110 protein-coding genes (2 of these 110 running past the window's edge) are annotated in these 111,776 nt (G+C 62.1%); 54 read left to right on the top strand and 56 right to left on the bottom strand.

Annotation, left to right across the window (positions count from 1 at the left end; genetic code table 11):
- The 7 genes in view from P0Y58_18035 to ureG are tightly spaced (at most 19 nt apart) and all read left to right on the top strand, a layout consistent with a single transcriptional unit that may run on beyond the window.
- A protein-coding gene (locus tag P0Y58_18035; GenBank protein WEK28806.1) for an urease subunit gamma crosses the window boundary here: on the top strand, window positions 1-175 show its 3' portion. Its footprint begins 128 nt before the window's first position; the window shows 175 of its 303 coding nt (coding positions 129-303); its start codon lies beyond the left edge, outside the window; its stop codon occupies window positions 173-175.
- 19 nt (window positions 176-194) lie between these two features.
- Window positions 195-512: an urease subunit beta gene (locus P0Y58_18030; protein WEK28805.1), complete on the top strand. Its 318-nt coding sequence runs from the start codon at window positions 195-197 to the stop codon at window positions 510-512.
- The gene (gene ureC, locus P0Y58_18025; protein ID WEK28804.1) at window positions 509-2,212 is read left to right on the top strand and encodes an urease subunit alpha; all 1,704 of its coding nucleotides are present in this window, start codon (window positions 509-511) and stop codon (window positions 2,210-2,212) included. The genes P0Y58_18030 and ureC overlap by 4 nt, the downstream gene beginning before the upstream one ends.
- A 10-nt stretch (window positions 2,213-2,222) precedes the next feature.
- Window positions 2,223-2,720 (top strand): urease accessory protein UreE, encoded by a 498-nt coding sequence (ureE, locus tag P0Y58_18020; GenBank protein ID WEK28803.1) that lies wholly within the window; start codon window positions 2,223-2,225, stop codon window positions 2,718-2,720.
- An 18-nt stretch (window positions 2,721-2,738) separates the two neighbouring features.
- Window positions 2,739-3,284, top strand: coding sequence for a HupE/UreJ family protein (locus P0Y58_18015; protein ID WEK28802.1), 546 nt, complete (start codon window positions 2,739-2,741; stop codon window positions 3,282-3,284).
- Window positions 3,284-3,958, top strand: coding sequence for an urease accessory UreF family protein (locus tag P0Y58_18010; GenBank protein WEK28801.1), 675 nt, complete (start codon window positions 3,284-3,286; stop codon window positions 3,956-3,958). The genes P0Y58_18015 and P0Y58_18010 overlap by 1 nt, the downstream gene beginning before the upstream one ends.
- A gap of 11 nt (window positions 3,959-3,969) precedes the next feature.
- Window positions 3,970-4,593 carry an urease accessory protein UreG gene (gene ureG / locus P0Y58_18005; GenBank protein ID WEK28800.1) on the top strand — a complete coding sequence of 208 codons (624 nt, stop codon included), beginning with the start codon at window positions 3,970-3,972 and terminating at the stop codon, window positions 4,591-4,593.
- Window positions 4,594-4,681: 88 nt separating this feature from the next.
- Here the strand turns inward: ureG and P0Y58_18000 are convergent, their stop codons facing one another.
- The 12 genes from P0Y58_18000 to mcpP form a co-directional block, all read right to left on the bottom strand.
- Window positions 4,682-5,410 (bottom strand): thioredoxin family protein, encoded by a 729-nt coding sequence (locus P0Y58_18000; protein WEK28799.1) that lies wholly within the window; start codon window positions 5,408-5,410, stop codon window positions 4,682-4,684.
- Window positions 5,411-5,505: 95 nt separating this feature from the next.
- Window positions 5,506-7,707 (bottom strand): LTA synthase family protein, encoded by a 2,202-nt coding sequence (locus tag P0Y58_17995; GenBank protein WEK28798.1) that lies wholly within the window; start codon window positions 7,705-7,707, stop codon window positions 5,506-5,508.
- Window positions 7,708-7,843: 136 nt separating this feature from the next.
- Window positions 7,844-9,124 carry a hypothetical protein gene (locus P0Y58_17990; protein WEK28797.1) on the bottom strand — a complete coding sequence of 427 codons (1,281 nt, stop codon included), beginning with the start codon at window positions 9,122-9,124 and terminating at the stop codon, window positions 7,844-7,846.
- A 46-nt stretch (window positions 9,125-9,170) separates the two neighbouring features.
- The gene (locus P0Y58_17985; protein WEK28796.1) at window positions 9,171-9,923 is read right to left on the bottom strand and encodes a hypothetical protein; all 753 of its coding nucleotides are present in this window, start codon (window positions 9,921-9,923) and stop codon (window positions 9,171-9,173) included.
- A gap of 45 nt (window positions 9,924-9,968) precedes the next feature.
- Window positions 9,969-10,649, bottom strand: a complete 681-nt coding sequence (locus P0Y58_17980) for a C39 family peptidase (GenBank protein WEK28795.1) — start codon at window positions 10,647-10,649, stop codon at window positions 9,969-9,971.
- A 61-nt stretch (window positions 10,650-10,710) separates the two neighbouring features.
- Complete coding sequence (locus tag P0Y58_17975; GenBank protein ID WEK28794.1) at window positions 10,711-12,162, bottom strand: heme utilization protein; 1,452 nt, start codon at window positions 12,160-12,162, stop codon at window positions 10,711-10,713.
- 50 nt (window positions 12,163-12,212) lie between these two features.
- Window positions 12,213-12,791 carry an adhesin gene (locus P0Y58_17970; GenBank protein ID WEK28793.1) on the bottom strand — a complete coding sequence of 193 codons (579 nt, stop codon included), beginning with the start codon at window positions 12,789-12,791 and terminating at the stop codon, window positions 12,213-12,215.
- Between the two features lies 1 nt (window position 12,792).
- The gene (locus P0Y58_17965) at window positions 12,793-13,233 is read right to left on the bottom strand and encodes a hypothetical protein (protein ID WEK28792.1); all 441 of its coding nucleotides are present in this window, start codon (window positions 13,231-13,233) and stop codon (window positions 12,793-12,795) included.
- A 297-nt stretch (window positions 13,234-13,530) separates the two neighbouring features.
- On the bottom strand, window positions 13,531-14,100 hold the full coding sequence (locus tag P0Y58_17960) for an AAA family ATPase (GenBank protein WEK28791.1): 570 nt from the start codon (window positions 14,098-14,100) through the stop codon (window positions 13,531-13,533).
- On the bottom strand, window positions 14,097-14,663 hold the full coding sequence (gene pnuC / locus P0Y58_17955) for a nicotinamide riboside transporter PnuC (protein ID WEK28790.1): 567 nt from the start codon (window positions 14,661-14,663) through the stop codon (window positions 14,097-14,099). Before pnuC ends, P0Y58_17960 begins: the two co-directional genes overlap by 4 nt.
- Window positions 14,664-14,919: 256 nt before the next feature.
- Window positions 14,920-16,274 (bottom strand): IS3 family transposase gene (locus P0Y58_17950; protein ID WEK28789.1). Its coding sequence is split into 2 segments (ribosomal slippage): window positions 14,920-15,782 and window positions 15,782-16,274, totalling 1,356 coding nucleotides; the frame shifts between segments, so codons are not numbered across the junction.
- Window positions 16,275-16,345: 71 nt separating this feature from the next.
- Window positions 16,346-17,980 carry a methyl-accepting chemotaxis protein McpP gene (mcpP, locus tag P0Y58_17945; protein WEK28788.1) on the bottom strand — a complete coding sequence of 545 codons (1,635 nt, stop codon included), beginning with the start codon at window positions 17,978-17,980 and terminating at the stop codon, window positions 16,346-16,348.
- Window positions 17,981-18,280: 300 nt separating this feature from the next.
- Here mcpP and P0Y58_17940 point away from each other — a divergent pair, with 300 nt between their 5' ends.
- The gene (locus tag P0Y58_17940) at window positions 18,281-19,111 is read left to right on the top strand and encodes an undecaprenyl-diphosphate phosphatase (GenBank protein ID WEK28787.1); all 831 of its coding nucleotides are present in this window, start codon (window positions 18,281-18,283) and stop codon (window positions 19,109-19,111) included.
- Window positions 19,104-19,517 carry a DUF1294 domain-containing protein gene (locus P0Y58_17935; protein WEK28786.1) on the top strand — a complete coding sequence of 138 codons (414 nt, stop codon included), beginning with the start codon at window positions 19,104-19,106 and terminating at the stop codon, window positions 19,515-19,517. Before P0Y58_17940 ends, P0Y58_17935 begins: the two co-directional genes overlap by 8 nt.
- Window positions 19,518-19,638: 121 nt before the next feature.
- Here the strand turns inward: P0Y58_17935 and P0Y58_17930 are convergent, their stop codons facing one another.
- Both P0Y58_17930 and P0Y58_17925 read right to left on the bottom strand, forming a co-directional pair.
- Entirely contained in the window at window positions 19,639-19,998 is a 360-nt protein-coding gene (locus P0Y58_17930) for an MmcQ/YjbR family DNA-binding protein (GenBank protein ID WEK28785.1), read from the bottom strand.
- Entirely contained in the window at window positions 19,991-20,902 is a 912-nt protein-coding gene (locus P0Y58_17925; GenBank protein ID WEK33350.1) for a LysR substrate-binding domain-containing protein, read from the bottom strand. The genes P0Y58_17930 and P0Y58_17925 overlap by 8 nt, the downstream gene beginning before the upstream one ends.
- Before the next feature lie 621 nt (window positions 20,903-21,523).
- Here P0Y58_17925 and P0Y58_17920 point away from each other — a divergent pair.
- The 3 genes from P0Y58_17920 to P0Y58_17910 all read left to right on the top strand — a co-directional run bounded on the left by P0Y58_17920 (window position 21,524) and on the right by P0Y58_17910 (window position 24,497).
- Window positions 21,524-22,198 carry a cysteine hydrolase gene (locus tag P0Y58_17920; protein WEK28784.1) on the top strand — a complete coding sequence of 225 codons (675 nt, stop codon included), beginning with the start codon at window positions 21,524-21,526 and terminating at the stop codon, window positions 22,196-22,198.
- Between the two features lie 12 nt (window positions 22,199-22,210).
- The gene (locus P0Y58_17915) at window positions 22,211-23,572 is read left to right on the top strand and encodes a cytosine permease (protein WEK28783.1); all 1,362 of its coding nucleotides are present in this window, start codon (window positions 22,211-22,213) and stop codon (window positions 23,570-23,572) included.
- Window positions 23,573-23,885: 313 nt separating this feature from the next.
- Window positions 23,886-24,497, top strand: coding sequence for an FMN-dependent NADH-azoreductase (locus P0Y58_17910; GenBank protein ID WEK28782.1), 612 nt, complete (start codon window positions 23,886-23,888; stop codon window positions 24,495-24,497).
- Between the two features lie 68 nt (window positions 24,498-24,565).
- On the opposite strand, the gene P0Y58_17905 is transcribed toward P0Y58_17910, so the two are convergent.
- Window positions 24,566-25,165 carry a cupin domain-containing protein gene (locus P0Y58_17905; protein WEK28781.1) on the bottom strand — a complete coding sequence of 200 codons (600 nt, stop codon included), beginning with the start codon at window positions 25,163-25,165 and terminating at the stop codon, window positions 24,566-24,568.
- Window positions 25,166-25,204: 39 nt separating this feature from the next.
- Window positions 25,205-27,157, bottom strand: a complete 1,953-nt coding sequence (locus tag P0Y58_17900) for an FAD-dependent oxidoreductase (GenBank protein WEK28780.1) — start codon at window positions 27,155-27,157, stop codon at window positions 25,205-25,207.
- Window positions 27,158-27,334: 177 nt separating this feature from the next.
- Here P0Y58_17900 and P0Y58_17895 point away from each other — a divergent pair, with 177 nt between their 5' ends.
- The 5 genes from P0Y58_17895 (at window position 27,335) to P0Y58_17875 (ending at window position 30,726) form a co-directional block, all read left to right on the top strand.
- Window positions 27,335-28,378 (top strand): ABC transporter substrate-binding protein, encoded by a 1,044-nt coding sequence (locus P0Y58_17895; GenBank protein WEK28779.1) that lies wholly within the window; start codon window positions 27,335-27,337, stop codon window positions 28,376-28,378.
- Window positions 28,379-28,670: 292 nt separating this feature from the next.
- A complete protein-coding gene (locus tag P0Y58_17890; protein WEK28778.1) occupies window positions 28,671-29,555 on the top strand; it encodes an EamA family transporter in 885 nt (294 codons plus the stop codon).
- Between the two features lie 69 nt (window positions 29,556-29,624).
- Window positions 29,625-29,945: a YbjQ family protein gene (locus P0Y58_17885; protein ID WEK28777.1), complete on the top strand. Its 321-nt coding sequence runs from the start codon at window positions 29,625-29,627 to the stop codon at window positions 29,943-29,945.
- A 138-nt stretch (window positions 29,946-30,083) separates the two neighbouring features.
- The gene (locus P0Y58_17880; GenBank protein WEK28776.1) at window positions 30,084-30,272 is read left to right on the top strand and encodes a hypothetical protein; all 189 of its coding nucleotides are present in this window, start codon (window positions 30,084-30,086) and stop codon (window positions 30,270-30,272) included.
- A 142-nt stretch (window positions 30,273-30,414) separates the two neighbouring features.
- Entirely contained in the window at window positions 30,415-30,726 is a 312-nt protein-coding gene (locus P0Y58_17875) for a hypothetical protein (GenBank protein ID WEK28775.1), read from the top strand.
- Window positions 30,727-30,772: 46 nt separating this feature from the next.
- On the opposite strand, the gene P0Y58_17870 is transcribed toward P0Y58_17875, so the two are convergent.
- Both P0Y58_17870 and P0Y58_17865 read right to left on the bottom strand, forming a co-directional pair.
- On the bottom strand, window positions 30,773-31,105 hold the full coding sequence (locus tag P0Y58_17870; protein ID WEK28774.1) for a hypothetical protein: 333 nt from the start codon (window positions 31,103-31,105) through the stop codon (window positions 30,773-30,775).
- A gap of 300 nt (window positions 31,106-31,405) precedes the next feature.
- Window positions 31,406-32,548, bottom strand: a complete 1,143-nt coding sequence (locus P0Y58_17865) for a beta-lactamase (GenBank protein ID WEK28773.1) — start codon at window positions 32,546-32,548, stop codon at window positions 31,406-31,408.
- Window positions 32,549-32,667: 119 nt separating this feature from the next.
- On the opposite strand from P0Y58_17865, the gene P0Y58_17860 reads away from it, so the two are divergent.
- Window positions 32,668-33,660: a bile acid:sodium symporter gene (locus tag P0Y58_17860; GenBank protein WEK28772.1), complete on the top strand. Its 993-nt coding sequence runs from the start codon at window positions 32,668-32,670 to the stop codon at window positions 33,658-33,660.
- 150 nt (window positions 33,661-33,810) lie between these two features.
- Here the strand turns inward: P0Y58_17860 and P0Y58_17855 are convergent, their stop codons facing one another.
- Together P0Y58_17855 and P0Y58_17850 are read right to left on the bottom strand one after the other, a co-directional pair.
- Complete coding sequence (locus P0Y58_17855) at window positions 33,811-34,404, bottom strand: DUF4157 domain-containing protein (GenBank protein ID WEK28771.1); 594 nt, start codon at window positions 34,402-34,404, stop codon at window positions 33,811-33,813.
- Entirely contained in the window at window positions 34,391-34,954 is a 564-nt protein-coding gene (locus P0Y58_17850) for a TetR/AcrR family transcriptional regulator (GenBank protein WEK28770.1), read from the bottom strand. Before P0Y58_17850 ends, P0Y58_17855 begins: the two co-directional genes overlap by 14 nt.
- Window positions 34,955-35,043: 89 nt before the next feature.
- On the opposite strand from P0Y58_17850, the gene P0Y58_17845 reads away from it, so the two are divergent.
- A complete protein-coding gene (locus P0Y58_17845) occupies window positions 35,044-35,775 on the top strand; it encodes an SDR family oxidoreductase (GenBank protein WEK28769.1) in 732 nt (243 codons plus the stop codon).
- 28 nt (window positions 35,776-35,803) lie between these two features.
- On the top strand, window positions 35,804-36,418 hold the full coding sequence (locus P0Y58_17840) for a 2-hydroxychromene-2-carboxylate isomerase (GenBank protein ID WEK28768.1): 615 nt from the start codon (window positions 35,804-35,806) through the stop codon (window positions 36,416-36,418).
- Here the strand turns inward: P0Y58_17840 and P0Y58_17835 are convergent.
- The 5 genes from P0Y58_17835 to P0Y58_17815 form a co-directional block, all read right to left on the bottom strand.
- The gene (locus tag P0Y58_17835; GenBank protein ID WEK28767.1) at window positions 36,391-36,690 is read right to left on the bottom strand and encodes a hypothetical protein; all 300 of its coding nucleotides are present in this window, start codon (window positions 36,688-36,690) and stop codon (window positions 36,391-36,393) included. The two genes, P0Y58_17840 and P0Y58_17835, sit on opposite strands and share 28 nt — an antisense overlap.
- Window positions 36,691-36,692: 2 nt before the next feature.
- Window positions 36,693-37,238, bottom strand: coding sequence for a cupin domain-containing protein (locus tag P0Y58_17830; protein WEK28766.1), 546 nt, complete (start codon window positions 37,236-37,238; stop codon window positions 36,693-36,695).
- 81 nt (window positions 37,239-37,319) lie between these two features.
- Entirely contained in the window at window positions 37,320-38,525 is a 1,206-nt protein-coding gene (locus tag P0Y58_17825; GenBank protein WEK28765.1) for an MFS transporter, read from the bottom strand.
- 86 nt (window positions 38,526-38,611) lie between these two features.
- Window positions 38,612-39,145, bottom strand: coding sequence for a cytochrome b (locus P0Y58_17820; GenBank protein ID WEK28764.1), 534 nt, complete (start codon window positions 39,143-39,145; stop codon window positions 38,612-38,614).
- Complete coding sequence (locus tag P0Y58_17815; protein WEK28763.1) at window positions 39,142-40,194, bottom strand: catalase family peroxidase; 1,053 nt, start codon at window positions 40,192-40,194, stop codon at window positions 39,142-39,144. Before P0Y58_17815 ends, P0Y58_17820 begins: the two co-directional genes overlap by 4 nt.
- A gap of 123 nt (window positions 40,195-40,317) precedes the next feature.
- Between P0Y58_17815 and P0Y58_17810 the strand changes: the two genes are divergently transcribed.
- On the top strand, window positions 40,318-40,839 hold the full coding sequence (locus P0Y58_17810; GenBank protein ID WEK28762.1) for a sigma-70 family RNA polymerase sigma factor: 522 nt from the start codon (window positions 40,318-40,320) through the stop codon (window positions 40,837-40,839).
- Entirely contained in the window at window positions 40,836-41,588 is a 753-nt protein-coding gene (locus tag P0Y58_17805) for an anti-sigma factor (GenBank protein WEK28761.1), read from the top strand. The genes P0Y58_17810 and P0Y58_17805 overlap by 4 nt, the downstream gene beginning before the upstream one ends.
- Window positions 41,589-41,747: 159 nt before the next feature.
- Here P0Y58_17805 and xthA read toward each other — a convergent pair whose 3' ends face one another.
- On the bottom strand, window positions 41,748-42,560 hold the full coding sequence (xthA, locus tag P0Y58_17800; protein WEK28760.1) for an exodeoxyribonuclease III: 813 nt from the start codon (window positions 42,558-42,560) through the stop codon (window positions 41,748-41,750).
- Window positions 42,561-42,722: 162 nt separating this feature from the next.
- Between xthA and P0Y58_17795 the strand changes: the two genes are divergently transcribed.
- From P0Y58_17795 to P0Y58_17785, 3 genes are read left to right on the top strand one after another with little or no spacing between them, the layout of a single operon-like run.
- On the top strand, window positions 42,723-43,373 hold the full coding sequence (locus tag P0Y58_17795; GenBank protein ID WEK28759.1) for a GNAT family N-acetyltransferase: 651 nt from the start codon (window positions 42,723-42,725) through the stop codon (window positions 43,371-43,373).
- A 52-nt stretch (window positions 43,374-43,425) separates the two neighbouring features.
- Entirely contained in the window at window positions 43,426-45,168 is a 1,743-nt protein-coding gene (locus P0Y58_17790; GenBank protein ID WEK28758.1) for an autotransporter assembly complex protein TamA, read from the top strand.
- Window positions 45,165-48,839, top strand: coding sequence for a translocation/assembly module TamB (locus P0Y58_17785; protein ID WEK28757.1), 3,675 nt, complete (start codon window positions 45,165-45,167; stop codon window positions 48,837-48,839). The genes P0Y58_17790 and P0Y58_17785 overlap by 4 nt, the downstream gene beginning before the upstream one ends.
- 19 nt (window positions 48,840-48,858) lie before the next feature.
- Here the strand turns inward: P0Y58_17785 and P0Y58_17780 are convergent, their stop codons facing one another.
- From P0Y58_17780 to P0Y58_17765, 4 genes are all read right to left on the bottom strand, one after another.
- The gene (locus P0Y58_17780) at window positions 48,859-49,413 is read right to left on the bottom strand and encodes a DUF2589 domain-containing protein (GenBank protein ID WEK28756.1); all 555 of its coding nucleotides are present in this window, start codon (window positions 49,411-49,413) and stop codon (window positions 48,859-48,861) included.
- Window positions 49,414-49,489: 76 nt separating this feature from the next.
- Window positions 49,490-50,134 carry a DUF2589 domain-containing protein gene (locus P0Y58_17775; GenBank protein ID WEK28755.1) on the bottom strand — a complete coding sequence of 215 codons (645 nt, stop codon included), beginning with the start codon at window positions 50,132-50,134 and terminating at the stop codon, window positions 49,490-49,492.
- 62 nt (window positions 50,135-50,196) lie between these two features.
- Complete coding sequence (locus P0Y58_17770; protein ID WEK28754.1) at window positions 50,197-50,577, bottom strand: Mor transcription activator family protein; 381 nt, start codon at window positions 50,575-50,577, stop codon at window positions 50,197-50,199.
- A 248-nt stretch (window positions 50,578-50,825) separates the two neighbouring features.
- Window positions 50,826-51,284 (bottom strand): hypothetical protein, encoded by a 459-nt coding sequence (locus tag P0Y58_17765; protein ID WEK28753.1) that lies wholly within the window; start codon window positions 51,282-51,284, stop codon window positions 50,826-50,828.
- Between the two features lie 150 nt (window positions 51,285-51,434).
- Here P0Y58_17765 and P0Y58_17760 point away from each other — a divergent pair, with 150 nt between their 5' ends.
- Window positions 51,435-51,623, top strand: coding sequence for a hypothetical protein (locus tag P0Y58_17760; protein ID WEK28752.1), 189 nt, complete (start codon window positions 51,435-51,437; stop codon window positions 51,621-51,623).
- A gap of 35 nt (window positions 51,624-51,658) precedes the next feature.
- Here the strand turns inward: P0Y58_17760 and P0Y58_17755 are convergent, their stop codons facing one another.
- On the bottom strand, window positions 51,659-52,033 hold the full coding sequence (locus P0Y58_17755; GenBank protein ID WEK28751.1) for a fe2+ zn2+ uptake regulation protein: 375 nt from the start codon (window positions 52,031-52,033) through the stop codon (window positions 51,659-51,661).
- 196 nt (window positions 52,034-52,229) lie between these two features.
- On the opposite strand from P0Y58_17755, the gene P0Y58_17750 reads away from it, so the two are divergent.
- A complete protein-coding gene (locus tag P0Y58_17750; GenBank protein WEK28750.1) occupies window positions 52,230-54,536 on the top strand; it encodes an acylase in 2,307 nt (768 codons plus the stop codon).
- Window positions 54,537-54,597: 61 nt separating this feature from the next.
- Here P0Y58_17750 and P0Y58_17745 read toward each other — a convergent pair whose 3' ends face one another.
- Both P0Y58_17745 and P0Y58_17740 read right to left on the bottom strand, forming a co-directional pair.
- Complete coding sequence (locus P0Y58_17745; protein WEK28749.1) at window positions 54,598-55,320, bottom strand: UDP-2,3-diacylglucosamine diphosphatase; 723 nt, start codon at window positions 55,318-55,320, stop codon at window positions 54,598-54,600.
- Window positions 55,317-55,820 (bottom strand): peptidylprolyl isomerase, encoded by a 504-nt coding sequence (locus tag P0Y58_17740; protein WEK28748.1) that lies wholly within the window; start codon window positions 55,818-55,820, stop codon window positions 55,317-55,319. The genes P0Y58_17745 and P0Y58_17740 overlap by 4 nt, the downstream gene beginning before the upstream one ends.
- A 248-nt stretch (window positions 55,821-56,068) precedes the next feature.
- Here P0Y58_17740 and P0Y58_17735 point away from each other — a divergent pair, with 248 nt between their 5' ends.
- A complete protein-coding gene (locus tag P0Y58_17735; protein WEK28747.1) occupies window positions 56,069-57,772 on the top strand; it encodes a glutamine--tRNA ligase/YqeY domain fusion protein in 1,704 nt (567 codons plus the stop codon).
- A 9-nt stretch (window positions 57,773-57,781) separates the two neighbouring features.
- Window positions 57,782-59,164, top strand: a complete 1,383-nt coding sequence (gene cysS, locus P0Y58_17730) for a cysteine--tRNA ligase (GenBank protein ID WEK28746.1) — start codon at window positions 57,782-57,784, stop codon at window positions 59,162-59,164.
- Between the two features lie 70 nt (window positions 59,165-59,234).
- Here the strand turns inward: cysS and P0Y58_17725 are convergent, their stop codons facing one another.
- The 3 genes from P0Y58_17725 to csiR form a co-directional block, all read right to left on the bottom strand.
- Window positions 59,235-60,626 carry a HAMP domain-containing sensor histidine kinase gene (locus tag P0Y58_17725; GenBank protein ID WEK28745.1) on the bottom strand — a complete coding sequence of 464 codons (1,392 nt, stop codon included), beginning with the start codon at window positions 60,624-60,626 and terminating at the stop codon, window positions 59,235-59,237.
- Window positions 60,604-61,284, bottom strand: a complete 681-nt coding sequence (locus P0Y58_17720; GenBank protein ID WEK28744.1) for a response regulator transcription factor — start codon at window positions 61,282-61,284, stop codon at window positions 60,604-60,606. Before P0Y58_17720 ends, P0Y58_17725 begins: the two co-directional genes overlap by 23 nt.
- Before the next feature lie 75 nt (window positions 61,285-61,359).
- On the bottom strand, window positions 61,360-62,055 hold the full coding sequence (gene csiR / locus P0Y58_17715) for a DNA-binding transcriptional regulator CsiR (protein WEK28743.1): 696 nt from the start codon (window positions 62,053-62,055) through the stop codon (window positions 61,360-61,362).
- 194 nt (window positions 62,056-62,249) lie between these two features.
- On the opposite strand from csiR, the gene glaH reads away from it, so the two are divergent.
- The 5 genes from glaH to proP all read left to right on the top strand — a co-directional run bounded on the left by glaH (window position 62,250) and on the right by proP (window position 68,492).
- Entirely contained in the window at window positions 62,250-63,227 is a 978-nt protein-coding gene (gene glaH, locus P0Y58_17710) for a glutarate dioxygenase GlaH (protein ID WEK28742.1), read from the top strand.
- 114 nt (window positions 63,228-63,341) lie between these two features.
- Complete coding sequence (gene lhgO, locus P0Y58_17705; protein ID WEK28741.1) at window positions 63,342-64,592, top strand: L-2-hydroxyglutarate oxidase; 1,251 nt, start codon at window positions 63,342-63,344, stop codon at window positions 64,590-64,592.
- A gap of 133 nt (window positions 64,593-64,725) precedes the next feature.
- Window positions 64,726-65,619: a serine protein kinase RIO gene (locus P0Y58_17700; GenBank protein ID WEK28740.1), complete on the top strand. Its 894-nt coding sequence runs from the start codon at window positions 64,726-64,728 to the stop codon at window positions 65,617-65,619.
- Between the two features lie 235 nt (window positions 65,620-65,854).
- Complete coding sequence (hemB, locus tag P0Y58_17695; protein ID WEK28739.1) at window positions 65,855-66,829, top strand: porphobilinogen synthase; 975 nt, start codon at window positions 65,855-65,857, stop codon at window positions 66,827-66,829.
- 160 nt (window positions 66,830-66,989) lie between these two features.
- On the top strand, window positions 66,990-68,492 hold the full coding sequence (gene proP, locus P0Y58_17690; protein WEK28738.1) for a glycine betaine/L-proline transporter ProP: 1,503 nt from the start codon (window positions 66,990-66,992) through the stop codon (window positions 68,490-68,492).
- On the opposite strand, the gene P0Y58_17685 is transcribed toward proP, so the two are convergent.
- From P0Y58_17685 to P0Y58_17665, 5 genes are all read right to left on the bottom strand, one after another.
- Window positions 68,493-69,194, bottom strand: coding sequence for a YoaK family protein (locus tag P0Y58_17685; protein WEK28737.1), 702 nt, complete (start codon window positions 69,192-69,194; stop codon window positions 68,493-68,495).
- 9 nt (window positions 69,195-69,203) lie between these two features.
- Window positions 69,204-69,833 carry a riboflavin synthase subunit alpha gene (locus P0Y58_17680; GenBank protein ID WEK28736.1) on the bottom strand — a complete coding sequence of 210 codons (630 nt, stop codon included), beginning with the start codon at window positions 69,831-69,833 and terminating at the stop codon, window positions 69,204-69,206.
- A gap of 190 nt (window positions 69,834-70,023) precedes the next feature.
- Window positions 70,024-73,008 (bottom strand): autotransporter domain-containing protein, encoded by a 2,985-nt coding sequence (locus P0Y58_17675; GenBank protein WEK28735.1) that lies wholly within the window; start codon window positions 73,006-73,008, stop codon window positions 70,024-70,026.
- A gap of 88 nt (window positions 73,009-73,096) precedes the next feature.
- Window positions 73,097-75,163, bottom strand: a complete 2,067-nt coding sequence (treS, locus tag P0Y58_17670; protein WEK28734.1) for a maltose alpha-D-glucosyltransferase — start codon at window positions 75,161-75,163, stop codon at window positions 73,097-73,099.
- A gap of 85 nt (window positions 75,164-75,248) precedes the next feature.
- Window positions 75,249-76,175, bottom strand: coding sequence for a LysR substrate-binding domain-containing protein (locus P0Y58_17665; GenBank protein ID WEK28733.1), 927 nt, complete (start codon window positions 76,173-76,175; stop codon window positions 75,249-75,251).
- A 141-nt stretch (window positions 76,176-76,316) separates the two neighbouring features.
- Between P0Y58_17665 and gtdA the strand changes: the two genes are divergently transcribed.
- The 5 genes from gtdA to P0Y58_17640 are packed head-to-tail and all read left to right on the top strand — an operon-like array spanning window position 76,317 to window position 80,126.
- Window positions 76,317-77,372, top strand: a complete 1,056-nt coding sequence (gene gtdA, locus P0Y58_17660) for a gentisate 1,2-dioxygenase (GenBank protein ID WEK28732.1) — start codon at window positions 76,317-76,319, stop codon at window positions 77,370-77,372.
- Between the two features lie 16 nt (window positions 77,373-77,388).
- Window positions 77,389-78,087, top strand: a complete 699-nt coding sequence (locus P0Y58_17655; protein ID WEK28731.1) for a fumarylacetoacetate hydrolase family protein — start codon at window positions 77,389-77,391, stop codon at window positions 78,085-78,087.
- Window positions 78,053-78,244: a hypothetical protein gene (locus tag P0Y58_17650; protein WEK28730.1), complete on the top strand. Its 192-nt coding sequence runs from the start codon at window positions 78,053-78,055 to the stop codon at window positions 78,242-78,244. Before P0Y58_17655 ends, P0Y58_17650 begins: the two co-directional genes overlap by 35 nt.
- Before the next feature lie 18 nt (window positions 78,245-78,262).
- Window positions 78,263-78,904: a maleylacetoacetate isomerase gene (maiA, locus tag P0Y58_17645; protein WEK28729.1), complete on the top strand. Its 642-nt coding sequence runs from the start codon at window positions 78,263-78,265 to the stop codon at window positions 78,902-78,904.
- A gap of 28 nt (window positions 78,905-78,932) precedes the next feature.
- Window positions 78,933-80,126: a 3-hydroxybenzoate 6-monooxygenase gene (locus P0Y58_17640; protein ID WEK28728.1), complete on the top strand. Its 1,194-nt coding sequence runs from the start codon at window positions 78,933-78,935 to the stop codon at window positions 80,124-80,126.
- A 122-nt stretch (window positions 80,127-80,248) separates the two neighbouring features.
- Here P0Y58_17640 and P0Y58_17635 read toward each other — a convergent pair whose 3' ends face one another.
- Window positions 80,249-81,166 (bottom strand): LysR family transcriptional regulator, encoded by a 918-nt coding sequence (locus P0Y58_17635; GenBank protein ID WEK28727.1) that lies wholly within the window; start codon window positions 81,164-81,166, stop codon window positions 80,249-80,251.
- A gap of 120 nt (window positions 81,167-81,286) precedes the next feature.
- On the opposite strand from P0Y58_17635, the gene P0Y58_17630 reads away from it, so the two are divergent.
- The 13 genes from P0Y58_17630 to P0Y58_17570 all read left to right on the top strand — a co-directional run bounded on the left by P0Y58_17630 (window position 81,287) and on the right by P0Y58_17570 (window position 93,933).
- Complete coding sequence (locus P0Y58_17630; GenBank protein WEK28726.1) at window positions 81,287-82,045, top strand: 5-oxoprolinase subunit PxpA; 759 nt, start codon at window positions 81,287-81,289, stop codon at window positions 82,043-82,045.
- A 90-nt stretch (window positions 82,046-82,135) separates the two neighbouring features.
- A complete protein-coding gene (locus P0Y58_17625) occupies window positions 82,136-83,023 on the top strand; it encodes an allophanate hydrolase subunit 1 (protein WEK28725.1) in 888 nt (295 codons plus the stop codon).
- Entirely contained in the window at window positions 83,020-83,991 is a 972-nt protein-coding gene (locus P0Y58_17620) for a biotin-dependent carboxyltransferase family protein (GenBank protein ID WEK28724.1), read from the top strand. Before P0Y58_17625 ends, P0Y58_17620 begins: the two co-directional genes overlap by 4 nt.
- A gap of 148 nt (window positions 83,992-84,139) precedes the next feature.
- On the top strand, window positions 84,140-85,021 hold the full coding sequence (gene icmH / locus P0Y58_17615; GenBank protein WEK28723.1) for a type IVB secretion system protein IcmH/DotU: 882 nt from the start codon (window positions 84,140-84,142) through the stop codon (window positions 85,019-85,021).
- Between the two features lie 13 nt (window positions 85,022-85,034).
- Window positions 85,035-87,113: a type VI secretion system tip protein TssI/VgrG gene (gene tssI, locus P0Y58_17610; GenBank protein WEK28722.1), complete on the top strand. Its 2,079-nt coding sequence runs from the start codon at window positions 85,035-85,037 to the stop codon at window positions 87,111-87,113.
- Window positions 87,110-88,033, top strand: coding sequence for a hypothetical protein (locus P0Y58_17605; GenBank protein ID WEK28721.1), 924 nt, complete (start codon window positions 87,110-87,112; stop codon window positions 88,031-88,033). Before tssI ends, P0Y58_17605 begins: the two co-directional genes overlap by 4 nt.
- The gene (locus P0Y58_17600) at window positions 88,030-88,458 is read left to right on the top strand and encodes a hypothetical protein (protein WEK28720.1); all 429 of its coding nucleotides are present in this window, start codon (window positions 88,030-88,032) and stop codon (window positions 88,456-88,458) included. The genes P0Y58_17605 and P0Y58_17600 overlap by 4 nt, the downstream gene beginning before the upstream one ends.
- A gap of 17 nt (window positions 88,459-88,475) precedes the next feature.
- On the top strand, window positions 88,476-90,071 hold the full coding sequence (locus P0Y58_17595; protein WEK33349.1) for an oxidoreductase: 1,596 nt from the start codon (window positions 88,476-88,478) through the stop codon (window positions 90,069-90,071).
- 271 nt (window positions 90,072-90,342) lie between these two features.
- A complete protein-coding gene (locus P0Y58_17590) occupies window positions 90,343-90,882 on the top strand; it encodes a hypothetical protein (GenBank protein WEK28719.1) in 540 nt (179 codons plus the stop codon).
- Entirely contained in the window at window positions 90,879-91,169 is a 291-nt protein-coding gene (locus tag P0Y58_17585; protein WEK28718.1) for a PAAR domain-containing protein, read from the top strand. Before P0Y58_17590 ends, P0Y58_17585 begins: the two co-directional genes overlap by 4 nt.
- A gap of 13 nt (window positions 91,170-91,182) precedes the next feature.
- A complete protein-coding gene (locus P0Y58_17580; GenBank protein WEK28717.1) occupies window positions 91,183-92,868 on the top strand; it encodes a hypothetical protein in 1,686 nt (561 codons plus the stop codon).
- Window positions 92,861-93,679, top strand: coding sequence for a hypothetical protein (locus tag P0Y58_17575; GenBank protein WEK28716.1), 819 nt, complete (start codon window positions 92,861-92,863; stop codon window positions 93,677-93,679). Before P0Y58_17580 ends, P0Y58_17575 begins: the two co-directional genes overlap by 8 nt.
- Window positions 93,676-93,933 carry a PAAR domain-containing protein gene (locus P0Y58_17570; GenBank protein ID WEK28715.1) on the top strand — a complete coding sequence of 86 codons (258 nt, stop codon included), beginning with the start codon at window positions 93,676-93,678 and terminating at the stop codon, window positions 93,931-93,933. Before P0Y58_17575 ends, P0Y58_17570 begins: the two co-directional genes overlap by 4 nt.
- A 36-nt stretch (window positions 93,934-93,969) precedes the next feature.
- Here P0Y58_17570 and P0Y58_17565 read toward each other — a convergent pair whose 3' ends face one another.
- Window positions 93,970-94,818, bottom strand: a complete 849-nt coding sequence (locus P0Y58_17565; protein WEK28714.1) for a TIGR03915 family putative DNA repair protein — start codon at window positions 94,816-94,818, stop codon at window positions 93,970-93,972.
- On the bottom strand, window positions 94,809-96,029 hold the full coding sequence (locus P0Y58_17560; GenBank protein ID WEK28713.1) for a putative DNA modification/repair radical SAM protein: 1,221 nt from the start codon (window positions 96,027-96,029) through the stop codon (window positions 94,809-94,811). Before P0Y58_17560 ends, P0Y58_17565 begins: the two co-directional genes overlap by 10 nt.
- A 145-nt stretch (window positions 96,030-96,174) precedes the next feature.
- Here P0Y58_17560 and mqo point away from each other — a divergent pair, with 145 nt between their 5' ends.
- Window positions 96,175-97,752 (top strand): malate dehydrogenase (quinone), encoded by a 1,578-nt coding sequence (gene mqo / locus P0Y58_17555; protein ID WEK28712.1) that lies wholly within the window; start codon window positions 96,175-96,177, stop codon window positions 97,750-97,752.
- A 168-nt stretch (window positions 97,753-97,920) separates the two neighbouring features.
- Here mqo and P0Y58_17550 read toward each other — a convergent pair whose 3' ends face one another.
- From P0Y58_17550 to yghU, 11 genes are all read right to left on the bottom strand, one after another.
- Window positions 97,921-99,441 (bottom strand): glycosyltransferase family 39 protein, encoded by a 1,521-nt coding sequence (locus P0Y58_17550; protein ID WEK28711.1) that lies wholly within the window; start codon window positions 99,439-99,441, stop codon window positions 97,921-97,923.
- A 4-nt stretch (window positions 99,442-99,445) separates the two neighbouring features.
- Window positions 99,446-99,718 carry a lipid-A-disaccharide synthase N-terminal domain-containing protein gene (locus P0Y58_17545; GenBank protein ID WEK28710.1) on the bottom strand — a complete coding sequence of 91 codons (273 nt, stop codon included), beginning with the start codon at window positions 99,716-99,718 and terminating at the stop codon, window positions 99,446-99,448.
- Window positions 99,715-100,458 carry a glycosyltransferase family 2 protein gene (locus P0Y58_17540; protein ID WEK28709.1) on the bottom strand — a complete coding sequence of 248 codons (744 nt, stop codon included), beginning with the start codon at window positions 100,456-100,458 and terminating at the stop codon, window positions 99,715-99,717. Before P0Y58_17540 ends, P0Y58_17545 begins: the two co-directional genes overlap by 4 nt.
- Window positions 100,459-100,492: 34 nt before the next feature.
- Window positions 100,493-101,467, bottom strand: coding sequence for an NAD-dependent epimerase/dehydratase family protein (locus tag P0Y58_17535; GenBank protein ID WEK28708.1), 975 nt, complete (start codon window positions 101,465-101,467; stop codon window positions 100,493-100,495).
- The gene (locus P0Y58_17530) at window positions 101,455-102,792 is read right to left on the bottom strand and encodes a UDP-glucose/GDP-mannose dehydrogenase family protein (GenBank protein ID WEK28707.1); all 1,338 of its coding nucleotides are present in this window, start codon (window positions 102,790-102,792) and stop codon (window positions 101,455-101,457) included. The genes P0Y58_17535 and P0Y58_17530 overlap by 13 nt, the downstream gene beginning before the upstream one ends.
- Window positions 102,793-102,964: 172 nt before the next feature.
- Window positions 102,965-104,209, bottom strand: coding sequence for a saccharopine dehydrogenase family protein (locus P0Y58_17525; GenBank protein WEK28706.1), 1,245 nt, complete (start codon window positions 104,207-104,209; stop codon window positions 102,965-102,967).
- Window positions 104,210-104,242: 33 nt separating this feature from the next.
- Window positions 104,243-105,340, bottom strand: a complete 1,098-nt coding sequence (locus P0Y58_17520; GenBank protein ID WEK28705.1) for a carboxynorspermidine decarboxylase — start codon at window positions 105,338-105,340, stop codon at window positions 104,243-104,245.
- 187 nt (window positions 105,341-105,527) lie between these two features.
- The gene (locus P0Y58_17515; GenBank protein ID WEK28704.1) at window positions 105,528-106,445 is read right to left on the bottom strand and encodes a pyridoxal-phosphate dependent enzyme; all 918 of its coding nucleotides are present in this window, start codon (window positions 106,443-106,445) and stop codon (window positions 105,528-105,530) included.
- The gene (locus P0Y58_17510) at window positions 106,442-107,116 is read right to left on the bottom strand and encodes a PAS domain-containing protein (protein WEK28703.1); all 675 of its coding nucleotides are present in this window, start codon (window positions 107,114-107,116) and stop codon (window positions 106,442-106,444) included. Before P0Y58_17510 ends, P0Y58_17515 begins: the two co-directional genes overlap by 4 nt.
- 123 nt (window positions 107,117-107,239) lie before the next feature.
- Window positions 107,240-108,943 (bottom strand): amidase, encoded by a 1,704-nt coding sequence (locus P0Y58_17505; protein ID WEK28702.1) that lies wholly within the window; start codon window positions 108,941-108,943, stop codon window positions 107,240-107,242.
- Between the two features lie 140 nt (window positions 108,944-109,083).
- Window positions 109,084-109,923: a glutathione-dependent disulfide-bond oxidoreductase gene (gene yghU, locus P0Y58_17500; protein ID WEK28701.1), complete on the bottom strand. Its 840-nt coding sequence runs from the start codon at window positions 109,921-109,923 to the stop codon at window positions 109,084-109,086.
- Between the two features lie 200 nt (window positions 109,924-110,123).
- On the opposite strand from yghU, the gene P0Y58_17495 reads away from it, so the two are divergent.
- Complete coding sequence (locus P0Y58_17495; protein WEK28700.1) at window positions 110,124-111,170, top strand: dienelactone hydrolase; 1,047 nt, start codon at window positions 110,124-110,126, stop codon at window positions 111,168-111,170.
- Here P0Y58_17495 and P0Y58_17490 read toward each other — a convergent pair.
- A protein-coding gene (locus P0Y58_17490; GenBank protein ID WEK28699.1) for an MFS transporter crosses the window boundary here: on the bottom strand, window positions 111,132-111,776 show its 3' portion. The gene runs 549 nt beyond the window's last position; 645 of the gene's 1,194 nt are visible here — the last part of the coding sequence; the start codon falls outside the window, past its right edge; it ends in the stop codon at window positions 111,132-111,134. The genes P0Y58_17495 and P0Y58_17490 overlap by 39 nt on opposite strands.

Here is a 111,776-nt window from a genome sequence, read left to right as displayed (position 1 = left end):
GCTGGAAGGCGCCCGCGATGGGCGCACCGTTGCCGAGCTGATGAGCCAGGGGCGCGAAGTGCTGACCCGCGAGCAGGTAATGCCTGGCATTGCCGAAATGCTCCACGACGTGCAGGTCGAAGCGACCTTCCCGGATGGCACCAAGCTTGTGACCGTGCATGACCCTATTGTCTGAAACCGCCCCGGAGCCCCGCATGATCCCAGGTGAAATCCAGGTCGCCGCTGGCGACATCGAATTGAACAGTGGCCGTGAAACGGTCAGTGTCAGTGTGGCCAACCACGGCGACCGGCCGGTGCAGGTCGGCTCGCACTACCACTTCTACGAAGTCAACGACGCGTTGGTGTTCGACCGTGCCCCGAGCCTGGGCTTTCGCCTGGATATCCCGGCTGGCACCGCCGTGCGTTTCGAGCCTGGCCAGGCGCGCACGGTGCAATTGGTGGCCTACGCCGGCAAGCGTGAGGTTTATGGCTTCCAGGGCAAGGTGATGGGCCCGCTGGAGGGCAGGTCATGAGCCGTATTTCCCGCCAGGCCTACGCCGACATGTTCGGGCCCACCGTGGGCGACCGCGTGCGGCTGGCTGACACGGCGCTGTGGGTAGAGGTGGAGAAGGACTACACCATCTACGGTGAGGAGGTGAAGTTCGGCGGCGGCAAGGTCATTCGCGACGGTATGGGGCAGGGCCAGATGCTGGCCGCCGAGGCCATGGACCTGGTGCTGACCAACGCCCTGATCATCGACCACTGGGGGATCGTCAAGGCCGACATCGGCATCAAGCACGGGCGTATCGCGGTGATCGGCAAGGCCGGTAACCCGGATGTACAGCCGGGCGTCAACGTACCGGTAGGCCCCGGCACTGAAGTGATCGCGGCCGAAGGCAAGATCGTCACCGCCGGTGGTGTTGATTCGCACATCCACTTCATCTGCCCGCAGCAGGTGGACGAAGCACTGAACAGCGGCGTCACGACCTTCATCGGCGGCGGCACCGGGCCGGCGACCGGCACCAATGCCACCACTTGCACGCCCGGCCCCTGGTACCTCGCGCGCATGCTGCAGGCTGCCGACAGCCTGCCGATCAACATCGGTTTGCTGGGCAAGGGCAATGCCTCGCGGCCTGACGCGCTGCGTGAGCAGATCGCGGCCGGTGCGGTGGGCCTCAAGCTGCATGAGGACTGGGGCTCGACTCCGGCGGCGATCGACTGCTGCCTTGGCGTTGCCGAGGAAATGGACATCCAGGTGGCGATCCATACCGACACCCTCAACGAGTCCGGTTGCATCGAAGACACCTTGGCGGCCATCGGCGACCGGACCATCCATACCTTCCACACCGAAGGGGCCGGCGGTGGCCACGCACCGGACATCATCCGCGCGGCGGGGCAGGCCAACGTGCTGCCATCCTCGACCAACCCGACGCTGCCATACACGGTCAACACCGTGGACGAGCACCTGGACATGCTCATGGTCTGCCATCACCTGGACCCGAGCATCGCCGAGGACGTGGCCTTTGCCGAATCGCGCATCCGCCGTGAAACCATCGCCGCCGAGGACATCCTTCACGACATGGGTGCCTTTGCTATGACCTCGTCCGACTCCCAGGCCATGGGCCGGGTCGGCGAAGTGGTGCTGCGCACCTGGCAGGTTGCCCACCAGATGAAACTGCGCCGTGGGCCTTTGGCGCCAGACACCGCCTACAGCGACAACTTCCGGGTCAAGCGCTACATCGCCAAGTACACCATCAACCCGGCGCTGACCCATGGTATTGGCCACGAAGTGGGCTCGGTAGAGCCGGGCAAGCTGGCTGACCTGGTGCTGTGGTCGCCGGCGTTCTTCGCGGTCAAGCCGGCCTTGGTGATCAAGGGTGGAATGATTGTCACCGCGCCCATGGGCGACATCAACGGTTCCATCCCCACGCCGCAGCCGGTGCACTACCGGCCAATGTTCGGCGCGCTCGGTGCTGCGCGACACGCCACACGCATGACGTTCCTGCCCCAGGCGGCAATGGACCGTGGCCTGGCCGAAGAACTGAACCTGCGCAGCCTGATTGGCGTGGTCAATGGCTGCCGTCGGGTGCGCAAACCAGACATGGTCCACAACACCCTGCAGCCGCTGATCGAAGTTGATGCGCAGACCTACCAGGTGCGTGCCAACGGCGAATTGCTGGTCTGCGAGCCCGCCAGCGAACTGCCGCTGGCACAGCGTTACTTCCTGTTTTGAAGGAGCACCGATGATTGTCCTGAACCGCCGTATCACCGACCCCGGCACGCTGGCTGTAAGCGGCACCGTCACCCTGGACGTGGACAGCCGCATCAAGAGCCGCCTGCGGGTAACCCTGGACGATGGGCGCGAGGCCGGGCTCATGCTGGAGCGCGGCCGCCTGTTGCGTGGCGGAGAGCTGCTTGCCGATGCCGAAGGCAACCAGCTGATCCGCGTGCTGGCCGCGCCCGAGACAGTGTCGACGGTGCGCTGCGCCGACCCGCACCTGCTGGCCCGCGCGGCTTACCACCTGGGTAACCGCCATGTGCCCCTGCAAATCGAACCGGGCCTGTTGCGCTTCCAGCACGACCATGTGCTGGACGACATGCTGCGGGGTCTGGGCCTGACGGTAGAAGCCGAACAGGCACCGTTCGAGCCTGAAGCGGGCGCCTACCAGAGCGCGCCGCATGGCCACAGCCATGCCCACGGCCACGATCACCCGTTCGTGCGCGTGCCTGCCCATTCCTGAACTCCCTTGGAGCACCCTATGAAAAAGACGTTTGCCCTGTTTCTGCTGATGCTGGCCCTGCCAGCCTTCGCCCACCCTGGCCATGACAGCAACCCGCTGCATGACGGCCTGCTGCACCCACTGACCGGCCTGGACCACCTGTTGATGCTGCTCGGCACCGGTGTGCTCGCGGCATTGACCCGGCGCAACCTGACGCTGCCTCTGGCCACCTTGGCGGCAATGTTTGGCGGGGCGGTGTGTGGCCACCTGTTCGGTGACGTGCTGGGCATGGAGACCTTGATCGCCCTGTCGGTGCTGGTGGCGGCCGGGGCCGTGTTGCTGCCGAGCCGGCAGCTGCTGCTGGCCATGGCCATGCCCGTGTTTGCCCTGTTCCACGGCTGGGCCCATGGTGTGGAAGCCACACCAAGCGCGTTCTGGCAGTTCAGTGCAGGGTTTGTCACGGTCAGCGGGCTGCTGCTGGCGGCAGGTTTTGCGGTCGGTTGCCTGTTGCGCCGACACAGTGGCCTGCAGAAGGCCTTTGGCGGTGGCTTGCTGGCCGGCGCCGCGCTGGTGCTGGCCGGTTGATGGACAGCGACCTGGCGTTGCTGCGCCTGCTGCAGCTGGCCAGCCCCGGCTTGCCGGTGGGTGGTTTTACCTACTCGCAAGGCCTGGAGTGGGCTGTCGAGGCGGGCTGGGTAAAGGGCGCGGACGGCTTCGCGGCCTGGCAGCGCGAGCAGGTCGAGGACACCTTGGCCTGCCTCGACTGGCCGGTGCTGGCACGCCTGTACCGCGCTTGCCAGGCCGCAGATGCCGAGGCGTTCGGCCACTGGAGCCGCTTTCTGTTGGCCAACCGCGAAACCGCCGAGCTGCGCCTGGAAGAGCAGCAACGTGGCGCGGCATTGGCGCGGCTGCTTGACGGCTGGCAATTGGGCCAGGCCCCGGCCTGGCGCGCCAGCCTTGAATTGACTCAACTGGGCGCGATGGCCTGGCTGGCTGTGCATTGGGCAATCCCGCTGCGCCTGCTGGCCCTTGGCTACGGCTTTGCCTGGCTGGAGGGGGCGGTGATGGCCGGGGTCAAGCTGGTGCCATTCGGCCAGCAGGCAGCCCAGACCTTGCTGCGCGACCTGGGCACCGGGTTGCCCGAAGCCCTCGACCTGGCATTGTCCCTGGGCGATGACCAGCTTGGTGGCGGCCTGCCGTTGCTGGCCATTGCCTCATCGCGTCACGAAACCCAATACACCCGTTTGTTCCGTTCCTGAGGACTGCCTTCATGCAAAGCTATCAACAACCCCTGCGCATCGGTGTCGGTGGCCCGGTCGGCTCTGGCAAGACTGCACTGCTGGAAGCGTTGTGCAAGGCCATGCGCGACCACTACCAGATCGCCGTGGTGACCAATGACATCTACACCAAGGAAGACCAGCGCATCCTCACCGAGGCCGGCGCGCTGGAGCCGGACCGGATTGTGGGCGTGGAAACCGGTGGCTGCCCGCATACGGCGATTCGCGAAGACGCCTCGATGAACCTGGCTGCCGTCGAGGCGCTGGCACGCAAGTTTGGCAACCTGGAGGTGATCTTTGTCGAAAGTGGCGGTGACAACCTCAGCGCCACATTCAGCCCGGAGCTGGCCGACCTGACCATCTACGTGATCGATGTGGCCGAAGGCGAGAAGATTCCGCGCAAGGGCGGCCCAGGCATTACCAAGTCGGACTTCCTGGTGATCAACAAGACCGACCTGGCGCCTTATGTAGGAGCTTCATTGGAAGTGATGGAGCGCGATACCCAGCGCATGCGGCCGCAGCGGCCGTGGACCTTCAGCAACCTGAAGAAGGGTGAAGGGTTGCAGGCGGTGATCGACTTTATCGTCGAGCGCGGGATGCTGGGTATACGCGGCTGATGTGATGGATCGAGTGCTGGCTGGGCCGTGGCGCGGTTATTGTGGGAGCGGGTAAACCCGCTCCCACTGGGTATCGTGCTGGGATCCGTCATTTGTGGCAGCAGTCAGGTTTATCTGGCTGCTCTTTATAGCGGTCATGGTGCCGCACCCAGTCCATGGTCCCGCTTTCGTTACGCCCCAGTGGCGCAATGTCGAGGAAATTGTAGGTATTGACCAGTATGTCCAACCCGCGGGCATAGGTTGAGTAGGTGTGATACACGCTGCCGTCCGCTTCGCGGTAGAACGCGCTCAAACCAGGCAGCTCACTCTCGCTGCCGTCATACGGTTCATAGTTGTACTGCCGCTGGCCTTCGCTGCCGACACTGACGCCAAAGTTTTCGTTGAAACCGCTGCCGTGTGACGAGTACCAGGGGAACTGCCAGCCCATGCGCCGACGGAACGCCTGGAACTCGGCATACGGCGCCCGCGATACCGCCGCCAGTGACACATCGTGGTGAGCCAGGTGCAGGTTGGCTCCGTCAAAATGGTCGGCCAGGAACGAGCAACCGGGGCAGCCCTCGCTCCAGCCCTCGACGAACATGAAATGGTAAAGCAACAACTGGCTGCGCCCCGCAAACAGGTCAGCCAGGCTCAGTGGGCCGTCCGGCCCCTGGAACCGATAATCGTGCTCGACCTTGACCCAGGGCAGGGCGCGACGGGCTGCTGCCAGCGCGTCGCGGTGGTGGGTAAAGGCTTTTTCGTGCAGCCACAGTTGCTGACGGGCCGCCAGCCACTGGCTACGGGAAACCACCGGGTGCCTGCTTTCGCTTGTGCTCATGGTGCTGTCTCCACATTGTGGGATTCACACACTAGTCGAGCACGCTCAGGTCGAATCGACAGGCGCCGGTGGCCGGGCGATGAGCGGTAAGCCGCTCAGCCGGAATGGGCGATATGCCCTTCGGTCAGTTCATCCGCCGCGTCATCCTCGCCGGGCAGTGCGGTGATCACGCTGAAGTCGCTGACTTCCACCTTGCCGCCGCCGTAACCTAGCAAGTGGAAGGAAAACGCTTTGCGTTCGGTCGGGTTGTCGAAGCTGAACTCCATTTCCAGGGGTTCGTCGGCGGTGACTTTGACTTCAGCCGGCAAGCCCAGCGGTACGTCCTGTTCCAGTTGTTTGGCCTTGAGCTGGATGAAGGCTACACGTTTGGGGTCCAGCGAGCGTACCTTCACTCGCACTCGGGTATGCGAGCCTTCCGGCATTTCCAGGTACTGGGCACCGATCAGGTTGTCGGCCCAGTCATCGTGAATGCGCTTGCGCAATTTGATCGGCGAAGGGCCGCCAAACTGGTAACGCAGATTGAGCGGGGTTTGCAGCAGTGACTGGTCGAGCACGCCCGCCAGCGCGCCGATCTGCTGGCCGAGCAGGCTGTCACCCGGGCCCAGGTAGCGGGCCTGGTCGGCAATGAAGCCCTCGCTGGCGTAACGGCGGCAACGTTGCTGGAAGTCACACTCGGTGAAGACGCCCTGGCCATCGTGGTAGCGCAGCATGCCGTTGGTGTAGGAAATCATCTCGCGGCCCGTGTCGTAGTCGCGGTACAGCGAGCGACCGCCAAGCGCCATGGGAATAGGCAGCGCAAAGTAGTCGAGCACGGAGGTGGCCAGGTCGATATGGCCGTAGGTGCCGCGTTTGATAGACGGCAACTGCGCCTGCTCCGGTGCCAGGGTGAGGTTAAAGCCCCAGGACGAAGCCAGGCGCACGCCGTCGATACCATGGGACTCGTCAGAGGTCACTACCACCAGGGTGTCCTTCAGCACGCCCTGGCGTTCGAGGTTGTCGAGGAAGGCCCCGAGCGCGTCGTCCAGGTAGGCGACCGCTGCCTGTTTCGGCGTGTCATAGCGCTCAAGGTACTCGGCGGGCGCGGAGTACGGCTGATGGGTACCCACGGTCAGCAGGGTCAGCATCCAAGGCTTGTCCTGTTTCTGCAACTGGCCAACGTAATCCAGCGCACCTTCGAAGAAGGCCCGGTCATCCTTGCCCCAGGGGAAGTCCAGATAGTTCTTGTTGCGGAACCACTCCAGGCCATGCACCGAGTCAAAACCGATATGCGGCATGATGCGGTCCTTGGCCATGAAACGCAGGCCGGCACCTTGCAGGTAGTGGGTGGTAAAACCAGCCTGGCGCAGTTGCGCTGGCAGGCAGGCCTGGTTGCGTTCGTTCTGGGTCAGCAGCTCTACGCCCTTTGGCGTGCCATTGGCCAGCTTGTCGTAATCACCACACAGCATCGCGTACAGGCCGCGGATGGTCTGGTGGGTATGCAGCACATAGTCCGGGGTGTTCATGCCGCGCTCGGCCCATTGGCTGACCTTGGGCATCAGGTCTTCATCGAAGCGGCTGTGCAGGGCTTGGCGGTTGGGCCGCAGGTAGGCCCCGGGGATACCTTCCACAGTGATGACCAGCAGGTTTCGTGCGCTGCCTGGCCCGGCCAGCAGCCGCTGCCCGTGCAGGTCGGATTGGGTCAGGCCACTGCTGGCCAGCGGCGTGAAGGTTTGCGTATGGCCCATCCAGCCTTCGACTGTGCGCTCCAGGGTACCGACCCCGGCCGACATCAGTTGGTGGGTGAGGTTGTATTGCCGCCACTGGTCGGCGTCGGTAGGTGCCAGCTGCTGGCTACCCCAATGGGCACCAAACAGCAGCACCGGAATGGCCCAGGCCTTGCGCGGCAGCGGCATGCTGCGCCGCGCACGGCTGCGCCAGACGGTGGCCAGCCAGGCCAGCAGGCCGGCACCCAGGGTCAAGGGCAGCCAGGCGTGGGCCAGGCCGCCACCGGTCGAATTCTCCATGAATTGCGGGTCGACCAGGTACGTCAGGTCGGCGCTGGTGGGCAACCGGCCCACCGCGCTTACCAGTTCGGCCGAAGCCACCCACAGGGCTGCCCAGGCCAGCAGTACGGGCAGGGCCAGCCACCATGGCCGACGGTGCAGCAGCATTATCAGCAGGCTGCCGAGGGCGAGGTCGGACAGGTAACCGAGCGGGTTGGACCAGCCCAGCATGGCGCGCGTACCCAGTGGGATCACCAGCACCAGGGTTGCCAACGCGGCAAGCCGGGTACGTGGGTGGTCTGACAGGTTCTTCACAAAAACTTCCCTTTTGCCATTAAATCGTCATGCATCTGTGCTGGATGATAACAGGCCGGGGAAGGGAAAGCGGTTTGCTACAAGGCTGGTAACCAAAAGCCGGCCCCGCTTGCGCGGGCCCGGCCGAGGGCAAGTCTCAGAAGTAGTAGGGGAATTTCAGGCTGAAGGAAAAGTCGGGTGCATCGTCGGTCAGACCAATGGACAGGTTGGGCACGATGGTCAGGTTGTTGGTGGCAGCGAAGGTCAGGCCGACGTTGAAGTTGGCCGCGTTGTAATCGCTGTTGGAGATGGATTGCCAGTCGCCGCCATCGGGCTTGATCTTGCTTTTGCGGGCGAACTGGTCAGACACCGAGAACGACATGCTCATCTTCTCGTTCAGGGCAAAGGCGATACCGCCGCCAATTTGCCAGGAGTCGCCAAGTTTCACGTCACCCGGCACCTTGCTGTTGACCTGCGGGCTGATATCGCTGAACGAGTCCTGCATGTTGTAGGTGTAGGACAGGCTGCCGAACAGCACAGCCGGGTCGAAGGTCTTGACCAGCGAGATGCCCGGTGTGATCGACCACACACCGTTGCCGGTCGGCAGGCTGTCCGGTACTGCCAGGTTGTTGTTGCCATCGACCTCACGCAGTTTGATGCCATACGGGTCCTTGCCGGTCGGCGCCTTGACCCGCAGGGTGGCAACCGCGTCAGGCCAGGTCTCGTCCTCGTCGAGGAACTTGTAGGCCACGCCAACGTTGATATCGCCGATTTCCGGGTCGCGGGTGACGGTTGCATCGGAAGTAGTGGCCCCGGCGCCTCCCGCACCGCCGGAGGAGTAGGTCGACTCGCGGTACACCACGGGCACGTTGATGTCGAACTGCCAGCGCTGCGCCAGGTTGTAGCGCGCGGTCATGTCCAGCGTCCAGTTGTCGGCCTTGATGCGGTCAAGGTTGATACTGCCGAGGAAGATCGAGTCCAGCGCCAGGAAGCCATTGAGGGTTAGCGCACGGGTATCGTAATGGGTGTAGGTGACACCCGTTTCGAAGCTGAACTTGCCGCCGCCAAAGAATCCGCTGGCTTCGTCATACAGGTTGGAAACGCTTTGCGCCGGCTGGGAATCGGCCGTCAGCGCCTGGCCGTACGAGCTGCCTGTGGTGCCTGGGGTGCCAGACGCGACGGTCTGCGCGCCTTTTACCCCTTCGGCCGGGGACCTGACCAGGCGTTTGGGCGGCGCTGCCGCCGGGGCCTCTTCGACCTGGCGCACGCGCTGCTCAAGTACCATCAGTGCCTGTTGCTGGGCCTCGTAACGGCGTTTAAGTTCGATCAGTTCCTGTTTCAGCGCTTCGACCTGCGGGTCGGCGGCTGCGTAGAGTGCGGTGGCGGGGGCCAAGGTAGTCAAACACACAAAAGCTCTGAGCGTTAACGATCGGTACATGGAGTTGCCGTCCCTTCCAACTACTTTTGATGAGACTGAGCGTAGATCAGTATCCGGAGGTGCGAAGACCTTTGAGCTGGTCAAGGCTGCCGTTGAGCGAAGCGGCTGTCGGCACGTTCTCACGCATGACGACATTCAGGGAGGTCACGTTGCTGACCAGGTTGCCGTTGCCAAGCAGCGTCGAGTTCTGCATCAGGCCCCCCTGGGCCAGGCGCTGCACGCTGCTGCCCTGGTTGTTGCTGGCATTGATGTTGAGCTGCACACCTACGCCGCTCGAAGACACACTGAGCGAGCCGGCGCCGTTTTCCCCAACCAGGGTCTGGCCGGCGGCCAGCGCCTGGCCTTGCTGTTGCACGGCGGGGGCCTGGTTGGCCTTGGTGACATTGATGTCGACGTTGTTGTAGGCCGTGTTGTTATCACCGGCCGCACGTACCACCTGAGTCACACCCTCGGTAGTGGAAAGGCCATTACCGCCCGTGACCACGCCAGTTCCGGCAGAGGGTGCACTGCTCGACGCCGCGCCTGCGCCTTTTTCATCAATCATCGAGACATAGAACTGGGGCTTGATGGTCGATTGCTGAACCTGCAGCGTGGACGTGGCGCCGATCACGTCCCCCTTGGCGTTTTGCCAGGTGCTGCTCATGACGATGCCGAAGCTCACGATGCGTCCGGGCATCACATAGCGGCCACGCAGGTTTGCCAATTCCTGGTCCTTCAGTTCAATGGGTTTCAACGCCTCGGCGTGGCTTGGCAGGCTGGCAGCCAGGCAGGCCATGGCCAGCCACAATGAAGTCTTCATTAAATGCTCCCTGGAGCATCATGCTCCTTGTCATTAGAACAATCGTTAGAAGAAGTCGCTTTTGATGAAGCCGAAGTCCAGCAGCTCGTTGTCCTTCACGGGGGTGAAGTTGTCCACCCGGCCCTTGGCGGTCAGCGGCAGGGGTGGGTCGAGCAGGATATTGTTCTTGTCGTAACCCTGGCCGATCACGGCGAAGATGATGCCGTTCCAGCCCTTGAGGAAGTCTTCGACTTTGTAGCGTTTATGGCCCAGTACCGGGTCACCTACGTATACCCAGCCTTTGTCGACCTTCTGCATGACCACGAAGTGCTTGTAGCCACGCACATCCATCAGCACCACGACCGGAATGCGCACGTTGTGCAGCGTATCGGGCGCTACGCGATAACCACGGGCACGCATGCCCAAGCTTTCGACGTAGCGTTTCATGTCGAGCATCGAGAAGCCTTGCGTACGCACCAGGTCCTGATCGGCGTGGGCCAGCATGCCTTCGATGATTTGATGTTCGTCCACATCCAGCCAGTAGGCCTGGCGCAGGATGGTGGCCAGCGCGGCGGCGCCGCAGCTGAAGTCGGTTTTCTGTTGCACCAGGTCGGCGAACTTGCGTTCGCGCACGCTCTGGAGAGGTTTGAACACCACGGCGCCGCCCGGCAGGACGGACAGCGGCATCTGTGCAGCTTCGCTCACGCTGGCCAGGCACAGCAAAAACGCCAAGGCGAAAATACGCATGATCGGGTGCCTTACGGTGTGTTGAAGAAAGGCCCCCCGAAGGGGGCCTCAAGCGCAGCGTTTAGAACGAGGTGTTGGAGATGGCCAGCGAGTTGCTCTGCTGGTTGCCCACACCGGCTGCCACGTTCACGCCCAGGTTGCCGCTGCCACCATTGACCGAACCGCTAAGGGTTGCAGTATTGGTAACAGGGTTGGCCCAGCCGGTCGGGGTCAGCACTTGGAAGGACACGGTATTGCTCAAGTCGTAAGCACTGCTTTCGCTGTAGCTCTTCGAAACGTCGTTCGAGGATTGTTTCGATTTTTCGCCAGACTTCGAGAAGTCAGACGCCGAAGCATTCTCGTAGGAAGAGTCGTGAGACTTGGTGTACGAAGAGTCTTTGGACTTGTCGTACGACGATTGATGCGACTTGTCGTAGTTGGAGTCGAACGCTTTTTCGAACGACGAGTCGTATGCACTTTCGTGCGACTTGTCGACCGATACGTCCAGCGATGCATTCAACGAACCGTCGAAGGTGCTGGAGCGGGTGCGTTCACGACGGCCATCATCGGTGGTAAGGGTGCGCGTAGCGTTGGCTGCGGCGTCCAGCGAAGCCGTCAGGTTGGCGCTGCTCGACGAGCTGTTGCTGCCGCTGGCTGAGCCGTTCAGGCCCCAGCTGTTGGAGCCACTGGCGCTGGAGTTGTTGGAACCACTGGCGTTCGAGCTGCTCGAACCGCTGGAGTTCCAGCCACTGGAGCCGCTGGAGCTGGCGCTTTGCGCGCCGGCCACGCTGAAGCTCGACGACGAGTTGCGGTCGTCGGTCGAGTTGAACGTGCCATCACGCGAGCTCGAACCGCTTGCCGAGGTGGTGATGGTAATCGTATCCACACGGTAGGTGCGGTCGGCGGCGTTGTTCACGACCAGACCTGGGCCGTCCTGCTCGGCAGACGCGGTGGCAGTGGCATTACCCAGCGGAGCACCGGTGTTGGCGATCGCCATGGTGTTTTTCTGCTGGTTGAGGTCGCCACCGGCTACGTTGATCCCGATGTTGCCCTCAGCCCCGCTGGCCGAGCCGCTCATCACCGCCGACGACTGGGTCGAATAGTTGTCGACCCGGTTGTTTCTGCTGGTTTGAACGACATCGGCAGTGGCGCTGGCCATGCCGAACACGAAGCTGTTGTCCAGGCTCGACTCGGAGCCGGCGTTGGCGATGGCAGCTGCGTTATCCTGCTGGTTGCCGTTACCGGCCGCCACGTTGATGCCCACGTTGCCGCTGGAACCGGTGCCCGAATCACTCATCTCGGCTTCGTTGATAGTGCCTTGGTTGGTGATACGGTTATCGGTGCTGTTTTGGGTATCCCAGGCATTGGCCGTTGCATACACAGGGATCTTGGTGGGTGGAGGCGTGTGCTGACCATTGTTATGGTGGCCGTTATGGTGGTCATCACGCCGATCGTTTTGCCCAGCTTGTACAGCAACAGCCATGACCGCAGCAATTGCGAAAACCAGAGGCTTGATTGCCATCGAGGGTTTCATGGTGATTCTCCGTACTTTATTAGGTTAAGTGTTGTTCTTAACTGATTGGGTCAATCCGCGACCCGTATGCTCAAGGTGTTGGCCATTCGGTTTCCCACCCCGGCACTCTGGTTCAACTGGATCACCCCACGGCTACCGGTGAAGGCCTGGTCACTGGTAGTGACCTGGCGATAGCCGGCTGGAATGTCAGTTGCTCCGGAGTTGTTGAGCAGCGCCACGTTCTGTTGCATGAGGACGCTGTCGTCGATGCTTTGCGGTTGCGCACTGATGCTGATGCTCAGTGCGTTGGCTTGCTGGGTATTGGCACCGGCGCTCTGGTTGACCCCCAGTGCGCCACTGCCGTTGCTGAAGGCGTTGCCCTGAATGGTCGCGCGGGCATCCATCGTGGGGTCGGATGGCGTATTGAGCCGTTGCCGGATCTGCGTGCTGGCGTTCGCTTCAGGCCCCACCGCAATGGCGCGCGCGTTGACCTGTTGCTGTTTGTCACCCGCTGCCTGGTTCACAGAAAGGTTGCCCTGATAGCGGCTGCCTGAGCTGTCGATGTTGGCGCTATTGATGACGGGAACAGGGGAGTCGGCGAGGGCTGGCGCACTGCACAGGGTGGCCAGAATCAGCAGCATGTGCTTCATCTCACTTGCCCCCGCCTGTCAGGATCTGCAACGGAGCGAGCCCGCGCTGAACACTTGAGTTGACCATGTTCGCGATCCCGTTACCTGATCCCCCCGTGCCCCGACCACTCGACAGGTTGGGCAGTTGGTTCTGGTTGCCGAGGTGTCCGCCCAGGTTGTCGGTCTGCTGCGTGATCATGTTGCTGATGCCCGCGCCACTGCTGATGCTGGCGAAGTCACCATCGCTCAGCTCGTTGGTCTGTTTGAGCACGTAGGCAGCCGGGTTGGCATTGACCGTGGTAGGGCTGGGGTCAGGGATCAGCGGAGGAACCGTCGCATTGCGCACCTGCACATCGCGCTTGATGATGATGATCCCGTTGTCCGCCTGGGCCGCCAGGCTCAATGACCCCAATACACAACCCAGCAGTACGAGGTGATGGAGGCGTTTGTCACTTTTCCTCACGACGGCAACTCCTTCTTAGAGCGCTGGCCCTGTTCAGCGATGCGAACAACAGAGCAGAAGGTGTGCCGCTTTTGAGAAGCGTTTGCAGATCAACAGGTTAAAGCCAGGGAATGAGAAACTGCGGCGTATTCTGTCTCAGGGTTGATACAGTTGGCCGGGGGTACGACTGGCTAAGCCAGCACTGGCTTTGACTGGAAGGGTTTTTGCAGGGGTGTATCACTGGCTTGACACTGTCCCCGATGCGGGGGGAAACCCCGCATTTTCGGGGGCTTTGCCCCACGGGTGTGTCTCAGTGACTTAACACTCGGTCGGGCATGCTGGCGCATCGCTACCAACCAGCATAGCTACTGCTTGCAGGGCCAGCAATTGGCGCTGCGGCCAATCGCCCTCAAGTATCTGGTGTGCCTGATCATGCTGCTCAAGCCAGGTAAGGCTGTCGTCGAAAAAGCGCTGGCGGTCGTTGAGGTCGGGCTGGCTGCGCTGGCCATCGGCAACCCAGTCCACGCCTTGCGGACTGAGCAGCAGGTGCAGGTCGTAACGACGTGCAAGTAATGCCTGCTCCAGCCAGGGCGGGCAGTCATCGAACAGGGCGTGGCTCCAGAGCATGTTGCTGAGCAGGTGGGTGTCGAGGATCAGCAGCGGTGGCGCCTGCTCGCGGGCCCGGTCCTCCCAGGCCAGTTGGCCCCGGGCGATGGTGGGGATATCGGCGTAACAGGTATCGCGGCACTCCTGGTCGATGAAGTGACGCACGTACTCGGCCACCACTACGCCGCCGAAGTGCGCCTGTATCACGCCACTGAGCCAGCTCTTGCCGCTGGACTCGGGGCCGCACAGCACCAGTACCTTCATGGCCTGTTTTACGCTCATGGCTGCACCAACGCCGGGTCACGGCGCCATTCCAGCCAGCCGCGCACGGCAATCAGGGTAAGCACGGCGAAGAAACCTGCGGTGAAATACAACTGCTGGTGCAGGTACTGGCCCACATAGATGATGTCCACCACCACCCACAGCGGCCAGCATTGCAGGCGCTTCTGGGCCATCCACAGTTGCGCTACCAGGCTGAAACCGGTGAGGGTGGCGTCCAGCCAGGGCAGGGCGGCATCGGTCCAGTTGGCCATGGCCGCACCCAGGGCCGCGCTCAGCAGCAGACCGGCAGCCAGGCCATTGAGCAGGGCCGGGCGTTGCAGGCGTGAGACCTGGCGGGCGTCTTCAGCGTGGCCGGGGCGCTTCCATTGCCACCAGCCATACAGTTGCAGGATGGCGTAGGCCAGTTGCAGCAGCATGCCCGAGTACAGTTTTACCTCGTAGAACAGCCAGCCGTAGATCAGCACCATGACCAGGCCGATCGGCCAGCACCAGGCGTTCTGCTTGACGGTTAGCCAGACAGCGGTAACGCCGAGGATGGCGGCGATGAGTTCAAGGCCGGACATCGGCGATCCTTGGCGGCTATGGGGGAGGGGCGCGATTGTAGCTGTTCAGTGGAGGAAGGTGTAGGCCAGCTGGCTGCAGGAATGCGTTTGCCCTTTCAGGAGCAACTGTGTTGCCCAAAATCTGGAGTCCACGCGATCACTGTGGGAGCGGCTTCAGCCGCGAACACCGGCAACGCCGGTGCCATCCACCGCGCTGGATTCTTCGCGGGTGAACCCGCTCCCACACCATGGACTGCCCCCCAAAAGTTGGACAGTTCTATGCTGCCGCCTGGGTCCTGTACTCGACAGGGCTCAGGCCATTGAGCCTTAGCTTGATGCGGTCATGGTTGTAGTAGTGAATGTACTCATCCAGGCCCGCTTTCAATTCATCAATACTCTCGAAACGCTTGAGGTAGAAAAATTCTGACTTGAGCGTGCCGAAGAAGCTTTCCATAGCTGCATTGTCTAGGCAATTGCCTTTACGAGACATGCTCTGTTTCACCCCACGACTGCGCAGCTGGTGGCGATACTGACCCTGCTGGTACTGCCAGCCCTGGTCGGTGTGGAGCACCAGCTTCGGCTTTTCTCCCAAGGTTTTGAGTGCCTTGTCGAGCATGTTCCCAACCAGGCTGTACTGAGGGCGACTCGCCGTCTCGTAAGCGATGATTTCTCCGTTGTACAAATCCATCACAGGCGAAAGATAGAGCTTCTGTTCAGCCACTTTGAACTCAGTTACGTCACTCACCCATTTCTGATTAGGACGCTGGGCAACGAAATTTCGCTCCAGCAGATTCGGCGCTATCTTGCCAACAACACCTCGGTACGACTGATACTTCTTAGGTCGCACCAGTGACTGCAGACCCAGGGCAGCCATCAGCCTCTCGATGACCTTCTTGTTGACCAGTACCCCACCTTTTCTGATCACGAGTGCAACGCGTCGATAGCCGTAACGCCCTTTCTCTTTGCGATAGACCTGCTGAATCTGCTCTTTAAGCTCGGCATATTTGTCCGGCTTCTGCTGAGCTTGCACCTGATAGTAAAAGGTACTGCGAGCCAGCCCGACCAGACGCAGCAGGTCAGGCAAAGGGAATCTAGGCTTGAGCCTCGAAACGATCAGGACTTTTTCCCCGACATTCGTTCCTTTTCCTCTCGCAAAGCCTTGAGCTCCTTTAAGACAGCGTTCTCCATGCGCAGATATTCGAGCTCCGCCATCAGCTGGTCTCGGGGCTTTTGCGAATCGTCAGTATTTGTGGGTTTTGCTGGTTTGATCTTCTTCGGCACTTTGATCGGCTTTTTCTGGCGGTCGACAGGGGCTATAGGGTCACCACTGTAGTACTGCCGCTGCCAGCTGCCTATCTGCGATGATTGACCGAGGCCAAAATGTGCTGCGGTTTGCCGCATGGAAAGGCGATGTTCGTGCATGTAGCTCAGCACCTGTCGCTTGAAATCGTCGTCATAACGCCGCCCATGTGAGCGTGAAGAAAGGCTGGATTCGCTCTGATGGCTGGAAACCCACCGGCGGAGCAGGCTGAAATCAACATCGAAATGCTGGGCTACCTTTCGGAAGCCATTATTGCCATCCAGGTAGGCTGAGACGGCTGTGAGCTTGAACTGCTCTGTGTATTTGCCCATAGGTCCCCCAAGGGTTGGATTTTTTGTCCAACTTCTTGGGGGCAGTCCACCAACCGCGTCGCCTGCTGAAACTATACGCGGAACTGCCGCAGTAATTGCTCCAGTTCCTCGCTCAAGTGCCCCAACGCCACCCCGGCATCACTGGACTGCCGCGCGGCATCCGCTGTCTGCTGGGACAACCCGGCGGTATCCAGCACGTTGCGGTTGATCTCCTCGACCACATGCGCTTGCTGCAAGGTGGCGCTGGCGATGGACGCATTCAGGGCGGTGAGGTTGTTCAGCGCCTGGTTGATGGCATCCAGGCTGGCGCCGGCCTCGCGGGCTTGTTCGACGGTCTGGCGTGAGGCTTCGCTGCTGGTGTCGATGGCTTTGACCGCCGCATCCGACTGGGTTTGCAGGTGCGCGATCATGGTATGGATCTCGGCCGTCGACTGCGCTGTGCGCTGGGCCAGCAGGCGCACTTCGTCGGCGACCACGGCAAAGCCGCGGCCCTGCTCGCCGGCCCGTGCCGCCTCGATGGCTGCGTTGAGCGCCAGCAGGTTGGTCTGTTCGGCGATGGAGCGGATTACTTCCAGCACGCCGCCGATGCGCGTGCTGTGCCCGGCCAGGTCGCGGATCACCTGAACAGCCTGGTCGATGGTCAGCGACAGCCGATCGATCTGCGCCAGGCTGCCATGGATGGCTTGCTGGCCCTGCGCTACCTGCTGCTGCGCAGTGCGCATCTCCCCGGCGGCCTGCTCGGCGGTCTTGGCTACGTCCTGCACCGCGTAAGTCACCTCGTTCACGGCCGTGGCCACTTGGTCCATCTGCAGCGATTGCTGGGCACTGTGCTGTTGTGCGGCGCCCGCATTGTCACCCACGTGCCCGGCCGACTTGGCCAGCGCGTGGGCGGCGCCTTGCAACTGTCCGACCACCCCTTGGAGCTTGCCGTTGAAGCGGTTGAAGTGCTCGCCCAGGTGGGTGATTTCGTCGCGGCCGTGGGTGTCCAGGCGCCGGGTCAGGTCGCTTTCGCCGCTGGCGATGTTGCCCATGGCCTGCACAGCCTCCTGCAAGGGGCGGGCGATGCTGCGGGCAATCAGCATGACCACCAGCGCCATCAACAGGGCAATGCCCACGCCCACCAGCGAGGCGTCGCGCAGCTGGCGGGCGAACTCGGCCTGTACATCATCGACGTACACGCCCGACCCGATGATCCAGCCCCACGGCTTGAACAACTGTATATAGGAAGTCTTGGCCACCGGCTCGCTGGCGCCGGGCTTGGGCCAGCGGTAGTTGACCGGCCCGGCGTCCTGCAGACGCGCCAGTGCGACCATCTCGTTGAACACGGCAAAGCCGTCGGGGTCGCGAATGGCCGAGAGGTCCTGGCCGTCGAGTTTGGGGTTGGCCGGATGCATGATCATCTTCGGCCCCAGGTCGTTGATCCAGAAGTAGTCGCCGTGGTCGTAGCGCAGCGCCCGCACCACTTGCAGCGCCTGTTGCTGGGCGGCTTCGCGAGTGAGTGTGCCTGCCGCCTCCAGCCCTTGGTAATAGGCCAATACACCGGCCGCGGTCTGCACCACGTGGCGGGTCTTTTCCGCTTTGGCCTGGTACAGGTCACCGTGGATCTGGCGCAGCATCAGCAGGCCCAGCACCAACAGCATGGCCACTGCCACCACCAGGATCAGCCACAGGCGACGGCTGATCGACATTGATCTCAGAGTCTTCATCCACGAGCTCCCGCATTGTTCTTTTTATTGAGGTGCATCCAAGCACGCTTTGCGGCAAGCCCCCACTCGACTAATGGCTAAGTGCTATCTTTGTAATAGTCTGCAGCAGGTGACGTAAAGCGAATGCAAAGCCGCTCTGCTAGGATTTCGGCCGCGCAAGATGAAACCTTTAGCAGCCGTGAACTTTTCCACTGGCGTTGCGCCCAACAGTCGCTGTAAAACAGCCGGGCCGTGTGCGGCAATTTCAAGCAAATCAAGAACAAGGGGCCTGCAGCAAGCAGCGCTCCATCCGGGGGAATGATGGATTTTTGGACTGCCTTCCAGGCAATCATCTTAGGCGTGGTCGAAGGGCTGACGGAGTTTCTGCCGATCTCCAGTACCGGACACCAGATTATTGTCGCCGACCTGATAGGTTTTGGCGGTGAACGGGCCATGGCTTTCAACATCATCATCCAGCTGGCGGCGATTCTGGCAGTGGTGTGGGAGTTTCGCGGCAAGATTCTCGAAGTGGTGTTCGGCCTGACCAGCCAGCCCAAGGCACGGCACTTCACCGGTAACCTGCTGTTGGCGTTCATGCCGGCGGTGGTACTGGGCGTACTGTTCGCCGACCTGATTCACGAGTACCTGTTCAACCCGATCACCGTGGCGACGGCACTGGTGATCGGCGGCGTCATCATGCTCTGGGCCGAGCGCCGCGAGCACCGCGTGGCGGTTGACCATGTGGACGACATGAACTGGAGCCATGCGCTGAAGATCGGCTTTGTCCAGTGTCTGGCGATGATCCCCGGCACTTCGCGCTCGGGCTCGACCATCATCGGCGGCCTGCTGTTCGGCCTGTCGCGCAAGGCGGCGACCGAGTTCTCGTTCTTCCTGGCGATGCCGACCATGGTCGGTGCGGCGGTGTATTCGGGCTACAAGTACCGCGACCTGTTCCAGCCCAGTGACTTGCCGGTGTTTGCCCTTGGTTTCGTGACTTCGTTCATTTTCGCCATGATCGCTGTGCGTGCGCTGCTCAAGTTCATTGCCAACCACAGCTACGCGGCATTTGCCTGGTACCGTATCGTTTTCGGGCTGCTGATTCTGGCGACCTGGCAGTTCGGCTGGGTTGACTGGTCCACAGCCCATGGCTGAGGCGTTGCGCGGGCAACGGGCTGAAGGCGTGCGTAATGTGCGCCTGAAACTGCTGCTGTTGGGTTTGCTTTGCCTGTTGCCTGGTTTGGGTGCGGCGCGTATGGCCTGGAACGATCAGGCCTGGTGGCCGTTGGCGCTGTACCCGGCAATGAGCCTGATCAGCCTGTTGTTGTATTGGCAGGATAAGCAGCAGGCGCGCACCCAGGCGTGGCGCACGCCAGAGAAAGTGCTGCATGCCAGTGAAATGCTCGGTGGTTGGCCGGGAGCGTTACTGGCGCAGCAACTGTTCCGGCACAAGACCCGCAAGGTTTCGTACCAGGTGGTGTTCTGGGGGATAGTGCTGGTGCACCAGGTGTTCTGGGCGGACTGGTTGTTTTTTGCAGGGCACTACCTGCCTTTTGGTTGATGCGTGGCTGTACCGGCCTCTTCGCGGGTGAACCCGCTCCCACAGGGGTATCACATCCCTTGAAGCCTGTGGTGTAACTGTGGGAGCGGGTTTACCCGCGAAGAGGCCGGTACAGGCTGTCCTATATCACCAACCCCACCTGCAAGCGCTTCGGTAACCGCCGCACCACCAACTGGTGCGAGCGCTGCAGCAAATCAGTTAGCTCATCACGCCCCATGGGGTAGGGCAGCGCCATGCTGATCCACCGCGCCCGCGCCAGGTATGGCGCAGGCCGCACCCCTGGGCGGTCGCAGTAGCCGAGAAACAGCTCATCGGCCACTTTGAAAGACAGCCCCGCGCCCGCCAGATCGAGCACTGCGAACATCTTGTTGGCCGCCACCGAGAACACCCGGATACCACCCCATTTGTAGTCTTCCCGTGCTCCCGGAAGGCTCAGGCAGAACGCTGCCACCTGGGCTTCGCTGATCTTCTTTTCAGACATATCGCTCTCCACAGGCCTCGAATGATGCCGCCAGGTGATCGATCCATACCCGCACCGCAGGCAGTACGCCGCGCCTGTGCGGGTACACTGCCTGCAGATAGCCGCCTGGCAGTGACCAGTCTGGCAGCAGGCGCACCAGTTCGCCGCGCTCCAGCTCTTCTTCGCAGAACATGCTGGGCAGCGCAGTGAACCCCAGGCCAGCTCGTACAGCAGCATTACGTACCACGAAATCATCAATGGCCAGGCGCGGTTCCAGGGCAATGTCCTGCTGTTTGCCATGGGGGCCTAACAGGCGCAAGTGCACCAGCCGGTCTGCTTCGGCAGCGCCCAGCACCGGCAGTGATGCCAGCTCAGCCGGTTCGCGGATGTGGTCGGCAAAACCGGGCGCGGCCACCAGTTGCATTTGCGCCTGGCGCAGGCGGCGGGTAACAAGAGCCGGGTCTTCATCGCCCAGGTCTCGCACGCGCAGTGCAACGTCAATGCCTTCGGAAATCAGGTCGACCCGGCGATTGAGTAGCACCATGTCCAGCTGCACGAGCGGGTACTGGGCAAGAAAGCGGCTGATCACGTCCGGCAAAAAAGCATGCGCCAGCGCCACCGGGCAAGACACCCGCAAGCGCCCGCGTGGCTCACTGCTCATGCTTGCTACGGCTTCATCGGCAGCTTCGGCCTCAAGTAGCATGGCCTGGCAGTGGTGCAGGTAGCGCTCGCCCACCGCCGTGAGTTTCAGCTGCCGTGTTGTGCGTTGAAGGAGGCGAGCGTTGAGCCGCTCCTCCAATTCCGCAATACGGCGGGATAACCTGGATTTTGGAATGCCCAGTAGGCGGCCTGCCGCAGCGAAACCACCAGCCTCCACGACCTTCGCGAAATAGAAGAGGTCATTCAAATTTCGGGGTTCACCAATAGCCACTTTCGGACGACCTTAGGACATAGGGGGAGCTAAGCATGCAGAGCATGCATTATGCCTGAGTCGTCAGAGGCCTGTACCCATCCACAATCGGGGCCATGTTCCGCTCTCACGACCTGCCGGAGGTTGTCGATCTGAAGGGCTTCTTAGGACAATGCTACGCTCCGTATCACCTGTATTACGGTATACCACGCATTCGCGGTAACACTCGTTGGAAGGCACGTCTGCAAACAGCGGTCTACAGCGCCATTGATCTTGGCCTGGTAATTGCTTGATATTTAGAGAAGTCCCTAGAGTGTTTTGTCATGATACGCCTCGTCTCCTCCTTTGGCAGCGTCAGCACCCGCCCGTTTGGCTGGGTGCGCGTGTTGCCCTGTGGGCCCATGATGGGGTTCTTGAGACGAGCGGCAGCACCATTACAGATAACCCTGCGACGCCTTCCTGCCGCTGTAGCAGCCAAGCAAAATGGCTTCTGGCAGATAGTTAGCTGATTCCTTCCACGAGATCATTTCTCGTATTCGCGGGTAACGCCAGTACGGCGTTTTCGTAACCGCTCCCCACATGCCGACTGGCGATCCTATGCGTATCGCCCGGACTCATGCACCTGGAAGAAATCAGATGAACCAAGACACCGCCATTCTGCTAATAGACCTTCAACAGGAAGATAGCTTCCCCCTGCCGCGCTTCGACAATGTAATCAAAAATGCTGCGGCGCTGATCGATAGTGCCCGCAGCCGAAACTTGCCTTTGTTCTACACACGCCATGTCAACGATGCGCTAGGCCGCAACCTGGCATTCGGCGAACCAGTCGACGCGCAGGGCCGACCAACCACGTACTGTGCCGGCACCCCTGCCATCGAAATCATCGATGCCCTGGCGCCTCAGGCTGGCGACGTCGTGATCGACAAGCAACGCTACAGCGCCTTCCACGGCACGCACCTGGCCGAGACCTTGAAAGATCAGGGCATCAAGCGGCTGGTAGTGGCCGGTGTGCTGACCGACGTGTGCGTCATGAGCAGCCTGTTCGATGCCTATCAGCACGACTTCCAATTGGTGCTGGTCGCCGACTGCTGCACGGCGACCACGCTTTCCGCGCACTACTCGGCGCTGTTCATTCTCTCCAACTGGCTCTACGGGCTGGAAATCTTCTCCGCCGAGCAGTTGCTGCGCAGATGGAACAACCAGCCGGCGACCTCCGTGCTCAGTGCAGAACCCGACCATCTCGCCCATGAGCCAGAAGCATTCGTGCAGACGATTGCGCGCTTTGAACGCCAACTTGCTGCCCAGCGCTGAGCGGAGAACGACATGAAAGTAGAGAAAAGAAGCATCGACTTCATCCCGGAAACCGAACGCCATGGCGAGCCGCGTTCGCTGTTCTTCGTCTGGTTTGGCGCCAATGCCAATATCACCACGGTGGCCGCTGGTGTGCTGCCGATCAGCCTGGGGCTCAACCTGTTCTGGAGTGCACTGTCGATTCTGCTCGGCTCGTTGATCGGCGCGATCTTCATGGCTTCGCATTCCGCCCAAGGCCCACGCCTGGGTATCCCGCAGATGATCCAGAGTCGCGCACAGTTCGGCGTATTCGGTGCCATCGTGCCGTTGCTGTTCGTGATGCTCATCTACCTGGGCTTTTTCGTCAGCAACACGCTGCTGGCCGCTCAGGCTATTGCCAGCGCGAGCCCGTTCGGCAACGGCGGCAACATCGCTCTGCTCGGTGGCATGTGCTTCCTGGTTGCGCTGTTCGGCTACCAGCTCATCCACCGCCTGCAGAAGCTGTTGTCGCTGCTGTCGATCGCGGTCTTCGGCATCGCCACGCTGCTGGCTCTGGCTTTGCCGATGGACGCTGGCCAATGGTCTGCGCAAGGCTTCAACCTGGCCAGCTTCTTGGCCTCGGTGAGCATCGCAGTGACCTGGCAGCTGTCTTATGCGCCTTACGTGGCCGACTACTCGCGCTATCTTCCGACCCATACGTCCACGCGGCAGGTGTTCTGGTACAGCTACGCGGGCACGGTCATCGGCGGTAGCTGGATGATGCTGCTAGGTGCGGTGCTGGCCAAGGCCATCGTCGGTTTTTCCGACAACGTTGGCCTGCAACTGCTTGGCGTACTCGGTGGCGGCACTCTGCTGGGGGTAGCGTTCGTGCTTTACGGGCAGATCGCGATCAACGTGTTCAACCTGTACGGCGCCTTCATGTCGACGGTGACGGTAATCGAGCCGTTTGCAGCGCTGAAGGTCACCCCTGGGGTACGGGCGGGTTTCATGTTGGTGATCTGCGCTTTGGCGACGGCTCTATGTACCCTGGCCCAGGATGATTTCATCCAGTTCTTCCTGAACTTCATCTTCTTTATGAGCTATTTCCTGATCCCTTGGACGGCGATCAACCTGGTGGACTACTACGCGTTACGCAAAGGGGTCTACCAGATTGCCGACATCTTCGATCCGTCGGGTATCTATGGCCGGGTCAACTGGATCGCAGTGGGCGTGTTTCTCGCCACCATTGCGCTGGAGATCCCGTTCATGAACACCTCTCTCTACGTCGGGCCTGTTGCTGCTTCGCTGCAGGGCATCGACCTGGCCTGGGTAGTGGGTCTGCTGTTCCCGGCAGCCTGCTACTACAGCCTGATGCAAAGGCGATCAGCTTTGGCTGCCAGAACGGCTGAGACCTAAATCTGTTCCTTTAGATAGAGCGTCATCGCACGGATGAATATCCGCTTCGCAGGCTCGGCTGGCGGTGACGCAATTTATGAAAGCCAGGTTGTTTCAAAGTAGTTGTGCTTCTCTGAACTGGGTTAACCGCTACTGCTCACGAGTGGCAGCGGTTAACCAAGGCGGTCAGGGAAAGTCGGCTAGAATGTCTCACTGTTCCATTTGTGGGACAAACTAGCGCATTTTTGCCGACTTATCAGCCATTACGCATCTCTGTAGGATTATCTCCATCGTGATCGCCCAAAGCAGCGGTCTTCAATCACAGGAGAGTCCCATGAAACTATTGCACATCGATTCGAGCATCCTGGGCGACAATTCCGCCTCCCGCCAGCTGAGCCGTGAAGTGGTCGAAGCCTGGAAAGCCGCTGATCCAAGCGTGGAAGTGATGTACCGTGACCTGGCAGCCGACGCCATCGCCCACTTCTCCGCCGCCACGCTGGTTGCCGCAGGTACTCCTGAGGACGTGCGCGATGCCGCCCAGGCTTTCGAAGCCAAGCTGAGCGCAGAAACCCTGGAAGAGTTCCTGGCCGCTGATGCTGTGGTGATCGGTGCGCCGATGTACAACTTCACCGTGCCGACCCAGCTCAAGGCCTGGATCGACCGCGTTGCCGTGGCCGGCAAGACCTTCCGCTACACCGAAGCTGGCCCGGAAGGTCTGTGCGGCAACAAGAAGGTGGTACTGGTGTCCACCGCCGGTGGCCTGCACGCTGGCCAGCCGACTGGCGCCGGGCATGAAGACTTCCTGAAAGTGTTCCTGGGCTTTATCGGTGTTACCAACCTGGAAATCGTCCGCGCCCATGGCCTGGCCTATGGCCCGGAGCAGCGCAGCCAGGCGATTGATGCCGCCCAGGCGCAGATCGCCAATGAGCTGTTTGCTGCTGCCTGATCAACACTAGCGGGCTTTCGATACGAAAAGCCCGCTCCCCACAGTATCTGGTAACCCTTCCCACAGTTTCAGAACGTTGGCGGCGTGATCACCCAGATCACCACGGCATCCTCCTCACCGGGGTTGCCGTAGCGGTGCGGCTCCTGGCTCGAAAAGCTGAAACTGTCGCCTTCACCCAGCTGGAAATGCCGTTCGCTCACCCACAGCTCGAAAGTGCCGCTCAGGATGTAGCCGGCTTCTTCGCCCTCATGGCTGTAGCTTTGCTGGCTATAGGTGCCTGGGGGGAAGCGCGAGTGCAGCATCTCTAGCTGGCGGTTGGGCTGGGGGGTGAGCAGTTGATCGACGATGCCATCTTCATAGTGCACGCTCAGGCGGCTGTTGCGCCGTACCACATAGCCTTGGTCTTCGGGCGCAGTGGTGGCCTCGCTGGCAAAAAACCACTGGATGGTCACACCCAGGCTGCGGGCGATGTTGAACAGCGCCGGGATCGACGGGTAGGAAAGATTGCGTTCCAGTTGGCTGATGTAGCCGGCGGTCAGTTCACTGTGCGCGGCCAGCTCCGCCAAGGTCATGCCGCGGCGCTTGCGCAGGCCGCGAATGCGGGTGCCCAGGAATTGCGGCGCGGTGCCCCCGGCTTCGCTGGCGGGGGGCGGGGGGAGTTGGCTCATGCACGTCGGTCCGTCGCAAAAGCCGCAGTATGTACAGCCTCAGAGCGACCAGGCAACCGTCAGGCCGTCGTGAATCGCTTCTTCGGCGGTACGTGGCGCCAGGCAGTCGCCCACGCGCCGCACTTCTACCAGGCCGGCCAGCTCGCTGGCCAGGCTGTCTTCCGGCTGATGCCCCATGCACAGCACCAGGGTGTCGATGCCCTCGAAGATCATGGCTTCGCCGCTGGCGGTGTGTTGCAGGTACACCGTGTTGTCGTCGCTGCCATACAAGCGCGCATAAGGGGTGATGGGGATGCCCAGGCGATGCAGCTCGCCGGCCAGCTGGTCCCGCACATAAAGCGGCAGGTTCTCGCCGCAATGGGTACCGTTGACTGCCAGCTGCACCTGGTGCCCTTCGCGGACCAGGCGTTCGGCGATGCCTGGGCCGATCCAGTCGCAGCGCCAGTCGATCACCAGCACCGACCGCCCCAGCTTCACTTCGTTGCGCAGTACTTGCCAGGCGTCCACCACTTGCAGTTCACCGGTGCGCTCGAACGCTGGCCAGTAGGGGGTAGCGCCGGTGGCGGCAATGACCAGGTCGGGGCGCTCGCGCTCGACCAGGGCGCGATCTACCCGGGTGTTACGGACCACTTCCACACCGGCCAAGGCCATTTCCCGTTGCAGATTGGTGCTGGCGCCGCCGAACTCGCTGCGCCGCGGTAGCAATTGGGCCAGCAAGACCTGGCCACCGAGCTGCGGGCCGGCCTCGTACAGGGTTACCTGGTGCCCGCGGGCGGCGGCCACTGCGGCTGCCTTCATGCCGGCGGGCCCACCACCGGCGACAAGGATGCGCTTGGGCGTAGTGGTGGGCGTCAGCTGCCCGTACTGCAATTCGCGGCCGGTTTCTGGCCGCTGGATGCAAGAGATGGCGAGGCCACGGTGAAAGTGGCCAATGCAAGCCTGGTTGCAGGCAATGCAGGCGCGTACGTCTTCGACCTGACCGCGTTCGGTCTTGCTCGGCATCAGCGGGTCGCAGATCAGTGCACGGGTCATGCCGCAGACATCGGCCTGGCCGCGGGCCAGGATCAGTTCGGCTTCCTGAGGCTGGTTGATGCGCCCGGTAACGAATAACGGAATGGCCAGCTGCTGCTTGAAAGTGCCCGCCTCCCGGGCCAGGTAGGCCGGCTCGATGGCCATGGGCGGGACGATGTGGACGGCGCCGCCCAGGGACGCCGAGGTGCCCGCGACGAGGTGCAGGTAGTCGAGCTGGCCCTGCAGGGCAACCGCTGCGGCCAGCGATTCATCTTCGCTCAGCCCCTGGCTGTCGCGCTCGTCGGCGCTGATGCGCAGGCCGATGATGAACTGCTCGTCGGTGGCAGCTCGCACGGCGGCCAGCACTTCGCGCAGGAACCTCAGGCGTTGTTCCAGTTCGCCGTTGTAGCCGTCGTTGCGCAAGTTCACCCGCGGGTTGAGGAACTGCGCGGGCAGGTAGCCATGGCTGGCCACAACCTCCACGCCATCCAGCCCGGCCTGATGCAGGCGGCGGGCCGCACTGGCATAGCCTTGGACAATTTCGTCGATCATCGGCTGGTCCAGCGCGCGCGGCATCACCCGGAAGCGTTCGTTGGGTACCGAAGACGCGGAGTAGGCAACCGCCAGCAGGCCGTCCGCCGACTCCATGATCTCCCGCCCGGGGTGAAACAGTTGCGACAGCACCACGGTGCCGTGCGCATGGCAGGCCTGGGTAAGCTGTCGGTAGCCGTCAATGCAGGCATCGTCGGTGGCCATCAGTACATGTGAGGTGTAGCGGGCACTGTCATGCACCCCGGCAACCTGCAGCACGATCAGGCCGACGCCACCGGCGGCGCGGTCGCGCTGGTAGGCGATCAGCTTGTCGTTGACCAGGTTGTCGGTGGGCAGGCAGGTGTCGTGACCGGTGGACATGATGCGGTTCTTCAGGCGCTTGCCGCGGATCTCCAAAGCTTCGAACAGGTGAGGGAAGGCGGTTTGCATACAGGCGGCTCCGGTGCGGTGTTGTTCTTGTTTTGTTTATGAAAGTGTAGCCGCAGTAAAAAATCAACTTGTTTTTTTACTGGCGCGAGACTAGCTTTTCATCACCCTCACCGCGAGGGTGTGACCTCACAACAACAAGAAAACGGGCCCATCGGGCACCGGCAGGAGGAAACAGCGATGCAAGTATTACTCCGTGTTCCTGGCCTTTGCGCAACGTTGCTCGCCCTTGGCCTGGGCAGTGCACAAGCCGCGCCGCAGATGGTGGTGGTGGGTTATGGCGGCGCCGGCCAGAAGGCCCAGGAAGAGGCGATCTTCAAACCCTTCAGTGCCCAGGATGGCAGCAAGCTGATCCAGAGCGAATACAACGGCGAGATGGCGCGGATCCAGGTGATGGCCGACACCGGCAACGTCGATTGGGACGTGGTGCAGATCGAAGGCCCGGACCTGGTGCGCGGCTGTGACGAGGGCGTCTACGAACACCTTGACTGGCGGCGCCTGGGCCATGCCGCCGAGCTGATACCCGATGCCGCTCAGGACTGCGGCTCGGCTGCGCTGGTGTGGAGCGTGGCCATCGGCTACGACCGTAACAAGCTGGCTCAGGCACCGTCCTCGTGGGCCGATTTCTGGGACGTGAACAAGTACCCGGGCAAACGCGGCCTGCGCAAGCGTGCGGTCTACAACCTGGAGTTCGCCCTGCTGGCCGATGGGGTCAAGGTCGAGGATGTCTATCAGGTGCTGTCGACCCCGGCCGGGGTTGACCGTGCTTTCGCCAAGCTCAGCGAACTGAAGCCCTATGTCCAGTGGTGGGACGCCGGAGCCCAGCCTGCGCAGTGGCTGGCCGCAGGGGATGTTGTCATGACGTCGACCTACAGCGGGCGCATTGCCGTGGCCGCGCAGCAGGGCAGCCCGCTGGCTGTGGTGTGGCCTGGAAGCCTCTATGGGATGGACTACTGGGCCATCATCAAAGGCTCTCGGCATGTCGACCAGGCCAAGCGGCTGATTGCCTATGCCAACCAGCCGGATACCCAGGTGCGCTATGTGCAGCAGATTCCTTATGGGCCGACCAATACGCAGGCGGCTGCCAAGCTTGACCCGGCCTTGGCAAGCTGGGTGCCCACTTCGCCGCAGAACCTGCACGGGGCGCTGGCGATGAATGTGGATTTCTGGGTCGACCATGGCGAAGAGCTGGAGCAGCGCTTCAATGCTTGGGCGTCCAAGTAGTTTCAGGCCACTTCATCAATAGAGATAACGACCATGACCGCAACGGAACAGTGCTTGCGCCAGGCGCTCGCCGCCTGCGACCCCAGCTATATATGCGTCCACGCCACTATGTCGGGGCTGCTATGCAGGCCTGTCGCGATACAAGGCCGCTGCAATTGACAGCGTCAACCGGTGATACTGTAACAGTCTTACTGTTGCGCAACCCTTTGCCGCAACTGTGCTGGTCCCTGTTAAAGGAATAGCCTTATGCTGTAACGAAATATGTCTATAAAGCCTGAGGAAGGACGCTGCAATGCCGCTCAAGGACCTGCTCATCGCCCTGGTGGTGATTGTCGCCTGGGGAGTCAACTTCGTGGTCATCAAGGTTGGCCTTGACGGCTTGCCGCCGATGTTGCTGGGGGCGCTGCGCTTCTTGTTGGTGGCGTTCCCGGCCATCTTGCTGGTCAAGCGGCCCAAACTGCCCTGGCGCTGGTTGATCGCCTACGGTGCGACGATTTCGCTGGGCCAGTTTGCCTTCCTGTTCCAGGCAATGTACAGCGGCATGCCGCCCGGGCTGGCCTCGTTGATCCTGCAGTCGCAGGCGTTCTTTACCCTGGGTTTCGCTGCGCTGTTCCTCGGGGAGCGGCTGCGCGTGGCCAGTGTGCTGGGGCTGTTGGTGGCGGCCAGTGGCCTGGCGTTGATTGGTAGCGAAGATGGCGGCCATGTTCCCCTGCTGGCGCTGGTGCTGACCTTGTGCGGTGGTGCCATGTGGGGCATCGGCAACATCATCACCCGGCGTTTTGGCTCGGTTGACCTGGTGGCGTTGGTGATCTGGGGCGGGTTGATACCGCCACTGCCGTTCCTGGCGTTGTCCTGGTGGCTGGAAGGGCCTGAGCGCATTGGCCATGCCTTGGCCAATATCAGCTGGAGTTCAGTGCTGGCCCTGGTGTACCTGGCCTTTGTTGCCACCATGCTCGGCTACAGCCTGTGGAGCAAACTGCTGTCGCGTCACCCGGCCGGCAAGGTGGCGCCGTTCTCGCTGCTGGTGCCAGTAATTGGCTTGAGCTCGTCGGCGCTGTTGCTGGGTGAACGCCTGTCCGCCATTCAGGGCTGGGGCGCCTTGCTGGTGATGGCGGGGTTGCTGGTGAACGTGTTCGGCGCGCGTATCGGGCAGCGGTTGCGGGCGGCCAGCGCGTAAGCCGCGTCAATATACAGATGGGCGCTCTGTTAGAATCGGCCTCTTTACCTGGGTCAACGGAGCGCTTTCATGATCATTTCCACCACCAGCCAACTCGAAGGGCGCCCGATTGCCGAATACCTGGGCGTGGTCAGCTCCGAATCGGTGCAGGGCATCAACTTTGTGCGGGATTTTTTTGCACGTTTTCGCGACGTCTTTGGCGGCCGCTCGCAAACCCTGGAAAGCGCCCTGCGTGAGGCGCGCGAGCAGGCCACCGAGGAGCTCAAGGCGCGGGCTCACCAGTTGCGTGCCGATGCGGTGGTCGGTGTGGACTTTGAAATCAGCATGCCGTCGGTGCAGGGCGGAATGGTCGTGGTATTTGCCACTGGCACGGCAGTGCGCTTGAAGTAGAGCGGTCTGCCACTGGTCGGCTGCAGGGCGCTTGTCCGGGCGGTCCGCAAATGACCGGCTAGTCTCATTTTCACAGGCCGCGTTTTCTGGGTGACTTTTCTGGTTACCGGCGCGACTGCCACTGGAGGGAGACAGGGCATGAGCGAATCCTTTTTCGAAGACCTGAACGATGCGTTCCCGATCAACAGCCAAGTGCGTTGCGGCCAGGCGGCTTTCCGCCTGGGGTTCGCCCACATGACGCTGGATGATTCCGAACTGCTCCAGCCTGCACACCTGCAGCGCAGTAAAAAAGGCCGCTTCATGCCGCGGGTTCCGCTGAAGAAGTGATCCCGCCCCAGTAAATGACCCCGCCCAATGGCGGGGTTTTTATTGCGCTTTGTTGATCCGCCTCATGGCATTGCCCGGTTGCGGTCGCCGGCTGGCTGAGGTTGTGGTTTTCTGTCGTGGCATTCCAGCAACGGAGGATTGAATGCTCATGCGAGTCAGGGAACAGACTTTTTGGCGTTGGGCCGACGCCCAGTTGCACAGCCGCAGCCACGACGAAGCCCTCAGTGACGGAACTACGCTGGATGTGCAGGTGCGCTTGTCGCGTTTGGGGGCGACCCAGCTGTTTTTAGGGGTGTATGGCGGGGATGGGCGGGCATTGCTGGAGGAGTACTACCCTGCGCGGCCAGGGGAGACCATGACCCGCGCGCTTGTGTGGGGTGTCGACCGTGCCCGTGCGATGGCCACCGGTGCCTTGCCTTTGCCAGAAATCCGCGGCCAGCGGCGCCAGGCATGAAAAAGCCCGGCCTATGCGGGCCGGGCTTGGTTAAGGGTGAGAACCCTCAGTTGAGCGGTTCAATCACCTTGACTGCCTGCCGCTCACGGGCGGCGGGCCATTCTTGTTGCAGGGTCTGCAGCACGCGGCCAACGAACTCGGTGTCGGCGGCGGCCTTCTTGCCGACGTAGCCTTGGCCGCGGCGGTAGACCTTGAAGCGGGCACGCATGCTGGGCAGGTGCTCTTCAAATTCATCTTCGATGGTGTTCGGTGGCAGGCGGTCGAGCCGCACCTCACCGCTTTGGCTGACCCACAGCAAGTGGTCGTCAAGGCTGTCCTTGCGTACGGCGAACAGCTGCGCCAGTTGATCGATAGTCGGATTGTTGTTCAAGTTCATCATAAAGCCCCCATTACCCATTCGTAGGTGATTTTCACAGTTGGCGCTAACACGGTGTAGCGCACTACCAACGCTGCTACAGCAGCATCGCAACAGGGGCTTTCTCACGCTGCCTTTTGGACAGTTCCCTCTCCACGGACGGCCTGCGTTACCGCGCAAGCCGTCTGGAACACCCTTGCCACCGCTCCCGATCAGGGAGACGGCTTCATCATGCCCAAGCGCGATGAGCGGCGTCAATGATTTTGTAGTGAATATTTTTAAGCACTACATTTCTGTCGTTTTGTTCGACAATCCCAGCTCTCACTACAGCCCGGACAGGATCTCGAAGGCTGTACGAACCCGTGCTTCGTTCGGGTAATTTCGATTGGCCAGCATCACGACAACCAGCTGTTCGGAGGGCACGAACGCGGCGTATGCACCGAAACCGTTGGTTGAACCGGTTTTGTTGTACCAGGCTGCCGGCTGCGCGGGCAGGGGCGGTTGCAGGCGTGTAGTAGCCTGCGGTTCCCGGATCAGGCGAGGGCTGTTGCCATCGACCAGGGTCGCCAGCGTGACCGGGTAGGGGTAGCGCTCCCAACCCAGGCCCTGAGTCATGGCACCCACCTGGAAATAGCCCTGCTGGGTAATGGCCGTGGCTTTCACCAGGGCCGGTGGCAGGCCCTGCGGCTGCATGTGCAGGCGCACGTAGCGCAGCAGGTCGCTGGCACTGGTCTTGATGCCGTAGGCCTCGTCGGCGTATGGGCCGGGGCCGACGCGCACTGGTTTGTCGGCGGCGTCGTAGCCTTGCGCATAAAGCCCCTGGGCGCTTGCCGGAACCTGCAGGTAAGTGTTTTTCAGGCCCATTTTGGCCAGCAGGCCATCCGTCATCAGCGTCGCAAACGGTTGATGCTGCGCGCGGGCGGCCAGGTCTCCGAACAGGCCAAGGCTGGGGTTTGAATAGCAGCGCTGGGTGCCCGGCTTGGCACGAGGTTGCCAGTGGCGGAAGAAGTCGACCACCTGCTGCGGTGTTTGCACCGCATCCGGGAACTGCAGGGGCAGGCAGTCGGCACTGTAGGCGCCCAGTTCCAGTACGCTGGCGTCGCCGATGGATGCCCCGGCCAGTGCCGGGTGATAGCGCTTGGCAGGAGCCGCGAGGTCCAGCTTGCCCTCGGCACTGGCCAGTGCGGCCAGGGTGGCAGTGTAAGTCTTGCTCAGCGACCCGATCTCGAACAGCGTGTCTCGGCTGACCGGCACGTTGTCGGCCTTGCTGGCGACGCCGTAGCTGAAGTAGTGCGCGTGGTCGCGGGCATAGATCGCCACGGCCATGCCGCTGATGCCTTGTTCTTGCATCAGAGGGCGGATTATACGGTCTACCTTGGCTTGCAGCTGGTCGTCGGCCTGGGCGCTGGCCTGGCCCAGTGTGAGGGTAGTGGCGGCCGCGAATGCGGCCAGGCGGGAGAGGGGCATGTGACGGTCCTTTTGTGTAACGTGTCCGTTGAGCGATACCGGTGGGGGTTCCGGCGTTAGCAGCGAAAAGCCGCAGACCTTATCGTTTGCCCTTGCACAATGACAAGACGGACACTGTGATGAAGTATTTGCGCATGTTATTCGATAATTTCACCCTCGCTTTGCTCGGGGTGGTTCTGATCGCTACGGTGCTGCCTTGCTCGGGTGATGGAGCCGTATATTTCGGCTGGCTGACCAACCTGGCCATCGGCCTGCTGTTCTTTCTGCATGGCGCCAAGCTGTCGCGCGAGGCGATCATTGCCGGTGCCGGGCACTGGCGCCTGCACTTGCTGGTGTTCTCTTGCACGTTCGTGATGTTCCCGCTGCTTGGCCTGGCGTTCAAACCGTTGTTCCTGCCGCTGGTGGGCAACGAGTTGTACCTGGGCGTGCTTTACCTGTGCGCCTTGCCGGCCACGGTGCAGTCGGCCATTGCTTTCACCTCGCTGGCCCGCGGTAACGTGCCCGCCGCCATTTGCAGCGCGGCGGCCTCCAGCCTGCTGGGCATCTTCCTGACCCCCTTGCTGGTGATGATGCTGCTGGGCGCCAGTGGAGACACCGGTTCTGGCCTGGACGCCGTGCTGAAAATCACCCTGCAACTGCTGGTGCCGTTTGTGGCCGGGCAGATTGCGCGGCGCTGGATCGGTGCCTGGGTCAAGCGTAATGCGCGCTGGCTCAAGGTGGTGGATCAGGGTTCGATCCTGCTGGTGGTGTACACCGCCTTCAGCGAAGCCGTGGTCACGGGGTTGTGGCACACGGTATCGCCGCAGCACCTGGCCGGGTTGTTCGCCGTGTGCGGGATTCTATTGGCGGTGGTGCTGCTTGGCACTCGCGTGCTTGGCAAGCTGCTGGGCTTTGACCTCGAAGACCGCATCACCATCCTGTTTGCCGGCTCCAAAAAAAGCCTGGCTACCGGCGTGCCCATGGCGCAGGTGCTATTCGTGGGCAGTGGTATTGGCGCGATGATTCTGCCGCTGATGCTGTTTCACCAGATCCAGCTGATGGTTTGTGCAGTTTTGGCGCAGCGTTATGCCAGCCGTGAGCAAGCGGCTGAAGAGGTTTCGCCGGCGTCCTGACAATCTCGTTGCCGTGGTTGCAACATCTAAAAGCCTGCGCATTCTCTGTGGGAGCGGGCATGCCCGCGAACACCGGCGAAGCCGGTGCCAGCCACCGCGTTGCCTGTTTCGCGGGCATGCCCGCTCCCACAGGGTATCGTGCTGCTTCTGCTATCTGGCCTGGCCTGAAGCGCGTTCGCGCATTGCCTTGCCCACTTCGGCCTCGATCTTGTAGGCCGGCCCCTCCAGGTCGTCATAGTTGCGCGTATAGCGCCGGGCGAATTCTTCCACGCCCAGCTCCTGATACTGCTGCACATGCTTGAGCTCGTGCGCCCACAGGGCCACGTTGTCCTCGGCATCGTCAGCCCGGCGGAAGATGATCGTGTCGATCAGCGTCACGGCGTTTACGTCGGGGTTCTGCAGCAACGCGTTGGCTGCGCTCATCTGCTGTTCGTCACCCACCCGGAAGCGCGCCGCATCGAGCACGGCAAAGTCGTACCAGGGCTCGAGTTGCGCACGGATATGCAGCGGGATCGGCTCGACGCCGCTGGCGGTGGCCTCATCCCTGGCCTGGCGCAAGGCAAACGTCAGGCTGGATGAGGCCATCACCTCCACATCCTTGAGAATCTGGCCGGCTTGCCCAGGGTCTATCGGCGCACAGAAACAGCCCATCAGGCACACCTGGTATTGCCCGGGTGGGCATGCTTGTTCGGCCAGCGCGGGCAGCGCCAGCGTCAGGCCCAAGAGCAGGCTAATCCGCTTCATGCAGGGCCTTTTCGACAAACTGGCGGCTTGCATCCAGCACCTGCGACTGCACTTGCTCGGTGGCCAGCATGCGCCCGACCATCAACGCACCCACGCACTGGCTGATCAGCACCCAGGCCAGTTGATCATCCTCCAGGGTTGCGCTCCAGGCGTGATGCAGCTCGACCAGCCAGTGCTCGGCTTCTTCGCGCACCGGCGCTGCGGCCCGGGCGATTTCCACGCCCAGCGGCGGCAGCGGGCAGCCGCTTTCGGCATTGTGCAGGTGGGCCAGGCTCAGGTACTGCTGCAGACAGCGGCCCAGGCGTTCGCGGCTGGCGCCCTGGTTGGCCAGGCGGGCCAGCGGGCTGTTGTGCAGCTCTTGGCGCACCACCTCCGTGAACAGGTCGTCCTTGGACGGGAAGTGGTTGTAAAAGGCACCGCCGGTCAGGCCGATTGCCTTCATCAGCCCGGCCACCCCAGTGCTGGCGAAGCCCCCACGCTTGGCCAGCGCGCCGCTGCTGCTCAGCAACCGTTCGCGGGTCTGCTGCTTGTGCTCATTGGAGTAACGCATTCACTTGCCTCTGCAGACGGGCTTGACGATGACGGTGATCATAACATAGCGTTCGTTTACTAAACGATCATTCACCAAAGGAGGCAGGCATGTCAGAACAACAAAAGGTAGTGCTGGTGATCGGTGCGGGCGACGCCACTGGTGGCGAGATTGCCAAGCGCTTCGCCCGTGAGGGTTACGTTGCCTGCGTCACGCGGCGGCAGGCTGAAAAGCTGCAACCGCTGCTGGAGGAAATACGCGCCGCTGGCGGCCAGGCCCACGGTTTTGGTTCTGATGCGCGCAAGGAGGAGGAGGTGGCGGCGTTGGTCGAAACCATCGAGCGCGATATCGGCCCGATCGAGGCGTTTGTTTTCAATATCGGCGCCAATGTGCCCTGCAGCATCCTTGAAGAAACCCCACGCAAGTTCTTCAAGATCTGGGAAATGGCCTGCTTTGCCGGTTTCCTTACAGCTCAGGCGGTCGCCCGGCGCATGGTGCAGCGTGAGCGCGGCACGATCCTGTTCACCGGCGCCACCGCAGGCACCCGTGGTGCGGCGGGTTTCGCAGCGTTCGCCGGGGCCAAGCACGGCTTGCGCGCCTTGGCCCAGAGCATGGCGCGTGAGCTGGGGCCGCGGAACATTCATGTCGCGCATGTGGTGGTGGACGGGGCCATCGACACCGCCTTCATCCGCGACAGCTTCCCCGAGCGCTATGCCCTGAAAGCCCAGGACGGCATCCTCGCCCCGGCGCACATTGCCGATAGCTACTGGTTTCTGCACGCCCAGCCCCGAGACGCCTGGACGTTCGAACTGGACCTGCGCCCCTGGATGGAACGCTGGTAAGCCCTATCACCAAGCAAGGACCGTAACCATGCACAAGACTGTCGATTTCTTCTTTGACCTGGGCAGCCCGGCCAGTTACCTGGCCTGGACTCAACTGCCAGGCCTGTGTGCCCGCCAGGGTGCCACGTTGCATTACCGGCCAATGCTGCTGGGCGGGGTGTTCCAGGCTACCGGCAATGCTTCGCCGGCCATGGTCCCGGCCAAAGGGCGCTATATGTTCACTGACCTGGCACGTTTTGCGGCGCGCTACGGGGTGCCGTTCGGGCTGCCACCGGGGTTTCCGATCAATACCTTGACCTTGATGCGCGGGGTGATGGGCACCCAGTTGCGCTCGCCGGAGCGGTTGGAGGCGTTGCTGTCGGGACTGTTCAATGGGCTGTGGGTGCAGCGTCGCAACTTGAGCGATCGCGCCGTGCTGGACGAAACACTGAGCCAGGCAGGGTTCGATCCGCAGGTTTTTCACGCGCTGGCGGCTGACCCTGAGGTGAAAGCAGCGCTCAAGCAGGCGACCGAGGTGGCAGTCGAACGCGGAGTGTTTGGCGCGCCGACGTGCTTTGTCGGTGAGGCAATGTTCTTTGGGCAGGACCGGCTGGACTTCGTCGAGGAGGCGTTAAGTCAAGGTGCGAGCAGCTTCTCGAGCTGAGTACGTTCCCACAGGCTGAGCAGGTCGACCGGGTTGGTGCCATACCGCTGCCAGTCCTCGATCGCGGCTTGCTCGCCGTCCGGCGACTGGCAACTGACGCAACGCGCCAGGCCTTCGGTATCGAGGGCCAGCGTCAATTGCCAGCCCTGGATGTCGACATCGACCAGGCCGCCATCGCGGCGTGCACTCACCTCAAGGTGATGCACGCCAAGGGCTGCGTTGCGCAGGCTTTGGTAGATGGTCCGGGTGTTCAGCGAACCGCTGCGCGTCAAGGTCAGAAGTTCGCCGGCGTGTTGGCGCTGATGATCTCGGCCTCGTCTTGGCCGATGTTCTTGAAGCTGTGCGGCAGGGTAGTGGGGATGTAGTAGCCGTCGCCCGAGCTGAGCACGCTGACTTGGCCATCGACCCACAGCTCCACGGTGCCGCGGGTGACCAGGCCACATTCTTCGCCTTCGGCATGCACGATTGGCTCGCCTGAATCAGCACCCGGTGCATACAGTTCGCGTAGCATGCGCATCTGTCTGCCTTCGACACTGGCACCGACCAGCAGCATGCGCAGGCCATTACGGCCCAGGTCCGGCTGCTCGCCGCCGCGGAACACGAAGCGCTCTTCTCGCACCGGCTCGTCGAAGCTGAAGAACTCCGCCAGGCTCATGGGAATGCCTTCGAGCAGTTTTTTCAGGGAGCTGACCGAAGGGCTGACGCGGTTCTGCTCGATCTGCGAGATCGTCGAATTGGTCAGCCCGCTGCGGCGGGCCAGTTCCCGTTGGGAGAGGTTGTTGCGTTCACGCACCAGTTTGAGTCGCGTCCCCGTGTCCATAGCCGCCTTGTTATCAGAGGTGTAAAAAATAATGAGCGACGCGCATTAAAACACACTCTGCACACTTGCGCGCTGTGCTTGTCAGGCACGTTGGTCGCGCGGCATTGGCCATAGCCCGACCAGCAGCAACAGCGCGGCCACGGCCAGGAACGGCAAGCGCGGATCAAGGGCATAGACCAAGGTGCCAGCCAGTGGGCCGATCACCGCCCCCATGCCCTGGGCCGCACCAATGGAACCCGCTGTGGCACCTTGTTCGGAGGCGTGCATGGCGTTGGCCGCCAATGCAGAAAACGACGGGAAGACAAAGCCCATGCCCGCTGCCGCGACGAAGTAGCAGCCCCATAGCCAAGGTGCGGTGGTGGCGAGCGAGCCGCATGCAAAGCCCAGGGCTGAAACCGTGGCGCCTACGCGGATCATTTTCAGGGGCGGCCATTCCAGCTTGCGCAGCAGTACCTGTGACAGCATCAGCGCCACGCCCACTGTGGTCAGGGCGATGCCGGCGGCCTGGGCTGCTTCTGCCGGGCCCAGGTGCAGGCGGTCGAGGGCGAAGAAGCCGACGATGATCTGCGATACGGTGACGCTGAGCATGGCGCTGAACGCTACCAGCAACGGCCGGCGCAGCCGTGGGTCGTTCAAACGCACAGGGTTCGGGGCATAGTTGTGGGGCAGCGCTTGCGGTTTGAGGGTGAACAGCAGCACGAGAAAAGCACTGGCCGGCAGCAGTGACATGATATGGAAGGGCAGGCTCAGGCTATGCCTGGCCAGCAGCGCCGCCAGCGCCGGCCCCACGACCAGGCCGACAGCGTTGGCCGCGCCCAGCGAGGCCATGGCCCGGGCACGACGCTGCGGCTCGACATGATCGGCGATCAGCGCATTGCAGCCTACCGGGATAGCCGCATAGAAGGCGCCGATGCAGCCGCGTGCGACCATCAGGCCGATGAATGCTGCGGTCGCTCCCGGCAGCCAGCGCAGTGCGCCTTCGACAAACAGGCATAACAGCCAATAAGCCAAGGTAAAGCCGGCGGTGCCCAGCAGCAGGATACGCCGACGGCCCAGGCGGTCTGCCGCACGGCCCCAGGGCCGGGCCAGCAGTACCCAGACCACGCCGGCCACCGTCACGGCGGCGCCGGCCTGCCAGGTGGCCATGCCGAGCTGGCGGGCAATCGGGCCGATCAGGGCGACGAAGGCCATCATCGACATGGTACAGGCCATGTTGGCCAGCAGCAGCGGACGCAAGTCCAGGGTGCTGGCAGGTGTAAGGGTTGCAGGATCCTTTGCGACGTTCATAGGGCAGTCCAGGGCAGTGCGGCAAAAAGAGAGCCGATCTTATTAAGAATTATTATTGTTTGTCGAATGCCCCGTGCTGCTGCATGTCATTCACTGCGGCGCAGGGGGCCAGGCCACATGCTACGCAACACGCCGTCGCGGCGCACCCACGCGTGCATCAAGGCTGCCGCCACATGCACCAGTATCGTGGCAAACAGCAGGTAGCCGGCCCAGCCATGCGCCAGGCGCAGCACGGCATACAGTTGCAGGTTATGCGGGGCGATGGCGGGTAAGCCCAGCGGGCGAGGGTAGTCGCCCGCCGACAGCATGGCCCAGCCCAGCAGCGGCATGGCCAGCATCAGGCCATAGAGCACCAGGTGCGAGGCACCGGCGGCCCAACGCTGCAGGGTTGGCAGGTCTCGCGGCAAGGGTGGGTGAGGCACGGCCAGGCGCACGCCGATACGCAGCACCACCAGCACCAGCAGCGCCAGGCCGGTGGCCTTGTGCAGCCCTATCAGCACGGGGTGGCGTAGTGACAGGTCAGCCACCATGCTCACGCCGATGAACAGCATGGCCAGGATCAGCACGGCCATCAGCCAGTGCAGCAAACGGGCTAAAGGGTGGAAAGCTTCGGGTTTCATGGGCGGGCTCCGGTGCTGAGCGATTCACGGCTGCGGCGGTTGAACGATTCCGAGTAGGCCGCCGAACGGGCGGCGAGGATGGGGTCGGCGGATGCCTCTATGCCTCGGGGCAGGATCAACGGGTCGAAGTTGATGTCGCGGCATGCCCCCTGTTCGGGCGCGTCGACCTGTTCCAGCACCAGGGTGCCGGCATCTACGCTGCGCCGCTCTGCAGGCCAGGGCTGGGCTGGGTCGTCGACGGCATCGCCGGGTTCGGCCAGCACCAGGCGAAGCGTCCAGCGCAATGGGCCCTGGGCCAGGCGTTGCTGCAGGTCGTGCTGCAAAAACTGTTTGTCATCAATCTGGGTGGGCAGCGCGGCGAACGCGGTTTGCGGCTCAAGCTGCCAGCGCACTGGTTGGCGAGTGCCGCCTGCGTCGATCAGGTAAAAGGCATTGATGCTGTGGTATTGGGTGCTGGCGAAGCTATTGCTGGGCTTGTAGCTCGCCGCCCATTGGCGAAACGCAGCGCTTTCCGGGTGGGCTGCAAAAAACGCCTGCAGGTTGGCCGGGTTCGGTTTGCCGGTGGCCGGGTCCGGCGTGTTCGCCAGTACTTGCTCGTAGAACCCTTCCGGCGTGCTGATTGCCAGCACGGGTGGGTTGTTCATGCCGGTACGCCAGACCTGCCCGTCGTCGGTGCTCAGTTCAATGGCCAGGCTGCGCACGGGTATGCCGGTGTCCGGGGCAAACGGGTTTGCGCCGCCAATGGCGAAACGGCCGATCACCGGCACGTGCGCCTGGCTGAATACGCGCGCCGTGGACAGCTTGGCGGCCTGCCCACTGGGCTGGAAGTAGCCGCTGACGCACAGGCCCTTTGCGTGGTTCTTGCGGTAGCCCGGGTAGTGCCCGGCCTGGGCCTCGAACGTATCAATGATGCGCTGTGGTGTCAGCCGGGGTTCGCCGAGCCAGCCGGCAGCATAGGCAAAGCCGGCCGCTGCGGCCAGCGTCACGGCGCCGATGGCAGCCAGGCGCAAGGCTTTCGCCGGGCCGTGCAAAGGTGAGTTCATGGTCATCGTCCGGTTTGGTGAATGTGCCGGTACGACGGAGCGGGGAAAAATTTATTCCATCGACGGGAATAGAATTTCCTGGCAGGCGTCTGCCCTTACAATGACACCTTCAAAGGCCGGGACTTTGCCATGCATGATCTGGACGACCACCAGTGGCGCGAGCTGCTGGGCCGCCTGCGCCGCTTTGCCGTGTGGCTGACCCGCGAGCCGGGCAGCGCCGATGACCTGGTGCAGGCCACGGTCGAGCGGGCCCTGAGCCGACGCGACCAGCAACGCGACGCCGAGGCGCTGCGGGCCTGGCTGTTTACCATCCTCTATCGGCTTTTCCTTGATGGTAAGCGCCGCGACCGTCTGCATGCCCGGTGGCTGTCCTGGTTTGGGCGTGGCGAACGTGAGGAAGAACCGGCCGGCGACAATCTTGAATCCATTGTCCTGGCACAAGCTGACCTGCAGGCGTTTGCCCGGTTAACAGCCGAACAGCGTGCCTTGTTGCTGCTGGTGAGCATCGAAGGCCTGAGTTACAAGGAAGCCGCCCAGGCCTTGAGCATCCCCATCGGCACCGTGATGTCGCGCCTGTCGCGCGCCCGCAGTGCCTTGCGCGAACTGACCGAGGGCACCCCCCAGCCCCCGGCCTTGCGGAGATTGAAATGACGCGTCTGATCCCCAGCGAAGACGAATTGCACGCTTACGTCGACGAGCGCCTGGGGCCTGTGCGCCGGGCCGAGGTGCAGGCCTGGCTGGCGGCGAATCCGCAGGCTGCGGAGCGAGTAGAGGGCTGGCGCGCCGATGCCCGACGGCTGCGTACGGCGCTGGCCGGGTTTGGCGAATTGCCCGGTTCGGCCCAACTCGACCTTGGCCAGTTGCGCCGGCAATTGCGCCAGCGTCGGCAGCGGCGCTGGGCAGCGGCGGCGGTGGTAACGCTGGCGTTGGGCGTGGGAGGGCTGGGCGGCTGGCAGGCGCGCGATGCGTCCCTGGCACGCGTCGACCTGCCCATGGCCGATGCCGTCCAGGCGCACCGTTTGTTTGCCGGCAGCGAGGCGCTGGATATCCAGGCCAGTGATCCAGGGCAGTTGCGCGACTGGCTGGGGCGGCATTTCAGCCGCGTGGGGCAATTGCCGGATTTGGCAGGTTACGGCTTCAAACCGGTGGGCGCGCGGTTGCTTAGCAACGAGCAGGGACCGGCGGCACTGCTGGTGTTTGAGGATGGCAAGGGCCAGCGCATCAGCCTGTTCCTGCGCTCACCGGGCGAACTCTATCGGCGCATGCCGGACGGGCAGCGGGTGGATGGCCAGCTGGAGGCGCGGTACTGGTCGCATGGGGCTTACAACTTTGCGTTGGTCAGCGCGGCGGATGATGTGCGCGGGGCGGGGGTAGGGGAGGCGCTACGGCTGGGGTTGTGAATATCAGCTTCGCCGCCAGAATTGCCGGGGCCGCTGTGCGGCCCATCGCAGGCAAGCCAGCTCCCACAGGGACCGCGCAGTTCTTGAGACTACGCTTTACCTGTGGGAGCTGGCTTGCCTGCGATGGGCTGCAAAGCAGCCCCGATGCTGCCTCTGAGGTCAGCCCAGTTCCAGCCAGATCGGCGCATGATCCGAAGGCTTTTCCATTCCCCGCAGTTCATAGTCAACACCCGCAGCCTTGATCCGCGGCACCAGGTGCTGCGAGGCCATGATCAGGTCGATGCGCAGGCCACGTTTGGGGTCATCCTCGAAGCCACGGCTGCGGTAGTCGAACCAGCTGAACCGGTCGGTCACGTCCGGGTACAGGTGGCGGAAGCTGTCAACCAGGCCCCAGCCTTTCAAGCGTTCCATCCACTCACGCTCTTCTGGCAGGAAGCTGCACTTGCCGGTCTTCAGCCAGCGCTTGGCGTTGTCCGGGCCGATGCCGATGTCGCAGTCCTGCGGCGAGATGTTCATGTCGCCCATCACCAGCAGTGGTTGATCATTGCGGAACTGGCCTTCCAGCAGTGCCTGCAGGTCACTGTAGAAACGCTGCTTGGCCGGGAACTTGGTGGGATGGTCGCGGCTTTCGCCTTGGGGGAAGTAGCCGTTCATGATGGTGATCGGGTTGCCATCGGCATCGGCAAAGGTGCCCCAGATGAAGCGGCGCTGGGCCTCTTCTTCATCGGTGGCAAAGCCTTTGTGCACGCTCAACGGGGCCTGGCGCGACAGCAGGGCCACGCCGTAGTGGCCCTTCTGGCCGTGATAGTGCACGTGATAACCCAGCGCCTGCACGTCTGCCAGCGGGAACTGATCGTCGCTGACCTTGGTTTCCTGCAGGCCGATCACGTCTGGCTGGTGCTTTTCGATCAGTGCTGCCAGCTGGTGCGGGCGGGCTCGCAGGCCGTTGATGTTGAAACAGACGATCTTCATGGAAAGACAATCCCGGTAAAAGGCGCGATGCTAGCCGACATCGCCCCACATCACCAGCGTGGCGGCTTCTGGGCCCTGCTGCTAACGTGCAGTTGGGGGTGAACGAAGCGCGGTGGTGCACCTCCAAGGCAATGTACGCCCATTCCAGGAGGTCTGCCCGCAATGCCCGAAACCACTGCCGCTCCGGCCCATGTCTGCCTGCTCGATGATGGCTACAGCCGCGAGGCGCGTTCGCTGCTGTACAACGCCTACCGCCACGAGCCCACCTTTGCCTACATCTTTGAGGCCCAGCGCCCGGGGTACGAGCGACGCTTGCGGGTAATGGTGCGCGAATGGGTGCGCCAGCATTTTTACCTGCAGTTACCTGCCATCGGCTTGCTGGTGGACGACCGCCTGATTGCCTTGGCGCTGATCGTGCCGCCGCTGCGCCGGTTGGGCGTGGCCGACAGTTGGGCCTGGCGCCTGCGCATGATCCTGGGCACTGGCCTGCGCTGCACGCGCCGTTACATGGACTATCAGGCCGCCCTGGCCACCTGCCTGCCAACCGATCAGGTGCATGTGCTGCCGTTGCTGGGGGTACACCCGCAATTTCAGGGCAAGCACTACGGTGAGCAATTGTTACAGGCCGTGCACGACTGGTGTGCAGACGACCCCGGCACCCAGGGTGTGGTGCTGGACACTGGCAACGAGCACTACCTGGCCTTCTACCAGCGCCAGGGCTATGAAGAAATTGGCGAAGTCGCTGTAGGGCCGATCCGGGAGCGGGTGTTCTTTCATCCCAATCCAGTGTCTTCAACTTCCACTTTTGCCTGAACATCCCGCCAGGCGGCTCCCTTGAGCGCCTGGCTCTGGTAGCATTCGCCGCATGACGTATTCAGGAAGATTGACCTGGGGCCTGGTTTTCTGGGCCGCCAGTTTCGCAGCATGGGGCCAGAGCGAGTTGCTGGTGAAGGTTAAACCGGCCAACAAGGCGCTCAAGGCCAATGTCGAAGGCTATATAGGCACCCTGGGTGACCGCGATGAAGAAGCATTGTTGCGCTTCAGTCGCGGGGCAGAGGAGCAGGCGCGCAAAGCCGCGCAGGCACTTGGCTACTATCAGGCGCAGATCGATACCGAGGTAAAGCCCCCCAAAGATGCAGACCATTCCCCGCAACTGATCCTCAGCATCAACCCGGGCGAGCCGATTCGCCTGCGCAACGTGACCGTGCGCATCGAAGGTCCGGCCAGCCAAATGAGAGCCTTTCGTGTGCCCGACAGCAAGGCGTTGCGCGCAGGCGAACAACTCAACCACGGCCATTACGAAGATGCCAAGCGGCTGATCCAGAACCAGGCGTCGCGCTACGGCTTTTTCAGTGGACGCTTCAGCAGCCAGCGCCTGGCGGTCGACCCGCAGGCCGGTGTGGCCGATATCGAACTGGTCTACCAGAGTGGCCCGCGCTATCACCTGGGCGCCGTCACCTTCGGCGGCGACACGCCGCTGGACGACGACCTGCTGCAGCGCATGGTGTCGTTCAAGCCGGGCACTCCGTACGACTCGGAACTGATTGCCGAATTGAACAATGACCTGCAATCGAGCGGGTATTTTGAAGGCGTGCGGGTAGATGCAGCGCCCACAGCCGCCGTGGGTGAAGAAATCCCCGTGGATGTCCGCCTGGAAACCCGCAAACCACGCACCATGGGGCTGGGCCTGGGCTTTTCGACCGACGTCGGGCCACGCGGCAAGGCCAACTGGACGCGCCATTGGGTGAACCCCCAAGGCCACAGTTACGGTTGGGAAACCGAGCTGTCCGCACCCCGGCAGAACGTTGGCCTGTGGTACGACATCCCTCTCGACCCACCACTGACCGACAAGTTGCGCTTCGCCGGCGGCTACCAGAACGAGGAACTTGCCGGTACCGATACCCTCAGCAAGCTGCTGACAGTCGGCCCCGAGTGGCACAGCAAGCTGCCCAGCGGCTGGCAGCGGGTCATTTCGCTCAAGTATCAGCGCGAGGAGTATCGCCTGGGTGACGATTCCGGGCTGAGCAACCTGCTGATGCCGGGGGTGAGCTATTCCTTCCTGCGCAGCGACAACCGTATTGATCCGCACAACGGCTACCGCTTGCAGTTCGATGTACAGGGGGCCAAGGAAGGACTGGTTTCCGACACCAACCTGTTGCACGGCAACGTACTGCTCAAAGGTTTGACCACGCTTGGCCACAACCACCGCCTGCTTGGTCGCGTACAGTTCGGTGGCAGTGCGACCAATGGCTTCAAGAACAACATTCCGCCGTCGCTGCGTTTCTTCGCCGGTGGCGACCAGAGCGTGCGCGGCTATGACTACCAGACCTTGTCGCCGAAGAACAGCGATGGCGACCGCATCGGCGGGCGCTACATGGTGGCCGGCAGTGTCGAGTACCAGTACTCGCTGACCGAAAAATGGCGGATCGCGACGTTTGTCGACCAAGGCAATTCGTTCAACAACCTTGAACTGCCCAGCCTCAAGACCGGTGTCGGTTTTGGTGTGCGCTGGGTATCGCCGGTCGGGCCGTTGCGCCTGGACCTGGCCAAGGCGCTGGATGACGAAGGGGGCATTCGCCTGCACTTTTCCATGGGGCCTGAGCTGTGAAACGCGTGATCAAATACATTCTGCTGGGGCTGCTCGGGGTAGTCGCAAGTCTGGGCCTGGCACTGGGCCTGCTACTGGGCACCGAGGCGGGCAGCCGCTGGGCGCTGGGCAAGGTGCCCGGGCTTGAGGTGGCCGACTTCCAGGGCCGCCTGGCGGGCAGTTGGCAGGCCAGCATGCTGCGCTGGGCCGATGGCGGCAGCACGGTAGAGGTGCAGGCGCCTTTACTGGCCTGGTCGCCTGCTTGCCTGCTGCGCGCCACCCTGTGCATCGACCGGTTGCAGGCACAACGCATCGACATGGCCTTTGCGCCAGGCACCGAGCCGGCCGACAGTGGTCCGCTGCAGTTGCCAGCGCTGCGCTTGCCGCTGGCCATCGAACTGGGTGAGGTCAAGGTCGGCCAACTGCGGCTGGATGGCAGCGACCTGCTGGGGGACTTGCAACTGGCGGCTCACTGGACCGGTACCGGGATGCGCATCGACAGCCTGCACCTGCAGCGCGATGACCTGCAATTGAACCTGCAGGGCGACCTGCAGCCCGAAGGTGACTGGCCATTGCAACTCCAGGCGCAGCTGCAACTCCCTGCCGTTGAGGGCAAACCCTGGCAGCTGGCGCTGACCGCCACCGGCGATTTGCAAAAGACCTTGAAGCTTGACGGCACCAGCAGCGGTTACCTCGACGCCACGCTGAGCGGGCAGTTGCAGACGTTGGCCGAGCACTTGCCAGCGACCCTGCAGATTCGTTCAGAGGCGTTCAAACCGGCGGGCGCGTTGCCCGACACCTTGCAGCTGAATCAACTCAAGCTTGATGCCAAGGGCGATCTGCTCAAGGGCTATCAACTGTCGGGAACGGCCAGCCTGCCGGCTGAACAGTCGCCGATCGCGTTGGCGTTGTCCGGGCTGGTCGATAGCAAAGGTGCCAGGGTTGACGCCCTTGACCTGACTGCCAGCGACACCCAGCGCGTCAAACTGCAGGCCTCGGCCGACTGGCAGCAAGGCCTGACCGCCGACGCGCAACTGGACTGGCAGGACTTTCCGTGGTTGCGCCTGTACCCACTTGAGACGCCGCCCGAGGTCACCCTCAAGCGCTTCAATACCCAGGTGCATTATCGCGATGGCAATTATCAAGGCACCTTCAAAGGCGACCTGGACGGCCCGGCGGGGGCGTTTAACCTGGCCAGTCCGTTCGAAGGTGACCTGACCCAGGTGAAGCTGCCGCAGCTGGCGCTGACCGCCGGGCAAGGCAAAGCCGCCGGCAGTGTTGCAGTGCGCTTTGCCGACACCCTGGCCTGGGATGTGGACTTGCAGCTTTCGGCGCTCGATCCGGCCTATTGGCTGGCGGAGCTGCCGGGTACCTTGGCGGGGCCGCTGCGCAGCAAAGGCGAGTTGAAGGGCGAGGTGCTCACCCTCGATGCCCAGCTTGACCTCAAAGGCCGCCTGCGCGGCCAGCCGGCAGTGCTCAAGGCTGAGGCCCAAGGGGCGGGGCAAAGCTGGACACTTGGCGCCCTGGCGATCCAGCTGGGTGACAACCGCATCAACGGCAGTGGCAGCCTGCAGCAGCGCTTGGCCGGGCGAATCGACCTTGACCTGCCGCGCCTGGGGCAGTTGTGGCCAAGGCTGCAGGGCCAGGTCAAGGGTCGGCTGGATGTCACCGGCACGTTGCAGGCCCCGCAAGGTACGCTGACCTTGCAGGGCCAGCGCTTGGCCCAGGCCGAAAACCGGCTGCAACAACTGGATCTGGATGCCCGCCTGGATAACGCCCAGCGCGGCGTGATCGAGCTCAAGGCCACTGGCATCAACTTGGGTGACACAGCATTAGGCACGTTGCAGGCCAGCGGCAAAGGTGACATCCGTCAGCAAGCCTTGACCCTGGCGCTGGACGGCCCGCAACTCAAGCTTGACCTCGGCCTGGATGGCCAGTTGGGCAAGGGTGACTGGCGTGGACGGCTGGCGAGTGGGCGTATCCAGGCCGGTGGCCAGGACTGGCAGTTGCAAGCCCCGGCACGCCTGCAGCGTTTGGCCAGCGGCCAGCTGGATTTCGGTGCCCATTGCTGGCGCTCCGGCCAGGCCAGCCTGTGTGGTGAGGACCAGCGCCTGGCGCCCGAGCCACGCCTGCGCTATCACCTCAAACAGTTCCCGCTCGACAGCCTTGCCCAGTGGCTGCCAAAGGATTTTGCCTGGCAGGGTCTGCTCAATGCAGATATCAACCTGGACATCCCGGCCAGCGGCCCCAAGGGCAACATCGTGATTGATGCCAGTGGCGGCACGCTGCGCGTGCGCGACAAAGGCCGCTGGGTCGATTTTCCTTACCAGACCCTGCGTGTCGACAGCACATTGGCACCACGGCGCATCGATACCCGCCTGGCCTTCCGGGGTGAGCGGCTGGGCGAGCTGAACGTCAACGCGCGCCTCGACCCGCTGGGCAAGAACAAGCCGCTGTCGGGTGATTTCCGCCTGGCGGGGCTGGACCTGTCGGTGGCCCGCCCGTTCGTGCCGATGGTCGAACGCCTGGCCGGGCAGCTCAACGGCAGTGGTCAGCTTTCAGGCACCTTGTTGGCACCACAAGTCAATGGCAGCCTGCTGCTCAGCGGTGGTGAAGTCAGTGGCGCCGAGTTGCCCGCCAGCCTTGAGGGCTTGTCGTTGCAGGCGCTGATTGCTGGCGAGCAGGTGCAGCTCAATGGCAGCTGGCGCAGTGGCGATGCAGGGCGCGGCCAGTTGAGTGGCAACCTCACGTGGGGCCAGGCGTTGGGCATGGACCTGCGCCTGCAAGGCCAGCAACTGCCCGTCACGGTCGAGCCCTATGCAACGCTGGAGGTCGCGCCTGACCTGACCTTGCGCCTGATCGACGACAAGCTGGCGGTTACCGGCAAAGTGCAAGTACCCAAAGGCAAGATCACTGTGCGCGAACTGCCGCCGTCGACGGTGAAGGTCTCGGATGACACGGTGATCGTCGGGCACCAGACCGAAGAGGGCAAAGCGCCCATGGCGATGGCCATGGACATCGATGTCGAAGTGGGCCGCGACAAGTTGTCGTTCAGTGGCTTTGGCCTCACCGCCAACCTGCTTGGCCATGTGCATATCGGCGACAACCTCGATACGCGGGGTGAGTTGAGCCTGGCCGAAGGCCGCTACCGTGCCTACGGCCAGCGCCTGACGATCCGCCGCGCGCGCTTGTTGTTTGCCGGCCCGATCGACCAGCCGTATCTGGACATCGAAGCCATCCGCACGGTCGATGACGTGATTGCCGGTATCCGCCTGAGCGGCAGTGCCGAGCAACCCACCACCAAGGTGTTTTCGGAACCGGCCATGAGCCAGGAGCAGGCGCTGTCGTACCTTGTGCTGGGGCGGCCGCTGGGCAACTCTGGCGAGGACAACAACATGCTTGCCGAGGCAGCGTTGGGCCTGGGACTGGCTGGCAGCGCCGGTATTACCGGCAGCCTGGCGTCGAGCCTGGGTATTGATGACTTCCAGCTGGATACCGAGGGGTCGGGCAACAGCACCAGCGTGGTTGCCAGCGGCAACATTACCGAGAAACTGAGCCTGCGTTACGGCGTAGGTGTGTTCGAGCCTGCCAACACCATTGCGCTGCGCTACAAGCTGAGCAAGAAGGTGTACCTGGAAGCCGCCAGCGGGCTGGCCAGCTCACTGGACATCTTCTACAAGCGCGATTTCTGAAGCGGTGCCGGGGCGGCCGTCAGCGCACGGTGGCCGCCTCGATGAATTCGTTGCTGTCGGGCGAGGGCTGTGGATCGGGGGCACGTACCGGGACAATCAGGTTGGTGTATTCATCTATCAACCGGTTCAGGGCTTCTGGCGGTTCACTGGCCTGGAACTGCATGCGGATCTGCACTTCGTCAGGGTCACGGCTTTCGCCCTGGCGACCTTGGCCGCCGATGGTGACCTTGAAGCTCGCGGTCTTGTTCTCGCTCGCGGTCAGCAGTGCCTGTTGCGCTTCGGTCCCTTTCACCCGTACCGAGAGGTCGACCTGCATACGCTCCAGGGCCAGGCCTTTGGGCGACACCAGTGCAAACAGCGGGACGCGCATGATGTGCTGCCCATCCATGGCCACTTCGACCATCTTGGCTTTCATGGGGGCGCCCAAGGCATCGGTGTCGCACTCGAAAAACTGGTCGAACAGGTTGATGTACTGCTGGGCAATCAGGCTGTTGGTGGCGCTGGCGGCTTCTTGCAGGCCGCGGGTGATCTCTCGCAGGTCAAGGGACGTCATGGGGGCAGGGGGCTTTTGCAATTGTTCCACTCCTCAAGCCGGATTGTGCCCCTCCTTTGGCCAGTCAGGAGGGGCTATTGTGTGGGGCCCTACCGTGTCACGGGGTCGGGGTGCCTTCAGGTTCGGGCCCTTTTAACCTGTCTGCCTGGGAAATCTCGTCCGGGCTTTCCAGTTCAGCCGCTTTGATGACGGTTGGCTTGGTCGCAGCATCGGTAAGAAACTCGATCACCCTCATCATTGCTTCAGGTGGTTCCTGGCGCCTCATTGTCGTGTTGAAGGCGTAGCGGGCGCGGGTGTCGGTCTTGCGTGTCTGGGAAGACTTGTGGCTGACGCTGCCCTTTACGTTCAGCTTGAACGGCCCCCAGCCCAGTGAGCCGGTCACCTCTGCACCCATTTCCGTGCTGGAGGTGTCTTCCGACATCTGATTGATGATGAGTTCGAATTCGACATTACCCTCATCGATGGAGATGTTCGGGTGGGTGATGGCCGCCAGCAGCGGCACCTTCATGGTCTTGCTGACGACACCTTTGTATTCACCCTGTTCGTCAACGATGGTCTCGTCGTAGTCGAACTGGATGGCCACGGCCTTGCCGTCCTGCACGCACACCTGCATCAGGAAGTCGGCGTACGACTTGCTGGCGGTAACCTGTGCCTGGACCATGGCCTGCAGGGGGCCTGCGATCATGCGGTCCATGGGCAAGGCGTTGATCACGGATCCGATGAGGCTGTTGTCTATCGACATGCTTGATTGCTCATTTGGTTAAGGGGAAAGGTGGCCACCCTTGGTGGCCAAGGTGCTGGCCGTTAGCGAGCGCAGGTTTCCTGGCGACGGATGTTGCCGATCTGGCGCAGGCTCAGGCCGTATTTGTTGGCCAGCAGGCTGCGTGAAAGGCCATTGGCGCTTTCTTCCTGGATTTGCTGGTTGCGCAGCTGGCGCAGGAAGTGGTCAGCCTTGGGAATCTCCAGGGCTACCCCGGCAAAGCGCTTGATCAGTGCGTCGAGCGCTTCGGCCGGCAGCACGTCGGCGAGCTTGGTGCGCTCGCGGTACTTGGGGATGTATTTGGGCCTGCCGCCGTAGGCGCAGGTCAACTGGTAGGCGTTGTCGATACCGATACAGTCGACCAGGGCCTGCAGCGAGTGGGGCAGTTGGCTGATATCGATACGGCTCAAGTCTGGTAATTCCATATGGCGCTCCTTCGGGATGGGTCATGTGCGACCCGATCACCAGCGGCGTTATGTCGACGGTGTGAGCAAATTTTGTGTGACAGCCCCGGCGCGTCGCTAGGCGGCATATGGGTTGCGGTTTGTAGCCTCGGTGAACAGGGATTGCAGGCAGCGATATCCTGCGCTGTAGGAGATGTCTTCAAGGTGCGGCTGTGGCCGTTGATTTCCCATCAGGGCGCCCCGCTTGTCGAGCGATGGTGCAGTTACCCTCAGTTGCAGGGGTAGCTGCTCAGCAGGCTGGCGCTGCGCAGGTAGGCGTGGGGGCTGTCGAGCATGCCCTGTGGCAGCGTCCGCCAGTCGACCAGCAGGCACAATGCATGCAATGGCTGCGCGCCGCGCTGACCGATGACTGTGCCGGGAAAACTGCGGCGGTACAGCGCCTGGGTCTGGTGCAATACCTGCACATGATCGGCTTGGGCCAAGGTCTGCCGGGCCAGGTTGGGCAACTGTGCCATGGGTGCAGTGAAATGCACCGGCGCACCGTGTGCCTGCAGGTAGCCGGCCTGACGCACGCGCTGCCACAGTTGCTGCCACTGGCTGGCGCCGGCATGGCGCTCCAGGTCGTGGCCAAGCTCCAGCAGTTGCGCCGCTGTGACCTCGCGGGTGTCCAGTGCATGAAGGGAAAGGGGGGTCAGAATGAGGGATGCGAACAGCAGCGGTTTGTACATGATGCCTCCGGCATGGGTGCTTGGAACCCCATGCTTTCAGGCAGCCGCCTCCCTACCCAGCAGGAAATGCAGCGCCGGGCCCTATGGGCGTTGTATCATTGCCACGGCTCGTTGCGAGCCATTTGCCCCTGATGTTGCAAGGAACTTTCGATGACACACGTGCAGCGCCTAAAATATTCCCTTCTGATCATCCTGGTGGTACTGGGCCTGATGCTGGGCCTGTCCCACTTGCAGAAGCAGGGCACGATCAGTGAGCAGACCTTCCAGATGCTGGCCATCGCCATCGCCGTGGTGGTCGTGGTGATCAACGGCATTCTGCGGCGCAAGGTCAAGCCCTGACCCGTGCGGGCCGGCCAGGTGTGGCCGGCCTGCGCTCAACGCGACGATGTCTGCTCCAGTACGGCGCGTGCCTGGGGGTTGAGGCTGTAGCACTTGTCGTCGCCCAGCTCGATGACGCCTTCGGTGCACAGCCGCTTGAGCACTTCACGCACGCTGAGGAATGACAGCGGAATGTCCAGTTGCTCCAGTTGGGCGTGCACGCCGCGTACGCCAATGCTGCGGCCATTGCGGTCGGCGGCGTGCAGGGCATCGATCACCTTGAGCCTGATCAGGCTGGTACGCAGACCGAAGGTGCGCAGCAGCTCGCGGATCTGTTCGTTGCCGATGCGTTCGTCAGAAAAAACGCCCTGTCCGTTGGGCGCTTTGCCTGGGACGCGCCCGGCTTGGATCGAGGGTTGCGGGTTGTACATGTGAATGCTCCTTTTCGTGGACGAACCCGAAATGTGGTTGCCTCACTTACTAGGACGAATGAGAACGCAAAAACTGCAACCCACTCGTAAAAAAAATGCCTGTTCCTTCTCAAGACGTTCCATCGCCTTGTAATACGTAAAATTTTCACTTTGCCATTCGTCTGATCGGGATAAACCCCGCGTCCGAGGAGTGCCCGTGTTTTCACTTTCCCGTCCCATGACTTGCGCAGGCCTGGCCGCTGCGCTGGTGGCCTGCAGCGTTGCCGTGCAGGCACAGCCCACCGCCGATGCCAGTGCGCAGATTCGTCGAACCAGTTACGGGGTGCCACATATCGTGGCCAAGGACGAGCGCGGCCTGGGCTATGGCGTGGGCTACGCCTACGCTCAGGACAACCTGTGCCTGCTGGCCAACGAGGTGCTGACCGTTAGTGGTGAGCGCTCGCGCTATTTCGGTGCGAAGGGTGTGACGCTGGAGCAGCGTGACAACCTGGCCAGTGACCTGTTTTTCACCTGGCTCAACAGCCCAACGGCGGTCGATGCATTCCTGCAGGCGCAACCGGCTCAGGTGCAGGCATTGCTGGCGGGATATGCCAGTGGCTACAACCGGGCGCTGGCCGAGCGCCGCCGCGCAGGTTTGCCCGCCGAATGTGGCAACGGTGAGTGGCTGCGGCCGATCACCAGTCAGGACCTGGTCAAGCTGACCCGCCGGCTTTTGGCCGAAGGCGGTGTCGGGCAGTTCGTCGAGGCACTGACGGGGGCGCAACCGCCTACGCAGACTAGCCAGCAGGCGTCGGCGGGGTTCGCTGGTGCACTGGCGCGGCAAGAGCGCTTTGCCACCGAGCGCGGCAGCAATGCGGTGGCCGTGGGGGGCCAACGTTCTGCCAATGGCCGCGGCCTGTTGCTGGCCAACCCGCACTTCCCGTGGATGGGCGGCATGCGCTTCTACCAGATGCAGCTGACTATCCCCGGCCAACTTGATGTGATGGGTGCAGCATTGCCGGGCCTGCCGGTGGTCAATATTGGTTTCAACAGGCATCTGGCCTGGACGCACACTGTCGACACGTCCAACCACTTCACCCTGTACCGCCTGCAGCTTGACCCCAAGGACCCGACCCGTTACCTGCTTGATGGCAAGTCGCTGCCAATGACTCGGCAAACCATCAGCGTTGCGGTCAAGGGTGAAGATGGCAGTCTGAGCCAGGTCGAGCGGCAGGTCTACAGCTCGCAATTCGGCCCGGTGGTGCAATGGCCCGGGCGCCTGGATTGGGATGCGCATGCGGCCTACAGCTTGCGTGACGCCAACCTGGACAACACCCGGGTGGTGCAGCAGTGGTACCAGATCAACCGTGCCGACAGCCTGGCTGCGTTGAAAGCCTCGGTCGAAAAACTGCAGGGTATTCCTTGGGTCAACACCCTGGCCGTGGACCAGGGCGGCGGGGCTTTGTACTTGAACCAATCGGTGGTGCCGTATGTAGACCAGCAAATGCTGGGCGCCTGCAGCAACCCGCAAGGGCAAGGGCGCCTGGTGGTGCTGGATGGCTCGCGTAGCGCGTGCCAGTGGAAGGTTGACGCGCAGGCTGCGCAACCGGGTATCTTCCCGGCGCGGTTGCTGCCAAGCCTTGAGCGCCAGGACTTCGTGCAGAACTCCAACGACCCGGCCTGGATGGCCAACCCGGCGCAGCCGCTGACCGGTTACTCACCCCTGGTCAGCCGCAGTGACCAGCCGTTGGGCATGCGCGGGCGCTTTGCCCTGCAGCGCCTGCAGGGCACGGCAAAACTGGGTGTTGATGACCTGCAGCGCATGGTGACCGATGACGAGGTCTACCTGGCCAGCCTGGTGCTACCAGACCTGCTGCAATGGTGCGAGGGTGCGGGCGCGGATGTGCAGGCCGTGTGCAGCAGCCTGGCGGACTGGAATGGCAAGGCCGACCTCGACAGCGGCATTGGTCTGGTGCACTTCCAGAACCTGTTCAATGCCCTGGCCGAGCACCCGGAAAGCTGGCGAGTGGCCTTTGACCCGGCCGACCCCCAGCACACACCGCGTGGTTTGGCGGTGGAGCAGGCTGCCGTGCGCAAGCTGGTGCATGAGGCGGCTCTGGCGTCGCTCAAAAAGGTGAAAGACAGCGGTGTAGGGGGGGAGGCGCGCTGGGGGCAAGTGCAACAGGCACTGGATGGTACGCCGGTACCGGGTGGCCCGCAGGCGCTGGGCGTGTACAACGCGATGTACAGTGTGCCGCACGGGCAGGGCAAGCAACTGGTGGTCAGCGGTACCAGCTATCTGCAGTTGGTCAGTTTCACCGACAAGGGGCCAGAGGCTCGTGGACTGCTGGCGTTCTCGCAGTCGAGCGAAGCGGCTTCGGCGCACTTCAGTGACCAGACCAGGGCATTCGCGGCCAAGCAGTTGGCGGTGATTCCGTTTACCGAGGCACAGATCAAGGCCGACCCGGAGTATCGGGAAGTGGTGATCAGTGAAGGGGGCAAGGGGGCTGTGGCTCAGCAGTAAGGCACGCTGGCCTCTTCGCGGGTTTACCCGCGAAAGGGCCAGCCCTGCAGATTCGGAGAAATCAGGAAAAATCGAATGGCGCCAGCTGAAACCCTTGCTCATCCACCTGCAAGGCCCAGCCCCGGCGGTCCCAGTCCCCCAGCACGATGCGCCGTGCCGGTTCCCCGTCCACCACCAGCTTGTGAATCGCCGGTCGGTGGGTATGGCCATGCACCAGCGTGCGCACGCCATGCGCCGCCATCACCTTGGGTACTTCCTCTGGCGTGACGTCGACAATTTCGGTGGACTTCATCCGCGTTTGCGTACGGCTTTCGCTGCGCAGCTTGCGCGCCAGCTTGTAGCGGGCCGACAGCGGCAGGTGCCGCAAGACCCACAGGCTCAGCGGGTTGCGCAACAACCGGCGCATCTTCATGTAGCCCACATCGCGGGTGCAAAGGGTGTCGCCATGCATCAACAGCACCTGCTCACCGCCCAGTTCGATCACGCTGGGGTCGCTCAGCAACGTGCAGCCCGCGGCGTCGCAGAAAGCCTGGCCAATCAGGAAGTCACGGTTGCCATGCATCAGGTAGATGGCCGTGCCGCTGTCGCTCAGCCGGCGCATGGCCTGGCAGATCGACTGCTGGAAGGAAGTCATGGCATCGTCGCCAATCCACGCTTCGAAAAAGTCGCCCAGTATGTACAACGCCTTGGCGTGGCGGGCACGGCCGTCAAGCAGATCAAGAAACGCCCGGGAAATATCCGGGCGTTCTTCTTGCAAATGCAGATCAGAGATCAGCAGTATCACTCAATGATCTCGGCTTTCTCGATGATCACGTCTTCTTTTGGTACGTCCTGGTGGCCGGACTTGGAGCCGGTTGCGACCTTCTCGATGGCATCAACCACTTCACGGCCTTCAATCACTTCGCCGAATACCGCGTAGCCCCAGCCCTGTACGTTCTTGCCGCTGTGGTTGAGGAAGTCGTTGTCCGAAGCGTTGATGAAGAACTGCGCCGAAGCAGAGTGCGGCTCCATGGTGCGGGCCATGGCGATGCTGTACTTGGTGTTTTTCAGGCCGTTGTCAGCTTCGTTCTGGATGCTGGCGCGCTTGTCACGTTTTTCGTTCATGCCTGGCTCAAAACCGCCGCCCTGGATCATGAAACCCTTGATCACACGGTGGAAAACGGTATTGGTGTAGTGACCGGCGTTAACGTATTCGATGAAATTGGCCACGGTGATCGGGGCTTTTTCAGCGTTCAGTTCAATGACGATGTCGCCATGGTTGGTGGTCAGTTTGACTTTGGACATGCTGAAACTCGCTTTTTCAAGGCAATCAGAAATTAGGGTGCGCAGAGCGCCGGATATCACCTGACGCTGGATCAGGAGGTCGCGACACATGGCGCGCACTGGCCATTTTGCCAGGCTGCGGCAAAAAGCCGTGATAAATCACGCCAGTTTGTCCGGGCCCGACTGTCAGCAGCTTGACTGCTTCGGCTATGATAGGCCCTTTGTTTCAATCGGCCTACCCAGGCCAGACACATGCATTCAAGGATCCTATGAGCAAGCCCACTGCCGACAACGCGCCAAACGCCGCTGCCAAAGGCGCCCCCGCTGTCCCTGCGAACTTCCTGCGGCCGATCATCCAGGCCGACCTGGACTCGGGCAAGCACAGCAGCATCGTTACCCGCTTCCCGCCGGAGCCTAACGGCTACCTGCACATCGGCCATGCCAAGTCGATCTGTGTCAACTTCGGCCTGGCCAAGGAATTCGGGGGTGTCTGCCACCTGCGTTTCGATGACACCAACCCGGCCAAGGAAGACCAGGAATACATCGACGCCATTCAAAGCGACGTCAAATGGCTGGGCTTCGACTGGGCCGGCGACGTGCGATATGCATCCAGCTACTTCGACCAGTTGCACGACTGGGCGGTCGAGCTGATCAAGCGTGGCAAGGCGTATGTCTGCGACCTGACCCCTGATCAAGCCAAGGAATACCGCGGCAATCTGAAGGAGCCGGGCAAGAACAGCCCGTTCCGCGAGCGTAGCGTGGAAGAAAACCTCGACCTGTTCGCCCGCATGAAGGCTGGCGAGTTCAAGGACGGCGAGTGCGTGCTGCGGGCCAAGATCGACATGGCTTCGCCAAACATGAATCTGCGCGACCCGATCCTGTACCGCATCCGCCATGCACACCATCACCAGACCGGTGACAAGTGGTGCATCTACCCCAACTACGACTTTACCCACGGCCAGTCGGACGCGATCGAAGGCATCACCCACTCGATCTGCACCCTGGAGTTCGAGGGGCACCGTCCGCTGTATGAGTGGTTCCTCGACAACCTGCCGGTACCGGCACACCCGCGCCAGTACGAGTTCAGCCGCCTGAACCTGAACTACACCATCACCTCCAAGCGCAAGCTCAAGCAGCTGGTTGACGAAAAGCACGTCGACGCCTGGGACGACCCGCGCATGTCGACGCTGTCCGGCTTCCGTCGCCGTGGCTACACCCCGGCTTCGATCCGCAACTTCTGCGAAATGATCGGTACCAACCGCTCTGACGGCGTGGTCGACATGTCGATGCTCGAGTTCAGCATCCGTGACGACCTGGACCGCACTGCACCGCGCGCCATGTGCGTGCTGCGTCCACTGAAAGTGGTTATCACCAACTACCCGGAAGGCCAGGTGGAGCAGCTCGAACTGCCGCGCCATCCGAAGGAAGACATGGGCGTGCGGGTGCTGCCGTTTGCCCGCGAACTGTACATCGACCGCGATGACTTCATGGAAGAGCCGCCGAAGGGCTACAAGCGCCTGGAACCGGCGGGTGAGGTGCGCCTGCGTGGCAGCTACGTGATCCGCGCTGACGAAGCCATCAAGGACGCCGACGGCAATGTCGTAGAGCTGCGTTGCTCGTACGACCCCGACACCCTGGGCAAAAACCCTGAAGGCCGCAAGGTCAAGGGCGTGATCCACTGGGTGCCGGCCGAAGGCAGCGTCGAATGCGAAGTGCGTTTGTATGACCGCCTGTTCCGCTCCGCCAACCCGGAAAAGACCGAAGATGGTGGCAGCTTCCTCGACAACATCAACCCGGATTCGCTGCAAGTGCTGAGCGGCTGCCGTGCCGAACCATCACTGGCCCAGGCGCAACCCGAGGACCGCTTCCAGTTCGAGCGTGAAGGCTACTTCTGCGCCGACCTGAAAGACAGCCAGCCGGGCCGCCCGGTGTTCAACCGCACTGTCACCCTGCGTGACTCCTGGGGCAGCTGAGGAAACGCCGTGCTTACCATTTACAACACCCTGAGCAAAGCGAAAGAAACCTTCAAGCCGCTGGATGGCAACAAGGTGCGCATGTATGTGTGCGGCATGACCGTGTACGACTACTGCCACCTGGGCCATGGCCGCAGCATGGTTGCCTTCGACCTGGTCACCCGCTGGTTGCGCAAGAGCGGCTACGAGCTGACCTATGTGCGGAACATCACCGACATCGATGACAAGATCATCAACCGGGCCAACGAGAACGGCGAAAGCTTCGAAGCGTTGACCGCCCGCATGATCGACGCGATGCACGAAGACGAGCGCCGCCTGAACATCCTGCCGCCGGACCAGGAGCCGCGTGCCACCGACCATATCGCTGGCATGCACGCGATGATCCAGACCTTGATCGACCAGGGTTACGCCTACGCCCCGGGCAATGGCGACGTGTACTACCGCGTCGGCAAGTTCGTCGGCTACGGCAAGCTGTCGCGCAAGAAGATCGAAGACCTGCGCATCGGTGCACGTATCGAGGTCGACGAAGCCAAGCAGGACCCGCTGGACTTCGTGCTGTGGAAGGGCGTAAAACCGGGCGAGCCAAGCTGGGAGTCGCCATGGGGCCCGGGCCGTCCGGGCTGGCACATCGAGTGCTCGGTGATGTCCACCTGCTGCCTGGGTGAGAGCTTCGACATTCACGGCGGCGGCAGCGACCTGGAGTTCCCGCACCACGAGAACGAAATCGCCCAGAGTGAAGCAGCCACTGGCAAGCAGTACGCCAACGCCTGGATGCACTGCGGCATGATCCGTATCAACGGCGAAAAGATGTCGAAGTCGTTGAACAACTTCTTCACTATTCGTGACGTGCTCGAGAAGTACCACCCGGAAGTGGTGCGTTACCTGCTGGTGGCCAGCCACTACCGCAGCGCGATCAACTACTCCGAAGACAGCCTGCGCGACGCCAAGGCCGCGCTGGAGCGCTTCTACCACGCCCTGCGTGGCTTGCCACGGGTGGCGGCCAAGGGCGGCGAAGCGTTTGTCGAGCGTTTCAGCGTGGCGATGAACGACGACTTCGGCACCCCTGAAGCCTGCGCCGTGCTGTTTGACCTGGTGCGCGAGATCAACCGTCTGCGCGACAGCGATGTGCAAGCGGCTGCCGGCCTGGCTGGCCGCCTGCGTGAGTTGGGTGAGGTGCTGGGTGTGCTGCAGCTGGAAGCCGATGACTTCCTGCGTGCCGGTGCTGAAGGCAAGGTTGATGCTGCAGAGGTGGAAGGCCTGATTCAGGCGCGTCTGCAGGCGCGTACCGACAAGAACTGGGCCGAGTCGGACCGTATTCGCGACCAGCTCACCGCCATGGGTGTGGTGCTGGAAGACAGCAAGGGCGCGACTACCTGGCGTCTGGCTGACTGAAGCAACTGGGGCTGCTTTGCAGCCCTTCGCGGGCACGCCCGCGAAGGGCCGCAAAGCGGCCCCTGCTTTTTTATCTAGCCAGACCCGCAAGCGGGCAGTGCAAAACCAGCTTCGCGCCACCCAGGTCGCTCTCGCCAATTTCCAGCCCGAACCCATGCAGGTCGACGATCGCCGCAACGATCGACAACCCCAGCCCGAACCCGGCATGGCGGTGGCCTTCATCACTGCGATAGAAGCGTTTGAGCACCGCAGTTCGTTCCTCTTCCGGAATACCCGGCCCACTGTCCTCGATGGCCAGATGCACGCCGTTGTCGTCCTGCGTGGCAATAATCCGTACCTGTCCGCCCTCGGGGGTGAATTTGATGGCATTGCCCACCAGGTTGGCCAGCGCCTCGAACAGCAGCTCGCGATCACCATGCAGGGCCGGCAACTGTCCAGGCTGGTGCAACTCCAGATGAATGCCTCCATCTTCGGCCAACGGCAGATAAAAATCGTGCAGTTCGACCAGTAGTTCATGGGGGTCGAGGTGGACGAAGCCTGCGCGGCGCTGACGGTCTTCCAGCTCGCTGATGCGCAACAACCCGCGAAAACGCGCCATCAGGGTGTCGGTTTCGCCGATGGCCTGGTCCAGCGCCTCGGCCTGCGCAGAATCCACGTCGCTCTGCTGGCGAATGCGGTACAACTGCGCGCGCAGTCGGGTCAGCGGGGTACGCAGGTCATGGGCAATGTTGTCGCACACTCCCTTGACCTCGTGCATCAGCCGCTCGATGCGGTCGAGCATGGCGTTGACGATGGCTGCCAGCATGTCCAGTTCGTCGCGCCGGGCCGACAGTGGCAGGCGGTGGGTCAGGTCGCCGGCGACGATCAGCTCAGCTTGTGCCTGAATGGCACGAATCCGCTTGAGCGGTCGGCGGCGTAACAGGTACCAGCCGGCAAAGCCTGGGATCAGTGTCAGGGAAATACCCCAGAGCAGGGCATCGAGAATGATCCGGGTCACCACGAACAGTGAGCCGTTATCACGGAACAGCACCAGCCAGCGGCCATCCTGTACCTTGATCGCCACTGCATCGCAGCTGTCGCGGGGCATGCGCGGGTCGTCGGCATCCAGGCAGCGTTTCAGTTCATGGATCTTGCCGTCCAGCCTGAGCTCCGGGGGCAGGGCGCGCACGCTACCGCCCAGCGGGTTGAGCTGGGCATCGAACAGGCCGTAGGCGTCAAAGCTGCGTTCCTCGAAGGCCTGGCTGGCGATCAGGGCGTCGTCCAGCTGCTTGCCGCTCATGTGGGCGAACAGGTGCTGGCGCTGCAGCATGGAATGGCGGGTGAGCTTGTTCAGGTAACTTGACACCTCGAAGTACAGCACGCCCATGAGGATGCTGCTCCAGGCAACGAACAGAAAGCTGTACAGCGCCAGCAGGCGGCTGGTGGAGGAGCTCCAGCCCTTAGACGGGTTCAGCAATGGCATAGCCGGAGCCCCGTACCGTACGGATCAGCGGTGACTGGCCGGGAGAGTCGATTTTCTTGCGCAGGCGGCCGATGTGCACGTCGATCAGGTTGGTGCCGGGGTCGAAGTGGTAACCCCAGACCTCTTCGAAAATCATCATCCGCGTGATCACCTGGCCGCTGTGGCGCATCAGGTACTCCAGCAGTTTGTATTCGGTGGGCAGCAGGTTGAGCGTGTTGTCACCGCGGCGTGCTTCGTGGCTGATCAGGTCCAGTTGCAGGTCGGCGACCTGCAGGCGTGTCTGGGTCATGGGCACGCTGTTGCGGCGCAGCAATACCTCGACCCGTGCGGCCATCTCGTCAGAGGCAAACGGCTTGGTCAGGTAGTCGTCACCGCCGGCACGCAGGCCACGTACCCGTTCGTCGACGTCGGAGAGGGCGCTGATCATCAGGATCGGCGTGGCTATCTTGAGGCTGCGCAGGGTGGTGACGATGGTCAGGCCATCGACCTCGGGCAGCATGCGGTCTACGGTGATCAGGTCATAGCCGCCGGCGATGGCTTTGGCCAGGCCTTCACGGCCATTGTCGGCCCAATCCACCTCCAGGCCGTGGCTGTTAAGTTCGGCGACGATTTCCTGGCCGGTAACGGCGTCGTCTTCGATGGTCAGTACGCGAGGCATGCTGGTTCCTGGGCATCTATTTAGAGATTTGATTGTGCCAAAGAATAGACAATCGGCGATTTAAGAAAAATTCATCTAGCGAGCGCCGATACCCTCAGCATGCATGATTTGCGCGATGATTGGCACGGGCGTCATCAGGTGCGAGCGCATCAGGGCGCTGGCGCGTTTGGCGTCACGGGCGAGAATCACCTCGACCAGCGCTGCATGCTCCTGACGTTTGAGCTCCAGCGCGTGTTCGGAGAACACCGTCTGCGTCAGCCACAGGTGGCGGTAGCGTTCGGCCTGGTCGAACAGGTAAGTGCGTGCCTGAAGCAAGTGCTTCGAACCACAGCCCGAGGCAATGGCGGTATGAAATGCCTTGTGCCGCTCGTCCCACACATCCAGGCGTTGCTCGCGGGTTTTGACTTCCACCACCTTGGCCAGCGTGTGCGAGTGGGCCAGCACTGAGGCCTCCCAGGTGTCGTCGCCGCGCTCGATGGCCAGGGCGATGATCATCGCTTCCAGGTTGGCGCGGGCATCGTAGATATCGTTCATCTCGTCCAGCGACATGGGCGCCACCCGGTAGCCTTTCTGGCTGATCGCGTTAACCAGGTGCTCGGCCACCAGTTGCGACAGTGCTTCGCGCAGCGGGCCCACGCCCAGGTCGTAGCGTTCCTTCAGGGCGCTCATCAACAGTTTTTCACCGGGCTTGAACACGCCACGGATGATGTCCTTCTTGAGCCTCTCATACCCGCTGAATGCTGAGTTTTGTCGGGGGGCGAGCGCTTCCAAGATTTTGTTCCTCAAAACGTTTTGGCGATCATACCGAAACCGCTTGTCGACGAAAAACAATGGATAAACATGAATTTGTCGCCTAAACATAAAAATGTAGACATTTTCAGGTAGTGGCGATATTTTTACCTCGCCCGCACTGATCCAGGCCACCACCGGACGGTGCCACCCACCTTCTTAGTCAGGACACTGCCATGAACGCCTTTACGCAGATCGACGAACTTGTGATGCCGCTGCCGCTCGAAACGCGTGGCTACACCATCGCCCCTTCGAAACAGTCGCCGCGCCTGCTTGAACTGACCTTCGCCCGCGAAACGGTCGAAGCGTTCGTCCAGGCTGCGGCCGAGTGGCCGGTGCAGGCGCTGGAGTACAAGTCGTTCCTGCGCTTCCGGCTGGGTGAAATCCTTGATGAGCTGTGCCAGGGCACCTTGCGCCCGGTATTGCTCAACACCATCCTCGATCGCGCCACCGGCGGCATGCTGATTACCCCGCTGGGCCTGGATGACGTGAGCCAGGCCGAGGATATGGTCAAGTTCACGACCGCCTGCGCACACTTGATCGGCCGTTCCAACTACGACGCCATGAGCGGCCAGTTCTACGCGCGCTTCGTGGTGGTCAACACCGACACCTCCGACAGCTACCTGCGCCAGCCGCACCGGGTCATGGAGTTGCACAACGACGGCACATTCGTGAACCAGATCACCGATTACGTGCTGATGCTGAAGATCGACGAAAAGAACATGGAAGGCGGTAATTCGCTGCTGCTGCACCTGGACGACTGGGAACAGTGCGAGGCATTCTTCCGCCACCCGATGGCCCGCCGCGAAATGCGCTGGACCGCACCGCCGAGCAAGAAAGTGGCCGAAGATGTGTTCCACTCGGTATTCGACACCGACGGCGAAGGCCGCCCGACCATGCGCTACATCGACCAGTTCGTGCAGCCGGAAAACTACGAAGAAGGGATCTGGCTGAACGCCTTGTCCGACTCGCTGGAGGGTAGCGAGAAGAAAGTTTCGGTGCCGGTGGCGGTGGGCAGCTTCGTGTTGATCAATAACCTGTTCTGGCTGCACGGTCGCGATCGCTTCACCCCGCACGAGGGCCTGCGCCGTGAGCTGATGCGCCAGCGTGGTTACCTCGCCTTCCCCAAGCCGCTGTACCAGCGCGGGCAATAATGACGGGGCGCAGGGCGGGCGCCCGCCCATGCGTCTTTGCACAAAATGATGCCACCAGGGCCCGCGCGGGCCTGGGTGTGCAAGCCAGGCAATGCCTGCGTGTGAGGTAAGGCTGTGTACGATTTCATTATTATTGGCGGTGGCATTGTGGGCATGTCCACGGCCATGCACCTGATCAAGGTCTACCCGGACGCGAAGATTCTCCTGCTGGAGAAAGAATCCGGCCCGGCCCGCCACCAGACCGGTCACAACAGCGGCGTGATCCACGCTGGCGTGTATTACACCCCCGGCAGCCTCAAGGCGCGCTTCTGCCTGGAAGGCAACAAGGCCACCAAGGCCTTCTGCACCGAGCACGGCATTCGTTTCGATGAATGCGGCAAGCTGCTGGTAGCGACCAACGACCTGGAAATGCAGCGCATGAAGGCGCTGTGGGAGCGCACCGAGGCCAATGGCCTGGAGCGCTCCTGGCTGTCGGCAGACGAGTTGCGCGAGCGCGAGCCCAATATCGTCGGCATGGGTGGCATCTTCGTGCCGTCCAGCGGCATCGTCAATTACGCTGAAGTGACCGCTGCGATGGGCGCAGAATTCCTGCGAGCCGGCGGCGAAATCCGCTATGGCGCAGAGGTGGTCGGCCTTGTGGAGCAGCCCAGCGAAGTGATCGTGCGCACGCAGCACGACGAGTTCCGTAGCCGCTTCCTGGTGACCTGCTCGGGCCTGATGGCCGACCGCGTGGTCAGCATGCTGGGCCTGCGCACCGAGTTTGTCATCTGCCCGTTCCGGGGTGAATACTACTTGCTGCCCAAGCAACACAACCAGATCGTCAACCACCTGATCTACCCGATTCCCGACCCGTCGATGCCGTTCTTGGGCGTGCACCTGACCCGCATGATCGACGGCACCGTCACGGTTGGCCCCAACGCCGTCCTGGCGATGAAGCGCGAGGGCTACCGCAAGACCGACGTCAGCCCCAGCGACCTGTTCCAGACCCTGACCACCCCCGGCATTCTCAAGGTGTTGGCGAAAAACTTCCGCCCGGGCCTGATCGAGATGAAAAACTCGCTGTTCAAGGGCGGCTACCTCAAGCAGGTGCAGAAGTACTGCCCGAGCATCACCAAGGCCGACCTCACGCCTTACCCGGCCGGCGTGCGTGCCCAGGCGGTGTCGCGCGATGGCAAGCTGATCGACGACTTCCTGTTCGTCAACACTGCGCGCAGCGTCAACGTATGCAACGCACCGTCGCCGGCCGCCACCTCGGCCATTCCGATCGGCGCCTATATCGTCGAGAAGGTATGTGAGCAGGTTACCCGCGCAGGTGGCAGCGCCCCTAAGGCGGACCGGGCGGCCAGTCATCGGGCGGCCAGCTGACAAAGCCGTAATACGTTCTGCGTGCCCTTCAGGGCAGGGCGTCTGATCGGCCTGGGCTGAAGACAGACGAGCAAGTCGCACCCGGCTGTGAGAGGATGTCCACCATCACAGCCAGGACCCCGAACACAGCCTGATGAAGACACCCAAAAGAATCGAACCCTTGATCGAAGACGGCCTGGTCGACGAAGTACTGCGGCCGCTGATGAGTGGCAAGGAGGCCGCCGTGTACGTGGTGCGCTGCGGCAACCAGGTGCGCTGCGCCAAGGTCTACAAAGAAGCCAACAAGCGCAGTTTCCGCCAGGCCGCCGAATACCAGGAAGGCCGCAAGGTGCGTAACAGCCGCCAGGCCCGAGCCATGGCCAAAGGCAGCAAGTTCGGCCGTAAAGAAGCCGAGGACGCCTGGCAGAACGCCGAGGTTGCGGCATTGTTCCGCCTGGCCAGTGCCGGTGTGAGGGTGCCCAAGCCTTACGACTTCCAGGACGGCGTACTGCTGATGGAACTGGTCACCGACGCCGATGGTGACGCCGCCCCACGGCTGAACGACGTGCACCTGGAAGCCGAAGAGGCCCGCACGTTCCACGCTTTTGTCATTCGCCAGATCGTACTGATGCTATGTGCGGGGCTGGTGCACGGTGACCTGTCCGAGTTCAACGTGCTGCTCGGCCCGGACGGTCCGGTGATCATCGACTTGCCGCAGGCAGTGGATGCAGCGGCCAACAACCACGCTTTCAGCATGCTGCAGCGCGATGTCGACAACATGGCCCACTATTTCGGGCGCTTTGCCCCGGAGCTGAAAAGCACCCGGTATGCGCAGGAGATGTGGGCGTTGTTCGAGGCCGGTGATCTGCTGCCAGACAGCCCATTGACCGGGGTGTTTGCGGATGACGAGCATGAAGCTGACGTGTCCGGGGTGATGCGCGAGATCGACGCAGCCCGGCTGGATGATGCCCGTCGCCGTGCAGCGCGCGACGAGGCAGAGCATGGCCCGGCCAAGGCAGAGGAGCCCACGCCGCCCTGGTTGCAGTAATCGGTCGCCTGTGCAGGCCTCTTCGCGGGCACGCCCGCTCCCACAGGATCACCTTAGCTTCAAATATTGTAGGGTCTCTGTGGGAGCGGGCATGCCCGCGAAGAGGCCTGCACAGGATAATCAGACCCCAGGCCAGTCATTGCCTTTGACGCAAGACAATATCTCATCAATTGGCCTTTTCACTGGCGCGCGAGAGGCATAAGGTATACGCCGTTCAAAATGCCCTGGAGCTGTCATGTCCAACCAATTCCCGTCCGTTCGTCCACGCCGCCTGCGCCAGAACGAGTCCCTGCGCACGATCTTCCAGGAAACCGAATTCCGCCTGGAAGACCTGATTTTGCCGATCTTCGTCGAAGAGGGCATTGATGATTTCGTGCCGATTACCAGCATGCCCGGGGTCAATCGCATCCCCGAGAAGCTGCTGGCCCAGGAAATCGAGCGGTATGCCCGTGCCGGTATCAAGTCGGTCATGACCTTTGGCGTGTCGCACAACCTGGACGCCACCGGCAGCGACACCTGGAACGAGAACGGCCTGGTCGCGCGCATGTCGCGCATCTGCAAGGACACCGTGCCGGAAATGGTGGTGATGTCCGACACCTGCTTCTGCGAATACACCAGCCACGGCCATTGCGGGGTGGTGCATGACCATGGCGTGGACAATGATGCCACCTTGGCCAACCTGGGCAAGCAGGCAGTCATCGCCGCGGCTGCCGGGGCCGACTTCATCGCCCCGTCGGCGGCAATGGACGGCCAGGTACAGGCCATCCGTAGCGCGCTGGACGGTGCCGGCTTCCACGACACCGCGATCATGGCTTACTCCACCAAGTTCGCTTCGTCGCTGTATGGCCCGTTCCGTGAAGCCGGCGGCACTGCGCTGAAGGGCGACCGCAAAAGCTACCAGATGAACCCGATGAACCGTCGCGAAGCCGTGCGCGAGTCGCTGCTGGACGAGCAGGAAGGGGCAGATGTGCTGATGGTCAAGCCGGCTGGCGCCTACCTTGACGTGATTGCCGACATCCGCGCCGCCTCACGCCTGCCGCTGGCTGCATACCAGGTGAGTGGCGAGTACGCGATGATCAAGTTCGGCGGCCTGGCCGGCGCCATCGATGAAGGCCGAGTGATGCGTGAGAGCATTGGTGCGATCAAGCGTGCCGGTGCCGACCTGATCCTGACCTACTTCGCCATGGACCTAGCCCGCGAAGGTATCTGAAGCCAGGCCTTCGGTTTACAAAGCCGCTGTAGTTGCAGCGGCTTTTCTTTGTGCGCTGTTGGTGAAGCGGCGCAAACGCACAAAAAATCATTAAGCGCTGAATTATTTAGTGTCCCGTTGTATCTGAACCCTTAGAGCATTCATCGACAGGGACAACGGCATGAAACCTCGCAAGAAAACCGTCCAGCCAATCGGCCTGAAGGACATCACCATCGTCGACGACGCCAAGATGAAAAAGGCGATCACCGCCGCCGCGCTGGGCAATGCCATGGAGTGGTTCGATTTTGGCGTATACGGCTTCGTGGCCTATGCCCTGGGTAAGGTGTTCTTCCCCAACGCCGACCCGAGCGTGCAGATGATCGCGGCGCTGGCCACTTTTTCGGTGCCTTTCCTGATCCGACCACTGGGCGGGCTGTTCTTCGGCGCCCTGGGCGACAAGTTCGGGCGGCAGAAAATCCTCGCCGCCACCATCGTCATCATGTCGCTCAGCACCTTTGCCATCGGCCTGATACCGTCTTACGCCAGCATCGGCATCTGGGCACCGATCCTGCTGTTGCTGGCCAAAATGGCCCAGGGCTTTTCGGTGGGTGGCGAGTACACCGGTGCCTCGATCTTTGTTGCCGAATACGCCCCCGACCGCAAGCGCGGTTTTCTGGGTAGCTGGCTGGACTTCGGCTCGATTGCCGGCTTTGTGCTAGGCGCGGGGGTGGTGGTACTGATTTCCACCATTCTTGGCGAAGAAAAGTTCCTTGAATGGGGCTGGCGCCTGCCGTTCTTCCTGGCCCTGCCGCTGGGCATCATCGGCCTTTACCTGCGCCATGCACTGGAAGAAACACCTGCGTTTCAGCAGCATGTCGACAAGATGGAACAGGGCGATCGCGAAGGCCTGGCCTCTGGGCCCAAGGTATCGTTCAAGGAAGTAGCCACCCAGCACTGGCGCAGCCTGGTGACCTGCGTCGGCGTGGTCATTGCCACCAACGTCACCTACTACATGCTGCTCACCTACATGCCCAGCTACCTGTCGCACAATCTGCATTACAGCGAAGACCATGGCGTGCTGATCATCATCGCGATCATGGTCGGCATGCTGTTCGTGCAGCCTGTGATCGGCCTGCTCAGCGACAAGTTCGGGCGTCGGCCGTTCATCATCGTCGGCAGTGTCGGTTTGTTTGCCCTGGCTATCCCGGCGTTCATGTTGATCAACAGCGGCGTGCTAGGGGTGATTTTTGCCGGGCTGCTGATCATTGCCGTGTTGCTGAACTTCTTCATCGGTGTGATGGCCTCGACGCTGCCCGCAATGTTCCCTACGCACATCCGCTACAGCGCGTTGGCGGCCGCGTTCAACATTTCGGTGCTGATCGCCGGGCTTACCCCGACCCTTACCGCCTGGCTGGTGGAGAGCACTGGCGACCTGTACATGCCGGCCTATTACCTGATGGTGATCGCCGCGATTGGCCTGCTGACCGGGTTGACCATGAAGGAAACCGCCAACAAGCCGCTGCGCGGCGCGGCACCAGCCGCCTCGGACATCGAGGAGGCGCGTGAGCTGTTGCAGGAGCACCACGACAACATCGAGCAGAAGATCGAAGACCTCGATGCGCAGATTGCCGAACTGGAAGCCAAGCGCGAGAAGCTGGCACAGCAGCACCCGCGTATCGATTGATCAGCGCGGCATGTAGCCACGCTGCCAGGCGCGCGGTATGAACCACGACACCAGGGCCAGCACGCAAGCCAGCGCGCAGCTGCCAAACAGCGCCTGCAGGCCCAGGTGATGTTGCAACCAGGCACCCAGTGCTGCCCCCAGCAGCATGCCGGCCCAGGGCACCAGTTGCACCCGCCAGCCGTTGCGCCGCTCGCCCATCAGCCACCGGCCCAGGCCACGGCCGAAGCGGGACAAGGCCCCGGTGACGTAAGTCAGGCCGATGGGCAGGCCGTTCACTTGTTCAACCACGGCATTGATCATGCCCATGGCCAGTGTGGCGGCCAACAATGCCGGGAAGGTGGCCGCCAACGGCCATGCAGCCGCGAACGCCAACAGCACGGCGACCATCAGCAACACGGGCCAGGCACGGCGGCGCAAACCACGCGCCAGCAGCACGCCCAGCGCATTACCAGCGACGAAGCCCAGTATCGCGCCACTCAGGCGCAGCACCAAGGCCAGGTCTGCTTCGCTGATGGCCACGGCCAGGCGGGTGGTATTGCCACTCATGAACGATACGAAGTCGCCTAGCGCCAGTAGGCCGATGGCATCTGTCATGCCGGCCAACACTGACAAACCAGCGACCAGGCCGAGGCCGACACGGCCACGCAAAACTTGCAGCCGCAGCCGCCTGGCCGTGCGCGCGGGTAGGGCGTTGGGCAGCATGGACAGGCCTCAGGGCAGCAGTTTTTCGCGGGCCAGGGTACCTTTGATGGTGCGCTCCACCACATCCACCAACACCATGGTCTGGTGATCGACTTCGATATTAAGCCTTTCGCCGGCCTTGTAGCTGGCGAACGTGGTCTGGCGCAGGGTTTCCGGGATCAGGTTGATGGTGATGACGTTGTCGTCGACATCGGCGACGGTCAGGCTGCAGCCATTGACCCCGATGAAACCGCGCGGGAACACGTACTTGCCCCATTCCGGCGGCATGCGGAACCTGATGAAGGCGCCGGTTTCCTTGATTGACAGTTCGACGATTTCAGCGGTGGTGGCAATGTGGCCGGCCATCAGGTGGCCACCCACTTCGGCGTTCATTTTCGCCGAACGTTCGATGTTTACCCCTTGGCCCGCCTTGAAGAAGCACAGGTTGGTGCGTTCGAGGGTGGCGGTCATGGCGTCGAATTTGACTTGGGTGCCAGCAATGTCAGTGACCGACAGGCAGGTGCCTTCGACACTGACGCTGGCGCCGATCTTCAGGTCGTCGAGCAGTTCCGGGGTGAGGTCGATGGTGAACTGGTTGTGGCCCGGGTAAGTGGTCACATCAAGCAGAGGGCGGACGGCCTGGACGATGCCGGTGTACATGGAGTTGCTCCTGGGCACGAAAAAGAAATCTTTCGAACGCTATGCTTCTGAAGCCTCAAAAGCAAGGTGGCAGTGCCGGCCTCTTCGCGGCTGAAGCTGCTCCTACAGGTAATGTACAGAATTAGAAACCTCTGCAGTCACTGTGGGAGCGGCTTCATCCGCGAAGAGGCCAGTGCAGGCGCTGAAGCTACTAAAACTTCAACTGCCACTGCCCAACCACAGCATGGTTGCGGCTATTGCTACCCAGCTCACCGCTATACCCGATGCCCACTTTCTGCCGCGCACTCAGCCCCAGGTCCAGCCCGGCTTCGACCAGCAGGCTATCCCGGTCAATCGCGCTGCCTTCGACACTGAATGCATCACCACCCGCAATAAACGCCTGCCGCGTGCGGGTATCGATGTTGCCGTAGGTGTGGCGCCAGCCCAGCGTCGCCCGGGGTGTGAGGCTCATACCGTTGTCCAGTTGCCCCAAGTGCGCCAGGCGCACGCCGAAGGTACTGCTGAAGTTGTCCTGGGTATCGGCGTCCACCGCCAGCGCCGCGTCACCACCTTGCTCGCGGTAGCTGTCGCGGTGGTAGCGCTGGTAGCCGAGGTTGGCGAACGGTTCGGCGCTGAGGCGGCCGCTGCCCATGGCGTAGCCTAGTTCGACAAAGGCCTGCTGGCTATCTGCATCGTAGTCACCCTTGAGGCGCTCGTTGAAGCCTGCGAAGGCCACGTCGCGCTTGCTGTGGCCATCATGGCCGCTGTAGGCCGCGCCCAGGCGCAGGGCCAGCGGGCCGCTCTGGTGTTGGGCATACACCCCGGCGTGCCAGCTGCGCACGGTGCCATCCAGGCCGCTGCTGTCCAGGCGCGTGCGCGAGTAGCCACCCAGCACGCCCAGGCGCCATTCACCGCCCAACGCCCAGTCGACGCCCAGCACACCACCACCGGTGCGCTGCTCCAGCGCGCTGGTGCCGTGGCTGCCATCGACCTTGCCGTAGCTGCCCAGCGCCTGTGCCCAGACACGCCCCTGGGCGTTCGGGTCGTTGAGGTTGCGCGCTTCGCGTGGCACGCCAGTGGCGGCCAGGGCAGGGCTGTCGCTGTCGGTCATGCCCACCTGCAGGCTGCCTGCGCTGGCCATCGCCTGCATGGCACCGAGCATGCTGCTGCCGACCTGCGACGTGCCGGCCAGGGTGGCGGCTGCCAGGTTGGCGGTGTTGCTGGCCGACAGTTGCTCGATGGCGTTGCCGGCGCCGGCCGTGGTAGTGCCGAGCACGGCATTGTACAGGTTGCTGTTCTGCCCCAGGCCGGCCAGGCCGCGCGCGGCACCGGCGGCGTTGGCAGACTGTGCGTAATGCTCGAAGGCAACGTCGTTGCGGTCGTAGGCCAGGCCCACTGAGTTGCTGGTGTAACTCAACGTGGGGGTGAGGAAGGCATAGTCGCTGGTCACCTGGGCGAATGTGCCCTTGACTGCGCTGGCCGTCAGCACGGTGTACTGGCTTTGCCAGGGATACTCACCGGGGGTGGGCTGTACGCGCAGGGTGGCGTTATCGAGATTTGCCGTGCCGCTGACGCTGACCGGTGCGCTGCTGCCATCGGCATTCACGCCATACACCAGGCTTGCACCTTGGCTGAAGTTCAGGTCGCCAGCGACCGTAGCCACACCGAGGCCGGTGTTGGTCAGCAGGGTGCCGTCTACCTGCAGCCCGCCGACCGAGCCACCACCGGCGTAGATGGCGCCTTGCTCGATCTGCATCTGGCCGAGGATGCTGCCCTGGTTGATCAGCGTGGCGCCTGAAGTCACCACGCCGCCTTGGCTGAAGTCGCCAATGCTGCTCAGGGTCCAGCTGCCGCCGCTGACCTTGAGGGTTTCAAAGTGGGTGCTGTTGCCGAAGCTGCCGCTACCGTTCAGGGTGACGTTATCGACCCCGTCACCGCCATCGACCAGACCATTGAAGGCCCCGCCGGTTAGCACTGTGAGGTTGTCGTCGCCGGCGCCCATGCTCAGTGCCAGGCCATTGCCGCCACTGATCGTGCCGCTGTTGACTACCGTGTCGTCATACTCCCCGATCAGCCTGATGCCAAAGCCGCCATCGCCTTCGATGCGCCCGGCATTATCGATGGTGGTGGCGGCAACCCCCGCACCTTCGGCGCCGTCATCCACCAGAATGCCGTTATCGACGCTGCGAATTACCCCGGTCGCCGTGTTGACGACGCTGCCGCCACCCATGGCGATGCCTTCGCTGCCGTTCGGTCGCCCGCCACTGTCGACGCCCTTGGCGCCCAGGCCCTGGATGGTACCGGCGTTGTACACATGGCCGATGTTGTCGATATCGACGCCGTCGCCGTCGCCATTGATCTTGCCGTCGGCGATAGCACCGGTGATGGTGCCCCAGTTGTACACGGTGCCGCTGCCGTCGGAACCGAAGCCCGAACCGTTGCGCCCGGTAACGCTGGCACCCTCGTAGTTGTAGAGTGTGGCATCGGTCTTGAGGTCTACGCCATGGCGGTCGGCGCTGATCGTGCCGTGGTTGTACACGGTCACGCCGGTGGAGGTGCCGATCTTGATGCCATCGTACTTCTGGTCCAGGCCATTCTTGTCCTGTGGCGCAGTGTCGGTAACGATCAGCCCGTAGTTGGTGACCGTGGCATTGGAGCCGGTCTTGATCGCGTCGTTGCCGACGGCATGGATCACCCCCGTGGCCTGGTTGACCAGGGTGGTGGTGAAGGCCGGGTTGTTCAGGGTTTCCAGGTCGATGGCCTGGCCCTCAACTGTGGACTCGATGGTGCCGGCGTTGATGATATTCAGGCTGCCACCCGCAGTGGGGTTGGTCTGGAAGCGCAAGCCGTCATTGGTGCCCTGAATCAGCGCCCCGGCCTGGTTGCTGATCACGTAGTGACTGACGTCTTCGCCGTCATCCTTGCTGTCGATACCGCGGCCGTCGGTAGAGCGGATGATGCCGGCGTTGTCGACGCTCACGGTGGCGCCGCTGGTGTGCTTGGGCAAAATCACGCCGTCGTCGTCACTGGCCTCGATGCTGCCGGTCGATGTCACCTTCAAGCTGTCGGACTTCTTCAACTCCAGGGTATCGGTGCTGGCGTTGCTTATCAGGTAATCCTTGGCGAAGGCTGCGGGGGCGAAGGCGGCACAGGCCAGGGCGATGCACAGGGCCAGGCGGTTGGGCGTGAAAGGCATTGGGCGACCATGGGTTATTGTTCAGGGGCGCCCAATATGGCTATGCGATATTACGATTTGATTGATTGTGCGGTGTTTTGATCGCCAATTACACATGCGCGCTGCTGTTGACGATACGCAGGCACAGCGCCTCGTACGGGTCCAGGTTCACCTGCAAGCGCCCGTCTTCGGTCAGGTCCCCTTCGACCGTCTCATTGATCATGTCCACTACCGTACCCGGCGTGAAACCGGTCAGTTGCAGCTCCTCGGCAATCGCCGCCTGGCCGAAGTTCAGCGCGCTGATCTGGATGCCGCGCCCGGCTGGCAGTTCGTGCACCATCACCAGCAAGCCAGGGCTGCTGACCTCAGGTACCAGCACCTGGCGGCTGGTGGCGATGCCATAGGCCTGCCGCACCGCCAGCAGCTTTTTCACCTTGCAGGCAAACGAGTCGCTGTTTTCCAGCTGGCTGTCCAGGCTGCCATACAGGGCGCGGGCACGGGGCATGCCACGCACCGACTCTTCTGCCTGCGGGTCCAGCCCGGCCAGGTCGTAACCGCCCCGGTGAATCCAGCGGGTATCGCCATCCAGCATCCGCTGCGCGACCGCTTCGGCGGGCAAGGGCAGGGCGCCTACCAGGTCCCAGCCAGACAGCGCGACTACCCCTGGCTGCATGGCGTTGTACATGACCAGCAGCAAGTGCACTTTCTGGATCAGCTCGATTTCTGCTGCGCCGATTTGCTCAAGGTCGCGGATGCCCAGCGCTGCGGCGATCAGGCTGGCCGTAGTGCAGGCGATTCCGTTGGTCACGAAGCGCAGGTTGTAGGGGGCGTGCTCGCCCGACAGGCGTTCATAGATCTCTTCACGAATATGTTCACGCAGGATGCTGCCAGGCAAGGTCTGGCCCTTGTACAGGTACATGTCGTGGGCGTGCAGGGTCCAGAAATGCACCAGCTCCACGGTCAGCTCATCGTGGTTCTGCAGGGCATGGATAAGCGAGGCGGGGTCGATGCCGAAGGCGTGCATTTCCTTGAGCATCAGGCGCAGGAACTCGGTGTCGCCGGTCAGCAGCGCATGTTGGTAGGCTGGCCGGGTGATGAAGTCGTAGGACAGGTCGGCCCCGCCCTTTGACATCTGCGCGATGTCGTCCAGGGTCAGGTTCAGTTCCTGGAAGCTGAAACCGCCGGCTTTGCGGATCATGCCGCCGATCAACTGGTTGCCGACGATCGACAGCGGGTGGCTTTCCGACCAGGCGGTGCCGCTGGCCCGCGTTTCCACACCCAGAAAGCCGTTGGCGTCCAGGCGCAGACCGCGCGCGCCCAGGCAGTCCAGGGCGTGCAGGGCATCGCCAATGATCATTTGCTGGGCGGCAAAGGTCGGGTCAAGCCAGTTAAGCGAGGGCTGGCCTTCCTTGAAGTAGTGCAGGTAGACCCAGCGACGGGTTTTGCCGTCAACACCGGTGATGGGTGGCGTGACGCTCCAGTCGGTTTCCTTTACACCAGGCTCGAAGAAGATCACCCGTTGCAGCTGGCCGACGATGTAATGGCGGGCTTTGAGCTCGTCGCACTGGGCCGGCAGCAGGTTGACCGAATCACGGCCGCTGGGCACCTCAGGCAGCAGCTGCCAGTCTTCTTCGCGAACTTCGACCATATGGTACAGCCCCGGGTAAGGCCCGTAGGCCATCTCGGCCAGGCGGAAGTCTGCCCCTTTGCCTGTGTGCGAGGGGATCAGGTCATCGATGGTCACTGCATTGTGTGCGGCGGCCATGCGGCTCATCTGCACCAGTTCCTGTTCGCTGCCGTACAGCGGGTCGATATCGAAGCTGATACGGTCGAAGTTACCGTCCACGCTGGGTGTGGGTGCGCGGCCACGAATGCCGCCGGACAATTTGATCGGGCCAGTGTGCAGGCCTTGGATGCCGATCTCCGACAGGCGCTTCCACAGTGCTTCGTGGGCCAGGGCGCCGAGTACGGAACAGTCTGGCGGGGCGATGATGGCGTCGGGGTACACGGTCAGCCAGACCGAAGCGATTTCGGTGGCGCGGCGGGGCTGGGCTTCGGCGTAGGGCTGCTGCCACAGGCGTGACTGCCCTGAATACAGGCTGGCCCGCTCTTGGGAAGCCTTGAGCATGGCGCGGTCTTCGAGCCATTTGACGTATGACGGGTCGGGCTGGGTCATTTCGCGTCCTCTTTGCGTGTCGGCACCGGCTCAGGTTATGACGGCTGCGGGCGCTGATCGTTCGGCTTGAAGATGCCAGCACCGATCAAGGCTCGCGAATTGGGCTGCGGGCGGCCTCACGCAAGCTTTCCAGCAAATCCAGCAATGCAGCCTCGATATGCGGCTCATCGCGCCAGCACATGCCAATCGAGCCTTCTGCCTCCAGCTCGAAATCCAGCCGCCGCAACAACCCTCGCCCATGGAAATGCTCGGCCACCCGCCCGGACGCGACGGACAGCATGTCGCTGTTCTGCATCAACCACAGATTGGCCATCAACGATGACGATTCGATACGGCATGGCAACGGCTTGCGCCCGGCATTGCTCAGGGCCGTGTCCAGGCGGTTGCGGATCGGCGTGGCCGGCGGCCACAGCAGCCAGTCGTACTGGTACAGGTCATCCCAGCCAAGGCCCGTGCGCCCGGCCAACGGGTGATCGGGGCGGGCGACCACCTGCATGGGTTCGCGGAACAGCATTTCGCTGTGCAGGGCCTGGCTCGGCTGATAGTTGTCGACGCGCCCGACCACCACATCCAGTTGACCCAGGTGTAGGCGTTCGAGCAGCACGTTCATCGTGCTTTCCTGCAGTGATACCTGCGCTTTCGGGTGTTTTTCCAGAAAGTACAGGATGGCGTCCGGCACCAGGCTGGGCGCCGAAGCCGGCGACGTGCCAATCGCCACGTTAGGTGTGTTGCCTTCGCGCAGGGCATCAAGGTTGCTCTGCGCGCGTTCCATTTCGCTGAGGATGCGCCGCGCATGGTTTACCAGCAAGGTGCCTTCGGCAGTCGGCCGCAGGCCTCGGGCATGGCGTTCGAAGAGCAGGGCTCCAGCGTCTTCTTCCAGTTCTTTGAGGAACTTCGACAGCCCAGGCTGAGTGGTGTAGGCCTGCCGGGCGGTGTCGCTGAGGTTGCCGGTTTCGGCCAGCGTTACCAGCAGTTGCAGGTGCCTGGGGCGCAGGCGACGGGTCCAGTGCATGGCGTGCCTCTCATCATCTTTTTCGTATGGATGCATATTAAAATATCATTTTTTTTGTATGTCTGGCGGGCGTTTAATCGGTCCCACAACGGGGCGCTGCCACTGCCATTCGCCCCTTCACAGCCCACCGAAGGTGAAGCGATGAATAACAACGACAACATCGGTACGGACCGCGCCGACTTCTATCAACGCATCGATAGCCAAGCGCTGTTCCCGCTGTGGGAACAACTGCATAACCTGGTGCCGCCGCAGCCCACCACTACCTGCGTACCGGCCCTGTGGCGCTTCAGCGAAGTGCGCCCGTACCTGATGGAAGCCGGCCAGCTGATCAGCGCCGAAGAAGCGGTGCGCCGTGTGCTGGTGCTGGAAAACCCGGGTATTCGCGGCCAGGCCTCGATCACCCCCAGCCTGTATGCCGGCCTGCAACTGATCTTGCCGGGCGAGATCGCTCCCAGCCATCGCCACAGCCAGTCGGCGCTGCGTTTCGTGGTCGAAGGCAAGGGCGCCTACACCGCAGTGGACGGGGAGCGCACCACCATGCACCCGGGCGATTTCATCATCACCCCCTCCTGGACCTGGCACGACCACGGCAACCCGAGCGAAGCCGAAGGTGGCGAGCCGGTCATCTGGCTGGACGGGCTGGACATTCCCACTGTGCGCTTCTACGGCGCCGGTTTCGCTGAAAACCACCCGCAGGCCGTGCAGCCGGTCAGCCGGCCGGAGGGCAACAGCCTGGCCCGCTACGGCGCCAACATGCTGCCGCTGCGCCATCAAGTGCAGGGTACTACCTCACCGATTTTCAGTTACCCGTATGCACGTACCCGCGACGCGTTGGCCACGCTTGAACGCCAGGGCGAAGTGGATGCATGGGACGGGGTCAAGCTGCGCTACGTCAACCCGGCCACTGGCGGCTGGGCCATGCCCACCATCGGTACCTGCATGCAGCTACTGCCGCGCGGCTTCGCTGGCCAGACCGCCCGCAGCACCGATGCCACCGTGTACTCGGTGGTCGAGGGGCAGGGGCGCGCCATCATCGACGGGCAGACCTATGTCTTCGAGCCCAGGGACACCTTCGTGGTGCCGAGCTGGGTACCGCTAAGCCTGCATGCGGACGACGAGTGCGTGCTGTTCAGCTATTCCGACCGGCCCGTGCAGGAGGCCCTCGGGCTGCTGCGCGAAGCCCGCGACCACTATTGATCCAAGGAACCCTGCCATGACTTATCTGTTTGAACCTGCCGCCACCACCAGCCTGCCGATTGCCGGCAGCGACCAGCGCTTCCCGGTACGCCGGGTGTACTGTGTGGGGCGCAACTACGCAGCCCACGCCCGTGAAATGGGCTTTGATCCCGACCGCGAGCCGCCGTTCTTCTTCTGCAAACCGGCCGATGCCGTGGTGCCGGTGGCCGACGGCCAGACCCTGGAACTGCCGTACCCGGCCGAAACGAGCAACTACCACTACGAGATCGAGCTGGTCGCCGCTATCGGCAAAGGCGGGCGCAACATTGCGCAGGAGCAAGCCAACGAACATGTGTTCGGCTATGCCGTAGGCCTGGACATGACCCGTCGCGACCTGCAGATGAAGATGCGCGAAATGGGCCGCCCGTGGGAAATCGGCAAGGCGTTCGACGCCTCCGCCCCCATTGCGCCGCTGTACCCGGCCAGCGAGGTCGGCCACCCGGCGCAGGCCGGCATCTGGCTGCAGGTCGAAGGCCAGGATCGCCAGCGCAGCGATATCGACAAGCTGATCTGGTCGGTGCCGGAAACCATCGCCTACCTGTCGCGTTTCTTCGACCTGCAGCCGGGTGACCTGATCATGACCGGCACCCCCGAAGGCGTTGGCCCGGTAGTGGCCGGCGAGCTAATGGTTGGCGGCGTCGATGGCCTGGGCCAAATCCGCGTCCGCGTTATCTGATCGTGCCGGGCCGGCACTGCTAATGGAGGCCGGGCTGTCTTTCGAGGTGCTGTTCGGCGTGCTCGTGCTACCTGCCGTGCTGGCCGCTGCGGCGATCTTCTTCAAGGGCGCGCGGCCTGCTACCGCGCTGCCCGCCAATACCCACATCACGCTTTGACCCAGCAGGATTACTGCCATGCAGCTCTACAGCTTTTTCAACAGTTCCACCTCGTACCGGGTGCGCATCGCCCTGGCCCTGAAAGGCCTGGCGGTGGATTACCACGGCGTCAACCTGCGCGCCGGTGAGCAACGCCAGGTGCAGCACCGTGCGCTCAGCCCCATCGGCGGCGTGCCGGTGCTGGTGCGTGACGATGGCGTCAGCCTGACCCAGTCGCTGGCGATCATCGATTACCTCGACGCGTGCTATCCCCAGGCGCCACTGCTGCCCGCCGAGCCGCTGTTGCGCGCAAGGGTGCTGGAAGTGGCGCAGCTGATCGCCTGCGACGTTCACCCGCTGAACAACGTGCGCGTGCTGGGTTACCTGCAACGCGTGCTGGAAGTAGGGCCAGAGGAAAAAGACCGTTGGTACGCGCACTGGGTCGCCGAAGGGCTGGCCGCCCTCGAAGTGCTGCTGCAACGGCATGGCGAAGGTCCGTACTGCTTTGGCGCCCAGCCGACCATGGCCGATTGCTGCCTGGTGCCTCAGGTGGCCAATGCCGAGCGCGTGGGCTGCGACCTGCAGGCATACCCGCAGGTGATGGCGGTGTACGACCACTGCCAGGCGCAACCCGCCTTCCAGCGTGCGGCCCCTGGCCGCCAACCCGATTTCATCCAATAAGAACCGCAGCCTGTACGGAGACCCAACCATGACTGCCCAACAACAAAAAATCATCATCGTCGGCGGCGGCATCGGCGGCCTTGCCGCCGCCCAGGCCCTGACCGCCCAAGGTATCCAGGTACTGCTGCTGGAACAGGCCGACCATATCGGTGAGATTGGCGCCGGTATCCAGCTTGGCCCCAATGCCTATGCCGCGCTGGATGCGCTGGGCGTGGGCGAAGCTGCGCGCAGCCGCTCGGTGTTCACTGACCACCTGATCATGATGGACGCCATCGATGCCCATGAGGTCGGCCGTATCGAAGTTGGCGAAGGTTTCCGCCAGCGTTTCGGCAACCCGTATGGCGTGATCCACCGCGCCGATATTCACTTATCGATCCTCGAAGCGGTGCAGCAGAACCCGCTGATCCGCTTCCAGACTTCAACCCATGTCGCCGGCATGGAGATGGACGACCATGGCGTGACCCTGACCGACAGCAAGGGCAACCGTTACCAGGCCGACGCAGTGATTGGCTGTGATGGCGTGAAGTCGGTGATCCGCGAGCGCATGGTCGGCGACCCGGCACGCGTCACCGGGCATGTGGTGTACCGCGCCGTGGTGGATGTGCAGAACATGCCCGAAGACCTGCGCGTGAACGCGCCGATGCTGTGGGCCGGGCCGCGCTGTCACCTGGTGCATTACCCGCTGCGTGGCGGCCAGCAGTACAACCTGGTGGTGACCTTCCACAGCCGCAACGAGGAGCAGTGGGGCGTGAGCGATGGCAGCAAGGACGAGGTGCTGTCGTATTTCGAGGGCATTCACCCACGGCCCCGGCAAATGCTCGACCGGCCGACTTCGTGGCGCCGCTGGGCCACCGCCGACCGCGACCCGGTGGAGCAATGGGGCGAAGGGCGGGCAACGCTGCTGGGTGATGCTGCCCACCCGATGACCCAATACCTGGCCCAGGGCGCGTGCATGGCGCTTGAGGATGCCGTGGTGCTGGGGCAGGCGGTGAAGGCCTGCGAGCATGACCTGCAGGCGGCGTTCCGCCTGTACGAGTCGGTCCGCATACCCCGTACGGCACGGGTGCTGTGGTCGGCGCGGGAGATGGGGCGGCTTTACCACGCCAAGGGCGTTGAACGACTGGTGCGCAACCAGCTGTGGGAAGGGCGTTCGCAGGCGCAGTTCCAGGATGCCGTTCAATGGTTGTATGGCTGGAGCATTGATAGCTGCCTGAAGCACTGACAACAGGCCCGGCGTCTTCGCGGGCCCGCCCGCTCCCACAGGTATACCAACGGCTTCGAGGCCTCTAGATTACCGGTGGGAGCGGGCGTGCCCGCGAAGAGGCCGGACCTGCAAAGGCAGAGTCAGCGCCGCGCCGACAACTGCTGCGGTGCCAGAAACGCATCATGGAAGTAATTGCGCACGGCCTGCATCGCCGGGCTGAACGCCCGCTCCCGGTGCCAGGCCAGCCCCACGCTCATCGGCGTTACCGGGTCGCTGATAGTCACCGTCTCGATCCGCTTGCCCTCCAGCGACCACGGCCGGTGCACCAGGTCCGACAGGATCGCCACGCCACTGCCATTGGCGACCATGCTGCGCACGGCCTCCACCGAACTGGTCCGCACCCGCACGCTCGGCCGTTGCCCGGCCTGTTCCCAATAGCGCATGGCGCTTTGCTCGGCCTCGTCCACGGTCAGCAGGATGAACGGTTCACAGGCCACATCGGCCAGGCTCACCGACGAGCGCTCGCACAGCAGATGATGGCCGGGCAGCCACAGTCGGCGCTCGGAGTTGAACAGTGTTTCCGAGACGATGTCCGGGTGGGTGAGGTTGGCCGTCAGCACTACAGCCATGTCGAAACGCCCCTCCAGCAAACCTTGCTCGATGGCGCTGCGTTCCTGCTCGTACAGCTCCAGTTTCACATCCGGGTGCCAGTGTTCAAGGCGTTGCAGGTGGTGTGGCAGGAAGTAGCCAATCACCGTGTAGCTTGCCGCCAGGCGCAGCAGGCCGCTGGCGCGCACGTTCGGCAGCGGGCTGTTCAGCGCGTCGTCAACACTGTGCAGGATCACGTAGGCGCGGTTCAGAAAATGCCGGCCGGCCTCGGTCAGGCTCATGCCCTGGGCCGAGCGCTGAAACAGCAGCACGCCAAGCATGGCTTCCAGCTCCTTGATTGCCGTGGTCACTGCCGACTGAGAGATATTCAGGTGGATGGCAGCCTGGGAAATCTGGCCGATTTCGGCGGTGGCGACGAAGTAACGGACCTGGCGCAGGGTCAGTGACACGATTGGCTCCTGGGGTATCTGATTTTCAGAAGACACCCTATCTGTTTATAGATCTTCCCAAGGGGGCAAGGAGAATCTAACGTGGCTTGCATGCAGTCACAAGCACCAGGAGAGACAGTCATGCAGGTGGTGGATTTCAACTCGGACATGGGTGAGGGGTTTGGTCCGTGGACAATTGGCGACGGTGTCGACCACGAGCTGATGGGCTACATAAGCACGGCCAACATCGCCACGGGTTTCCATGCCGGCGACCCTGGCACCATGCGCCGCACCGTCGAGCGGGCCAAGGCACTGGGCGTGGCCGTGGGGGCGCACCCGGGCTTCCGTGACCTGGTCGGCTTCGGCCGCCGGCACATCAACGCGCCAGCTCAGGAACTGGTCGACGACATGCTCTACCAACTGGGCGCACTGCGCGAAATTGCCCGTGCCCAAGGGGTGCGCTTGCAGCACATCAAACCGCACGGTGCGCTGTACATGCACCTTGCGCGTGACGAAGAAGCTGCCCGCCTGCTGGTGGAAAACCTGCGGGTAATCGAGCCGGAACTGCTGCTGTACTGCATGCCGGGCTCGGTGATCTGCCGTATTGCCCAAGAACTTGGCCAGCCGGTGGTGCGCGAGTTCTACGCCGACCGTGAGTACGACCTGAGCGGCTCGATCGTGTTCACCCGCAATGTGCGGGGCCATGATCCCAAAGCAGTGGCCGAACGTGTGCTGCGGGCATGCCGGCAAGGTGTGGTGCGCACGGTCGAGGGGCAGGACCTGGCCATCGAATTCGACTCCATCTGCCTGCACAGTGATACCCCGGGTGCACTCGACCTGGTCGAGGCCACCCGCAAGGCGCTGGATGCGGCCGGAATTGTGGTGCGTGCACCACGCTGAGCCCGTGAGGCATCCGGCAGGTACAAGCCGGAGCCCGTGCATTTTGTTTTCGCCTGCCTTTCTATAAAGATTCCAAGAAAAGGAACAGTCATGGCCGAACCGCTTGCTACAACCCCGATCCGCTACAGCTTCGGCGCCGACGAGCACCTGTTTGCCGAAGTCAGCGAAAGCATGTCGCTGGAAGCCTTCTTCAAGGGCATGGCCGTCACCCGCGCCGTGGAGCGGCTGGCACTGGATGGCGTGCTGGACGTGTGCCTTGCCAATGCCTCGTTCCAGATCCGCTTCGACCCCGACCGTATTGCGCCGCAGGCGCTGCTTGAAGCGGTGCAAGGTGCCGAGGCCCAGGCAGTGGCCGAGCGCTCGTTGCAGACGCGGATCATCGAGATCCCGGTGCTGTACAACGACCCCTGGACCCATGAAACCCTGATGCGCTTCCGTGACCGCCACCAAGACCCGAGCGGCACTGACCTGGAGTACGCGGCGCGCATCAATGGGCTGGCCGATGTCGATGCATTCATCGCCGCCCACAGCGGCGCGCCGTGGTTCGTGTCGATGGTCGGTTTCGTGGCCGGCCTGCCATTCATGTTCCAGATGGTCGAGCGTGAGCGGCAGTTGCAAGTCCCTAAATACCTGCGTCCGCGTACTGACACGCCCAAGCTGACCCTGGGCCATGGCGGTTGCTTCGGTTGTATCTACTCGGTGCGCGGGGCAGGGGGCTACCAGATGTTCGGCGTCACCCCGGCGCCGATCTACGACCCTGAGCAGACCTTGAACTACCTGAAGGCGCACATGGTGTTCTTCCGCCCGGGCGACATCGTGCAATTCAAACCCATTGATCGCAGGGCCTACGATCAGGCAGTGGCGGATGTGGAGGAGGGCCGCTTCGACCTGCGTATTCGGCCGGTCGAATTCTCCCTGGATGCCTTCCTTGCCGACCCGGTCGGTTACCCCAAGTCGCTGCAGGAGGTGCTGGCATGATCAAGGTACTCAAACCCGGCCTGGCCACCTCGGTACAGGACTTGGGCCGTGAAGGCTACTACCACCTGGGTATTCCGCCATCCGGTGCACTCGACCAGTATGCCTTGCGCGCGGCCAACTATCTGGTGGGCAATCCGGCCGGTGCAGCAGCCCTTGAGTGTGCGCTGGTGGGGCCGGAACTGAAGTTTCAGCAGGATGCGCTGGTGGCGGTTTGCGGTGCGCAGATGCCAGCCCTGCTGGATGGCCACGAGCAGCGCCCCGACACGGCCTTTGCCGTGCGCGCCGGGCAGGTGCTGCGCTTCGGCTTTCCCACGGCCGGCGCCCGCGCTTACCTGGCCGTGGCCGGTGGTATCGATGTACCCGAGGTGCTTGGCAGCCGCTCCACCTACGCGCTGGGAGCATTGGGCGGGTTCCATGGGCGCAAGCTGATGGCAGGTGACTTGCTGCCGGTCGGTGCGCCCAGTGGTAAGACCCGCGCTGGCGCAAGCCTGCCCATGGCCCTGCGCCAGGCCTTGGGCGGCGAGGTGGTGTTGCGGGTGGTGCCGGGGCTGTACTTCCATCGCCTGACCGAAGCTGGCGCTCAGAGCTTTTTCACCGAAGCCTGGACAGTCGGTTCTGAAGCAGACCGTATCGGCTACCGCTACAAGGGTGGCAGCGCCTTGAGCTTCCAGCCCCGGGAGCAGCCCTTCGGTGCCGGCTCAGACCCTTCGAATATCGTCGACAGTTGCTACCCGATCGGTTCAATTCAGGTGCCAGCGGGGCTGGAACCGATCATCCTGCACCGCGATGCCGTGTCGGGTGGCGGCTACGCCATGATCGGCACGGTGATCAGCGCCGACCTGGATTTGATTGGGCAGATGCAGCCCAACCAGCAGGCGCGGTTCTTGAAGGTGAGCCTGGAGCAGGCGCTGGAGGCGCGGCGTTCGTACAACAAGAAACTTGGCTGCCTGGCCAGGCTCTTCGGCTGATCGCGATCCCTGCGGGTAAGTCCGTTTCTCCAGCACGTTTGATTTAAAGAAGGATCCTACAACCATTTGGGAAGGCACAGACTCCTTGAAGAATTGATTCCCCGATAGTGTTCATGTCTTCAGTTTGCTCGAAGACAAGGACCACTTCATGCCCGGCCAATCCGACCTGCCTCCGGTGAAACACAAGGGCGCTGCCGATGCCCATGATGTATCAGAGAGCAGCGTCTACGCGATGCTCGAAGTGCCGGAGGGCACTGATTCACCCTATGCGGTTGACCAAGGACAGGGGGCAGGTGACCCGGATTTCGACGGCTACCCCGCCGACCCGCACTTCCAGCTGCGCGGCGGCTTCGAAAACCTGATGCTCGACGCGGCATTCCCCCTGTTCGGCCTGGTCATTCGCCTGCATACCCTGGATGAGCTGCCCAACATTGCCTACGTGCACAAGACCGTGCAAAACCAGGTCAGCAACATCCGCGAAGAAATGCGCCAGCACGGCTACCCCATCACCCACCAGGAAGTCTATTCCTACGCCCTGTGCCTGTGCCTGGACGAGACGGTGATGAGCCGCCCCTGGGGCAACAACTCCTGCTGGAGCCACGCACCGCTGCTCAGCATCTTCCACGACGAAACCCAGGGCGGCGAGAAAATTTTCGTGCTGCTTGAACGGGTCATGCAGGCACCCAAGGAATTCAAGGACGTGCTGGAGTTCCTCTACTACTGCTTCTGCCTGGGCCTGCGGGGCAAGCACGCCCTCGACCCCAAGTGCGATGAAATCATCAACGCCCTGATCTCGCGCATGCACAAGGTCATTCGTGAACTGCGCGGCCCCACGCCAGAGGAGTTGTGCGACCCCTATACCAACGTCGTCCATTGCCCCCACCGCCCGCGACGCTGGGAGTGGCCCTGGTGGAGCCCGCTGGTGATCTCGGCCGTGGCCATGGTCTGCGCCTACAGCTACTACAGCTACCGCCTCGACCTGATCACCGCCGAAGTCATCGAATCGCTGAACGCGATTCTGCAGCAGTAGCGGGGGACGCCACATGCCTAGCCAATCCGATTTGCGCTTTACCTTCCAGCCGCTGGTGGGCCGCAGCGAGTTCGAAGTGGTGTCGTTCGAACTGGACGAAGCCATCAGCTCACCGTTCCAGTTGCAACTGGAACTGATCAGTTTCGAAGACGATGTCGACTTCGGCCAGCTACTCGACAAGCCGGTACTGTTCACAGTCTGGCGCGGTGAGCGCCCGCTGCGCTACGTACACGGCCTGGTCAGCACCTTCAGCCAGGGTGAGACGGGCTTCCATCGCACCCGTTACCGCGCCCTGGTCGAGCCCGTGCTGGCTCGCGCCGGGCTGCGCTCGAACTGGCGGATCTTCCAGCACAAAACCGTGCCGCAGATTCTGGAAATCATGCTCAAGCGCCAGGGCATTACCAGCTATGAGCTGAAGAGCATCGACAAGCATGAGGTACGCGAATTCTGTGTGCAGGCCGGTGAAACCGATCTCGACTTCATCGCCCGCCTGGCGGCCGAAGAGGGCTTCGTCTACCGCTTCGAGCACACGCCGAAGCTGCACAAGCTGCTCATCACCGACCGGCTGCTGGGGCTGGGGCAGATCAGCCAGGGCGCCATCAAGGCCGATGACGAGGATGAAGGCTTCTTCGAGCAGGATGACATCGGCCCCAACCAGGTGCTGTACCACGCCAACAGCGGCGGTGACCAGGCCAGGCCTTGCCTGCGCCGGTTGCGTTACAGCGAGCAGGTGCGTACTGCACGCCAGGTCCAGCGCGACTACACCTTCACCCACCCGGCCTACCGCCAGGAGCAGCGTGCCGAGGGCAGCGACCTCAAGCACCAGGCCACCACCTACGAGCGCTTCGACTACCCCGGCCGCTACAAGCGCGGGGCGGTTGGCGCGCCCTTCACCGCCACCCGCATCACCGCCTGGCGCCATGACGCCCGCATGGCCGAGGTGGACGGCGACGATGTGCGCCTGCAACCGGGGCTGAGCTTCACCTTGGCCGGGCACCCGCGCGAAGACCTGAACATGCACTGGCGGGTAACCCGCGTGCACCACAAGGGCACCCAGTTCACCAGCCTGCAGGAAGAGGCCGCAGGTGCCCGGCAAGGCACGCGCTACAAGCAGGACGCCGTACTGGTCCCCGGCAGAGCCGAATGGCGCCCGGCGCCCTTGGCCAAGCCGCGCATCGACGGCCCGCAGATGGCCACGGTGGTGGGGCCGAAGGGCGAAGAGATCTACTGCGACCAATGGGGCCGGGTGAAGGTCAGCTTCCCGTGGGACCGCGAGAGCGAAGACAACGAGTTCAGCTCCTGCTGGGTGCGTGTATCGCAAGGCTGGGCCGGCGGCAGCTGGGGTTCGATGGCCATACCGCGTATCGGCCAGGACGTGATTGTCCAGTACGTCAATGCCGACCCCGACCAGCCGATGATCACCGGGCGCACCTACTGCGGCAATCAGCTGCCGCCGTATGACCTGCCAAAACACAAGACGCGCATGACCATCAAGAGCCAGACCCACAAGGGCAACGGCTTCAACGAGCTGCGTTTCGAGGATGAACTGGGCAAAGAGGAAGTGTTCATCCATGCCCAGCGGGACCAGAACAACATCGTCGGCAATGATGAGACCACGACTGTTGGGCGTAATCGAGTGGAGCAAGTCGGCAAGGATGAGCAACTGACCATCGGCAACAACTTCCGCCAGGAAACAGCAAATAACCATACCCAGGTCATAGGTCAAAACAGCCTTTTGGACATCAAACGTGACCTGGTCGAAAACGTCGCTAACAACCGCACGGAGTCAACGGGTAGCAATCACCACGCTTTCACCGGGAACAACAGCACGCTTGTGATCAATGGGGCTCAATCGATCAGCGTCGGGCAGGGGGTGCAACAACGTACGACGGTCTACCAGTTGCTGGCCAGTGAACGCATCGAGTTCAGAAGCCCTGGCGGCAGCATCGTGCTGGATGACCAGGGCATTACCATCAACGGCTTGACACTCGACCTGCAGGGGCAGACCAAGGCGGTAGCGAAGGGGGATGGCAATAGCCAGTCACTTGAGCTTACGGCTGATGGCAGTAGCAAGTGCGAGGTCAAGGCATGAAGGTCGAGAACCTGGCCCGCAGCATTGAAGGGCACCATGCGGCGCATTTGCATTGCCATGTACTGATAGACCCACTAGCGGTCACGGCTAGAAGCGACCATGCCTTGCTTGCTCGGCTGCGCGAAACGTTGGGCGAAGCAGCGTTGACGCGTGTGCACAGGGCCGATCTGGCCCATGCGCCTCACCTGCACCCGGTATTGGCCTGCCTGGCCTCGCCCGGGTCTTCTCCCAGCAGTGACTTGCTCGAGCTGACGGCCCGTGCAGCGCACAGAGGGCTGCACCGGCACCGACGCTACTTGTGTGGCTGGCTGTTCAGCGAGGCAACACCGGCCACGGTAGCCGCCCATCTCACGGCCATGTGCCGAATACCCGATGCCAAGCGCCACTTCAACTTTTACCCAGTCTATGAGCCTGTTCGCCTGGAGCTGCTCGCGGCAACGTTCAGGCAGGTCGAGCATGGCCCGTGGTGGCCGATCAACAGCTGGTTGTTCCTGAGTAGCGGTGGAAGATTGGCCCACCTCAAAGGGCAGAGCGGATCGCGGCACTCTTTGCCGGAGCCTGCCCAGCGGATTCAGGAGGATGTGGCGTTGGTCGAGCGCGTGCTGGCTGTCTGGAGAGTGCTGCGTGCGGGCTCGGAGGACGCGAGCCAATGCCAGGTCCCGCCATTGGCCGCCGTGCGGGTATCCAACCATATTGACGACGCACGAGCATTGGGCCTGAGCGCAGAGGAGGACATCACGGTTTTCGCTCTTCATCACCTGTGCATCCATCCCAAGCTGAATACCGTTGCTGCAGTGCGCAGCATGGTTGACGCAGCCGTCAACGATCGCCGTCCTCTCGCCCCAATGCTCGCTCGTTATTCCGAGGCGCAATGGTGTCGCCTGATCGATCCCCTCCCAGTAAACGAGAGGCGCTTATGACCCTCAGTCAGCGTATCGCCATTGCGACAGCCGAAGCCGGGCTGCCGTCTGACCAGTGCATGGCCTGCGAGCGGCAAGGTCTGCCGATATTACCGCTGCGCCGCGCACTGGTGCCGGATACTCGACCGGAGTGCATAACGACCGTGGCGGGTAGCCTGCATATCTCGGCGAGGATGGGCCTGCGCACTTTGCGCATGGGCTACCTGTATGTGCTGCTGGACCAGCAGGTCTGGCATGCCTACGAAGTCAGCGAACAGGGCCACCTGCGCCGCTTCAATCCCTACGAACCGTCAGACGGCCCACCCGCATCACTGCCTGAAAAGTGTACGAATGAAAACCATGACATTCCCTCGTCCTTCCTGAATATCGACACCGACCGCTATGGCAGCGCCTGGCTGGCCTTCTCCAGTGATGCCTGCACCTGATCGAGCTGGAAGTGAAGATGAAGCTGGGCGAGTACTACGCCCTGCAGAGTGCCCACTTACGCGAGTTGCAGCACAAGGCCAATGCCTCGATTGCCGAAGCCAGGGACCGGATGCATCGCAATATCGATGACATCGACATTCATTCAACCAAGGCCTGGAGCAAGGTGCGGCCGATCATTCAGCACGGGCTGATGAGCCTGGCCGTGCTCGATCCGCGGTTTACCAACACGATGATCAGCGTGTCGGTGTGGGTGGAAGGTACAGCAGCGGAGGTACATGGCCGTTTGCTGGATGAAGCCAGCATGAAGGTGACCCAGGCGAGCAGCCTGGCGCAGCGGACATTGGTGGATATCTCTGTGGCGGCGGGGACGCTGGAGGCGGATGCCCGAAAGATGTTCCAGAGGATGAAGATCACTTCGCAGCAGGCGGCGGAGTTGGTGCGAACCGGCTTTGGCGGAATGCGGGGTGTGGCGGGAAGTTGGGAATTACTGCTGGCGATTGGAGGGCTGTACTTGCAATACGACAGCCTCGCCAGAAATCAGGAAAAAGCGGAAGTGGAGATTGGGCCCAAGGCTCATGAGGCCAAGTTGGCGTTGCAGGGGGCGCAGCTCGGGATATTGGGAGGGCAGATTGAACTGATCGGACTCGTAATGCGCTCCAGCGCCAGCTATATAAAAGCACCTTGGCCCCAGGGCGTGCCAGCAGTTGGAGGAGCGCTGGTTAAGTTCGGCGCCCTATTCAGTGCAATAGCCGGAGTTTTTGAGACCGCACAAGCAAAAGCTGCCGCCAAGCGAGCTTCGGCCGCGGGGGATAGCACAGCGCGAACTCTCCATGTTACTGCTGCTGCATTCTACGGGATAGGTGCTGCGGCTTTTGCTGGTGCTGTATTTAAATCGCTAATTTTAGGTCCATTAGGTATCGCTATATTATTGAGCTTGACTGCATATGCATTGAGTAAGCAGGCTGAAAAGAATGAATCTTCAGCGCTGGAGCGTTGGGCAAGGCGCTGCTGGTTTGGAAAAGCCGATGAAACACCAGCAGTACATTGGAATGCTACCGAATACGCAGATATTGCGTTTGCAGAGCTTAATGCAGCAGTTCTTGGTGTTCAAGCAAAGATCAATTTTGATTCAAGCATCGTGACTGACCCCGCCGCGCCGAGGATTGGAGGTCTAGTTGGTCTGATGACAGAGCAAAGACTTAGATTTCAAGTGGTTTTACCAAACTATAGGGATGACACTTCTGCTTTCCGCTGGGGCCTGATTGTGCATCGCGTCGGCGATGGAGAGTTTCCTGAGTACAAGGGTGGTGAGACCATTATTGTCGATGACTTTCACGCTATCAATACAGAAGCATTGTCGAAGTCAACTCAATTTTCTATTTTTACCCCGCCGAGGATACCCGACTATAAAGCTGATATTACAGTGCTAAAACAGCGGAAAGACAGTAACCAGGAAGGTATCGGCTGGTTGGAGGTCTCAGGGACAGTGGAACTCATGCCCACTATCGGGAAGCACACAATAACTGGAGCAACGTTGTTGGTTATGTATTGGCCAGATAGAATTATTCCGAGTGCGTACATAGAGATATGTGAGCGGGGAGAAAATGATTAATCGTGCATCAAAAACGCAATGGGAGCGGGGGCCTGGGTGGCGGTACGATTTGCCCCATGTCAGCGAAATACCTAACCTAAAGTGCGGCGTGAAAGATTTAAAACCATCGCCAAACCATTGTGATGGCGTGTATCTAGAACTGCCAAGATCAACGTTCAGTTTAAGAGGGGTCGCGGCTTTACTGTGTATCCCGATGTTAATTTTCTGCGCAGGGCTAGTAGTGTGGTTATATTGGATTATTTTTATGGAGGGCTTGTTGCGGGATTGGTTGATGAACATTTTTTTGATACTGGGGCCTCCGGCGGCTATCTGGTCTGTTGTGCCCTATGTCAAGTTAGACTTTGTAACCCCTAGAGACGAGCCAATCCGTTTCAACCGCTTCCGTCGAAAAATTTACATCTACGAGTATAAGTACGACCGCATCTTCATTTTCAGCCGCAAACGCTGGGGCGTCAGACCCGTCGCTTATAACTGGGACGACGTAACCGCCGAGGTTTACCGCATCTACGCCCCCGGTCACGGCGGCCTGATCGAAAACGTCATGTTGTCTGTCCGCAACCCGGAAACCAATGAAGTGATCGATCGCGTCTTCTTTGCCCACGACCTATACCACGGTGAATCCTACTGGGCCATCGCCCGGCTGTTCATGCAACAAGGCGCCGAAGCCCTGCCAAAGTTCGTGCACCCACCCCGTGACTGGAACGATGACGATGGCCTTAGCCACATGCATTGCCTGGCGCCGAAGGTTCACTGGCCAGTGGCGATTGATCTTGAGTCCCGAACTGCACCGTCTGAAGGAGAAACCCTATGAACCCGGTTGTACTTGTGGGCCACCAACACAACTGCCCGCTGCATGAGGTTAACCAGGTAGAGAGCGGCAGTGCTGCTTACACATTCAATGGCAAACCGGTTGCCAGGGTAGGTGACCGTACCACCTATGAACCCGTTCGCCTGGAGCTGCTCGCGGCATCGTTCAAGCAGGTCGAGCATGGCCCATGGTGGCCGATCAACAGCTGGTTGTTCCTGAGTAGTGGTGGAAGGTTGGCCCACCTCAAAGCCGAGGCGCAATGGTGTCGCCTGATCGATCCCCCCCGGTAAACGAGAGGCGCTTATGACCCTCAGTCAACGTATCGCCATTGCGACAGCCGAAGCCGGGCTGCCGTCTGACCAGTGCATGGCCTGCGAACGCCAAGGCATGCCGATTCTGCCCCTACGCCGGGCGTTGGTGCCGGATGCCCGCCCGGGTTGCATCAGCACCGTAGCCGGTAGCCTGCATGTTTCAGCGAAGATGGGCCTGCGCACTTTGCGCATGGGCTACCTGTATGTGCTGCTCGATCAGCAGGTCTGGCATGCCTACGAAGTCAGCGAACAGGGCCACCTGCGCCGCTTCAATCCCTACGAACCGTCAGACGGCCCACCCGCATCACTGCCTGAAAAGTGTACGAATGAAAACCATGACATTCCCTCGTCCTTCCTGAATATCGACACCGACCGCTATGGCAGCGCCTGGCTGGCCTTCTCCAGTGATGCCTGGCCGGTCAGCGTGCTGAATGCCTACAAGAAAGGCCAGGCGCCTGCGCACCGCTTTGAAGGGCTGGACCTGACCCAAGCGCACGCCAATCCCGAATTGCTAGGCATCGCCATGACGCCCGACAACCTGCAGGTCGACGAACAGGTAGGTGGGTTGTACTTGCAATACGACAGCCTGAGCAGAAACCAGGAAAAAGCGGAAGCGGAGATTGGGCCAAAGGCTCATGAAGCACAGTTGGCGTTGCAAGGCTCAACGCTGGGAGTGCTTGGGGGGAATATCGAGGTGATTGGGCTAATCATGCGATCTGGTGTTGCTCACGTAAACATACCGTGGACTAGAGGCGTCGCAGTTGCTGGAGAGGTCGTGATAAAAATTGGTGCGGTTATAAGTTCTATTGCTGGCATTTTCGACATGGCTCAGGCAGCCGCTGCTAGTCAACGGGCTAAGGCATTTGGAGATAGTACGGCGCAAAAGCAGCATATGCTGGCTGCGGCATTTTATGGTTCTGGGTCTGCAGTATTTGCGATGGCGGTTTTTAAAACGTCTTTTCTTGGTCCTTTAGGTCTGGCTTTAATGCTGATGCTGGCAGCATATGCGCTAAGCAAGCATGCTGAAAAAAACGAATCTTCCCCTTTAGAACGTTGGGCAAGGCGATGCTGTTTTGGAAAGGCAGATGAAATGCCAGTTGTCCATTGGAAAACTCCTGAATATGCAGACATTGCGTTTGCAGAGCTCAACGCAGCCACGTTGGGTGTAACGGCTGCTCTGCATTTCGAGTCGACTCTCAGAACCGATCCTACAGCGCCGCGGATAGGAGGGCTGATCGGGCTGGAAAGAGAGCAAAAACTGAAATTCCAGATAATTTTGCCAGGATATAAAGAGGAGGTTTCAGCTTACCGTTGGAGTTTGATGTTACATCGGTGCGGAGATGGCGAGTTCCCTGAATTCACGGGTGGGGAGCACATTCTTGCTGACGAGTATCATGCTTCATCTGTAGATCCTTTAACCAAGTTTGTTAGATTTTCAGGTTTCGCAGTGCCGCGGTTTCCTGACTATAAAAGCGGTTTTGGTTTTGATAAAAAAATTCATGTCGCGGCAATGGGCGAGGGTGGAGTCGTTAACTTAGAGGTATCTGGAGTTTTGGGCCTTATGTCGGCAATAGGAAGTCACTCTATTGTTGCAGCTACATTATTGCTAATGTATTGGCCTGATCGACATATTGATAGTGCATATGTCGAGGTGTGTAGTCGGGGGCTAAATGATTAATCGTAAACCAAAAGCATTATGGGAGCGAGCGATAGGCTGGAGCTACGACCTTCCGCACGTTGACGAGGTGCAAGCACCCCGCTTCAGTGTAGGGGACATCAAACCGCCGCCAAATCATATTGACGAGGTGTATCTGGAACTGCCTCGGTCCAGTGTCATTCTGCGTGGTGTTATGGCTTTGATCAGTATTCCTATTTTGATGTTTCAGATTGGTTTGATGTTTTGGATGTACTGGGATTTGTTCAGTGGCGGTTGGTCGCATGATTGGTTGACTAACGCTCTTGGTTTTTTGGTGCCCATTATTTCACTTTGGGCCATTATTCCATTTGCTAAGTTGGATTTAGTGCTTCCAAGGGACGAACCAATCCGCTTCAATCGTCTGCGGCGAAAAATTTATTTCTATCAATACCGATATCATTACCTTTACTTGTTCAGCCGTAAGCACTGGGGTGTAAAACCTGTTGCCTACAATTGGGACGACGTAACCGCCGAGGTCTACCGCGTTTATGCCCCTGGCCACGGCGGCGTTATCGAAAACGTCAAGCTGTCTGTCCGCGACCCGGAAACCAATGAAGTCATTGATCGCGTGGAGTTCGCCTCCAACCTATATAAGGGTGAAGCCTACTGGGCCATCGCCCGGCTGTTCATGCAACAAGGCCCCGAAGCGCTGCCAACATTCGTGCACCCACCCCGTGATTGGAACGATGACGATGGCCTTAGCCACATGCACTGCCTGGCGCCGAAGGTTCACTGGCCAGTGGCGATTGATCTTGAATCCCGAACTGCACCGTCTGAAGGAGAAACCCTATGAGCCCGGTTGTACTTGTAGGCCACCAGCATAAATGTCCGCTGCATGGGGTTAACCAGGTAGAAACCGGCAGTGCTACCTATACATTCAACGGCAGGGCCGTTGCCAGGGTGGGCGACCGGACCACCTGTGGTGCAGTGATCGAGAGTGGGGCCGAGCATTTCCTGATCGAAGGCGAGGCGGTGGCGCGTAAAGGCGACCGGACGGATCATGGCGGTGTACTGGAGGAGGGCGATGCCGGGTGGTTGCTGGATTGACGAGCGAGTGCGGCCCGACGTGGCACAAGGCCGCGCCTACACCGATCGCACAGGTTTGCTGATTTTTTTGCCGGCTTGGGCAGCTACTTCCAAGGCCTGGCCGTCCCGCTGTTTACCCTGGCGGGCCAGGCCTTCGAGCTGCGGTATCAGCATGCCTTCCGGCAGATGCCGCCAGAACCGCCCTGGCATGTGCATGCGCAGGGCATCGGGGTTGAGGCGGGCGGGGTTGAAGGTATGGCGGTAGTACGTGCGCCATAATTCGGCGCCCGGGTCTTCAGCGTTGCGCGCCCATTGCTGCCAGGGTTCGGGACACTGGCGTTGGTAATCAAAAACCTGGCCGTCAAAACGAATGCCATCCTGTGGCGTGGCGATCAACCAGCGCAAGCGCCCCAGGCGGTCGGCAAAATGTGGGCTGGCGCTCTCCAGAATGTCATGAGCCGGTTCGTGATAGGCCACCATATCCAGTTGCAGGCGCTCTGCCAGAGGCTCTGGCAACGGCACGAAGCGCACAAATGCATGCAGGTGATGCGCCTCACGGGTGACTTGCTTGATGCGCCGTTGCAATTCACTGCCCAACCGGTCGCCGGCCAGCATGGCCGTGCGGTCACCATGGGCTACCCGCCACAGCACTTCGTATAGCAGGCTCCAACGTTGCTCGCCGCAGTAACGGGCAGCCTGTTCCAACTGGCTTAGCAGCGCGGCAGGTACCTTGGCGCGGAAAGGGCCGGGGCCTTCAGGGGGCGGCGCGGGCACCGCCAGCAAGTCGGCCACCGGGCCATGTAACCAGGTGACCTGTGAGGGGTCGATGCCGTGCCCCAGCAACACACGGGCCTGATCCCGCCAGGTGCCGAAGCGGTCATCGCAGTCGAGCGCAATCATCCCCACAACCCCATTTGCACAGGTGCCTGTGGCTCACGCAAACGCGCCCGCAACAAGCCGCTGCGCAACTCGGCCTGGGCCGGGCGGTAATCGCTGGTGACGATGAATGGCCGCGCCTTGTCCAGCACGCAGCGCAACTGGATCAGGTCATCATAGCGGATTCGCCGTTCCCGACGCAGCGCGACCAGGCGCTGCACGCTACGCAGGCCGATACCGGGAATACGCGCCAGCAGTGCAGGTTCGGCGCGGTTTACATCCAGCGGGAAGACGTCACGGTTGGCCAACGCCCAGGCCAGCTTGGGGTCGATGTCCAGCGCCAGGTTACCGCTCTGGCCAAGCAATTCGCCCGCTTTGTAGCCGTAGCCGCGCAGCAGGAAGTCGGCCTGGTACAGGCGGTGTTCGCGCAGTAGTGGTGGTGCAGCCAGAGGCACGCTGTCCGGGCTGTCGGGAATCGGGCTGAAGGCGGAGTAATACACGCGCTTGAGGCCGTAGCCCTGGTACAGCGACTCGGCATTGCGCAGCAGGGTGCTGTCGTCGGTACTGTCGGCGCCGACGATGACTTGGGTACTTTGACCGGCGGGGGTGAAGCGTGGTGCCTTGGGTTCGTTGGCCACTGCTTGCTGGCCCTGGTGAATTACGCCCATGGCCTGGCGGATGGTATGCGCGTGCTTTTCCGGCGCCAGGCGCTTGAGGCTGGCTTCGGTGGGCAGTTCGATGTTGACGCTGAGGCGGTCTGCCAGGCGGCCGGCTTCTTCGATCAGCAACGGGTCGGCATCAGGGATGGTCTTGAGATGAATGTAGCCGCGAAAGTTGTGTTCTTCGCGCAATAACCGGGCTACGCGAATCAGTTGCTCCATGGTGTAGTCCGCCGAACGGATGATGCCAGAGCTGAGGAACAGGCCGCTGATGCAATTGCGTCGGTAGAAGTCCAGGGTCAGGCGTACCACTTCCTCGGGGCTGAAGCGCGCGCGTGGCACGTTGCTGGAGCGGCGGTTCACGCAGTACTGGCAGTCGTACAGGCAGAAATTGGTCAACAGTACCTTGAGCAGCGATACGCAGCGGCCGTCGGGGGTGTAGCTGTGACAGATGCCCATGCCGTTGGTAGCGCCCAGGCCATCGCCGCCGCGCGAATTGCGTTTGGGCGCGCCGCTGCTGGCGCACGATGCGTCGTACTTGGCGGCGTCGGCAAGGATGCCGAGTTTGGCGATGAGTTGCATGGGTCTGTCTCTTCGTACTGAATATTCATACAGTATTTTGAGATTCGATTGATTGCAAGTGGTTGTACGTCAGCCATACCCGACTAAATCTGTCAGCTAAGCTTGTGGCTGGACTTACAGATAGCAACGAGGCGCGGAAAAGGTTATGAAAATCACCCTGAAGCCGGATCTGGCGTTCGCCGGGCTGGCCTTGGCCTTTGGCATGCTCAACGCCCAGGCCGCGGAAACCAGGAAGGTCGATGTCATGCTGGTAGGTGGCGGCATCATGAGTTCCACTCTGGCGGTCTGGCTCAACGAGCTGGAGCCGGGCTGGTCGATGGAGATGGTCGAGCGCCTGGACAAGGTCGCGGAAGAAAGCTCCAACGGCTGGAACAACGCGGGTACCGGCCATTCGGCCCTTGCGGAGCTGAACTACACGCCGGAAAAAGACGGCAAGATCGATATCAGCAAAGCCGTGGAGATCAACGAGTCGTTCCAGATCACCCGACAGTTCCTCGCCTGGCAGGTCAAACAGGGTGTGCTGAAGAACCCGCATTCGTTCATCAACACCACGCCGCACATGAGCTTTGTTTGGGGCGATGACAATATCCGCTTCCTCAAAAAGCGCTACGACGCGCTGCAGGCCAGCCCGCTGTTCAAGCCCATGCAGTACTCCGAGGACCATGAGCAGATTCGCAAATGGGTGCCGTTGATGATGGAAGGGCGAGATCCCAATCAGAAACTGGCCGTGACCTGGACGCCAATCGGCACTGACGTCAACTTTGGTGAGATTACCCGGCAGTACGTGGGCTACCTGCAGACCCGGCCGAACTTCGACCTCAAGCTGTCGACCGAGGTTCACGACATCACCCGCAACGGCGATGGCTCCTGGCATGTCGAATACAAGAACCTCAACGACGGCAGCAAGGCGGCCACCGACGCCAAGTTCCTGTTCATCGGCGCTGGCGGCGCGGCGCTACCGCTGCTGCAGAAGTCGGGTATCGATGAAGCCAAGGACTACGCCGGCTTCCCGGTCGGCGGATCGTTCCTGGTCACCGACAACCCGGCCATCGCCCAGCGTCACATGGCCAAGGCCTACGGCATCGCCGCCACCGGTGCGCCGCCGATGTCGGTGCCGCATCTGGACACCCGGGTGCTCGATGGCAAGCGCATGATCCTGTTCGGGCCGTTCGCCACCTTCTCGACCAAGTTCCTCAAGCAAGGCTCGCTGCTCGACCTGCTTGCCAGCACCAGCGTACACAACGCCTGGCCGATGGTGCGGGTGGGGGTGCGCGAATTCGACCTGGTGCAATACCTGATCGGGCAGGTGCTGCAATCTGACAATGACCGCTTCGAGGCGCTGCGTACTTACTTCCCGGAGGCGAAGAAAGAAGACTGGCGGCTGTGGCAGGCGGGCCAGCGGGTACAGATCATCAAGAAGGACGAAGCGTTAGGTGGTGTGCTCAAGCTCGGGACGGAAGTGGTGACGGCCAAGGACGGCAGCATCGCCGGCTTGTTGGGGGCCTCGCCCGGTGCTTCGACTGCGCCACCGATCATGCTCGATGTGCTGAACAAAGTATTCAAGGACAAGGTGGCGTCGCCCGAGTGGCAGGCGAAGATCAAGCAGATTATCCCGTCCTACGGCACGCGTCTGAACGATCACCCCGAGCAAGTACAGAAGGAGTGGGCGTATACCAACGAGGTGTTGCAGCTTGATCCGCCTGCGAGCGCCGTGACCCCTTGAAGATGTCAGTTGAGGCCGATGGGGCCGCTGTGCGGCCCTTCGCGGGCACGCCCGCTCCCACAGGTATAGCGCTGAGCCCAGATAAGGCGCGATTCCTGTGGGAGCGGGCGTGCCCGCGAAGGGCTGCAAAGCAGCCCCAGTAAAGCCGGCAAACCTCGCCGGACCGTGTTAAGGCGTATTTGCCCAAGTGAAGTGGTAGACGTGGCGGGGAGCGGTAGCCGGGCACTGGCCGTTGTCGGCATCGGCACCCACCACATACCACTCGGCCCGCGAAGTCTCACCCAGCCTGCGCGCCTTGTCGGCACTGAAGCAACGGCCCAGTTCGGAGGCCGGAATCAGGGCGAAGGCGCTGGGGTTGTGGCGCAGCCAGTAGGCCGCTGCATCCGCCTTGGATTGGCCGGTAAAACCGAAATGCACGATCGGCTGCCGGGCAAACAGCCAATGCCCCTCGCGCCAATTGACCAGCACCAGCTCGGCACCGCCAGTGGCGCGTGCCGCTTCGCTCATCAGCGTTTCATGGGGGTTTCGGCCCTCCTTGAACGGCTCGACGAAGCCGCGGGTGAACCACAGCGCGAACCATATCAGGGCTACGGCGATAAAGGCTTTGCGCCAGGCCGGGCGGCCCAGTAGCCAGCGTTTGAGCAGCCACGGTATCAGCGGGGCGATGGCCAGCACCAAACCGGGCAGCGCCGGAAAGATATACAACTTGCGCTTGCCACTGCTGAAACTGAAAAACAGCAGCACCAACGCCACCCAACCGAGCAGCAGCAAGAAACGCCCGTCGCGCTTTTGCAGTTGACGTCGCCAGGCCGGTACCAACCAGGGCAGGGCCAGCACCAGCGGCAGCCAGTACTTGGGAATGACCTTGACGAAGAAGTACCAGAACGGCTCGCGATGGTCCCAGGCATTGGTATAGCGGCTGGCGGTCTGGCGCAGCAGGATTTCCTTCAGGTAGGCCAGCTCAGCTGCGCCTCCGCCCTTGGCGATCGACACCAGCAGCGGCAGCAGCCAGACTGCGCAACCGGCCAGTAACCACAGCAACCCCAAGCCCCAACGCCAACCTTGGCCGGGCATGGCTACCACGCCGTGCCAGCGCTGGCGTACCGCCCAGGCATAGGGCAGCAGCATCAGTGCCGGGAGAAAGCCAACGCCTTTGCTGATGATACCCAGCCCCATGGCCGCGCAGCCCAGGTAGAACCAGCCCCACGCAGGCCCCAGTAGCAGGTGACGCACCATGCCGTAGAAGCCCAGCGCCACCCATAGACACAGGAAGCTGTCGATTTGCCCGGTGCGCAGGATGCTGTAGCTCTGGTAGGTAGCCAGGAACAGCAAGGCGGCAATCACACCGATGCGCCGGGTCCACAGGCGCCGCCCCAGGTCATGCAGCACCCAGGTGATGGTTGCCGCCGACATCAGCCCTGGCAGGTAGAGGGCGACCTTGGGCGAGCCGGTCAGGTGGCTGAACAGGGCCACGGTCCACATGAACAACGGCGGTTTGTCGCCGTAGATTTCTGCGGCCCGATGCGGGATGAACCAGTTGCCGCTTTGCAGCATTTCCAGGGCGACGCCGAGAAAACGCTCTTCATCCACATTCATTGGCTGGCGCCAGCCGATGCCAGCGCCCACCAGCAATACCGCGAGGGCGACCAGGGCCAGGCGTTCAGCCCCGAGCGTCTTGAACTTTGGCAAAGGGCTACTCCTTTTGTTCCTGGTTACGGGCGATCAATTGCAGGTTGCGCAGGTAAACCAGGAAGCCGAAGCTCTGGCCGATGATGAACACCGGGTCCTGGCGGTAAATGGCATAGGTCAGCAGCAGCGCACTGCCAAGCATGCTCAGGTACCAGAACCCTACCGGGATCACACTGCGGCGCTTGAACTCGCTGTACAGCCACTGCAGCACGAAGCGCCCGGTGAACACCGCCTGGCCGGCGAAGCCGATGATCAGCCACAGCGTTTCACGGGTCATCCTTCAAGCTCCTGCGGGCGGCTGTCCAGGCGCGTGCGGCGGATCAGCCACCACACTCCGAACAAGTCGAGGATGCCCACCAGGGCGCGGTCCAGGTTGCCGTACTTGGACACCCCGGCATGGCGTGGCCGATGGTTGACCGGGTGCACCAGCATGCGGCCGTTGTGGCGCAGAATCAGGGCCGGAATGAAGCGATGCATGTGGTCGAAGTAGGGCAGGCGCAGGAAGGCTGCGCGCTCGATCAGCTTCAGCCCGCAGCCGGTGTCTGGCGTGGCGTCTTTGAGCAGACGGCTGCGCAGGCCGTTGGCGAAGCGCGAGGCCCAGCGTTTGCTGGCACTGTCACGGCGGTTGACCCGGTGCCCGGCCACCAGCTTGACGCCGCCGGCCAAGGCCTGGTTGGCGCGTACCAGGGCCAGCATGCCCGGGATATCTGCCGGGTCATTTTGGCCGTCGCCGTCGAGGGTGACCAGCCAGTGGCCACGGGCAGCCTGCGCGGCATGCCACAGCGAGGTGCTCTGACCCAGCGAACGCTCGTGGCGCAGGATGCGCAGCTGCGTGTAGCCCTGGCCCTTCAGTTGCTGCAGTACGCTCAGGGTGCGATCGCTGCTGCCGTCATCGACCACAATGACTTCATGATCTTCGGCCGCCAGTGCGGCGCGGATCTCCATCAGCAGTGATGGCAGGTTGTCGACCTCGTTCCTGGCGGGGATCAATACCGAGAGGTCAATTGGATCTGTCATGGGGCTACCTGTGATCTTGTTGTGAGTACGCGGCTCAAACCCGGTAGAAATCCCGGTACCAGCCAACGAATGCGTTAACACCGTGTTCCAGCGACGTGCCTGGGGTGAAGTCGATCCAGCGCGCCAGAGAGCCCACATCGGCCCAGGTTTCCAGCACGTCTCCCGCCTGCAGTGGCAGGTAGTCGCGCCGAGCCTTGATGCCCAGGGCGTGTTCCAGGCATTCGACGAAATGCAGCAGCCGCACCGGTTGGCCGCGGCCGATGTTGAACAGCTGGCAGGGCGGTTGCCCTTCAGCAGGCCGCGGCGGCTTCAGGCGCAGGCGCAGGATGCTTTCGACGATGTCGTCGATGTAGGTGAAGTCGCGGCCCATCAGGCCATTGTTGTAAATCTCGATCGGGCGGCCTTCGAGCATGGCGCGGGTGAACTTGAACAGCGCCATGTCGGGGCGGCCCCAGGGGCCGTAGACGGTGAAAAAGCGCAGGCCGGTGGTGGGTAGCCGATACAGGTGCGCATAGCTGTGCGCCATCAGTTCATTGGCGCGCTTGCTGGCGGCGTAGAGCGAAACAGGCTGCTCGACCGGGTCGTCAACGCTGAACGGCAGCTTGGCGTTGGCACCGTACACCGAGCTGCTGGAGGCGTAGATCAGGTGGCTCGGTGGCTGCTGGCGGCAGGCTTCGAGCACATTGAGAAAGCCGACCAGGTTGGCCTGGCCATACGCGCCGGGGTTGTCCAGCGAATAGCGCACCCCGGCCTGGGCCGCCAGGTGGATCACTTCACTGAACGCCTGCCCCGTGAACAGCTGCTGCAGGTCGGCAGCGTTGGCGATGTCGAGGGCCTGGAAGCAAAAATTGGCGAAGCCTGACAGCTGCTGCAGGCGCGCCTGTTTCAGCTCGACGCTGTAGTAGGCATTGAGGTTGTCGATGCCGACCACGTCGATGCCCGCCTCGCACAGCCGGCGCGCGACGTGAAAACCGATGAAACCGGCCACGCCGGTAATCAGTACGGGCATGCTGGCTGCACCTGGCCGCGGCCGATACCGTAGTAGGTCAGGCCGGCAGCGGCCATGTGCTCGGGCTCGAACAGGTTGCGCCCGTCGAACACAACCCGGTCGGTCAACAGTTGCGGCACCTTGTCCAGGTTGAGTACGCGGTAATCCTGCCATTCGGTGATGATGACCAACGCATCGGCGCCCTCCAGTGCATCGTCCTTGCAAGGCACGAGTTGCAGATCGGCGCGGGGGCCGTAGTGCCGCTGGATTTCTTCCATCGCTTGCGGGTCGTGGGCTTGTACCCGCGCGCCAGCGGCCCACAGCGCTTCCAGCAAGACGCGGCTGGAGGCTTCGCGGATGTCATTGGTGTTGGGTTTGAACGACAACCCCCACAGGGCAAATACCTTGCCCCGCAGGCCATCGGGATAGTGCCGCTGGATCTTGCTGAACAGCCGGCCCTTTTGATGTTCGTTGACCGACTCCACGGCGCGCAGCAACTGTGGCTCGAAGCCCTCAGCCTCGGCGCTGCGGCGCAGGGCTTGCAGGTCCTTGGGGAAGCACGAGCCGCCAAAGCCGCAACCGGCGTAGATGAAGTCGTAGCCGATGCGCGGGTCGGAGCCGATGCCACGGCGTACCATTTCGATATCGGCGCCCAGGTGCTCGGCCAGGTTGGCAATTTCGTTGATGAAGGAGATCTTGGTCGCCAGCATGCAGTTGGCCGCATACTTGGTCAGCTCGGCGCTGCGTGCATCCATCACCATGAGCTTTTCGCGGTTGCGGCTGAACGGCAGGTACAGCTCGCGCAGCAACTCCACTTCGGCAGGTTGGGCGCCGCCGATGATGATGCGGTCTGGCCGCATGCAATCGTCCACGGCCGAACCTTCCTTGAGAAACTCCGGGTTGCTGATTACCTGAAAGCGACCGCTGTCGGCGACGGCTTGGGCTATGCGCGATTTGATGCGGTGCACGGTGCCGACCGGCGCGGTGGATTTGTTGACGATTACCCTGGCGCCGTCAGCATGTTCGAGGATGCCGTCGACCACGGCAAAAACGTGCTTCAGGTCGGCGCTGCCATCAGCTTGTGGCGGTGTGCCGACTGCGATGAACTGCAATTTGGCGTAGTTGGCTGCTTCCCTGGCATCCGTGGTGAACCGCAGGCGGCCGCAGGCCAGGTTCTTCTCCAGCATCGGCGCCAGGCCGGGTTCGAAGATCGGGCAATGGCCTTTGTTGAGCGCGGCGACCCGCTCGGCGTCCACGTCCATGCACAACACCGAGTGCCCCACCTGGGCCAGGCACACTGCCTGGGTGAGGCCGACATAGCCGGTACCGAAAACCGTGACTTTCATCGTTCAGCTCCTTGATAAGAAAGCTGAAAAAAAATGTCACATTGTTGTTTAGGAATTGTGACCTGAAGGATGAATGCAGCGGTTGGGTGGCCGAGACCTGTTGTGTTCGGGCAGTTGATTCAGGACTGAAAAACAGAAGGGGCGCCATATTGGCGCCCCTTCTGTTTGTTGCTTAGGCTTCAGCGTCCCAAGGACGATCGCCTTTTTCATCTTTGACGCGGGTCGGCAGGCCCATCACATCAAGCGCCTTGAGGAACGGCTCGGCTGGCAGTTCCTCGACGTTGACCATGCGCTTGGCATCCCAGTCGCCACGGGCAACCAGCAGGGCGGCAGCCACTGGCGGTACACCGGCGGTGTAGGAAATGCCTTGGCTGTCGGTCTCGGCGTAGGCTTCTTCGTGGTCAGCCACGTTGTAGATGAAGACTTCGCGCGGCTGGCCGTCCTTGGTGCCCTTGACCAGGTCACCGATGCAGGTCTTGCCGGTGTAGCCAGGGGCCAGCGAGGCCGGGTCTGGCAGCACGGCCTTGACCACTTTCAGCGGTACCACTTCCAGGCCTTCGGCGGTTTTTACCGGTTGCTCGCTGAGCAGGCCCAGGTTTTTCAGCACGGTGAACACATTGATGTAGTGCTCGCCAAAGCTCATCCAGAAACGCACGTTCGGCACGTTGAGGTTCTTCGAAATCGAGTGAACTTCGTCGTGGCCGGTCAGATACAGATTTTGCGAACCTACGACTGGCAGGTCGTCGGTACGCTTGACCTCGAACATGGTGTTGCTGGTCCACTGGCTGTTCTGCCAGCTCCATACTTGCCCGGTAAACTCGCGGAAGTTGATTTCCGGGTCGAAGTTGGTGGCAAAGTACTTGCCGTGCGAACCGGCATTGACGTCGAGAATGTCGATCGAATCAATGCTGTCGAAATACTGCTGCTGCGCCAGCTTGGCGTAGCTGTTCACCACACCCGGGTCGAAACCGACGCCGAGAATGGCGGTAATGTTCTTTGCCTGGCACTCTTCGAGGTGTTTCCACTCGTAGTTGCCGTACCACGGCGGGGTCTCGCAAATCTTGCCCGGCTCTTCGTGGATGGCGGTGTCCAGATAGGCGACACCGGTATCGATGCAGGCGCGCAGCACCGACATGTTGAGGAAGGCGGAACCTACGTTGATCACGATCTGCGATTCGGTTTCGCGGATCAGCGCCTTGGTTGCCTCGACATCGAGGGCGTTGAGCGAGAAGGCCTGGATGTCGGCGGGTACCTTGAGGCTACCCTTGGCCTTGACGCTGTCGATGATGGCCTGGCATTTGGAGATGTTCCGTGACGCGATAGCGATACGACCCAGTTCGTCGTTATGCTGTGCGCACTTGTGGGCCACCACCTTGGCGACACCTCCTGCACCAATGATAAGAACGTTCTTCTTCAATTTACCTTTTGCTCCTTACTTGGAAAGCCGGCCTTACGACAGGCTGGAAACGTAGTCTTCGAAACCGAACTCGCGGACGACCTCGACGCTGCCGTCGAGTTGCTTGACCACGATGGATGGCATCTTCAGACCGTTGAACCAGTTTTTCTTGACCATGGTGTAACCCGCCGTGTCGATGAACGACAGGCGATCGCCAATGGCCAACGGGCGATCGAATTGGTACTCGCCGAAGATGTCACCGGCCAGGCATGACTTGCCGCAGACCATGTAGGTGTGCTCGCCGTCGTTGGGGGCCATTTTGGCGTTGAGGCGGTAGATCAGCAGGTCGAGCAGGTGCGCTTCGATCGAGCTGTCGACCACGGCCAGGTGCTTGCCGTTGTACAGGGTGTCGAGCACGGTCACTTCCAGCGAGGCGCTGTTGGTGATGGCCGCTTCGCCCGGCTCCAGGTACACCTGCACACCGTAGGTTTCCGAGAAGGCTTTGAGGCGCGCGCAGAAGGCGTCTACCGCATAGTCTTCACCGGTGAAGTGGATGCCGCCACCGAGGCTGACCCATTCGACCTTGTGCAGCAGGTGGCCGAAGCGCTCTTCGATATGCGTGAGCATCTTGTCGAACAGGCCGAAGTCGCCGTTCTCGCAGTTGTTGTGGAACATGAAACCGGAGATCTGCTCGATTACCTGCTCGATCTTGGCAGGGTCCCATTCGCCCAGGCGGCTGAACGGACGGGCCGGGTCAGCCAGCAGGTAGTCGGAGCTGCTGACCTGCGGGTTTACACGCAGGCCGCGCACTTTACCTTCGGACTGTTCGGCAAAGCGCTGCAGCTGGCCGATCGAGTTGAAGATGATCTTGTCGCAGTTTTCGAGCATTTCCTCGACCTCGTCGTCGGCCCAGGCCACGCTGTAGGCGTGGGTTTCGCCGGCGAATTTCTGGCGGCCGAGCTTGAGCTCGAAGAGCGAGGACGAAGTGGTGCCGTCCATGTACTGCTGCATCAGGTCGAAGACCGACCAGGTGGCGAAGCACTTCAGGGCAAGCAGCGCCTTGGCACCGGAGTGTTCACGCACGTAGGCGATCTTCTCCATGTTGCTGAGCAGCTTGGTTTTATCGATGAGGTAATACGGCGTCTTGATCATTTAAAGGCCCCCGGCCAGGCCGGCCAAAAAAAGGACACGCATTGTGCCTTCACTTGCCGCAGACCGAAAGGGTGCGATACGCATTTCGTCAGGGTTGACGCAGTTGCGAGGGCATTTTTCCGGTTGCGGCGGGCTCAGTAGAACAGGCGCATGTGACTATCGTAATCACCACCGACAGGTGGCAGCCTCAATCGGCTTGCTGCAGCCACGCCTGAATCTGTTCCAGCGTTGCCGTGGCTCCACCACAAACCACCACCAGCACATCCTGGTACTGCGCCAGAGCGCCCGGCGCATACGCGAGTGCCAACGCAGCCCCACACGCCGGCTCGACCAGCACGCGATGGTCCAGCAGGAACTGCTCACAGGCCTGCAGCGCGGCGCGGTCGCTGACCAAGTGGCTGTGAACCGGGTGTTGCTGCGTGCAGACCAGCGCCTGATCGGCAACCCGCTTTGCACCCAGCGACGTCGCCACCGAAGCCAGGCGCTCCAGCTCAACCGAATGCCCGGCCTGCATGGCCGCATGCAGCGATGCGGCGCCGTTGGTTTCCACCGCCAGCACCGGTACATCACCCCAGCCGTTGCGCTGCAGCCCCTCGACCACGCCGCTGAGCAACCCGCCACCGCCCACCGACAGCACCACAGCGCCCGGTTTCACGCCTGCTTCGGCAATTTCATCGATCAGGCTGGCATGCCCGGCCCACAGCAGCGGGTCGTCAAACGGGTGAATGAACGCATCATTCGGCCCCACCAAGGTCTGCGCCAAGGCATTGGCTTCTTGCCAGGAGCTGCCATGCACCACCACGTTGGCGTCTTCTTGGCGCAGCAGCTCCTTGGCCCGCTCGGTGGTTGTCTCGGGGACTACCACGGTTACCGGCACACCCAGCTTGCGTCCCGCATAGGCCACCGCCAGGCCGGCGTTGCCGCCCGAGGAGGAGATGAACTGCTGGGCGCCACGGGCTTGATGCACTTCGCAGGCGTGGCCCACCCCGCGCAACTTGAACGAGCCACAAGGTTGCAGGGCTTCAAGCTTGAGCCAGACGTTTCGGCCCGCGGCCAACGACAGCGCGCGCGATTCGATCAGGGGGGTATGGATATGCAAGGTCATTGGCTGGCTCCGCGCAATTGTTCAAGGTAGTTGTAAATGGTGTAGCGGGTAACGCCGAGGGCACTGGCGGCCTTTTCCACGCCGCCTTTGACGATGAACAGGCCGCGCTCCTGCATGACCCGCACGGCCTCGACCTTGGCCTGTTTGTTCATCCGCCCCTGGCCGCTGCGTTGCAGGGAGGCCTGGATGATCTCGCTCATCAGCAGTTCCATGTCTGCGGGTTCGCTGACGGCCGGCGCGGCCCCCAGTGGTTGGAACTGCTGCAGAAAGCTCATGGCGGCGTCCAGGCCGGTGACGTCGGTGTTGACGCAGAGGCTGGCGAAGGGGTGGCCGGTGCTGTCGCGAAAGATGGCGGTGGCGCTGCGCAGGGTGCGCCCCTTGAGCGTGGTGGGGTAGTCGGGCAGTACCACCGGCTCGCTGCCGTGCTGGTGGGCTGAGGCCTGCATCAGTGCCTTGAAGCCTTGGTCCTGCTCTGGTGCGGCGAGGATCGGGCTGCCGATGCTGCGGCCGGAGAGGTGGCCGTTGACGATCGCCACCACGGAATGCTCCGGGTGATCCAGGTCGTGCAGGAGGATTTCCATGTTGCGTGCGGCAACGCTGCCCAGGGCCTGGATGGCGGCCTTGAGCACCGTGAGGGTGAGGTGGCGTTCTTCGCTGGGGGTGATAGGCATGGCAAATCGCAAAATCAACATTTTGTGTATTTTTACACATAAAGTTGATTTAGGCGATTTGCTTGTTCAGATCCATTCGCGGGTTTACCCGCGAATGGACCGCAAAGCGGCCCCCGTCGGTGTTCAGCGCAGGGCCGGGGTCCGTGGTGGGATCATGCGGCGTGAGCCGGTCGCCTCGAAGGCTGCGCCAAAGCTCAGCAGCGCATTGTCGCTATAGGCGCGGCCGGCAAAGGTCAGGCCCACCGGCATGCCGATGTCGGCCATCACGCCCATTGGGACGGTGACGGTCGGCACACCCAGGTGGCGGATCGCCAGGTTGCCGTTGGCTACCCAGATACCGTTGCTCCAGGCGATGTCTGCCGAGGCCGGGTTGACGTCGGCATCGGCCGGGCCCACATCGGCGACGGTCGGGAACAGCACCGCGTCCAGGCCGAGCTTGTCCATCCAGTCCTCCAGGTCCAGCTTGCGGGTGTGCTCCAGGCCGCGCAGGCCGTCGGGCACGGTCTCGATCTGGTCCCAGGTCTTCAGCCCGCGTTTGGCCATGTTGACGTACTCGTCCATGCCTGCGGCCAGGTCATCTTCACGGTTAGGCAAGGTGCCCGGGTCGTGGGGGAAAATCTGCGGTCCATCGACATCGGCCAGGCGGTTGAGCTTGGGGTCGCCGTTGGCTTGCAGGAAATCATCAAACGCCCAGCCAGATAGCTCCCAGAGCTCGTCATGCAGGAACTCTTTGCTGACGATGCCACGGTTGTAAACGGTCGGTGCGCCCGGGCGGTCGCCCTCGCAGTTGGACACCAGTGGGAAGTCCACTTCCAGCACTTCGGCGCCGGCCGCTTCCAGGGCCTGGCGTGCCTGTTGCCACAAGTCGATCACCGTGGCGCGGGTGTTGATGCGCTGGCCAGTCGGGCCACCGATGCCTGGTTTTTCGGAGGTGCCCGCTTCGGCATCGGCATTGATGTACATGCGCGGTACGCCAAAGCGTTTGCCCTTGAGCGTGCTGGCATCCACCGCCAGGTCCAGGTAAGAGGCCGGGCGTACAGTCGATGCCGCCGGGATTGGCACCCAGGGCTGGAGGCGCCACAGGTCACCCCGCTTGTCAGCGTCATCGGCGACCACCACATCGAGGATTTCCAGCAGGTCGGCCATGGTGCGGGCGTATGGCACCACCACGTCCATGGTCGGTGTCAGCGGCCAGTTGCCCCGCACCGAAATCACCCCGCGCGATGGGGTGTAGGCGCACAAGCCATTGTTGGACGCCGGACCACGACCGCTGGACCAGGTCTCCTCGGCCAGGCCGAAGGCGCTGAAGCTGGCGGCGGTGGCAGTGCCAGCGCCGTTGGACGAGCCCGAGGCGAAGGGCGCAGTCAGGAAGCTGGCGTTGTACGGGCTTTCAGCGCGGCCATACACGCCGCGCTGCATGCCACCGTTGGCCATGGGCGGCATGTTGGTCTTGCCCAGGCACACCGCACCCGCGGCGCGCAGGCGCTCGATGGTGAAGGCGTCGCGCTGGGCGACGAGGTTCTTGAAGGCAGGGCTGCCGGAAGCGGCGGTCAGGCCCTTGACCAGGTAGCTGTCCTTGGCGGTGTAGGGGATGCCATCCAGCGGGCTCAGGACCTGACCTTGAGCGCGGCGGGCGTCGGAAGCCTCGGCTTCTTTCAGCGCCTCGGGGTTGCGTACCACTACGGCGTTCAGGGCGGTGGCGGTGTCGGCCCCGTCATAGGCGTCGATACGTGCCAGGTAAGCCTTGACCAGCTCGACAGCTGTCGTGCGGCCCGACTCGAGCGCGTCGCGCAGCTCGGCAATGGAAACCTCGGTTACCTCGATCATGCGTTCACCAAAAAAATGTGCAGGTGGGGGCTAATGCGAGGAGTGTACAAGAAGGGCTTGGCGGACGCAGATTTGCGCGGGGGCAAATGGTTTTATGCAGGCGGGCATTGTCGGGGCCGCACAGCGACCCCGGCTATCCCTCAATCCAGGTCCTGCGCCGTATGCCGCTCGGGCACCTGGCTCGCCTCATCCCCCCACGTACGGTTCACCCGGGTTCCACGCTGCACCGCCGGGCGCAAGGCAATTTCATCGGCCCATCGCTGCACGTTGGGGTACTCATCAACCGCCAGGAACTCCGCCGCGTCATACAGGTTGCCGCGGACCAGCTGGCCATACCACGGCCACACGGCAATATCGGCAATGCTGTACTCATCACCGCCCAGGTAGCGGCTCTCGGCCAGGCGGCGGTCGAGCACATCCAGTTGGCGCTTGGCCTCCATGGTGAAGCGGTTGATCGCGTACTCGAATTTTTCCGGGGCGTACACGTAGAAGTGACCAAAGCCACCGCCCAGGTAAGGCGCTGCTCCCATTTGCCAGAACAGCCAGTTCAGGCTCTCGGTACGTGCTGCTGGCGATTTTGGCAGCAGCGCACCGAACTTGTCTGCCAGGTACAGCAGGATCGAACCCGACTCGAATACCCGCACAGGCGGTTCGACGCTGCGGTCGAGCAGGGCAGGGATCTTGGAATTGGGGTTGACCTGGACAAACCCGCTGGAAAACTGGTCGCCCTCGCCAATGCGGATCAGCCAGGCATCGTACTCGGCTGCGGCATGGCCCAAGGCAAGCAGCTCCTCAAGGGCAATAGTGACCTTGACGCCATTGGGTGTGGCCAAGGAATACAGCTGCAGCGGGTGCTTGCCCAACGGCAGGTCCTTGTCGTGCGTGGGGCCTGCAACCGGGCGGTTGATGCTGGCGAACTGGCCGCCGGACGCTGCTTCGTTGCGCCAGACCTTGGGTGGCACATACGCGGGCTTGCTCATGCATGACTCTCCTTCATTGGCGCAGAACGGTCACGTAAATACGTGGACCTGTATCTATGCCACGGGTTCGACGCCATACGCAAATGCAGAGGGCGCGGGCGCATCATGCATGACGAGGGTTTCATCCAGTTTTCATCTGGCGCAGGCCAGGTCGGCTCTATGCTGGGCCATCTCTTCGCCCTGCAAGGAACCGCCGGCCGATGACTGTTCCCCGCTGCTTGTTGGCGCTGGTCCTGATCGGCGGCCTGCTGGCCCATGCCGAAGCTGCGCCGTGGGTTGCCGGCCTGCACCACATGACCTTGACCGACCCGGTCGATAGCCGGCCGATGCAAGCGCTGGCGTTCTACCCCGCTACTGGCATAACGCGTAGCAGCCGTATAGACGGTTACCCAATCGATGTGGCTGAAGAGGCACCCGTCGCTGCGGGTCAATTCCCGCTACTGGTACTTTCCCACGGCAACACCGGTAGCCCACTGGCGCTGCATTACCTGGCAACCTCCTTGGCGCGGCGAGGCTTCGTGGTTGTGGCGGTAGTTCACCCTGGGGACAACGCCCGCGACCACAGTCGCCTGGGCACCCTGAGCAATCTTTATGGCCGGCCGCTGCAAGTCAGCGCCGCAATTACCGCTGCCCGCGATGATGCATTGGTCGGGCCCTACCTGGATGACGGCAAGGTGGGCGTGATCGGCTATTCGGCCGGTGGCGAGACCGCGTTGATTCTCTCCGGCGCCCGCCCGGACCTGGACCGCCTGCGCCAGTATTGCCTGGAGCGCCCGAGCGACGCCGACGCCTGCAAGACTCACGGTATATTGATTGCCGACCGCAGTGAGCTGGCACCACAGGCCGACCAGCGGGTAGGGGCGGTGATGCTGATGGCGCCGCTGACCCTGCTGTTCGGGCGTCATGCCTTGGCCGGGGTTCAGGTGCCTGCCCTGATCTACAGCGGCGATAGCGACCAGTTGGTAGCGGTAGACCGCAATGCCGAGGCGCTGGCCCGTAAACTGCCGGTCACACCCGATTACCGATTGTTGGCCGGCGCTGGCCACTTTGTGTTCATGGCTCACTGCGACGCCGAGCAGTACGCGCGGATGCCTGCGCTGTGCAAAGATGCAGAAGGCGTGGACCGCCGCCATATCCATCACTCGCTGGAACGTGAAACGGCGGCGTTCTTCAGCCAGGCGCTGGGCGCGCCGCAACTGGCCGATCGGTCAGCTGCTGCGAGTGCGCCGCGACAGCAACAGCGTTAGACCTACCCCGGCCAAAGCGAGCAGGGCCGCCACGCAAAAGATTGAGGCATAGCCCAGGTGTACGGCTACTGCGCCCATCAGCGGCCCGGCAATAGCCAGGGCCATGTCGAAGAACACCGCATAGGCCCCCAGCCCCGCGCCTCGGCTGCTGCTGGGGACCTGCCTGATTGCTTCGACGCCCAATGCCGGATACACCAGCGACAGCCCGAAACCGGTAAGCCCTGCGCCTACCAGTGCCCAGGCCGGCGAAGGTGCCAGCCACAGCAAACCCAGGCCGAGCACTTCGGTGGCCATGCAGGCAACCGCCACGTTGTAACCACCAAAGCGGTTGACGGCGTTGACGAACAGCAGCCGCGAAATGATGAAGCACACACCAAATGCACTCAGGCACCAGGCTGCACCGGCCCAACCGCGCTCAAGGTAGTACAACGTGACGAAGGTGGTCAGGGTGCCATAGCCGATCGAGGCCAGGGTCAGGCCAAGGCCGCACGGAGCGACCCGGGCAAACGCAGACCAGAACGGCAGGCGGTCGCCGCGCACCACCACCACGTCCGGGCGCTTGCGCAACACCAACAGGGCAAGGATTGCCAGCACCAGCAAGGCAGG

It is taken from the genome of Candidatus Pseudomonas phytovorans, from assembly GCA_029202525.1.
In the GTDB taxonomy this organism is placed as follows: domain Bacteria; phylum Pseudomonadota; class Gammaproteobacteria; order Pseudomonadales; family Pseudomonadaceae; genus Aquipseudomonas; species Aquipseudomonas phytovorans.
Note: the sequence above shows the minus strand (reverse complement) of the source record. Positions and strands in the feature narration are given on the sequence as shown.

What these genes read in the sequence shown, in the direction of transcription:
- P0Y58_18030 (WEK28805.1), top strand. Translation starts at nt 195, where the DNA reads ATGATCCCAGGTGAAATCCAGGTCGCCGCTGGCGACATCGAATTGAAC.
- ureC (WEK28804.1), top strand. Translation starts at nt 509, where the DNA reads ATGAGCCGTATTTCCCGCCAGGCCTACGCCGACATGTTCGGGCCCACC.
- ureE (WEK28803.1), top strand. Translation starts at nt 2,223, where the DNA reads ATGATTGTCCTGAACCGCCGTATCACCGACCCCGGCACGCTGGCTGTA.
- P0Y58_18015 (WEK28802.1), top strand. Translation starts at nt 2,739, where the DNA reads ATGAAAAAGACGTTTGCCCTGTTTCTGCTGATGCTGGCCCTGCCAGCC.
- P0Y58_18010 (WEK28801.1), top strand. Translation starts at nt 3,284, where the DNA reads ATGGACAGCGACCTGGCGTTGCTGCGCCTGCTGCAGCTGGCCAGCCCC.
- ureG (WEK28800.1), top strand. Translation starts at nt 3,970, where the DNA reads ATGCAAAGCTATCAACAACCCCTGCGCATCGGTGTCGGTGGCCCGGTC.
- P0Y58_18000 (WEK28799.1), bottom strand. Translation starts at nt 5,410, where the DNA reads ATGAGCACAAGCGAAAGCAGGCACCCGGTGGTTTCCCGTAGCCAGTGG.
- P0Y58_17990 (WEK28797.1), bottom strand. Translation starts at nt 9,124, where the DNA reads ATGTACCGATCGTTAACGCTCAGAGCTTTTGTGTGTTTGACTACCTTG.
- P0Y58_17985 (WEK28796.1), bottom strand. Translation starts at nt 9,923, where the DNA reads ATGAAGACTTCATTGTGGCTGGCCATGGCCTGCCTGGCTGCCAGCCTG.
- P0Y58_17980 (WEK28795.1), bottom strand. Translation starts at nt 10,649, where the DNA reads ATGCGTATTTTCGCCTTGGCGTTTTTGCTGTGCCTGGCCAGCGTGAGC.
- P0Y58_17975 (WEK28794.1), bottom strand. Translation starts at nt 12,162, where the DNA reads ATGAAACCCTCGATGGCAATCAAGCCTCTGGTTTTCGCAATTGCTGCG.
- P0Y58_17970 (WEK28793.1), bottom strand. Translation starts at nt 12,791, where the DNA reads ATGAAGCACATGCTGCTGATTCTGGCCACCCTGTGCAGTGCGCCAGCC.
- P0Y58_17960 (WEK28791.1), bottom strand. Translation starts at nt 14,100, where the DNA reads ATGAGCGTAAAACAGGCCATGAAGGTACTGGTGCTGTGCGGCCCCGAG.
- pnuC (WEK28790.1), bottom strand. Translation starts at nt 14,663, where the DNA reads ATGTCCGGCCTTGAACTCATCGCCGCCATCCTCGGCGTTACCGCTGTC.
- mcpP (WEK28788.1), bottom strand. Translation starts at nt 17,980, where the DNA reads ATGAAGACTCTGAGATCAATGTCGATCAGCCGTCGCCTGTGGCTGATC.
- P0Y58_17940 (WEK28787.1), top strand. Translation starts at nt 18,281, where the DNA reads ATGGATTTTTGGACTGCCTTCCAGGCAATCATCTTAGGCGTGGTCGAA.
- P0Y58_17935 (WEK28786.1), top strand. Translation starts at nt 19,104, where the DNA reads ATGGCTGAGGCGTTGCGCGGGCAACGGGCTGAAGGCGTGCGTAATGTG.
- P0Y58_17930 (WEK28785.1), bottom strand. Translation starts at nt 19,998, where the DNA reads ATGTCTGAAAAGAAGATCAGCGAAGCCCAGGTGGCAGCGTTCTGCCTG.
- P0Y58_17920 (WEK28784.1), top strand. Translation starts at nt 21,524, where the DNA reads ATGAACCAAGACACCGCCATTCTGCTAATAGACCTTCAACAGGAAGAT.
- P0Y58_17915 (WEK28783.1), top strand. Translation starts at nt 22,211, where the DNA reads ATGAAAGTAGAGAAAAGAAGCATCGACTTCATCCCGGAAACCGAACGC.
- P0Y58_17910 (WEK28782.1), top strand. Translation starts at nt 23,886, where the DNA reads ATGAAACTATTGCACATCGATTCGAGCATCCTGGGCGACAATTCCGCC.
- P0Y58_17905 (WEK28781.1), bottom strand. Translation starts at nt 25,165, where the DNA reads ATGAGCCAACTCCCCCCGCCCCCCGCCAGCGAAGCCGGGGGCACCGCG.
- P0Y58_17900 (WEK28780.1), bottom strand. Translation starts at nt 27,157, where the DNA reads ATGCAAACCGCCTTCCCTCACCTGTTCGAAGCTTTGGAGATCCGCGGC.
- P0Y58_17895 (WEK28779.1), top strand. Translation starts at nt 27,335, where the DNA reads ATGCAAGTATTACTCCGTGTTCCTGGCCTTTGCGCAACGTTGCTCGCC.
- P0Y58_17890 (WEK28778.1), top strand. Translation starts at nt 28,671, where the DNA reads ATGCCGCTCAAGGACCTGCTCATCGCCCTGGTGGTGATTGTCGCCTGG.
- P0Y58_17885 (WEK28777.1), top strand. Translation starts at nt 29,625, where the DNA reads ATGATCATTTCCACCACCAGCCAACTCGAAGGGCGCCCGATTGCCGAA.
- P0Y58_17880 (WEK28776.1), top strand. Translation starts at nt 30,084, where the DNA reads ATGAGCGAATCCTTTTTCGAAGACCTGAACGATGCGTTCCCGATCAAC.
- P0Y58_17875 (WEK28775.1), top strand. Translation starts at nt 30,415, where the DNA reads ATGCTCATGCGAGTCAGGGAACAGACTTTTTGGCGTTGGGCCGACGCC.
- P0Y58_17870 (WEK28774.1), bottom strand. Translation starts at nt 31,105, where the DNA reads ATGATGAACTTGAACAACAATCCGACTATCGATCAACTGGCGCAGCTG.
- P0Y58_17865 (WEK28773.1), bottom strand. Translation starts at nt 32,548, where the DNA reads ATGCCCCTCTCCCGCCTGGCCGCATTCGCGGCCGCCACTACCCTCACA.
- P0Y58_17860 (WEK28772.1), top strand. Translation starts at nt 32,668, where the DNA reads ATGAAGTATTTGCGCATGTTATTCGATAATTTCACCCTCGCTTTGCTC.
- P0Y58_17855 (WEK28771.1), bottom strand. Translation starts at nt 34,404, where the DNA reads ATGAAGCGGATTAGCCTGCTCTTGGGCCTGACGCTGGCGCTGCCCGCG.
- P0Y58_17850 (WEK28770.1), bottom strand. Translation starts at nt 34,954, where the DNA reads ATGCGTTACTCCAATGAGCACAAGCAGCAGACCCGCGAACGGTTGCTG.
- P0Y58_17845 (WEK28769.1), top strand. Translation starts at nt 35,044, where the DNA reads ATGTCAGAACAACAAAAGGTAGTGCTGGTGATCGGTGCGGGCGACGCC.
- P0Y58_17840 (WEK28768.1), top strand. Translation starts at nt 35,804, where the DNA reads ATGCACAAGACTGTCGATTTCTTCTTTGACCTGGGCAGCCCGGCCAGT.
- P0Y58_17830 (WEK28766.1), bottom strand. Translation starts at nt 37,238, where the DNA reads ATGGACACGGGGACGCGACTCAAACTGGTGCGTGAACGCAACAACCTC.
- P0Y58_17825 (WEK28765.1), bottom strand. Translation starts at nt 38,525, where the DNA reads ATGAACGTCGCAAAGGATCCTGCAACCCTTACACCTGCCAGCACCCTG.
- P0Y58_17820 (WEK28764.1), bottom strand. Translation starts at nt 39,145, where the DNA reads ATGAAACCCGAAGCTTTCCACCCTTTAGCCCGTTTGCTGCACTGGCTG.
- P0Y58_17815 (WEK28763.1), bottom strand. Translation starts at nt 40,194, where the DNA reads ATGACCATGAACTCACCTTTGCACGGCCCGGCGAAAGCCTTGCGCCTG.
- P0Y58_17810 (WEK28762.1), top strand. Translation starts at nt 40,318, where the DNA reads ATGCATGATCTGGACGACCACCAGTGGCGCGAGCTGCTGGGCCGCCTG.
- P0Y58_17805 (WEK28761.1), top strand. Translation starts at nt 40,836, where the DNA reads ATGACGCGTCTGATCCCCAGCGAAGACGAATTGCACGCTTACGTCGAC.
- xthA (WEK28760.1), bottom strand. Translation starts at nt 42,560, where the DNA reads ATGAAGATCGTCTGTTTCAACATCAACGGCCTGCGAGCCCGCCCGCAC.
- P0Y58_17795 (WEK28759.1), top strand. Translation starts at nt 42,723, where the DNA reads ATGCCCGAAACCACTGCCGCTCCGGCCCATGTCTGCCTGCTCGATGAT.
- P0Y58_17790 (WEK28758.1), top strand. Translation starts at nt 43,426, where the DNA reads ATGACGTATTCAGGAAGATTGACCTGGGGCCTGGTTTTCTGGGCCGCC.
- P0Y58_17775 (WEK28755.1), bottom strand. Translation starts at nt 50,134, where the DNA reads ATGTCGATAGACAACAGCCTCATCGGATCCGTGATCAACGCCTTGCCC.
- P0Y58_17770 (WEK28754.1), bottom strand. Translation starts at nt 50,577, where the DNA reads ATGGAATTACCAGACTTGAGCCGTATCGATATCAGCCAACTGCCCCAC.
- P0Y58_17765 (WEK28753.1), bottom strand. Translation starts at nt 51,284, where the DNA reads ATGTACAAACCGCTGCTGTTCGCATCCCTCATTCTGACCCCCCTTTCC.
- P0Y58_17760 (WEK28752.1), top strand. Translation starts at nt 51,435, where the DNA reads ATGACACACGTGCAGCGCCTAAAATATTCCCTTCTGATCATCCTGGTG.
- P0Y58_17755 (WEK28751.1), bottom strand. Translation starts at nt 52,033, where the DNA reads ATGTACAACCCGCAACCCTCGATCCAAGCCGGGCGCGTCCCAGGCAAA.
- P0Y58_17740 (WEK28748.1), bottom strand. Translation starts at nt 55,820, where the DNA reads ATGTCCAAAGTCAAACTGACCACCAACCATGGCGACATCGTCATTGAA.
- P0Y58_17735 (WEK28747.1), top strand. Translation starts at nt 56,069, where the DNA reads ATGAGCAAGCCCACTGCCGACAACGCGCCAAACGCCGCTGCCAAAGGC.
- P0Y58_17725 (WEK28745.1), bottom strand. Translation starts at nt 60,626, where the DNA reads ATGCCATTGCTGAACCCGTCTAAGGGCTGGAGCTCCTCCACCAGCCGC.
- P0Y58_17720 (WEK28744.1), bottom strand. Translation starts at nt 61,284, where the DNA reads ATGCCTCGCGTACTGACCATCGAAGACGACGCCGTTACCGGCCAGGAA.
- glaH (WEK28742.1), top strand. Translation starts at nt 62,250, where the DNA reads ATGAACGCCTTTACGCAGATCGACGAACTTGTGATGCCGCTGCCGCTC.
- P0Y58_17700 (WEK28740.1), top strand. Translation starts at nt 64,726, where the DNA reads ATGAAGACACCCAAAAGAATCGAACCCTTGATCGAAGACGGCCTGGTC.
- hemB (WEK28739.1), top strand. Translation starts at nt 65,855, where the DNA reads ATGTCCAACCAATTCCCGTCCGTTCGTCCACGCCGCCTGCGCCAGAAC.
- proP (WEK28738.1), top strand. Translation starts at nt 66,990, where the DNA reads ATGAAACCTCGCAAGAAAACCGTCCAGCCAATCGGCCTGAAGGACATC.
- P0Y58_17685 (WEK28737.1), bottom strand. Translation starts at nt 69,194, where the DNA reads ATGCTGCCCAACGCCCTACCCGCGCGCACGGCCAGGCGGCTGCGGCTG.
- P0Y58_17680 (WEK28736.1), bottom strand. Translation starts at nt 69,833, where the DNA reads ATGTACACCGGCATCGTCCAGGCCGTCCGCCCTCTGCTTGATGTGACC.
- P0Y58_17675 (WEK28735.1), bottom strand. Translation starts at nt 73,008, where the DNA reads ATGCCTTTCACGCCCAACCGCCTGGCCCTGTGCATCGCCCTGGCCTGT.
- treS (WEK28734.1), bottom strand. Translation starts at nt 75,163, where the DNA reads ATGACCCAGCCCGACCCGTCATACGTCAAATGGCTCGAAGACCGCGCC.
- P0Y58_17665 (WEK28733.1), bottom strand. Translation starts at nt 76,175, where the DNA reads ATGCACTGGACCCGTCGCCTGCGCCCCAGGCACCTGCAACTGCTGGTA.
- gtdA (WEK28732.1), top strand. Translation starts at nt 76,317, where the DNA reads ATGAATAACAACGACAACATCGGTACGGACCGCGCCGACTTCTATCAA.
- P0Y58_17655 (WEK28731.1), top strand. Translation starts at nt 77,389, where the DNA reads ATGACTTATCTGTTTGAACCTGCCGCCACCACCAGCCTGCCGATTGCC.
- P0Y58_17650 (WEK28730.1), top strand. Translation starts at nt 78,053, where the DNA reads ATGGCCTGGGCCAAATCCGCGTCCGCGTTATCTGATCGTGCCGGGCCG.
- maiA (WEK28729.1), top strand. Translation starts at nt 78,263, where the DNA reads ATGCAGCTCTACAGCTTTTTCAACAGTTCCACCTCGTACCGGGTGCGC.
- P0Y58_17640 (WEK28728.1), top strand. Translation starts at nt 78,933, where the DNA reads ATGACTGCCCAACAACAAAAAATCATCATCGTCGGCGGCGGCATCGGC.
- P0Y58_17630 (WEK28726.1), top strand. Translation starts at nt 81,287, where the DNA reads ATGCAGGTGGTGGATTTCAACTCGGACATGGGTGAGGGGTTTGGTCCG.
- P0Y58_17625 (WEK28725.1), top strand. Translation starts at nt 82,136, where the DNA reads ATGGCCGAACCGCTTGCTACAACCCCGATCCGCTACAGCTTCGGCGCC.
- P0Y58_17620 (WEK28724.1), top strand. Translation starts at nt 83,020, where the DNA reads ATGATCAAGGTACTCAAACCCGGCCTGGCCACCTCGGTACAGGACTTG.
- icmH (WEK28723.1), top strand. Translation starts at nt 84,140, where the DNA reads ATGCCCGGCCAATCCGACCTGCCTCCGGTGAAACACAAGGGCGCTGCC.
- tssI (WEK28722.1), top strand. Translation starts at nt 85,035, where the DNA reads ATGCCTAGCCAATCCGATTTGCGCTTTACCTTCCAGCCGCTGGTGGGC.
- P0Y58_17605 (WEK28721.1), top strand. Translation starts at nt 87,110, where the DNA reads ATGAAGGTCGAGAACCTGGCCCGCAGCATTGAAGGGCACCATGCGGCG.
- P0Y58_17600 (WEK28720.1), top strand. Translation starts at nt 88,030, where the DNA reads ATGACCCTCAGTCAGCGTATCGCCATTGCGACAGCCGAAGCCGGGCTG.
- P0Y58_17595 (WEK33349.1), top strand. Translation starts at nt 88,476, where the DNA reads ATGAAGCTGGGCGAGTACTACGCCCTGCAGAGTGCCCACTTACGCGAG.
- P0Y58_17590 (WEK28719.1), top strand. Translation starts at nt 90,343, where the DNA reads ATGAACATTTTTTTGATACTGGGGCCTCCGGCGGCTATCTGGTCTGTT.
- P0Y58_17585 (WEK28718.1), top strand. Translation starts at nt 90,879, where the DNA reads ATGAACCCGGTTGTACTTGTGGGCCACCAACACAACTGCCCGCTGCAT.
- P0Y58_17580 (WEK28717.1), top strand. Translation starts at nt 91,183, where the DNA reads ATGACCCTCAGTCAACGTATCGCCATTGCGACAGCCGAAGCCGGGCTG.
- P0Y58_17575 (WEK28716.1), top strand. Translation starts at nt 92,861, where the DNA reads ATGATTAATCGTAAACCAAAAGCATTATGGGAGCGAGCGATAGGCTGG.
- P0Y58_17570 (WEK28715.1), top strand. Translation starts at nt 93,676, where the DNA reads ATGAGCCCGGTTGTACTTGTAGGCCACCAGCATAAATGTCCGCTGCAT.
- P0Y58_17560 (WEK28713.1), bottom strand. Translation starts at nt 96,029, where the DNA reads ATGCAACTCATCGCCAAACTCGGCATCCTTGCCGACGCCGCCAAGTAC.
- mqo (WEK28712.1), top strand. Translation starts at nt 96,175, where the DNA reads ATGAAAATCACCCTGAAGCCGGATCTGGCGTTCGCCGGGCTGGCCTTG.
- P0Y58_17545 (WEK28710.1), bottom strand. Translation starts at nt 99,718, where the DNA reads ATGACCCGTGAAACGCTGTGGCTGATCATCGGCTTCGCCGGCCAGGCG.
- P0Y58_17540 (WEK28709.1), bottom strand. Translation starts at nt 100,458, where the DNA reads ATGACAGATCCAATTGACCTCTCGGTATTGATCCCCGCCAGGAACGAG.
- P0Y58_17535 (WEK28708.1), bottom strand. Translation starts at nt 101,467, where the DNA reads ATGCCCGTACTGATTACCGGCGTGGCCGGTTTCATCGGTTTTCACGTC.
- P0Y58_17530 (WEK28707.1), bottom strand. Translation starts at nt 102,792, where the DNA reads ATGAAAGTCACGGTTTTCGGTACCGGCTATGTCGGCCTCACCCAGGCA.
- P0Y58_17520 (WEK28705.1), bottom strand. Translation starts at nt 105,340, where the DNA reads ATGATCAAGACGCCGTATTACCTCATCGATAAAACCAAGCTGCTCAGC.
- P0Y58_17515 (WEK28704.1), bottom strand. Translation starts at nt 106,445, where the DNA reads ATGACCTTGCATATCCATACCCCCCTGATCGAATCGCGCGCGCTGTCG.
- P0Y58_17510 (WEK28703.1), bottom strand. Translation starts at nt 107,116, where the DNA reads ATGCCTATCACCCCCAGCGAAGAACGCCACCTCACCCTCACGGTGCTC.
- P0Y58_17505 (WEK28702.1), bottom strand. Translation starts at nt 108,943, where the DNA reads ATGATCGAGGTAACCGAGGTTTCCATTGCCGAGCTGCGCGACGCGCTC.
- yghU (WEK28701.1), bottom strand. Translation starts at nt 109,923, where the DNA reads ATGAGCAAGCCCGCGTATGTGCCACCCAAGGTCTGGCGCAACGAAGCA.
- P0Y58_17495 (WEK28700.1), top strand. Translation starts at nt 110,124, where the DNA reads ATGACTGTTCCCCGCTGCTTGTTGGCGCTGGTCCTGATCGGCGGCCTG.